Below are 113193 nucleotides of genomic sequence, written 5' to 3' on the forward strand. Positions count from 1 at the left end.
CCAGGAACGTTCCGCCGGCCCCGCCGGCACCGCCTGCGACGCCATTGAAGCCGCTACCGCCACCGCCACCGATCGCACTGGTATTGGTGAACGATCCGGTTGCGGTGTAACCGGTGCCGCCGCCGCCGCCGGACCCCAGGAACGTTCCGCCGGCCCCGCCGGCACCGCCTGCGACGCCATTGAAGCCGCTACCGCCACCGCCGCCGCCGGCGTAGCCGCCGCCACCACCACCGGCGCCCGAGCCACCACCGCCGCCGCCGCCATAGGTCGAAGCGCTGCCGCCACCGCCGCCGCCTCCGGATTGGTGGCTGGCGGCCGTTCCGCCGCTTCCGGCACCTGAACCACCGAAACTGCCGGGCGCCCCGGCGCCACCGCTTGCAGCACTGCCGCCACTGCCGCCCGCACCGCCTCCGGTACCCCCATTGCCGCTGCCGGGCAGGAGGCTGAAGCCCGGGCCTCCGTTGGCGCCGCCTATGACCGCGCTACCGCCTCCGGCCGGGGACGCGATGCCGGTGCCCGCCACGCCTCCGCGACCGCCGTCGCCGGCATTGGCCGACGCACCGTCACCGTTGGCAAAAGCGCTGCCATTGCCGCCCGAATAGCAGATTCCAAAATAGCCCGCGCCGCCGCCGGCGCCCCCGCCCTGGACGCCGGTCGCGCTGCCATCGCTGCATGGAGGAAAGCCGCCGGGCGACAGACCGCCAGCGCCGCCACCACCTGCATGGGCGCTCGACATCAGTGACAGCAGTAGCGGCAGCGCCGTGAACGACGCCCGCAGCCATCCCTTGTCGGCAACGGCCAGATACGGCACCAGCTTGAGCTTGCTTGAATCAACCACGACGTCCACGCTCATCTGGCACCTGCAACGCACTTCCGGCAATTGGCCTGACGTCAGGCTAGCACGCGCTGTGCGACAGATTGTCTCGATCAGGTGCGAATGGCCGGCGCGCGAGCACTATTCGTTTCCCCTGTTGCATTCGCGCAACTTCAACTTGCAGCGCCTTGCACGCGCCCGCCGCGGCAGGCGCGATGTGATCTGCCGGCCTTCGCAGCCGTGCGCGCTTCGTCTGGATCTTCCATATCGCTGACGTCTCGATTGAGCGAGACCAGCGCGTCAACCAGCTTGACCGGTCCTAGGCGGCGACGACCAGCGGCTGCGTCATGTCAGCCATCGCCGGCACCAGCGATGGCGCCTCGCAATCCTGCAGTGCCAGCTCGTCCAGGAGGTCTTGCAGCCGCGGCGGCAAGTCGGCGTAATCGCCGCGCAACGCATGGCGCAGCCGATCGCCGATCTCTTCGCAGATAGCGCGCGCGTGCTCGGGCGCGATCGGATGATGGCTGGTCATGGACGTGGACCGCTTGCGACGATGGCGCGCCGTCCAACTGCAACCACGGATCCCGCATACGCAGATGCGATCAAGACGAGGATCCGAACAATGCTGAACATGTTCGTACTCCCTTTTCTGATCCCTCAGTAACAGGGAGACATTGCCGCCCGATTAGGGAAACTGGTTCCTGCGGCCTTTAGGGGATTGGTAAACACGAAGTTCAAGGCCGGCCCGCAACCGGGACCGAAGCAGGAGACCGACGGTCCGGGATTTCGGCGTCGGCGCGCGCGCAAACCCTGTCCAGGTGCTTTCCAAATGCTGTCCGCTGTCCCCAATCAGGGGGACAGACGCATCCGGTCGAATCAATAAGATGCCGAACCGGAGGCGGGTCGGCTATGATCGGCCGCGTATTGAACAAAAAGACTTGCTGGGAGGAATTGCAATGAAGCTGGCCATGGCCGGACTCTGGGTACTCGCGGGCACCCTCCTGATCGCACCGGACGCGCGGGCCGACATCAAGGTCGGCGTCGTGGTCTCCGCATCCGGACCGGGCTCGGCGCTCGGCCAGCCGCAGATGCGCACCATTGCCGCGCTGCCGAAGGAGATCGGCGGCGAGAAGGTGGTCTATATCGCGCTCGACGACGAATCCGATCCGACCAAGGGCACGCAGAATGCCCGCCGCCTCGTGATCCAGGACGGCGTCGACATCCTGATCGGCTCCTCGCTCACCCCGGTGACCATGCCGATGCTCGACGTCGCGGTGGAGAGCAAGACGCCGATCATCTCGCTCGCCGCGGCGACCGCGATCGTACGGCCGATGGACGACCGCCGCCGCTGGGCGTTCAAGGTGGTGCCCAACGACGATCTGATGGCGGCGGCGATCCTGAAATACATCGCCAAGTCCGGCATCAAGACGCTCGGCTATATCGGCGTCTCCGACGGCTATGGCGAAGGTTACTACAGTGAGGTATCGCGGCTGGCGCCGACGCTCGGCCTCACCGTCACGACCCATGAGGTCTATGCGCGCGCCGACACCAGCGCGATGGGCCAGGCGCTGAAGGTGATCGCGACCAACCCGGAAGCGGTGTTCATCGCTTCTGCAGGCACGCCGGCCGTGCTGCCGCAGGAGGCGCTGCGCAGCCGCGGCTATGCCGGCAAGATCTTCCAGACCCACGGCGTGGCTTCGGAGGAATTCATCAAGCTCGGCGGCGCCAATGTCGAGGGCGCCGTGTTCACCGGCGAGGCCTTCACCATCGCCGACGATCTGTCGGCGGAGGATCCATTCCGGAAGGTACGCGACGAGTTCGTGTCGTCGTATGAGAAGGTCAACGGGCAAAAGCCGAACATCTTCGGCGCGCATCTGTGGGACGCCGTGACGCTGTTCAAGCGCGCGGCGGCGAATGCGCTGAAGACGGCAAAGCCCGGCACGGCGGAATTCCGCGCCGCGCTGCGCGACGAGCTCGAGCGCGGCAAGGACGTCTACCTCAACAACGGCCTGTCGACCATGAGCCCGACCGACCACAATGGCTACGACGAGCGCTCGGCATTCGTGATCAAGGTCGAGGGCGGCAAGTTCAGGCTGGTGAAGTAGCGGTTGGGCTAGTCGCCGCCCCAGCGCCAGCGCGGCGGCTCGCCCTTCCACCAGCACACGCCGGTGAGCAGGACGCAGAGCACGACGACATAGCCAAGGAATTCAGCCCGGGAGTGCGGCAGGATCAATGCTGCGCCGACGGCGATCAGAACGGCAAACGCCGCGACCACCGACCAGCCTTGCCAGTTGGCCGGAGGTCCCCAGCCCCAGCCGTAGCGCTTGGCGGGAAACCAGTAGCCGTCGTCACGTGGCATGGGATCGTTCCCCGGTGCTCATGTGTCACGTCGATGCGAGCGTGTCACGATCCGTAGCCCGGATGAAGCGAAGCGCAATCCGGGAGCAGCGGCCCCGGATTTCGCTGCGCTTCATCCGGGCTACGGGTCTCGAAATCCATTGCCTCACAGCTTGCCCTTGGCCGATACGCAGATGCCCTTCAGCGCCTGCCATTCGGCCGAAGACAGCAGCGGCGGGCCATTGGGCCGGCTGGCGACGTCGGCCTTGTCCATCCGCGCCAGGCGGTCCTCGGTCAACGGATGGCTGGAGACCAGCGAGAGCCCCTTGCCGCCTTCCTTGCCGGTGACGCGGAACATCAATTCGCCCATCGGCTTGGCCGGACGACCGAGACTGTGCATGGTCTCGATCGCAAACGTGTCGGCGTTGCTCTCGGCTTCGCGCGAATAGGACGATGTCACCAGCGAGCGCGAGGCGAAGATCAGCGCGCCGGAGCCGGTGACATCGCCGAACAAGAGCCCGATCAGGAACGAGGTGCCGCCATTGTGGATCAGCTCGCGCATGCTGTCGCGATGCCGGAGATGGCCGAGCTCATGGGCCAGCACGCCGGCGATCTCGTCGGGGTTTTCCGCCTTCTCCAATAGCCCGTCGAACAGAAAGACCTTGCCGCCCGGCAGCGCGAAGGCGTTCGGCACCGACGTCGCGAGCACGCTCGACTGCACCGAATTGTCGAAGCCCGCGCTCTCCCGCAGTCTGCCGACCAGCTTCGTGAAGGCCGCCTGTCCCGCCGCATTGCTGCACGGCTTGCCGTCGAACAGCACCTTGACCTGGGCCTCCGCGACGTCGCCGAGGCGGCGTTCGAAGGAGTCCGGCACCAGCGGCGTCAGCCGCTCGGCGGCCAAGGGCACGCCGAACAGCACCACCAGCACGATCGACACCGCGGCCGCCAGCGACCAGCCGACGATCGCGGCGACGCCCCTGCGGTTCGGCAAATCCGCCTCGAGCGCGTCGCAGCGCGCGACCAGCGTGGCAATCAGCGCGCCGTCGCGGATCTCGAGCCGTGCCAGCGATGGCGCGGTCAGGCAGCTCAGCCGCAACAGGCCGGACGGGCTGTCGGCGCGGCGGATGTCGGCAAACACCCAGCGCGCCAGCAGCGCGCCGTCTTGCCTGATCTCCAGCGCATCGGATAGTTTGAGCGCGACGACGCGCCGCCGGTTCGATGCGCCGTCGAAGAAGACGGCACCCGGTGCCGGCGCCGCCACAGGGCTAGTCGCGCTGGAATCGGATTCCATGATGCTAAAGCGCGACGAGATTGGGTTGAATCGTCATCGCGCTTTAGCTCCTTGTTTGAGCATGATCTTTTCGGATAACCGCTTCGCACTTTTCCGGATCATGCTTAGAATCCACCGACGTCGAGGCCGTCGGCAAAACCTTCGCCGAGCGCGTTGGCGAGATCGCCGCGCGCAGTGACGTCGGCGGCCGCACCGATGTTGTGCACGATGGTCGAGGACAGCACCCGGACCCAGAGATCGCGCATCAGATAGACCCGCATCACCACGTTCAGCGCCAGCGCAAAGGCGAGATAGCCGATGCCGAGCAGCACGATCAGGGGAATGCTCTTGGCGAACGCCTCGGTCCTGAAGAAGTTCTCGATCGAGGAGCCGTCCATGCTGGCGACCAGCAGGGTGCAGAGTACGAGATAGGCCGCGAACACCAGGCCGAGCAGCACGACCCAGCCGATCACCTTCCAGTACAGGCCGATCAGCGCGCTGCGGGGAAGCGTGGATTCCAGCCGGACCTCGCCGAACCGGATACCCGACAGCCACCAGCGCCACTCGACCGCCTTGAACGCGGCATAGGCGAACGGGGCGAAGATCGTGCTGTAGAGCGCGAACGGCATCAACAGCCACAGCCACCAGCCGCGCTTGAAGAACTCCCAGCCGCGGCCCTCGAACGAGCCTTGAAGGTCGCCGTAGTAGGAATGCCGCATCTTGTAGCGTTCGAGCGCCGCCTCGCGCCATGGCAGCGCGAAGCCGAGCGTGATCACGACCAGCACGCCCCACAGCGAGGCCTTCAGCGCGTAGATCCAGCCCGAGCCGCTCATCCAGAAGCGGACGCCGCGCCACACCGTGCGGGTCAGGCGGTAGCGCCGCGCGCGGTAGATCGCGAACTGGCCGAACAAATAGAAGAAGGCGACCAGCGGCAGCGAGGCGAACGCCTTGAGATGCTCGGCCTCGATGCCGATCAGGAAGTAGCCGAGATAGATCGGCACCAGGATCGCGAGCGCGATCAAAAAGCCGATCAACAGCTCCTTGCCGCGGCCGGTATATTCCGGCGCGTCGCCGTCGATCTGGGTGTTCGACCACAGGTGCCGGCGGATGTCGGTGGTGAGCCAGAACCGGTAGAAGCCGACCGTGACCAGTTCGAGCCCGGCGCCGCGCGCGACCAGCCGGAAAAACTCCTTCCGGCTCCCTGAAAACGCCACCGGCATCGGCGGCGGGACCGGTTGCGGCGGCGGCTGCGGCGGCCCCAGCGGGGTCCAGCTCATGTCGTTCACGGGTCAACTCCAGGCGAGACAATCTCTGCGTATCAAAAGCACAGGTTTGTCGCTGCGAGTGTGATCCAGGTTTCACACGAGGTCGAGAGCGCGGCGGCCGGATTTGGCACGTGCGGTTGGCGTTGCCTTAACGGGACCGCCGGAAGCAGGCACTGCCGCGGGTGCGCCCCCTTCCCGCCCGGATAACGAGCTTCGAACCCGAAGCGGCAATTGGCCGACTTATCCGACGAGCCGAACGGCAGAGAGGCCGCCGCAGGAGCGAGGAAACCCTGGCGATGAACAGATGGATATTGTCGGCGTGCCTCCTGGCACTTACAGCAGCTCCCGCTGCTGCCGTTGACATACGGCTGGATACCTATCGCAATCCGAAGAACGAGACCATCCGCATCTTCAATCATATGTACCTCGACGGCGTGAGGGGCGGCCTGATGGCGTCGAATGCCTGGCTGACACGGCATGGCCGCCCATTGCTGTTCTGCATGCCGGGCGACCTCGCACTGACCAGCGAGCAAGTCGAAGAGATCATGCTCAAGTCGGCCGACAAACGGTCCGCCAAAGGCGAGATGGTGGTCGCGCTCCTGCTGCTCTGGGGCATGCAGGACACCTACCCCTGCGAAAAGCCCGCCAGCCAACAGACGGCGCCCGCACCGCCCGATTAAATCAAACGCCGTTTCAAACGGCGCTGGCCGCCGGCCCGGCCGTTCCGCCATCGGAAAGGCCCGGATTCGGCCGCTTTGGCCTGCCATCAATGCGGCCAAATGCGCGCTGAGGGCCCTTGCGCAAATGCCGGAATGAGAATGTAATTCGGTAAAACATATCGCGCCGGCGATGCCCCGGCTGCGCAACGGTTGAGGAGCCGCTCATGCACGGGACCGTCGATCTCGTCAAAGACACCAATCTGGACGCCGCTCGCGAACGCGCCAACACGCTTCCGCTCGCCGACTACGATCCCGGCGATCCGGAGCTGTTCAAGACCGATACCTTCTGGCCGTATTTCGACCGGCTGCGCCGCGAAGATCCGGTGCACTACTGCAAGGACTCGATGTTCGGTCCGTACTGGTCGGTCACCCGCTACAACGACATCATGGACATCGAGACCAACCATTCGGTGTTCTCCTCGGCCGCCTCGCTCGGCGGCATCACCATCCGCGACGTGCCGCCGGACCTGCGCCGCGAAAGCTTCATCGCGATGGACCAGCCGCGCCATTCGGCGCAGCGCAAGACCGTGGCGCCGATGTTCACGCCGACGCATCTTGACGAGCTCGCCACCAACATCCGCAAGCGCTCGACCGAGTGCCTCGACAATCTGCCGCGCGGCGAGGTGTTCGACTGGGTCGACAAGGTCTCGATCGAGCTGACGACGCAGATGCTCGCGGTGCTGTTCGATTTCCCCTGGGAAGACCGCCGCAAGCTGACGCGCTGGTCCGACGTCGCCACCACCCTGCCCGGCGCCGGCGGCCTGGTCGCCACCGAGGACGAGCGGCAGGCCGAACTGATGGAATGCGCGAGCTACTTCGCAAGGCTCTGGAAGGAACGCTCGAGCCAGCCGCCGAAGAGCGACCTGCTCTCGATGATGGCGCATAGCGACGCCACGCGGAACATGGATCCGAAGAATTTCCTCGGCAATCTGATCCTCTTGATCGTCGGCGGCAACGACACCACGCGCAACACGCTGTCCGGCAGCATCTATGCGCTGGCCAAGCATCCGGAGCAGTACCGCAAGCTCAGGGAGAATCCGGCCCTGATCGACAGTTTCGTGCCCGAGGTGATCCGCTGGCAGACGCCGCTCGCCCATATGCGGCGCACCGCGCTCGCCGACTACGAGTTCCGCGGCCGCCAGTTCAAGAAGGGCGACAAGGTCGTGATGTGGTACGTCTCGGGCAACCGCGACGAGGAAGCGATCGAGAAGCCCTACGAGTTCCTGATCGACCGCGCCCGGCCGCGCACCCACATCTCGTTCGGCTTCGGCATCCACCGCTGCGTCGGCCTGCGGCTCGCCGAGCTGCAACTCAAGATCATCTGGGAAGAGATCCTCAAGCGCTTCGACACCATCGAGGTGGTGGACGAGCCGCAGCGGGTGTATTCCAGCTTCATCAAGGGCTACGAGACGCTGCCAGTGCGCATCACCGCCTGACGCGTCGCGAGCCAACCGGGATCAAGAAGCATGAACGTCCAGACTGCCATCCGTGCCGATCGGGCCGAGCTAGAGCGCCACGCGCGCGAGGAAGCCTATTCGACACCTCTGCAGGACTTCCATCCCGGCGCGCCGCGCCTGTTTCAGAACGACACGCTGTGGCCGTGGTTCGAGCGGCTGCGCAAGGAAGCGCCGGTGCACTACTGCACCAACGCGCCGATCGAGCCGTATTGGTCGGTGGTGAAGTACAACGACATCATGCATGTCGACACCAGCCACGGCATCTTCTCCTCGGATTCCACGCTCGGAGGCATCTCGATCCGCGACGTGCCGCCAGGCTACGACTATCCGAGCTTCATCGCGATGGACCAGCCGAAGCACGCCCATCAGCGCAAGACCGTGTCGCCGATGTTCACGCCCACCCATCTCGACGAGCTGGCCAAGCTGATCCGGCAGCGCTCGCAAAGCGTGCTCGACAATTTGCCGCGCAACGAGACCTTCAACTTCGTCGAACGTGTCTCGATCGAGCTGACGACGCAGATGCTCGCGACGCTGTTCGATTTCCCCTGGGAGGAGCGGCGCAAGCTGACGCGCTGGTCCGACGTGTCCACCGCGCTGCCGAAGAGCGGCATCGTCAATTCGCCGGAAGAGCGGCGGCAGGAAATGGACGAGTGCTACGCCTATTTCTCCAAGCTGTGGAACGAGCGCGTCAACTCGGCCCCGCGCAACGATCTGCTGTCGATGATGGCGCATAGCGACGCCACCCGGCATATGGATCCCGACAATCTGATGGGCAACATCATCCTGCTGATCGTCGGCGGCAACGACACCACGCGCAACACCATGAGCGGCTCGGTGCTGGCGCTGCACGAGCATCCCGACCAATTCCAGAAGCTGAAACAGAACCCCGCGCTGATCGACACCATGGTGCCGGAGGTGATCCGCTGGCAGACGCCGCTGGCGCATATGCGGCGCACCGCGCTGCAGGACACCGAGATCGGCGGCAAGACGATCAAGAAAGGCGACCGCGTCGTGATGTGGTACGTCTCCGGCAACCGCGACGACGAGGTGATCGACCGTCCCGACGAGTTCATCATCGATCGCGCCCGGCCGCGCATCCATCTGTCGTTCGGCTTCGGCATCCATCGCTGCGTCGGCATGCGACTCGCCGAGCTGCAGCTCAAGATCGTCTGGCAGGAGATGCTGAAGCGCTTCGACCGCATCGAGGTGGTCGGCGAGCCGAAGCGGGTTTATTCCAGCTTCGTGCGCGGCATCGAGAACCTGCCGGTGCGCATCCCGGGCTGAGGACAGGCTTGCGCCGGTCGGCGCACGCCAACCTGGGTATATCAAAACTGGAATGGGACGACCGAAACGGAGACGGCGCCATCAGACGCCTGCTGGACCGTGAAGTCGATCTCCTTCGAGGCCTTGGTATCGCCGACACTGACCGAGATCGCGCCGCTGCATTGCAGCGTTCGCTTGTCGGCGCTCACCGACGTCGTCACAATCCTCTCGCCGAGAAGATAGAGCGGCTTGGCGGTGTCCGCATTGGCCGGCGCCGCGGAATTCTTTGCGGCGTAGTTGACCAGGGGATTGCGGTGGTCGTCCGCTACGGTCCGCAGCACCGCATTGCGCGTTTCGATCGAATCACAATCGAGCTTGTCGCCGCAGCCACCGAGCAGAAGCAGCAACGGAACGCCGCAAACGGCAAGCGATCGACCACGGGAATTCAACATCCACATTGCTTCGGGCAGTTGACGACAATCGGCAACGGGTCCGGTGCAGCATCGTTCCTATCTGGCACGGCTCTGACACGATCGCCGATTTTGGGCCGATATGCGGGACTTGCGTAGGCAGAATAGCCTTAGAATGTCCTTGGCTGCGCGCGCGATCGGCCCTATGTCTGCCGGTCACGGTTGTTTGACACGTCGCCCCAGATCGCTGCCTTGTCCGGTGTGCTGTTCGGTGACGTCTTGCAGTTTGGGCCAGTTGACGGGACATGAACCGAAAAGAACGGCGTGCGGCCGGTAAGCGACAGGACGCGTCCAGTAAAAGCACAACTGCTTTCGGCGCCGCCGGCGTCAGCATTGCAGGCCTTGCCGCCGAGGCCAGCCGCTTCTACGGAATGCGCCGCTTCAACGAAGCGCAGGAGATCTGCCGGCACATTCTCGCGCGCGAGCCCGGCCATGTGCAGAGCCTCAATCTTCTCGGCCTGATGGTGCAGGCGGCCGGCGATCATCGGGCCGCCGCGAAGCTGTTCACGAAAGCAATCGCCGCCGACGAGGTCAACGCCGCGTGCCACTACAACGCCGGCAATTCGTACCAGGCACTGGGCAATCGCGCCAAGGCGGCCGCGCATTTCAGCAAGGCGCTGGCGCTCGGCATGGATGCCAAGGCGGTCGGCTTCATCCTGCAGAGCCCGACCGTCACCCGCTATATCGAGCGGATTGCCGGCAAATGGCCGCTCCCGATGACCACCGCCGAACTGTTCGGCACCGACAGCATCGCCCCGCTCGCGGGCGACCTGTTCCTGCGTGCTGCGCTGGAAGCCACGACGCTGGCGAGCATGCAGCTCGAGGTGCTGCTGGGATATGCGCGGGCCGAACTGTTGCGGCGTGCGAGCGATCAGAACGCAGTGGACGACGAGATCGTCGGCTTTGCCTGCGCGCTCGCCCGGCAATGCTTCATCAACGAATATGCCTGCGGACAAACCGAGGCGGAAAGCGAACTTGCCGGCGCATTGCGCGATCGGCTGCTGCACGACCTCGCATCAGGGGCTGCGATCGCGCCGCTCACGCTGGCGGTGGTGGCGGCGTATTTTCCGCTTCATGCCCTGCCCGCGGCGGATGCGCTGCTGCTGCACGACCGGCCCGCGGCCACGGCCGGCCTGCTAAAGGTGCAGCTTCGCGAGCCACGCGAGGAGACGGACGATCGCAGCACAATTGCGACGCTGACCCCGATCAGGAACGACATCTCCGTCGAGGTGATGCGCCAGTACGAGGAAAATCCCTATCCGCGCTGGACCGTGAATCCGCTGACGGCCTTCACCGCCGACCGGGCGCGCGGGCGAACCGTCGCGACCGCGGAACAGCAGGCCGAGCGGGATATCCTGATCGCGGGGTGCGGCACCGGCTCGCACGCGATCCAGATCGCGCAGGTCTATCCGAACGCGCGCCTGCTCGCGGTCGACATCAGCATGACCAGCCTCGCCTATGCGCGCCGCAAGACGCGCGAGCTCGGCTTGCGCAACATCGAGTACGCCCAGGCGGACATCCTGGAATTGGGCTCGCTCGGCCGCAGCTTCGACAGCATCGAGTCGGTCGGCGTGCTGCACCATCTTGCCGAGCCTTTTGCCGGCTGGCGGGTGCTGGTCACGCTGCTGCGGCCCGGCGGCACGATGCGCATCGGGCTGTACAGCGAGCTGGCGCGCCGTGTCATCGTCGAGGCTCGCGCCCGCATCGCGGCACGCGGCTATCGTGCCACCACCGAGGATATCCGACGCTGCCGGCAGGACATCTTCCGCGAAGCCGAGCAATGGAAACCGCTGATCGGCGCCAAGGACTTCTACAGCATCAGCGGCTGCCGCGATCTGCTGTTCAACGTGATGGAGCATCGCCTGACGATCCCCGAGATCGCGGCCTTCCTGAACCAACATGGCCTGACGTTCGGGGGCTTCGAGCCGTTTGACGATCCGGCGGTGCTCGAGCAATTCCGCAAGCAGTTTGCGGGCGCGGCCGACGAGACCAATCTCGATCAATGGCACCGCTTCGAGCTCGATCACCCCGAGACGTTCTGGGACATGTACGTGTTCACGGCGGGCAAGAAAGCGCACTGAAACGGCATTCCGCCACGCCAAGGTCGTCGCATCAATATTGATCAACCTCCAAGCGAGTTTTCGCTTGCGTGCTTGGCCAAACATAAACAAGAATGGATATCCGGGCTGAGGCCGCTGTTGTGCAACCGCGACTGCGCCCGGCCGCGTGTCTATTTGCCTTTCGCCTCCACTTCCACCGCTGCGTCGACATGGGCCTCGCCGAGTTGCAGCGCCGAATCGTATGACGAGATGCTGAAGCAGTTCGCGCGCTCGTGATGAATTGCTTCCAGTTCAGAGCGAGGACTGAGGTCCGGCATGCTGCATCACACCGGCGATCGCGTGCGGCAATTGAGAGGCTTCGGCTGGCGGCTGATACAGGAGAGGAGTCGGACGTCGAAGCATTGATGCAGGTTTTTTCCGGTCTCAAGCCAATACCCTTGAAGGAAATCGCTAATGACCTCTCCACGTGCAATCCCGACCGCAGTCGATGTGTATGCGCAAGCGGCTCCTTGGACTAACGCTACACCGACCCGCATTTTGAAAACCACCGCGATCCCGGTTTCATTGCCTTCCAACGGATGTACCTGGACCGCAAGCACCGCGCAGTTCAGCTCCGTCTCCGTTCCCGATCCGACAACAGGACAACAATATTTTTGCCTTGCCGTCCAGGGGACGGGGATGCGCTATGACTTTGGCCTCAACGCGGTGCCGATACAAGGGCATCCAAGCGTAGTTCAGGGAGCATTCCTCTTCGACACCGAAGACGGCGGGATCTCCACATTTTACGGGTGGACCTACGTTATCGACCCAACCAGTGGCGCCCATTATTTCATCTGCGCCGCGTCTACCAGCGCACCGAGCAACCGCCTGTATTGGAGCTGCCTGACGCAGACCTACAAATTCTTTCCGCCGATCATGAAGCCTTACCAACCAAGCTCCGGCACGGGAGCGCAGGGGGTTTGGTCAATCGGCGACACCATCTGGTTTGCAAAACAGGACAATACGCTTTGGCAAATCTCCCTCGCCGACATGCTCGCAAACAAGACCACCTCGCTGCAGCAGGTCAGCTCGACAGGGATTGTTCAAGCCGTCATTGCCGACGGCGCGACGTCGCCGACTTGCTACGTACTTGCGGCGGTCGCGAGCGGTGATGGCTACGACCTCGTCGAGTTCCCGGCGGGCAGCCCGGCAAATGCCGTAACGATCCAATCGGGCTTCAGTCCTGGCGGAATCAAGACGACCCCTGACGGCGCCGTGTGGAAGGTCATCTCCGATCTGAATCCCAACGATCTCCAGCAGCCGAAGTCGGAAGTCGCCTTACTTGTCCCGAGTTGCCCGATCAACGGTCGTGTCCCCGCGTGGGTCGATCCATTTGCCAACGCCGATCCATCTCTTTATGCGACCGGACTGACGCAAACCATCATGGACGCGATTCCGCTGTCCGCCACGGACGTTTTGCTTTTAACGACAGCGAATGCGAGTTCTTACGACCCAACGATGGGGTTTCCCCCGTGGCTGATGACCCGCGTCGCAATCGGGGTCTTTGATCAGCCGACAGTTCCCTTCAATTCGTACACCGGTGATGCACTGAGCGCCTACACCCAGATCAGCCAGGACCTGATCAAGGCCGACTCAAACGCAAGTGACATCAGGGCACTGTATGGCCAGATGTCGTCATCGCAGGCCAGCCAATACTACGCCGCTCTGTCTGCCATGACGGCGCCCTCCGCAGCATGGAGCAGCGTTCAGAACGACGTTCTGAACGAGTTAGGTGATCTTGTGTCGGCGTCGTCGTTCTGGGATTCGATGTCACAAGTCGTCAGCATACAAAGTCAGATCAAGTCATTGGCGGCGGGTTACGTCGCAAACAGTCTTGCGATTCCGACGACGGCAACCTTGAAGGAGAATACCCCCGGCACCGTCAACGCGTTGAGCATTGCCGCGCTCGGGGCAGGAGGGGGAGCCTCTATTCTGACCTGCGTGGGCGGTTACGTCGCGGTCAGCGCGGCGGCGGATGCAGCGACAATGGGTCTGTTCTCGGCAGGCGCGGCCATCGTCGGCATGCTGTGTTCGTTCTTCGGATCGCGCGCCACCAACTACTCCATCAACGTGAGCGATCCGATGTATTACATCAGCGCCAAACTCGGTGATGTTGACGGCGTCCTGGGTCAGACCTTCACGGCAACGCTGAGTACAATTCAATCTTATGCGGAGGCCGGCACCAAGGACGGCGGGATGTTGGCGACAGTCGGCGCGCTGTACAGAAACGGCACCTGGACAGCGACTCCGCCCCAATTTGAACCGGGCTCGAATCAGCCACCCACCTCGTTTGAAGCCTATTACAACGGGTGCGTGATATCGTTTTTCCAGGCATTCGTGCCCCTCGTCACCGGGATGGACCTCATCATTACGAACATAGGCAGCGATGGCGGCAAGTGGAACACGTACAAGGGCAAACCAGTTTATATGAGTCCTTCACACACTTGGTGGGATACGACGGGTGACGAGTATCAGGGAGCATTGCTGCAATACGCGTCCAAGAGCGACCAAAGCAAACCGCTCGGTCCGGATCTTGACGCTCTTCTGTTCACGACCTGGAGTATTCCTTACGCAGACGTCTTCCAAAACTGGAACATTCCGACCACGCCATCCTGGACATCCGGGTGAACGGAGGACGCCTCCGATGCTTCCGCTCCCCTATAAGATTCCGGCATAGCTGCGCAGGCAGCCCCGGCATGGCCTAAGCCAGCGGCAAGAGGACGCGCCAATGCGCATCCCTTGCGGGGAGAGGCTTAGGCCGCCCTCGGCGGCCGTTCTCAACAACGCCGAAGCGGAGCTTCGGCTAGACGTATCGTTAGCAGCGTTCCGGGTGGAGTCTCCGCGAACGCAGCTATCATCGTATCCGCGGAGACAGCCCCTCACCCCAACCCTCTCCCCGTAAGAACGGGGAGAGGGAGCGCAGCGCCGTCACAGCCGCCGTTCGACTTAATCTCACTGCATGCTAGCGCGCGTGCTGGCCCTTGTTGGTCGGCAACGGGCAATTGGTGCAGACCCGGTCGTCGCACATCCGGCAGATCGTGAAGCGATCCATTTCCGATGTGTCCTGCCTTGCCAGCAACTCGCGGATCAGCGTCGCGAGCTGCTTTCGCTCAGTCGACGACAGCACATCGAGCAGCGACGTCACGGCTGAAATCCGCGACGCCAACAGTTCGTCGCGGGACGCGGTGCCTGACGCCGTCAGGTGCAAGGCGACCTCGCGGCCGTCCTTTCCCGGACGGCGTTCGACGAACCGATCCGACACCAGACGGTCCACCAGCCGCACCGTTCCAGAGTGCGACAGGCCGAGGATTCGCCTCAGCTTGTCATTGGTCATGCCCTGGCCGTAGCCGATGACGATGAGCGCCGCGGGCGTCTCGCCGCCGCGGCCGACCACCTCGCGCGCGCCCTGCTCGATGCGATCCATGACGGCGAGCGACAGCGCGCCCAGCAGATTGGCGATTCCGTTTTCCATGCCGGGAATAATATGTGCGCTGCGCACAAAAAACAACTTGACCTGATATGTGCGCTGCGCACATATTTATCCGGGAGAGCAAGGACGACGAAAAATGGAGAGAGCGATGACGATCCGAAGCACCGCATTGGCAACGCCTGACGCCGCCGCCAGCGAGCCCGCACTGAAATACGTCCACGCCAACGGCGTGCGGTTTGCCTATCTCGAACAGGGCAGCGGACCGCTCGTCATGTTCATGCACGGCTTTCCCGACAACGCCTGGTCGTATCGCAAGCAGCTGCAGGTGTTCGCCGATGCCGGCTATCGCGCGGTCGCGCCGTTCCTGCGCGGCTATGCGCCGACCGAGATTCCGGCCGACGGCATCTTCGATCCGATCGCGCTGGGCCAGGATCTCGAAGCGCTGATCGCGGCGCTGAGCGACGACGGACGCGCCTGCGTCGTCGGCATGGATTGGGGCGGCACCTCGACCTTCCAGGCGCTGGCCACGGCGCCGTCGGCGATCAAGGCCGCGGTGGTCATGAACACCGCGCACCCGATCACGATCCCAAGCCTCAGGAGCGATCCCGATGCCGTTCGATCGGTCTTCCACGTCTATTTCTTTACGGTGCCTGGCGCTCACTCAGCGGTCAACATCGAGGGACTTCCCTTCGTCGACTACCTTTGGAAGCTGTGGTCGCCAACCCTAGCGAACGACGCGCATCTCCGCTCGGTCAAGCAGACGCTCTCTTCTCCCGGCACCATGAAGGCGGCGCTGAAATACTACAACGGCCTGGTCGATGCGGGCGTTGCGGGCCGGCTGCCGATCAACGACATGCATACGCCGACGCTGACGATCTATGGCGGCAACGATCCGACCGTGCGGTATTCGATCAAGGAAGAGCCGCTCTTCAAGGGGCCACATCGGCGCGTTGTGCTGCCCGATGTCGGACACTTCCCGCATCTCGAGCGTGAGGCCGAGGTCACCGGTCTGATCATGGACTGGTTCACCACGCACGCCGCCGACTGAACAGTCGCGCCGCAAGCCGCGGTCGCGTCCGTCAAGACCTTTCAATTTCCCCGAGAAGGAGTGCGCGCAATGGACGCCACGACGCAGCAACAACACGCCGAAGCCTTTCATGCCCTGCACAGGAAGGGCGATCCGCTGGTCCTGTTCAACGCCTGGGACGTCGCGACCGCCAAGGCGATCGCGACAAGCTCGCCGGCCATCGCAACCAGCAGCGGCGCGGTCGCAGCCGCGCTCGGCTATGCCGACGGGGAAAACGCCCCGCTCGACATGATCGAAGGCCTGATCTCGCGGATGACCGCTGCGGTCTCCGTCCCGGTATCGATCGATCTGGAGGCAGGATATGGCGACACCGCGGACGCCGCCGCGCATTCGGCGGCGCGGATCCTGAAAGCCGGCGCCATCGGCATCAACATCGAGGACGGACTGGTCAGCGGCAAGCGCCAACTCGCCAGTCCCGAGCAGCATGCCGCGAAGATCAGCGCCGTGCGGGATGTCGCCCACAAGTCCGGAATTCGTCTCTTCATCAACGCGCGCACCGATCCGTTCCTGCTGAAATTCGGCTCGCCGGAAGAGTGCCTGAACGAAGCGGCGAGCCGAGCGAAAATCTATGCCGAGGCCGGCGCCGATGGAATCTTTGTGCCGGGCTTGACCGACCTCGCGCTGATCGAGCGGCTCGTTCAACTAACGCCGCTGCCGGTCAACATCATGGTGACGCGGGGCGTTCCGGAAATCGACGAACTCGCCCGCGCCGGCGTGCGCCGGATCAGCCTCGGGCCGTGGCCGATGATGGCGGCGATGCGCGTCATCGGAGAGGCCGCCGCCGCGGTCGCGTCCAGCAAGCAATACGGCACGTTTCTGCAGCCGAACGGCTGAACCAAGAGATCCACATCCCCCGTCATTGCGAGGAGCAAAGCGACGAAGCAATCCATCCCTCCACGCGTGGAGAGGTGGATTGCTTCGCTTCGCTCGCAATGACGGGGGATATACAAATCCGGTATAGCTGCGCGAGCCAGATGCGAAGGGAGTTAAGCCTCCTCGCACGCTAAGCCTTCCGGCGTGAGACGTGCCGCTGCGTGTCCCCAGACCGAGGCCATGATGGACCAGATTGCCGTTCACCAGGACAGCGCGACCAGCACCGACTGGCCGGTCGCGATCTACCGCACGCTGAAGAGCTTTGGCGTGGCGCAGGTGTCCTACGTCCCCGACGCGGGACACTCGAAGCTGATCAAGCTCTCGCACGCCGATGCCGACATCAAGACCACGGTGCTGACCACCGAGGAGGAAGGCGTGGCGCTGTCCGCCGGCGCCTGGCTCGGCGGCGACCGCGCGGTGCTGCTGATGCAATCGAGCGGCGTCGGCAATTGCGTCAACATGCTGTCGCTGATGGCGAGCTGCCGCTTCCCGCTTCTGACCTTGGTGACGATGCGCGGCGAATGGGCCGAGTTCAATCCCTGGCAGATCCCGATGGGCCGCGCGACGCCGCAGGCCTTCGAGATCATGGGCACCACCGTGCTGCGGCTGGAAAACCCCGACGACGCCGAGGAGGTGATCTCGGCCGCCGCCTCGCTCGCCTACGACGGCGACCAGCAGGTCGCGGTGCTGATCTCGCAACGGATGATCGGCCGCAAGAAGTGGACCAGGGAGACGCATTGATGTCAGCGCCAACAGGCACTCTCGACCGCCGCGTCGCCGTGAAGGCGCTGCTTGCCGACCGTGGCGAGCTGCTCGTGATCTCCGGGCTCGGCTCCTCGTCCTATGATCTGTTCGATGCCGGCGAGCACCCCGGCAATTTCTATCTCTGGGGCGCGATGGGAGGCGCTGCGATGGTCGGGCTCGGCCTCGCACTGGCACAGCCGAAGCGTCCGGTGCTGGTGATCACAGGTGACGGCGAGCAGCTGATGGGAATCGGCAGCCTCTTGACCATCGCGACCAAGCAGCCCGGCAATCTCTCGATCGCAGTGCTCGACAACGGCCATTTCGGCGAGACCGGCATGCAGCTCAGCCATTCCGGCCTCGGCGCCAAGCTGGAGGTGATCGCTGATGGCGCGGGCATCAGGAATGTCTCCGACATCGCCGACATGGCCGGCATCGAGCGCTTCCGCGCGAGCCTGCAGGATCTCGGCGGCGGCCCCCGGCTGGCGCGGATCAGGATCGCCTCAGGCGAAGTCGAGCGCGCGCTGCCGCCGCGTGACGGCACCTATCTCAAGAACCGCTTCCGCGGCCATCTCGGCCTCGCGGTGAAGTGATGCGAAGCCGCGCTCAGGCGAGCTGGATATCCCAGAGCCCCTCGGCGCGGCACGCGGCGACCTCGTCGCGCAGCAATTTTGCAATCAGCGTGATCGCGTTGGAGCCGGGATGCTCGACCGGCGACGCCAGCGTCAGCTCGCGCCGCGGCGCGGGACGTGCGATGGAGGCGGTCTCGAGCCGGCCCTCCGCGACCTCGGCGCGCACCGAGGACGGCGGCAGCAGGGTGTATCCGAGCCCTTCCTCGACCAGGCTGGTCAGCACCCGGAACGAATCCGCCTCCAGCTTGACGTCGAGATCGATCTTCTTTCTGGCCGCGGCATGTTCGAGCAGCGCACGGAGGCCGTGCGAATGACTTGGCAGCACCAGGCGCTGGCGCATCAGCCAGCCGAAATCCACCTGCTTCTTCTGCTTCAGCCCGCTGCCGCGCGGGCCGACCGCGACGATGCTGTCGCGGCCGAGGCTCTGCACCGCCAGATGCAGATCGACCGAGGGGCCGTAGATCACCGCAAGATCCATCTCGCCGCGATGCAGCCATTCGATCAGATGGCCGCTGTAGCTTTCGACGATGCAGAGCGAGATGCCGGGATAGCGTTCCACCGTGCGCCGCGCCAGCCGCGCCGAGATCACGCAGCTCACCGTCGGCACGAGACCGAGCACCACGCGCCCCGACGGCGCGCCGCCGGCGGACTGGATGTCGTCGCGGATCTGGTCGATCTGCCGCACGATGCCCCCGGTGCGCGCCAGCAGCAGCCGGCCGGCATCGGTCAGCACCATGCCGCGGCCGTTGCGCGTGAACAATTCGGTGCGCAGCTCGTGTTCCAAGAGCTTGATCTGCCGGCTCAGCGCCGGCTGCGCGACCCGCAAGGTATCGGATGCCTTGCTCAGGCTGCCCAGTTCCGCGACACACGCAAAGGTCCTAAGCTGGCGGAAATCCATACTTGCCAATCCTGGAAGGCAGGTTCATACGCTATAACAAAACAGCATAGGGAGTTTACCGGGGTCCCACAACAGCGGGCGTTTCGTCCGTTTCAGGCGCAACCTCTCGGCAAGACAGAACAATGACCTCACACGATCAGAACATCGACGACCATTCCGACATCCGCGACGCCGTCGCAAAACTCTGCGCGCAGTTTCCCGGCGAATACTGGCGCAAGCTCGACCGCCAGATGGCCTATCCGAAGGAGTTCGTCGACGCGCTGACCGAGGCCGGCTATCTCTCGGTGTTGATCCCCGAGGAATACGGCGGCGCGGGCCTGAAACTGTCGGCAGCCGCGGCGATCCTGGAAGAGATCCAGCGCGCCGGCTGCAATGGCGGCGGCTGCCACGCCCAGATGTACACGATGGGCACCGTGCTGCGGCACGGCAACGACGCGCAGAAGGCGAAATATCTGCCGAAGGTCGCGACCGGCGAATTGCGGCTGCAGGCGTTCGGCGTCACCGAGCCGACCAGCGGCACCGACACCTCCTCGCTGAAGACCTTTGCGCGCCGCGACGGTGACCATTACATCGTCAACGGCCAGAAGATCTGGACCAGCCGCGCCGAATATTCCGACCTGATGGTGCTGCTGGCGCGCACCACACCGAAGGAGCAGTCGAAGAAGCGCACCGACGGGCTATCGGTATTCATCGTCGACATGCGCGAGGTGAAGGGCAAGGGGCTGGAGATCCGCCCGATCCGCACCATGATGAACCACGCCACCACCGAAGTGTTCTTCACCGATATGAAGGTGCCGGCGGAAAACCTGATCGGCGAGGAAGGCAAGGGTTTCCGCTACATCCTCTCCGGCATGAATGCCGAGCGCATCCTGATCGCGGCCGAATGCGTCGGCGATGCCAAGTGGTTCATCCAGAAGGCGACCAGCTACGCCAAGGAGCGCAGCGTGTTCGGCCGGCCGATCGGCCAGAACCAGGGAATCCAGTTTCCGATCGCAAAGGCCTACGCCTCGATGCGCGCGGCCGAATTGATGGTGAAGGAAGCCACCCGCAAATATGAAGCCGGGCTCGACTGCGGCGCCGAGGCCAACATGGCCAAGATGCTGGCGGCCGATGCGTCCTGGGAAGCGGCCAATGCCTGCGTGCAGACCCATGGCGGCTTCGGCTTCGCCGAGGAGTACGACGTCGAGCGCAAGTTCCGCGAAACCCGGCTCTACCAGGTGGCGCCGATCTCGACCAATCTGATCCTGTCCTTCGTCGCCGAGCATGTGCTCGGCATGCCCCGCTCCTACTGAGTTGTCTGATCATGCTGCCGCTTGAGGGATTGACCGTCATCGCCGTCGAACAGGCGGTCGCCGCGCCGTTCTGCTCGTCACGCCTGGCCGATGCCGGCGCCCATGTCATCAAGATCGAGCGGCCGGAGGGCGATTTCGCCCGCGGCTACGACGCTGCGGCGAAGGGCCAGAGCAGCTATTTCGTCTGGCTCAACCGCGGCAAGGATTCCGCCGTGGTCGACCTCGCCACCACGGAAGGCCGCGCGCAGTTGGAAGAACTGATCGCGAGCGCCGACGTACTGCTGCAGAATTTGAAGCCGGGCTCGATGGACAAGCTCGGCTTCTCGCGCGAACGGTTGCGCAAGGACTACCCGAAGCTGATCATGTGCACGATCACCGGCTATGGCGACACCGGCCCCTATGCCGACCGCAAGGCGTACGATCTCCTGATCCAGGCAGAGAGCGGCCTTGCCTCGATCACCGGTGGTCCCGAGGGCGCCTCGCGCGTCGGCATGTCGATCGTCGACGTCGCGACCGGCGCCACCGCGCATGCCGCGATCCTCGAGGCGCTGATCGGCCGCGGCCGCACCGGAGACGGCGCCGATATCCGGATCTCGATGTTCGACGTGATGGCCGACTGGCTCACCGTGCCGCTGCTCAATGCCGAGGACGGCAAGTCGCCGAAACGCATCGGCCTCGCCCATCCCTCGATCGCGCCCTATGGGGTGTTCCGCTCCAGGGACGGCAAGGAAATCCTGATCTCGATCCAGAGCGAGCGCGAGTGGAAGACGCTGTGCGCCAAGGTGCTGGGCCAGCCGGACCTGCCCGACGATCCGCGCTTCGCCAACATGGTCGAGCGCGTGCGCAACCGCGCTCTGACCGACGGCATCGTCAGCGACAGCTTCGGCAGATTGACGCGCGAGGAGTTGCTGGCGAGGCTCGCCGAAGCCGACATCGCCTTCGCCGAGGTCAACAGCATGGATGACCTCGCCAGGCATCCGCATCTGCGCCGCATCGAGGTCGACACGCCGAACGGCAAGGTCAGCTATCCGGCGCCGGCTGCGATCGTGGTCGGCGAGGACAGGCCTTACGGCAAGGTGCCCGCGATCGGCGAGCGCATCAAACGTTCCTGAAATCCCTCCTGCCCGGGCAACACAGCCATGAGCGACAAACTCGACCTCGATCATCTCCGCCAATGGATCGGCAAGACCACGGAGGCCTCCGACGTCGTCACGAAGTATCTCGTGATGGGCCTGCGTGCGACGCTGTTCCAGGAGATCGGCGAGCCGAAGGCCGGCGACGCCGCGCCGTGGACCACGCATTGGTGCCTGGCGCAGCCGGTGTTTCCGATGTCGCAGCTTGGCCCCGACGGCCATCCGACCCGCGGCGGCTTCCTGCCGCCGGTGCCGCTGCCGCGCCGGATGTGGGCCGGCGGCGAGCTCGAATTCTTCGACGCCTTGCGCATCGGCGACGAGGCCAAGCGGACCTCGAAGATCGCCGACGTCACGGTGAAGTCCGGCTCGACCGGCACGCTGTGCTTCGTCTCGGTCAATCATGAGGTGACGACGTCGCGCGGGCTTGCGGTCCGCGAGCGGCAGGACATCGTCTATCGCGAGATGACGGCGACGCAAGGCGCAGCTCCGGCCAAGGCGCCGCCGCCTCCCCCGGTCGCGCAGCATCGCGAGAGCCATGTGTCCGATCCGGTGCTGCTGTTTCGTTACTCGGCGTTGACCTTCAACGGCCACCGCATCCACTACGACCGCGACTACGTCACCAAGGTCGAGGGCTATCCGGGCCTGATCTTCCACGGCCCGCTGCAGGCCTCCTTCATCGTCGAGCTCGCCGCGAAACTCCGCGGCGGCAAGCCGCCGAAGAAGCTTTCCTATCGTGGCGTGCAGCCGCTGTTCGAGGGCAGCGAGTTCTCGATCAATGCCAATGACAAGGACGGCGGCATGGAGCTGTGGACCGCCAATGCCGAGGGCCAGCCGACCATGAAGGGCACGGCGACCTGGTAAGGTCCGATTGCGACACGAGATGAAGGGCCGGCTTTCGCCGGCGTCATCTATCCTTTACTGTGGTCGCATTCAGCCACGGATCACGGGATCATGAGTCGCTTCTGGAGTTCGGTCGTCCACAACCTGTCGCCCTACGTGCCCGGCGAGCAGCCCAAGATCGACGGCCTCGTCAAGCTCAATACCAACGAGAATCCCTACCCGCCGTCGCCGCGCGCGATCGCAGCGATCACTGCGACCACGGATCGCCTGCGGCTCTATCCGGATCCGCGCGCAACCGCCCTGCGCGAGGCGGTCGCGGCGCGCTACGGTGTCGCGGCGGACGAGGTGTTCGTCGGCAATGGCTCGGACGAGGTGCTGGCGCACGCCTTTCCAGCGCTGCTGAAGCACGACGCGCCGCTGCTGTTCCCCGACATCACCTACAGCTTCTACCCGGTCTATTGCCGCCTCTATGGCGTCGGTTACGAAACCGTGCCGCTCGATGCCGCGATGCGGATCAACCTTGCCGACTACCGGCGCCCGGACAGCGCCATCCTGCTGTGCAATCCCAACGCGCCGACCGGCATCGCGCTGCCGCGCACAGCGATCGAGGCGCTGCTCGCCGAGCAGCCGGACCGGCTGGTGGTGGTCGACGAGGCCTATGTCGACTTCGGCGCCGAGAGCGCGGTGCCGCTGGTCGCGCGGCACGACAATCTGCTTGTGATCCAGACGCTCTCCAAGTCGCGCGCGCTGGCGGGACTGCGGGTCGGTTTCGCGATCGGCCAGCGCCCGCTGATCGAGGCGCTGGAGCGGGTCAAGGACAGCTTCAACTCCTATCCGCTGGATTGCTTCGCGATCGCAGGCGCGGTCGCCTCGATCGAGGACGACGCGTGGTTCGAGGAGACGCGGCAGCGCATCATCAGGAGTCGCGAGGCGCTCTCCCGCGGCCTCAGCGAGCTCGGCTTCGAGGTGCTGCCGTCGCATGCGAATTTCGTATTCGCCCGCCATGGTGGCCATCGCGGTACCGATCTGGCCGCGAAGCTGCGCGCGCGTGGCGTGCTGGTGCGGCATTTCCAGAAGCCCCGGATCGAGGATTTCCTGCGCATCACGGTCGGCACCGACGATGAATGCGGCCGCCTGCTCGACCTGCTGCGCGGCATGGTCTGATGTCCATCGGCAAACCACGCAACTTGCGATCGATGGCGCCAACCTGCATAGTGACCGCGCGGCAAGATGCACGGTTCTCCGGGAAGGAGCGGTCATGCGATTTGCGATCGGCGACGCAACAGTCGACGTTATCGTCGACGACGATGATTTCGGGCTTCCGCTCTCCGAATTCCTGCCCGGATACGATCGCGGCTTGATCGAGGCGCATCGCGATACCCTGGAGCCGGTGTTTATCGATCTCGCCGCGAACCTCGCAAAGCACGCGATCCAGAGTTTTGTGGTGAGAACCGGCGGACGAACGCTGCTGATCGACGCCTGCATCGGCGAGCACAAGGACATCCCGGAGATCCCGGCCTGGCATCGGCGGCGCGACAGCAGCTATCTCGATCGGTTGCACGCCTGCGGCGTCGATCCAGCCGGCATCGATCTGGTGTTCTGCACCCATCTGCATGTCGATCACGTCGGCTGGAATACGCGCCAGGATAACGGCCGCTGGCAGCCGACCTTTGCCAACGCGCGCTATCTGTTCGGCCGCCGCGAGCTGGCCGACTGGATGGCGCAGCACGATGCCGGCCGCGCGCCGCCGATCCACGCCCGCGCACTGGAGCAGAGCGTCATTCCGATCGTCGAAGCCGGCCGGGTCGATCTGGTCGACGACGGCCATGAGTTGGGACCGGGCCTGCGGCTGGTGCCGTTGCCGGGCCACACCAGCGGCCAGATGGGATTGATGGTGGACTACCCGCAACATCGCGCGATCTTTTGCGGCGATGCCGTGCACAATCCGGTGCAGATTTTCCAGCCCGGCCTGTCGACGTCATCCTGCACCGACCCGCAACTGGCCGGCAAGACGCGCACGAATATCCTGGCGGAGGCAGCTGACAGCGGCCGGCTCGTCATCCCCGCCCACTTCCGCGGCACGCGCTGCGCCCATATCCGTCGAGACGGCGGCAGCTACGCGCCGGTGTTCAACACCGCTCCCCGGTGACGCCTGGGTGCAAACCGCCCGCGCGCTGCGGCTGACTGTCACGGATCGAATGGATACTCCTGTTTGACCGCTCACTCCGGCAGTGGCTTGCCGGTCTGCTCACGGACGATGTAGTCGGCGTACCAGTCCGGCCAGTTCGCATCGGGCCTTCCGGTCCGCTTTTCGTGCTCGCCATGGGCCGTTGCTGCACGGCGCAGGGCAGCGGCGAGATCGCCCTGCGAGGCGAACGTCGCGCTGTTGCCGTCGATACGTCCGGGCAGACGCTGCGTGACCTGCTGCAGCAGCCAGACATTGCCGTCGGGATCGCTGAAGGTCGCGAGCGAGCCATAGCTCGGCCGTTCCGGATCGGGCCCAATGATGCGGCCTTCCGCGCCGCGGTGAAACACCTCGCTGACGTCGACACCGCGTGTGATCAGCTCGGTGCGCGCCGCCTCGATATCGTTGACGATCAGGAAGCGCGGCAGCGCCGAGCCCCTGTCGAGATGAACGGAGGTCGGCGAACCCGGCGGCGTCAGTTGCAGCGCCCGCGACCCGTCCGCCCTGACAAAGTCGGCATCGAGCCGCCAACCCAAATTTTCATAGAAGCGCTTGGCCCGATCGGCGTCGGACACCGGAATCACGACGACCTCGAGCTTCATGTCGATCCCCGGTTTCGGAACCCTGCTTTCGGCACTCATGGCTCGCTCCTTGAAATGTGAGGGGCCGGGCTAAAGTCGCCCGTTGCACCCGAACCAACGATAGCGCATGTTACTATGATAATCATAGTAAAAGCCTGATGAAGAAAACGTGATGGCCAAGCCAAAGGGCAAACCTGCTGACCAAACGCTCTGTCCGATTGCACGCGCGGAAACCGTGGTGGGCGATCGCTGGACGGTGCTGGTGTTGCGCGAGCTGTTCGCGCGCAACCGCCGTTTCGAGGAGATTCAGGCCTATACCGGCGCGACCCCGCAGATGATCGCGGCACGGCTGAAGCAGCTGGAGGCGGACGGCCTGGTGACGCGGCGCGTCTACAACAAGCACCCGCTGCGCCACGAATATCATCTGACGGAGAAAGGCGAGGCCTTCTTCCCCGTGCTGTTCGCGCTGCGCGCCTGGGGCGAGACCTGGTGCAAGTCGCCCAAAGACGGCCTCTCCATGAACTACACGCACCTTGGCTGCGGCAAGCCGGCCGGGCTCGGCCCGGTCTGCCAGTCCTGCGGCGAGCCGCTGCACTGGGCCGACATGGGGGCCGAGCGAACGCCAAAATATCAAAGAGAGCGCGACGCGCGCTGGGAGGCCTTCAAGGCAAGTCGCTGAGTTCCGACGACGCCAGGCCATTCGCAATCTCTCGATCACGCGGGACCGCCCCGCACAACACAGGAGACCACCATGCCATTCGTTCGTATCGACCTGAAACGCGGCAAGTCCGCCGAATATCGCAAGACCCTGGGCGAGATCGTCTACAAGGCGATGCGCGAGGTGATCAACGTGCCGGAGAATGACAAGTTTCAGGTCATCACCGAGCACGACCGCGGCGACCTCAACTATGCCGACAACTATCTCGGCAACAGCTACAGCGACGATCTCGTCTTCATCCAGATCACGCTGAATGCGGGGCGCACGGTCGAGATGAAGAAGACGTTCTACAAGCGGATCGTCGACGACTTCCAGAGCCAGCTACGGGGACGCCCGGACGACATCTTCATCAACCTGGTGGAGGTCGCCAAGGAGAACTGGTCGTTCGGCAACGGCATCGCCCAATACGCGAGCTGAACGCGCAACAGGCATGCGCCGGACGGACGGCCACCTGCCTGGCGGTCTGCCGTCCGCCGCTTGCGATCGGCATTGCCAGCACGCATAGTGCGCGCCGCACGAACAACAACAAGCAGGGAGGCAACCATGAGGACGATCGCAGCCGCGCTGTGCGCGCTCGCGCTGATCGCAACCGGTGCGCAGGCACAGACGCTCAAGGAGTTCATGGCAACAGTCATGAAGAAATGGACCGCGCCGTTCGAACCGTTCCAGCTGATCGACAACATCTACTACGTGGGCACGGACGGGATCGCGGTCTACATCATCAAGACGTCGCAGGGGCTGATCCTGATGGACACGGCGATGCAGCAGTCGACCGGCATGATCAAGGACAACATCGCCAAGCTCGGCTTCAAGGAAGGCGACATCAAGATCATCCTCAACAGCCACGCCCATCTCGACCACACCGGCGGCTTCGCCGAGATCAAGCAGGAGACCGGGGCGCAGCTGATCGCCGGCGAGCGCGACAAGCCGCTGCTCGAGGGCGGTTACTATCCGGGCGACGAGAGCAACGCCGATCTCGCCTTTACGCCTGTGAAGGTCGACCGCACCGTCAAGGAAGGCGACAAGGTGACGCTCGGCGACGTGACACTGACCGCGCACATTACACCCGGCCATTCGCCCGGCTGCACCAGCTGGGAGATGACGGTGAGGGACGGCAGCCAGACGCGCAACGTGCTGTTCTTCTGCAGCGGAACGGTGGCGCTGAACCGGTTGGTCGGCCGCCCGACCTATCCCGGCATCGTCGACGACTACCGCGCGACCTTCGCCAAGGTCGAGGCGATGAAGGTCGACGTGCTGCTTGGGCCGCATCCGGAGGTCTACGACATGCAGGCCAAGCGCGCGCAGATGAAGGACGGCGCGCCGAACCCGTTCGTCAAGCCCGGCGAGAATGCCAGCTATGTGGCCGGGCTGGAGCAGGATTTCGACAAGCAACTCGCCAAGCAGACCGCCGCGCTGCAGAAGGCGAATTAGGGAGCAAAGTAAAAGGTTGTCCCGTCATCCCCGCGCGAAGGCTGCGCCTTTGCCGCTGGAGGAGCGCGCAGCGCATCTCGAAGGATGACGGATGCAGCGCAATCTCCCCCTCGTCGTCCCGGCGAAAGCCGGGACGACATCGAGTATGTTGCGTGATCGAAAGTCATACATTCATGGTCTCTCGGGATGACGCGGAGTAACAGTCTGGGATTTCTTCAGCCGTTGCCGCGGCAACTATGGATGCAGCGCAGCTTGACATCGTCAGGCAATCCATCGACAGGTGGATTGCCTTTCCGCTCTTGCTGCCCGCAATGACGGAACACAACAAGACACAAATGGGAGCCGCCCGATGTCCTCGCGCAAACCCGCCGCCGGCAAGGCCAGGACCGTCACCGTCAAGGACGCCACCTTCGGCCTGCTGCGCGCGTGGGGCATCAGACGCGTGTTCGGCAATCCCGGCTCGACCGAGCTGCCGTTTCTGAGCGACTGGCCCGATGACATCGATTACGTGCTCGGCCTGCAGGAGGCCTCCGTGGTCGGCATGGCCGACGGCTATGCGCTGGCGACGCGCAATGCCGGTTTCGTCAATCTGCATTCGGCGGCCGGCGTCGGCAACGCGCTCGGCAACATCTACAACGCCTATCGCAACCAGACCCCGCTCGTGATTACCGCCGGCCAGCAGGCGCGCTCGATCATGCCGCTGCAGGCCTTCCTCTACGCCGAGCGCGCCTCCGAATTCCCGCGGCCTTACGTGAAGTTCGCGGTCGAGCCGGCGCGGGCCGAGGACGTGCCCGCCGCGATCGCGCGCGCTTACTATGTCGCGATGCAGCCGCCATGCGGGCCGACCTTCGTCTCGGTGCCGATCGACGACTGGGCGCATGCGACGCAACCGCTCGACGCGCGCCAGGTCAGCCGCGAGGTCGGCCCCGACCTGTCGGCGATGCAGGCGCTGGTGGCGGCGCTCGGGGAAGCCAAGCGCCCTGCCCTCGTCGTCGGTCCCGCCGTCGATCGCGCGCAAGCCGTCGATCTCATGGTGCAGGTCGCCGAGAAGACCAAGGCCGCGGTCTGGGCCAGTCCGTTCTCGGCGCGCTGCTCGTTCCCCGAACGGCATCCGCAATTTGCCGGCTTCCTGCATGCCGCGCCGGGCCAGCTCTCCGATGCGCTGCGCGAGCATGATCTCGTCGTCGTGGTCGGCGCGCCGGTGTTCACCTTCCATGTCGAGGGCCACGCCGCGATCTTCGACGGCGCGACCGCGATCTTCCAGATCACCGATGATCCCGACGCCGCCGCGATGACGCCGGCCGGCCACAGCATTGTCGCGACGATGAAGCCGGCGCTCTCGGCGCTGCTCGAGATGCTGCCCGAAACCAAACGCACCGCGCCGGCCGGCCGCGTCCTGCCGCCGGCGCCCGCAGCCGGCGACCCGATCCCCGCCGAATACGCGCTGCATGCGCTCTCGGCCGCGATGGGACCGCATGATGCGCTGGTCGAGGAAGTGCCGTCGCATCGCCCGCTGATGCAGAAGGCGATGCCGATGCGCGGCCAGGACAGCTTCTACACCATGGCGAGCGGCGGCCTCGGCTACAGCCTGCCGGCCGCGGTCGGCATGGCGCTCGGCCGCAGCACAGGGCGCACGGTCTGCCTGATCGGCGACGGCTCGGCGATGTATTCGATCCAGGCGCTGTGGACCGCCGCGCAGCGCAAGCTGCCGCTGACGGTCGTCGTGATGAACAATTCCGGTTATGGCGCGATGCGCTCGTTCAGCCAGGTGATGCAGGTGCGCAACGTGCCGGGCCTCGATTTGCCCGGCATCGATTTCGTCAAGCTCGCCGAAGGCATGGGCTGCGACGCGGTGCGGGTGACGAAGTCGGCCGAGCTCGCGAGTGCTTACAAGCGCGCGCTCGGTCATCCGGGCGCCAGCCTGATCGAGGTGATGGTGGATTCCGCGGTGCCGCTGCTCTACACGCAGAAGGGGTGAAGATCGGGCCGATCGTGGCGAACCTTCAGCACAGGTAGTGAGGAAGCCACCAGCGGTCGGGTTCCCTCCCCCCTTGCGGGGGGGAGGGTTAGGGAGAGGGGTGCCACACGGCGCACTCTCTATATGCGTCTCAATGCTGCGCGGTCGCAGTTGCGAAAGCGAAACGCGCTTCAATCATCTCGCACGGGGCTTACCCCTCTCCCCAGCCCTCCCCCGCAAGGGGGGAGGGAGCCTGACGGGCATGCTCACCTCACCAGAACAGGCTCCTGCTCCAGCGCCGATGCCGACGGCGTCGGCACCTCGCAGCCGGTGGCGCAGCAGCGGCCGGGCTGCTTCGACACCCGCTGTCCCTGGTCGACGAGGCCGCGGCCGAGCAGAGTCTCGACCAGCTCGGCCTTCTCCATCACGGGATAGTTGCGCCAGATCTCGCGCTTCATCGCCTCCGGTGAGCCGCCGCCATGCAGCGAGATCACCGAGTACCAACCGGCTTCGTGCGAAACCGTGAGGTCCTCGATCAGCCGCGCCACCTCGGCGCGTTGCTCGGCCGGAATATCCGGACGTCCGCCCATCACGGCGGCGAGCGAAGCGCGCGTCTCGGGATTGTGGTCCTCGTCGGGACCCGGCAGCGCCACGATCAGGCCGCCGGAGACATAATGCGCGACGCGATGCATGTCGTAGATCTTGGTCGCCAGCAGCAGCTTGCCGATGTTCGAGAACACCGCATCCGGCATCACCGAGCCGGCCGGGTCCTTCGTGCAGTAAACCGACGACGCGACGCCGCAGGCATAGAAGCTTTCGGTGATGGTGATGAGCTCGACCATCGCCTCGCGGATATGCGCGTGCTTCTCGGCATCGAGCCCATTGGCCTCGATCATCAGCGCGCCGGCGCCGATCAGGAGATCGCCGAAGCCGGCGCGCGCGCCGATGCAGGAATGCCGGTGATGCGTGGCGTAGGAGGTGGTGAGGAACCCGCCCTCCTCGGTCTCGCCGGCGAGGAAGACGCGGTCGTGCGGCACGAATACGTCGTCGAAGATCACGACCCCGACCGACTGGCCGTACTTCGCCGAGAACTTTGCTGATGCGTCGCCGGGCCGACCGGCCGGGCGCGCGATGATGGTAACGCCGGGCGCATCGACCGGCACCGCGCAACAGACCGCAAAATCCTTGTCGTCGGGCACGTGGGTGCGGCACGGCATCACCAGGAATTCGTGCATGTAGGGCGCGCCGGTCACGATCGCCTTGGTGCCGCGGATCACGATCCCATCCGGGCGACGCTCCCTGATGTGGACATAGACATCCGGATTGGCCTGCAGGCCCGGGCGCCTGGAGCGGTCGCCCTTCGCGTCGGTCATGGCGATGCCGAGCGTCAGGTCCTGGTCCTGCACCGCGTGCAGATAGTTGAGGAAGCGCTGGCTGTAATCGGTGCCGTGGCGGTCGTCGGTCAGCTTCGTCGACTGATAGAGACCATTGAACGCATCATGGGTGAGATAGCGCTGCGCGCAGCCCGACGTTCTGCACACCAGCCGCACCGCCTCGAGCTTGTAGAGCAGGTCCTGCGAGCTCTGATCGATGTGCAGCATGCGGTTGACGGTCTTGCCCGAGGTCGCCTGCCGCGCCGTCATGATCGGCGCATGCTCGGGCTGGTGCGCGAAATCATAGGTCACACCGACACCGGCAACGCCCGGCGCGAGCAGCGGCTCGTCCGCGACGCTTGCCACCGCCGCGCCGTTGACGAACACCCGCGGCGTGTAGCGGCGCAGGGATTCCCGGTAGTCCGCAGCCGTCATCAGCATGGCGTTCCTCCCTTGCTCATTTATTCTAACAGTGTTAGATTATTGAACGCTGTTAGAATTGAGTCAAGAACGGATTCGCCCCGGACATGCAGATGCGCGAGAGCAGGAAGGAAGCGGTCAGCCGCCACAAGCGGGAGCTGATCCTCGATGCGGCGCGCAGCGTGTTCGCCGAGGAAGGCCTCGAGGGCGCCAGCCTGCGGGCGATCGCGACCCGGGCCGGCTACACGCCGGCGGCGCTATATTTCCACTTCGATTCCAAGGAGGCGATCTATGCCGAGGTGTTGCGGCAATCGCTGGCCTCGCTGGGCCAAGCCGTCAGCGCGGCGGTCGCGACGACGCGCGGCGCCAAGCAAAAGCTGCACGCCGCCGGCATGGCGTTCTTCCGCTATTATGCGGACCATCCGCGCGACCTCGATCTCGGCTTCTATCTGTTCCGCGGCGGCATGAAGCCGGCCGGGCTCGGCCATGACCGCGACCACGCGCTGAACGCCGCGCTGGAAGCCGCGCTGCATCCGATCGCGGAGGCGGCCGAAGCGCTTGGCGCGTCGCGGCCAAAGGCGAACACGGTGATGGTCGACTGCTTCGCCCACGCGACCGGCCTGTTGCTGTTGCTGCACACCGGCCGCATCAGGATGTTCGGCGCCTCGGCCCCCGATCTGATGGATGCCTATCTGCGCGACAAGATCGCGCAGCTCGCGAAGGAGTGAGGCGGCTCTTAGCGTAGCCCGGATGAAGCGCAGCGAAATCCGGGATTCACGTCACGACATCCAACCCGGATTACGCTTCGCTTCATCCGGGCTATGGGTCTCACTTCCCGTGGCTCTCGCGCATCTTGGCCTGGATCTTGGCCATGCCGCCGATCCAGCGGTCGTAGTTCTCGGTCTTCTTGCGCATGTAGCCGAGCACCTGCGGGTGCGGCAGGATCAGGAAGGTTTCCTGCTCGATGCCCTTCAGCGCATCCTGCGCGACCTGCTCGGCGGTGAGATCGCCGTCGCCGGATTGCGGGCCCTTCGGGATCGAGCGCAGCATGTTGGTGTCGACGCCCTGCGGGCAGAGGATCGAGACCTTGATGTTGTCGGCGCGGTGCGAGATCGCGAGGTTCTCGGCGAAGCCGACCGCGGCGTGCTTGGTGGTCGAGTAAGCCGGGCTGCCGACCTGCGACAGCAGGCCCGCCGCCGAGATCGTGTTGAGGAAGTAGCCCTCGCCGCGCGCCTTCATGCGCGGCACCAGATGCCGGGCGGCATAGACATGCGCCATCACGTGGATCGCCCAGCTCCGCGACCACGGCTCGTCCGAGGTGCCGCCGGCATTCTTCGACAGCGGATCGAAGCCGCCGCCGATGCCGGCATTGGAGCAGAACAGCGCGATCGGACCGAACATGCGCTCGGTCTCCTCGATCACGTGCAGGATGTTCTTCTCCTGCCCGACATCGCATTTGAACGCGGCGCCGCCGACCGAGGCCGCGACCTTCTCGGCCGCCGCATGATCGAGGTCGACCACCACGACCTTGGATGCGCCCGCGGCGTGGAACGCCTCGCACAGCGCCTTGCCGATGCCGTTGCCACCGCCGGTGACCACCACCACTTTACCTGCCACCTGCATGGCCGTCCTCCCGATATCTTTGCTTGCACACTGTCGCTCTGCTCACCCCGCTCCTATATCCCGTCACCCTGAGGAGTCGCGCAGCGGCGTCTCGAAGGGTCGACGGCCACCGGCCGGGCCGTGCATCCTTCGAGACGCGCTCCGCGCTCCTCCAGCGACAAAGGCGAAGCCTTTGCGCGGGGATGACGGGACAACGCGCAACGGGCGTATCACGAAACATGATAGCCCATCCGGCGCAGATGGCGAGAACTTCAGCTTGCCAGCACGACGTCGAACACCGCCATGTAATGGCAGGCAGCCCCGAGCAGCACGAAGCCGTGCCAGATCGCGTTCTGGAAGCGCAGCCGCCGCCAGGAGTGGAAGATCACGCCCAGGCTGTAGAGGATGCCGCCCGCCAGCACGAAGCCGAGCGCCATCGCCGGCAGCGCCTTGACGACGCGGTCGTAGAGCATGATGCCGCTCCAGCCCATCGCGAGATAGAGCCCGACCGAGAGCCGGTCGAACCGGCCGGGGTAGCGCAGCTTCAGCCAGATCCCGACGATCGCCACGCACCACACGCCGACCAGCAGCGCGATTGCAAAATAACTGTCCTTCAGTTCCACGATGAACGGCGTGTAGGTCGCGGCGATCAGGAGATAGATCGCGGAATGATCGAAGCGCCGCAGCACCCATTTGGCGCGCGACACCGGCCAGAGATTATAGGTGGCAGACAGCACCAGCATGGCAAGCAGGCCCGCGACATAGACCGAGACCACGGCAACGTCGAACGGGCCGGCATAGACCGCGGTCAACACGATCAACGCGGTGGCGGCAATCAGCCCGAACGCGACGCCGACGAGATGGACAACGCCGTCGGCGATCAGCTCGGCGCGGTCGTAGTTCCACAGCGCGGCGCCGGCCGCGTGAATCGAGGTCTGGGCAAGTTGCTTCAGGCGAAAGACCGTCATGCAGGCTTTCCTGTGGGCCGATAGTCTATGGGTAGCGCAGGCAGCGCGATGCGTTCAATCCCCATCCCCTTGGCAATCCCCTCGCCTGCAAAGGCGCCGGAAATGTGAAGCTTGATTTCGGCCCGATAATCGCCACCTTGCGGGTGATCGCCCGCCGCTTTTGGCCCCCTCCTGCCGGGTTTTTCGTCAACCCTCCATGCCCCCCAGTTTCCAAGATATCGTCGAGGAAGCGCGTCTCTCGGCGCGGGCGCTGCTCGACTATGGCGAGGGCTTCTTCAACCCGACGGTGCGGCTCGGCGTCACCGGCCTGTCGCGCGCCGGCAAGACCGTGTTCATCACCGCGCTGGTGCACGGCCTGACCCGCGGCGGCCGCTTCCCGGTATTCGAGCCCTATGCCTCGGGGCGGATCGCGCGTGCCTATCTCGCACCGCAACCTGACGATGCAGTGCCGCGTTTCGCCTATGAGAACCACGTCCGCACCCTGGTCGAGGAACGGACCTGGCCGAGCTCGACCACCGACATCTCCGAGCTTCGCCTGGTGATCGAGTATCAGCGGCAAAATGGCGCGGACCGCACGCTGACCCTCGACATCGTCGACTATCCCGGCGAGTGGCTGCTCGACCTGCCGCTTCTCAACAAGAGCTACGAGCAATGGTCGACGGAGAGCCTTGCGCTGTCGCGCGAGCCGTTGCGCGCGACGCTCGCCGCGCCGTGGCACGCCCATCTCGCGACGCTGAAGCCTGAAGCTAAAGAGGACGAGCAGGCCGCGCTCACCGAGGCACGACTGTTCACCGACTATCTGCGCGCCTGCCGCGACGAGCGCTTTGCGATGAGCCTGCTGCCGCCCGGCCGCTTCCTGATGCCGGGCAACCTCGCCAATACGCCGGCGCTGACCTTCGCGCCGCTCGACGTGCCGGTGGACGGCAGCGCGCCCGACGGCTCGCTGTGGGCGATGATGCGGCGGCGCTACGAGGCCTACAAGGACGTCGTGGTGCGGCCGTTCTTCCGCGATCATTTCGCGCGGCTCGATCGCCAGATCGTGCTGGCCGATGCGCTCGCCGCGTTCAATGCCGGTCCCGAGGCGCTGCACGATCTCGAGGCCGCGCTTGCCGGCATCCTCGACTGTTTCCGGATCGGCCGCAGCACGATCCTGAGCACGCTGTTCCGGCCGCGCATCGATCGCATCCTGTTCGCGGCCACCAAGGCCGACCATCTGCACCACCAGAGCCACGACCGGCTGGAAGCCGTGCTGCGGCGGATCGTGGCCAAGGCCGCCGAGCGCGCCGAATATGCGGGAGCTGCGATCGACGTGGTGGCGCTCGCCGCCGTGCGCGCGACGCGCGAGGCGCAGGTCCAGCGCGGCCGCGACCGGCTGCCGTCGATCCTCGGCACGCCGGCGCCGGGCGAAATCGCCAATGGCGAGACGCTTGACGGCGAAACCGAGGTCGCGACCTTCCCGGGCGACCTGCCCGACGATCCGGAGGAGCTGTTCAACGGCGGATTCCGCGGCCTCTCGAGCACCGGCACCGATGCCGCCGACTATCGCTTCCTGCGCTTCCGCCCGCCGAAGCTGGAACGAAACGGCGACGCGGAGCCCACGCTGCCTCACATCCGCCTTGACCGCGCCCTCCAGTTCCTGATCGGAGACAAACTGCAATGAACGAGAAGACGCCTCCGCGGCGGCCGGCGACGTTCAAGCTCGACGATCCCGGCGTGGTCGTGATGGATCCGGACGACAATGGCCGCCTCACCCGCGGCACGATCCAGATCGTGCCGCGGGCCGAGCCCGCGCAACTCCCGATCCCGGTCGATACCCCCCTGCTGCCGGCGCGCCGCGGCTTCCGCTGGGGCACGTTGTTCTGGAGCGCAGTCGCGGGCCTCGTGGTGCTCGGTACCGGGCTCGGCGTGATCAACCTGGTCGAGGACCTGTTCGCGCGCAACGAAGGTCTCGGCGTCCTTGGGCTCGGGCTCGCCGTGATCGCCACGGTGGCGCTCGGCGTCGTCACCATGCGCGAGCTGGTCGGCCTGGCGCGGCTGGCGACCATCGAGAAGCTGCATCTGCGCGCAGCGGAAGTGCTGATCAGCGACGACCGCGCCGCGAGCCGGGCGATCGTTGCCGATTTGCTCAAGCTCGCGCACCAGACCCCGCAGCTCGCCCGCGCCCGCAGCGCGTTGCAGAGCCACACCGATGATATCATTGATGGCGCCGACATGATCCGCCTCGCCGAACGCGAATTGATGACGCCGCTCGACGAGGAGGCGCGGCGGCTGGTGTCATCAGCGGCGCAGCGCGTCTCCGTCGTCACCGCAGTTAGCCCGCGCGCGCTGTTCGACGTGCTGTTCGTGTTCGTGGCGAGCTTGCGGATGATCCGCCAGCTGGCGCGGCTCTATGGCGGCCGGCCCGGCGCGCTCGGCATGATCCGCCTGCTGCGCCACGTCATCGCACATCTCGCGATCACCGGCGGCATGGCGGCGAGCGATAGCATGATCCAGCAGATGCTCGGCCACGGCATCGCGGCAAAACTGTCGCAACGGCTCGGCGAAGGCATGCTCAACGGCCTGTTGACCGCCCGCCTCGGCCTCGCCGCGATCGACGTCACCCGCCCGTTGCCCTTCAACGCGCTGCCGCGCCCGGCGCTGACCGATCTCGCGAAAGACCTGATCCGCAAGCGCGAGGACGAGGAATAGCGGCGGCTTGCTTCAGCGAACGCCCGCGCCCGTTATTGCGCCCTCTCCCCTTGTGGGAGAGGGCAGCTCAGATGTGAGCCACAAACTCGCTTGGGTGAGGGGTATCCATCCACACGCACCGCATTTGCGGAGACATACCCCTCATCCGGCAGCCTTCGGCTGCCACCTTCTCCCACAAGGGGAGAAGGCGATCTCGCAAGGCTCCGGACGCATCGCCAGCACACGCCAGCGGAAGAAGGTGGTGTCCGGCGGCGGCGACAGGTCGGGGGTCCAGCCTGAGATCTTCTCCAGCGAATAGGTATCCATCGTCATGCCGCGCCAGCTGCGCGTCACGCGCTCCAGCGGCTGGCGCGTGGCCGTGGTCTCGTTCCAGAACGGCAGATTGTTCTCCGGCTCGCGTCCGACATAGAGGCCGGTGTGATCGCGGATCTGGCTCATGCCGGGATCGGCAAAGCCCTGGAAGCGGCCACGCTCGGTGATTTCGATCACCGGCACCCGCCCGCGCAGCAGCCAGCGCAGCATCGCGTAGGTGCGATAGTCCGACGTCGCGACCCAGGTCGCGCCGGTCGCCTGCAACTGCGCCTCGACGCGCGCGGCGACCGCGTCATACCCCGCTTCCGTGCCGATCGGATCGGTGCGGCCGATCAGATTCCACGGCGCGACCATGTAGTAGAGGAAGACGCAGACCACGAAGACGATGCCGGTCGAAACCGCGCTGCGCGCCCAAGAGACCGTCGATTTGACGAGCCCGACCGACCAGCCCTCGAACGGCATCCGCGTGACATTGATGGCGACCGCCGCAAAGCCGGCCGGCCACAGAAACATCGGCCAGGTGTCGCCGACCCGCAGTGTCAGCGACTTCCAGAGAAAATAGGCAAACGGCACCAGCACCGCGGTCGAAAGCAGGATCGCGACCGGCTCGCGCCTGAGATAACCGCGCCATGCCGTCAGCACCGTGCCGAACAGCGTCACCGGCAGCAGCACGAAGCCGACCAGGCCGAACTGCATGCCGATGAACTCGCCGACGGTGCGCAGCGTGAAGGCGCGCTCGGCGGTGGCGCGCACCGCCTGGAAGCGGAACGAGGCCCAGTCGTGCTCGGCATTCCAGATCAGGGCCGGCGAGAACACGACGACCGCGATCAGCGCGGCGAGAAACGGATACGGGCTGCGCAGCCAGCGCCAGCGCCAGTCCGGCACCAATGCGAAGGCGAGCACCGCCGGCGCGAACATGATCGCGGTGAATTTCGACAGCAGCGACAGCCCGGCGAACAGGCCGGCGGCGAGCCACCAGCGCCCGTCATTGCTTTGCGCCAATCGCACCAGCGACCACAGCATCGCCACCGAGAACGGGATCAGCGCGGTGTCGGGCGCGACCTTGGCCATTAACAACCCGTAATAAAGCGCCGCCTCCGGCAGGAGCAGCGCCAGCATCACGGCGCGGACATTGCTCGATGTCACGCGGCGGACGATGTCGGCGAGCAGCAGCTGGGTCGCCAGCATCGCCACGATGCCGCCAAGGCGGACGCCGAGATTGGTGTCGCCGAGGATCGACGTCCCAAAACGGATGAACCAGGCGACCATCGGGGGATGGTCGAGGAACGACAGCACGTTTTCCTTCGACCAGGTCCAGTAATAGGCCTCGTCGGTGCGCAGATCGAGCGCATGGGCATAGACCAGCCGCATCACGGTCATGGCTGCGATCACGGCAATGACGCCGCGCCAATCCGGCGCGCGCGAGCGGGCCGGCTTAACGCTGTTGTTATCGGCTCCGGATCGGGCTTGGGCTATCGTCACGGCGCGCTTTTTGTTCGACTCTTAACGGAGTGTCAACGTGCCGCACGGCCAGCTATCACGGCTCGTCCGGACCCGCGGTGGTGTTCAGCGCGGGAATTAACCACTAGGCTTGCCGATCATGAATCACATGGCCTCCCCCTCGCGCGAGCACCTGCAGGATCTACAGGATTTGGCCCGTGGCGTCGGCCTGCGGCAGGTCCGGCTGGTCACCGGGTCGATCATGTTCGCCTACCTGATCAGCCATTTCCTCAACCACGCGCTCGGCAATATCTCGACCGAGGCGATGGCGATCGGGGTGCATTACCACACCGAGTTCTGGCAGTTCCTGCCGGTCGCGATCGTGTTCTACGCCGCCTGCCTGGTGCATACCTGCCTCGGCATCTGGGCGCTGTATCAGCGCCGCGAGTTCCACTGGAAGGCGATCGAGCCGCTGCAGCTGACGCTCGGCCTCAGCATCCCGATGCTGATCGTCGCGCACGTCGTCGGCGTGCGGCTCGGCCAGACCCTGTACGGACACGAAAAGCTCTATCCGCAGGAGCTGTACACGTTCTTCATCGCCTCGCCGAACCGGCTGTGGACGATGCTGGCCGTGCTGGTGATCGCCTGGGTCCATGGCTGCATCGGGCTATATTTCTGGCTGCGGCTGCGCCCGTTCTTCCCGCGCGCCGCACCGTTCCTGCTGGCCGCGGCCGTGTTGATCCCGACGCTGGCGATGCTCGGCGTCTATCAGGCCGGCCGCGCCACCGTCGCCGACTATCAGGATCCGGACTGGCGACGCGAGGAGCTCTCGGTGCAGAAGCTCGGCACTGCGGCCCAAGGCACCACGCTCGAAAGGATCACGGATGACCTGACGATCGGCTATCTCGGCCTGCTCGGCCTCGTGCTGCTGGCGCGCGGTGCGAGGTCCCTGCTGGAACGCCGCGGCGGCATGATCGCGCTGTCCTACGGCAACGGGCGCACGCTGCGGGTGCCGAAGGGATTGAGCGTGCTGGAAGCGAGCCTGCGCTACAACGTGCCGCATGCCAGCGTCTGCGGCGGCCGCGCGCGCTGCTCGACCTGCCGCATCCGCATCATCGGCGATCACCCCGAACTGCCGGAGCCCTCGCCGCGCGAGGCTTTCGTGCTGCACCGGGTCGGCACCGACGATCCGTCGATCCGGCTGGCCTGCCAGCTGCGGCCAACCGGCGACCTGACCTTCTTCCAGCTGTTCCTGCCGCACACCATGTCGGCGAACGCGCACGCCGCCAATCCGACGCGGGTCGGCCAGGAGCGCTACCTCGTCAGCATGTTCGTCGACATGCGCGGCTCGACCCAGCTCGCCGAGAAGCGGCTGCCGTTCGACACCGTGTTCATCGTCAACCGCTTCCTCGGCGCGGTGTCGCAGGCGGTGCTGGAAGCCGGCGGGCGGCCCAACCAGTTCATCGGCGACGGCATGCTGGCGCTGTTCGGGCTCAGCACCGACCGCCAGGTGGCCTGCCGCCAGGCGCTGCGCGCCGCGGCGCTGATCGCAACCAATATCGACGAGCTGAACCAGTTTCTCAGCCACGATCTGCGGGAGCCGATCCGCTTCGGCATCGGCATCCATGGCGGCGAGGTGATCGTCGGCGATATCGGCTATCGCGACCACATGGTGTTCACCGCGCTCGGCGATGCCGTCAACGTCGCGGCCAGGCTGCAGGACATGACCAAGTCGCTGGCCTGCGAGGCGGTTATCTCCGACGAGGTGCGCGCCACCGCCGGGCTCGCAGACGACGCCCTGCCGGCGCAGGAGGTTTCGATCCGCGGCCGTAACGAGCCGATGACCGTACGCACCGTCGAGGCCACGCGCGTGCTGGCCGCGCTGGTCGACGACCGGCACGCCGTCGCGGCCTGACCAGGTTCATCTCCTCTCTACTCCGAGTGTGACCTTCCGCACATCCGAACGTGCGTTCAGCAGCGATGCTCGAACGTGCCCCGTGCCGGATGCGACTGACTGGCGATGGGTAACACTGCAACCGCGCCGCGACAGAGTTCAACGCGCATCTGAAGGAGACGACGATGCTTCGCAAAGTCACGCTTGCTCTCGCTACTGCCGCAACGCTTGCTGCCGCCGCGCTGGCGCCGACCGCAGCCTCCGCCAAGCCGTTCTTCTGGCATCCGTACCATCATCACTTCTGGGGTGGCCCGGGCATCTCGGTCGGCTTCGTCGACTCCGGCTGCTACGTCACCCGCCTGGTGCTGACGCCCTACGGCTATCGCTATCGCACTGTGAACGTCTGCTACTGATCGAACGATCTGCCTGGATGGAAATGCCCCCGGTCGCCGCATGCGGCCGGGGCTTTTCGTTGTTGCGTCGCAACGCCGGTAAACGCTGCGAAAGCTCAATTGACTTGAAGTCGTCAGGTACGACATTTGTCGCCGCGCGCATTCCATGATGCGAGGGCGCGCAAGGCAAAGTGAGCCTGGTGATGACCAGCTCACGACAAAACGGCTTCGGAGGAAGCGGAATGCTCGATCGACGAGACTTGATGAAGCGCGCCGGGTTGGCCGCTTTGGTGACGGGGCTGGGATCAAGGGGCGCACTGGCCCTCGACACCGTGACGCTGCCCTTTGGCAATGGCGAACGGCCGCTGGTGCGCTACCCGCAGAAGCGCCCGATGATCGGGCTGACCAGCCGGCCGCCGCAGCTGGAAACGCCGTTTGCGATCTTCAACGACGGCCCGCTGACGCCGAACAATGCGTTCTTCGTCCGCTATCACCTCGCCGGCATCCCCTACGACCTCGATCCGGACAAGTTCTCGCTCGAGATCAAGGGCAAGGTCGACAAGCCGCTGAAATTGTCGCTGAAGGACATCAGGAAGCTGAAGGCCACCGAGCTCGTCGCCGTCAACCAGTGCTCCGGCAACAGCCGCGGCTTCTTCAATCCCCGCGTCGCCGGCGGCCAGCTCGCCAACGGCGCGATGGGCTGCGCGCGATGGCACGGCGTGCCGCTGAAGACCGTGCTCGACATGGCCGGCGTGCAGGCCGGCGCCAAGCAGGTCACCTTCAACGGCATGGATGGACCCGTGATGGAGACCACGCCCGACTTCGTGAAGGCGCTCGACATCGAACACGCCCGCGACGGCGAGGTGATGCTGGCCTGGGGCATGAACGGCGAGGATTTGCCGTTCCTCAACGGCTTCCCGCTCCGCCTCGTGGTGCCCGGCTATTACGGCACCTATTGGGTGAAGCACCTCAACGAGATCACGGTGATCGACAATGTCTTCGAAGGCTTCTGGATGAAGTCCGCCTACCGGATTCCGGATACGCCGAACAACGCGATCGAGCCGGGCACCGCGCCGAAGGCGACGATCCCGATCAACCGCTTCACGGTGCGCTCGTTCATCACCAGCGTCGCCGACGGCGCCAGGCTGAAGGCCGGCCGCGTTATGCTGCGCGGCATCGCCTTCGACGGCGGCAAGGGCATCAAGGAGGTCGCGGTCTCGATCGACGGCGGCAAGAGCTGGACACCGGCCAAGCTCGGCAAGGATCTCGGCAAATACGCGTTCCGCGAATGGAAGCTGCCGGTGAAGCTCGCGGCGGGCCCCGCGGATCTGAAGGTGCGCGCCACCAACAATGCCGGCGACACCCAGCCGATGGATCCGTTGTGGAATCCGGCCGGCTATCTGCGCAACGTCGTTGAAACCGTGCACGTCACGGCGGCGTGAGGAGAAGCATCATGACCAGCAAGCTGCTCCCCGCATTCGCCGCGTTCGCCATGTTGTCGATCGGGGCTACGATGGCCGCGCCCGTCAACTACACGCTCCCCGAGGAGACCGCGGCCTTCAAGCCGGGTCCGAACCTCGAGGTGGTGCAGAACAATTGCACCGCCTGCCACTCGGCCGACTACATCAAGACCCAGCCGCAGGGCGAGAAGTTCAAGAAGGATTTCTGGCAGGCCGAGGTGACCAAGATGATCAAGGTCTATGGTGCGCCGATCGACGAAGCCGATGTCGGCAAGATCGTCGAATACCTCTCCGCGACCTATTGAGACGCGGTCGATCGAACTCCCCGCGCGCCGTGCGAAAGCCCGTGCGCGGGGCCATCGATCCAATTCGTCTCAGAGGAACCAATCTTTTTGCAGTGCATCAATTGACCACGAAACAGGCAATCCGGCGCCAAAACCCTGCAAAGCGGGTTGTTTCCGGGCAAAAACACACCGTGGTTTGATCTACCCAGCTTTTTTCAAACTGCTATCCTGTGCGGTACGGACAAGCCGGTTTGTGCGGGGACCGACTGGTCTGTTTTCGATTGATTCCGCGGAGACGACTGGAATGCCCAAAGGTACAGTGAAGTGGTTCAACCCGACCAAGGGTTATGGATTCATCCAGCCCGCTACAGGCGGCAAGGACATTTTCGTTCATATTTCAGCAGTTCAGAAGGCCGGTCTTCAGAGCCTCAACGAAGGCCAGTCTGTTGAATACGAAGAGATTGCCAACCGCGGCAAGACGTCAGCCGAGAACCTCAAGGTCTAGCGCTCCGCGCAAGATCCAGCGGCGCACTCTCGGACAAGATCCGGGAGTGAGGGCCGATCCAACATCACACGACGTGACGTTCGGCGGAGCGGGCACGGTGCCCGCGCGCAACGATTTTTGATTTTTCCCGCGGCCGCCATCGCCGGCGCGCCGACCTCGATCGTTTGCTTCGTGACGGCGCGCCGCAGCTGAATTGGCACGTCACAGACACGTGCCGCCCTGGCCGGTGCCGCACGGCACCCGCTTCGACAACTCCTGAACCTTGCGCTTCGACTCCGCCTGCGCCAGCACGTCGAACACGCTCGATGGCGCGAGCTGGGTTGCCTTGCGGAAGTCCTCGGTCGCCTTGTCGGCATGGTTGAGCGCCTCGTGCGCCTTGGCGCGGGCGAACAGGCCCTCCACCGTCTCCTTCTGCGCGATCGCCCGGTCGAGATCGTCGACCGCCTTGTCGTAGTTGCGCAGCGCCGACCAGGTAATGCCGCGCAACGTCAGCGCCGGCTGATAATCGGGCCGTGCGGCGAGCACGAAGTCGAGATCCTTCATCGCGTCATCGGGCTTCTTCAGCCCGAGATAGGCCCGCGCGCGCAGCACGTGCGGAAACGCATCGTTGGGCGCCCGCGTGATGACCTGCTCGAACGCGGCGATGGCGCGGTCGAACTGCGAAGAGGTCAGCATCGCGAGCCCGCGGCCGAGCTGTGCCGTGGGATTGTTCGGGCTTCGCTCCAGCACGCCGTCGATATCGACCAGCCCCTCGTCGGCCCGGCCCTTGAGCATCAGCGCAAGGCCGCGCCATGATTTGGCGGTCAGATTGGTCGGCACCAGCGCCAGCGCCTGATCGAAATCCAATAGCGCCTTGTCGAGCTGGTTGAGGCCGACATAGGCGAGCCCGCGTTCGGTGAAGGCGAGCGTCTCCTTGGCATTGAGCGAGATCGAATGATCGTAGTCGGCGAGCGCCTCCGGCACCTTGCCGGTGCCGGCCTTGACGAGACCGCGTGCCAGGTAGGCCTGCGCGTTGTTCGGATCGAGCGCGATGGCGCGGTCGGCATCGGTCATGGCCTCGTCGAACTGCCGCATGCCGGCGGCATTGAGCGCGCGGAATGCCAGCAGCGGCGGATCGTTCGGCTTGAGCTTGAGCAGGGTGCCGAGATCGCTGCGCGCGTCCGCCAAGCGGCCGAGCCGTGAATAGGCCAGTGCGCGCAGCCGCAGCGCCGCCTCGTTGCGGGGATCGCCGCCCAGCACCTGGGTGAGATTGGCGACGGCGCCCGCATAGTTGCCCTGCGCGACGAACTGCCTGGCCTGCTCGACCTGCTGGCTACCCGCGGCCGGCGCCGGCGCGGCCTGCGACGGCGCGCCGCCGCCTGACCTGGCCAATTCGGCCTGCATCGCGAGCGCCTGCTGGCGCTGCTGCTGGATCTCCTTGTTGTCGGGAAGCACCTTCAAGAGCCAGTCGAAGTCGCCGATGGCTCTGACGTAGTCGCCCTTGGCGCTGTAGAGCTGGGCACGGGCGAAATAGGCGTTGCGCTCGGTCTGCGGCGCCTGCGCGATCGCGCGCGAGAAATCCTCGATCGCATGGTCGATGTCACCCTTGCGGCGATAGGCCTGGCCGCGCCAGTAGAACGCGTTCGGGGTGCTTGCATTGACGGCAATCGCGGTGTTGGCGTCGGCCAGCGCCGCGTCGGGCTGACCGGATTCGACATAGGCCCGCGCGCGCCCGACATGGGCCGCGGGGAGATCCTGCCGCAGCGTGATCGCCTGGCCGTAATCCGAGATCGCATCGGCCCAGGCGTGCTGGTCGGCGCGCAGATTGCCGCGCGCGAGGTAGCCGAACGGACTGTTCGGCTCGAGCTCGATCGCGCGATCGAAATCGGCGCGGGCCTGATCCGGGCTACCCTTGCGTTGCTGAACGTAACCGCGCGCGATCAGCGCCGGCACGAATTGTCCGTTCAGCTTAACCGCCGCGTCGGCATCGCTGAAGGCCTGATCGATCTTGTTGCGGGCAATATAGAATCGCGAGCGGCCGGCAAACGCCTTGGTGCGGTCCTCCGCGGAGCGCGCGGTATCGTTGATGATGCCAGAGCACACCGCCTCGGTCTTGTCGGTCGGCGGCCCGCTGCAATCCTCGACATCACCGGCGCGTGCCGGGCCGGCGAGCGCAGGCCACAGCAGCAGCGCAAGCGCCAGGACGAGTGGGTAACGAGCGCCGCCGGTCGCGGCATCGATGCAGGTCGAACGTGAACGCATGTCGGAGCCTCGGGTTGACCCAATGCTGCCCGTGTTAACGCGTCACTTGGTTCTTATGGTGATGGGCATTGAATGTATTTTTGGAACCTGCTGTTCGAATCCTGGCGTTGGTTCCAGCGTTGACGCGCTATCCCGCAATCAATGGAGATGGAACGTCACAAAACGCGCGCCGCCGCAGCGCGCAGCCGTTCAATCTTCCGTCACCCATTTGGCGACCGTCATGACGTCAGGCGGCTGCAAATAGCCGCGCGGCCAGAGATCGACGGCCCATTCCACCTTGGTCGCCCGTTCGAGCAGAACGGCGGTGTTGTGCGGCGTTTGTCCCAACGAAAATCCGCGGTAGTGGGGATCGCCGACGTCGTGGAACTTGAACAGGTTCCACGACTGCATCACCAGCATCAGGCTGGTGGTGTTACGCGTCGTGTCCCAGCAATCGTAATTGTGCTTGTCGTCGTTGGCGCGGAAGTCCGCTTTCGCCACCCGCTTGTCGGTGCCGAGGATCGGGCCCATCCGGCGGTCGAACCAGATCACGGCCTTTTGTACGGCTGCGCGCTCGGCGGCGGCATTGGCCCGGCCGGTGGCCATGATCCTGGTCAGGGCCGCCCTGTCGGCGGCGCCGAAGTCGAGCATCTCGCGACGCCGGCAGACGAAGCCGTAACACACTGTCATCGTCGCGGCTGACGGCGGATAGATCGAAACCGAGGTGTAGAGCTGCATGATGCCGGAGCTGAGTTCGGCCGCGCGGACCGGAGCCGCTGACGGCAGCGTGAGCATGAGCACGGCAAGCGCGCCGGCAAATCCGGCCCGCTTCATTCGTATCGGCTGATCGGCGTCTGTCATGAACCCCTGCCCCAACTCGCCCAAAGGATTAACGCGGGTGAGCAGCGATGCCAATACATCCGGCGCATGCCTGTGGATCAGATCGGGATGAAATCAGCCGACCGGCAGCGGCGCATCGCGCTTGACTTCTTCCATCACCGCGTAGGTTCGCGTCTCGCGCACGCCCGGCAGTGCCAGCAGCGTCTCGCCGAGAAACCGGCGATAGGCGGTCATGTTGGCGACCCGCGCCTTGACCAGATAGTCGAAGCCGCCGGCCACCATGTGACACTCCAGCACTTCCGGCGCGGTCTGCACCGCCCTGGCGAACTTCTCGAACACGTCGGGCGTGGTCTTGTCGAGCAGTACCTCGACAAACACCAGGAGTCCGAGCCCGAGCCGGTGCGGATTGAGCCGCGCGCCATAGCCCTCGACGAAGCCGTCGCGCTGCAGCCGCTTCAGCCGCTCGCCGACCGAGGTCGGCGACAACCCGATCCGCTCGGCCAATTCCACATTGGCAATCCGGCCATCCCCTTGCAGGATCGAGAGGATTTTGCGGTCGATCTTGTCTATCTCTGTCATATCTGCGGTATTACTCTATCTTGTCCTTATTTTCTAAGGCAAATATGCTAATTTGTCTATCGAACTACGGTCAACGGACGCGTAGGAGTTCCCGTGCAACCCTCGAGGAACCGCCCAAGGAATCGCCATGCCCGACCCGTCCCCGCTCCCGCCCCCGTTCAGCGCGCCCTACGCCCCCGACGACACAGCCATCGCCGGCCGCCTGCGCCAGGACGCTAGGCTCGGTGCCGAGCAGGAGGCGCGCATCGACCGCACCGCGACGCGCCTGATCGAGGCGATCAGGGCCAACGACGATCCGCTCGGCGGGGTCGAGGACATGCTGCGCGAGTTCGCGCTGTCGACCAAGGAGGGGCTGGCGCTGATGGTGCTGGCGGAGGCGCTGCTGCGGGTGCCCGACGCGCGTACCGCCGACCAGTTCATCGAGGACAAGCTCGGCCAGGGCGACTTCGTCAATCACGAGACCAAATCCAGCGCTTTCCTGGTCAACGCCTCGGCCTGGGCGCTCGGCATGTCGGCGCGGGTGATCCAGCCCGGCGAAACACCGCAGGGAACGATAGGTCGGCTGACCAAACGGCTCGGCGCACCGGCGGTGCGCGCCGCGACCCGCCAGGCGATGCGGCTGATGGGCAGCCATTTCGTGCTCGGCGAGACCATCGAGGCGGCGCTGTCGCGCGCGCAATCGCACACCGCGCGCGGCTCGCGCTATTCGTTCGACATGCTTGGCGAGGGCGCCCGCACCGCGGACGATGCCCAGCGCTATTTCGAATCCTACGCCCGCGCGATCGACGCGATCGGCAAGGCGGCCGGCGATCAGCCGCTGCCCGACCGGCCGGGCATCTCGGTGAAGCTCTCCGCGCTGCATCCGCGCTTCGAGGCGGTCAGCCACGCGCGGGTGATGACCGAGCTGGTGCCGCAACTGGTCGATCTCGCGCGCCGCGCCAAGGCGTTCGATCTCAACTTCACCGTCGATGCCGAGGAAGCCGACCGGCTGGAGCTGTCGCTCGACGTCATCGCGGCCGCGCTCGCCGACCCGTCGCTATCAGGCTGGAGCGGTTTTGGGCTTGCGATCCAGGCCTATCAGAAGCGCGCCGCTGAGGTGATCGACTACATCGACGCGCTGGCGCGCAGCCTCGACCGCAGGATGATGGTGCGGCTGGTCAAAGGCGCCTATTGGGACACCGAGATCAAGCGCGCGCAGGAGCGCGGGCTCGGCGGCTATCCGGTGTTCACCCGCAAGGCGATGACCGACCTCAACTACATCGCCTGCGCGCGCAAGCTGCTGGCGCTGCGGCCACGGCTGTTTCCGCAATTTGCCACCCACAACGCGCTGACCGTCGCGACCATCCTCGAACTGTCAGACGATCCCAACAGCTTCGAATTCCAGCGGCTGCACGGCATGGGCGAGGCGCTCTACGCGCAGCTCGGCGACGACCGGCCTGAGATCGCCCACCGCACCTATGCGCCGGTCGGCAGCCACCGCGATTTGCTCGCCTATCTGGTGCGGCGGCTGCTCGAGAACGGCGCCAACTCGTCCTTCGTGGCGCTGGCCGCCGACAGTCGGGTGTCGATCACGGACCTGTTGCGCCGCCCGGCCGCGATCGTCGATGCCGACGACAGGGCTTCGCATAGCGCGATTGCCTTGCCGGCCGATCTCTACCGCCCGCAGCGCGAAAATTCGCACGGCATCGAATTCGGCGAACGCAAAGCACTCCACCAGCTGACATCGGCGATCGCGGCCGAGCCCAAGACCTCTGCTGCAATCAGGACGTCGACGACCGAACAGACAAACGACGCCGTTGCCGCGGCACGGCGCGGCTTCAAGGCCTGGAACGCGACGCCGGCCGCACGGCGCGCCGCGATCCTGAACAAGACCGCCGACCTGCTCGAACAGCGTCGCGCCCACTTGCTCGCGCTGCTGCAGAGCGAGGGCGGCAAGACACTCGACGACGCGCTCTCCGAGGTGCGCGAGGCGATCGACTTCTGCCGCTATTATGCGGCGCTCGGCCAACAGCTGTTCGGCAAGGGCGAGACGATGCCGGGGCCGACCGGCGAAAGCAATGTGCTGGAGCTGCACGGCCGCGGCGCGTTCGTCGCGATCTCGCCGTGGAATTTCCCGCTCGCGATCTTCCTCGGCCAGGTGACGGCGGCGCTGATGGCGGGCAATGCGGTGATCGCAAAGCCGGCCGAGCAGACCCCGCGCATCGCAGCCGAGGCCGTCGCGCTGCTGCATCAGGCCGGCGTGCCGACCTCGGCGTTGCATCTGGTCAAGGGCGACGGCGCGGTCGGCGCGGCGCTGGTCAGCCATCCCGCCATTGCCGGTGTCGTCTTCACAGGATCCACGGAGGTGGCGCGATCGATCAACCGCACGCTCGCGGCCAAGGACGGCCCGATAGTGCCGCTGATCGCCGAGACCGGCGGCATCAACGCGATGATCGTCGATGCCACCGCGCTGCCCGAGCAGGTCGCCGACGACGTCGTGACCTCGGCGTTCCGTTCCGCCGGCCAGCGCTGCTCGGCGCTGCGGCTGTTGTTCGTGCAGGACGACGTCGCCGACCGCATGATCGAGATGATCGCGGGCGCCGCGCGCGAGCTGAAGATCGGCGATCCCTCCGATCCATCGACGCATATCGGTCCGGTGATCGATGCCGAGGCCAGGCGGCGGCTCGATGCGCATATCGCGCAGATGAAAAACGAAGCGCGGGTGCATCTCGCCGGCGCGGCACCGGCAGGCAATTTCGTCGCGCCGCATATTTTCGAGCTATCGGCGGCCGGGCAACTGAAGGAAGAGGTTTTCGGCCCGATCCTGCATGTCGTGCGCTACCGCGCCGAGCGGCTCGGCGACGTGCTGGCCGCGATCGAAGCCACCGGCTTCGGGCTGACGCTCGGCATCCATTCCCGCATCGACGACACCATCGAGCACGTCATCGACCGTCTCCAGGTCGGCAACATCTATGTCAACCGCAACATGATCGGCGCGGTGGTCGGCGTGCAGCCGTTCGGCGGCAGCGGCCTCTCCGGCACCGGCCCCAAGGCCGGCGGCCCGCACTACCTCACGCGCTTCGCCACCGAGCAGACGATCACGATCAACACCGCCGCCGCGGGCGGCAATGCGGCGCTGATGGCGGGGGTGGAGTAGCACTTCACCCTCCCCTGGAGGGGGAGGGTCGACGCGAATGAAATGAGCGGCGGGGTGGGGTGACAGTCTCTCCACTCGAACGCCGCTCGTGTTGAGAGATCACCCCACCCCGGTTCGCATTGCGCTTCGCTCCATGCGAACCGACCCTCCCCCTCCAGGGGAGGGCAAAAAAGGAGGGTAAGAAAGTGCCGTTGCATCGTGCCCCCGAGATGGGTCAAATGGCGGTCCGATCGGGATCATCGCGTACGATAATTCCAGCTACCGGAAAAACACCAACAAGCGCCACGGGAGCGACGGCACGATGGAAAAAGGCATTTTTGACGGGCTCAAGGTCCTGGACTGCGCGAGCTTCATCGCGGCACCCGCGGCCGCGACGGTGCTGTCCGACTTCGGCGCCGACGTCATCAAGATCGAGCCGCCCGGTGCCGGCGACCCCTACCGCAATCTGCCCAATCTGCCCGGCTATCCCGCGAGCGAGCACAATTTCGCGTGGATGCTGGAAGCCCGCAACAAGAAGAGCCTCGCGCTCGACCTCACCAAGCCGGACGCGCGCGAGGTGCTCTACAAGCTCGTCGCCGAGGCCGACGTCTTCATCACCAACATGCCTCCGCAGGTGCGCGCGAAGCTCGGCATCACCCACGAGCATCTCGCCCATCTCAACGACCGGCTGATCTATGCGTCGTTCACCGGCTATGGCGAGAAGGGCGAAGAGGCCAACAAGCCCGGCTTCGATTCCAACGCCTATTGGGCTCGCTCCGGCCTGATGGACCTGGTGCGTGCCGACGAGGACACCACGCCGGCGCGGTCGGTCGCCGGCATGGGCGACCACCCCTGCGCGATGGCGTTCTATGGCGCGATCGTCACCGCGCTGTTCCAGCGCGAGAAGACCGGCAAGGGCTCGCATGTCTCGACCAATCTGATGGCCAATGGCGTCTGGGCCAACGGCGTTCTGGCGCAGGCCAAGCTCGCCGGCGCCAAGTTCAAGAAGCGCAAGCCGCGCGAAGAGGCGCTCAACGCCGTCACCAACCATTACAAGTGCAGGGACGGCCGCTGGCTGATCCTGTCGCTGCTCAACGAGGACCGGCAATGGCCGACGCTGGCGCGCTGCATGGGCCGCGAGGACCTCGTCGCCGATGCGCGCTTCGCCACCAAGGCGGACCGCCATGCGCGCTCGGTCGAGCTGATCAAGATTTTCGACGAGGTGTTCGCCAGCAAGGACCTCGCCGAATGGCGCAAGATCCTCGACGGCAATGGCCTCGTGTTCGGCGTCGTCGGCATCCTCGACGACATCCCGAACGACAAGCAGATGATCGAGAACGAGGTGCTGGTGCGCTTCGAGAACGACACCATGCTGACCGTCAACAGCCCGATCTTCATCGACGGTGCCAAGAAGGTGCAGCCGCGCAAACCGCCCGAGGTCGGCGAGCATTCCGACGAGATCCTGCGCCAGGCCGGCTACGACGAAGCCACGATCCAGAAGCTGCGCGCGTCCGGCGCCGTGGCGTAATCACGCGACGCGTAGCCCGGATGGAGCAAAGCGCAATCCGGGCGGCTGCGTCCACGGATGCTTCGTTCCCGGATCACGCGGAGCCTGTCATCGGGCGCGCGTACGCGCGACCCGTTGGCTCCATCCGGGCTACAAAGGAAGCTCAGCGCTTCATCCAGGCCCAGACGATCGCCACAACGATGATGGCGACGATCACCGCAAGCCCGATCGCCCAGCTGCTGACGCGGACGGCGCTGGTCGCCTGACGCTCGGCCTCATTGGCCGCGATCTCGCGATTGCGCTGCTTGTTGTCCTCGGAAGCACTCATCGGGCCGGTCTCCGGTCAAGAGCTGTCAGGTCCAGGAGCATGGTCCGGAAAAGTGCGAAGCGGCTTTCCGAAAAGACCATGCTCAAACAAGAAGCTAAGCGCGATATCGCAATCTCGTCGCGCTTTAGGCAAGCGGCAGTGTAGCATCAATTAATGACGCGGAGACGCTTCGGTTCCGGCTGGCGGATCAGCGCCCCTTCACGAAGCACATGCCCATGCGGGAGGTCTTGCCCGCGACCTGGCAAGCGAGGCCCTCGGCACAGGTCCAGCCGCGGAAGCTGCGGTCGGTCTCGGCCGGCTTGGCTCCCGGCAGGTAGCAATGCGCGCCCCAGCCGTCGCTGTATTCGGTGCCGGCGAGCTCGGCGCTGGCGCGCAGTTGCGGCCGGTTGGAGAAGCCGCGCGAGAAGTCCGGCGCCTCGCCGTCGCGGAAGCTTGCGAGAATATCGCGGCGCCGAGGTTGGTCGCCGAAGAAATGCGGCGAGGCCGGCACCACGGTGGAGTTCGACGGCCTTGCCGCCATCCAGTCGACGCCGGGAAAATGGAAGCCGCCGATGCCGCGGGTCTGGTGGCAACCGGCGCAGGTGACGTCGTTGAGCCGGCGTTCGAAGCCCGCCAGCGATTGGATGTTCTGCAGCTTCGTCCCGTCGGCCGCGGCCTTCTGCAAGGCGCCGACGACGTCCCCTTCCGAGAACACCGCGTTGCCGGCCGTCCCCTCGCCCTGCACCATTCCGAACTCGGGCTCAAGCTCGCTGACGTCAAAACCGGCCGGCGTCGGCGCGACCGCACCGGTCGCAAGGAAGCGATCCGGGATCAGCACGGTGCCGCGATCGAGCTCGGCAAAATGCCCGGGATCGAGCAACCATGCCTTGAAGTCGCGCCGCAGTGCCTCGTCGGCGAGAATGCGGTCGCGATCGATCTGGTTCTCGAGCGGCGCCTCGGCAAATCGCTTCGCCGCACCGTCATAGTCGAACACTTTCAGCAGATAGTCGGTGCGGAAGTCGCGCACCGCGGATTTCGGCGCGTGCGCGATCTGCAGATTGGTTTCGATGCGATCGATATTGCGGGCATCGATCAGGTCGAGCGGGCCGTCCTTGCCGAATAGCTTCTCCATCGCAGGCTGAGCGCCACCGGTCGCCAGCCAGCGCCGCGCGATCTCGCGGCAGGAGAGCGATCCATCGTTGCCGCCCCCCTTCGCCTTCAGCACCAGGTTCAGCGTCATCGGCAGCCGTTGCGAGACCGCGTTCTCGCCGATCAGCGGCACGTCGGTGCGGGTCAGCCGATAGATCAGCCGGATCTCGCCGCAGGCTTTCGGCGCCACATAGGCGCGGTCCATGCGGTTGACGATCCCGGCCAGCACGAAGCGAACATCAGGGGATTGAAGCAGCGTGCGGTCGAACAGCTGGAACGCAAAGCCGTCGCCGATGCCGATGCTCTCGTTCGGCAGGCTTGCCTGATGCTTTGCAACATAGCGATCGAACTCGCGATCGAGCGCCTCGCGCACCGGCACCATCGCCGGCAATCCGAACAGGTCGCGGTTGGACAGCAGCGTGTCGGCGGAGCGTTCCGGCGCTAGCATCCGGCCGAGACCGAGGCGGCCGTGATCGAGTTCGCGCAGGATCGCGGGATCGATCACTGCCGAGCCACGCTCCAGCGCTTGATCCTCCGCGGCGCGTGCAGGCACGGCGCCACAGAGCAGAACTGAGACAACGAGAAGGCATTTCAGCGCGCGGCTCATGCCCCCACTAACACCGCGCGGCAAATCCTATTCAAGAAAAAAGGCGCTTCACATCGCGGTGAAGCGCCTTGGTGTTGTCGTGTTTCGGCAATCAACGCGAAACGATCAGGCCCTTGCTGGTGACGACCACCCAACGGCCGTCCTGCTTGCGGATAGCGTCGACGCGGCCGAGGCCGGGGACGGGATCGCCGGCATAGACCTCGTAGATGCCGCCACGGCCCTCGATCAGCGCGCCGCCATTGCCGACGTCGCGCAGCGCCCAGCCGTCGACCACCGGCAGGCGGCCGACTTCGGGTTTGGGAGCGGCCGGCGCGGCCGCCGCCGTTGCCGGCGGGATCGAACCCGTGACCTCGCGGGCGGGCGTGACAGCGGCGACGGTCGTCTGCGGGGCGCGCAGCTTCTCGACGGTCTCGCTGAGCTTGCTGAGCTTGGCGATCGGCTCGGCCTGGGCCTTCTCGACCTTCTCGATCCGGTCGCTGGCCTTGCTGAACTGGGCCTGGCCGGCCTTGGCGGTCTGCTCGACGCTGGCCTTCAGCGCCGTGATCTCGGATTCGATCCTGGCGAGCGCGGCGTCGGCCGCCTCCTTGGCGGCGGCGTCCTTGGCAGCGTCGTTGGCAGCCACATCCCTGACGGAAGCAGCGGCGGGGGCGGCGAGATGGCCGAGCCCGGCGGTCGCGAGCGCGCCGCCGATGGCGCCCGCCACGGTCGCCAGCGCAATTACCGCGGCCATCGCACCGAACCGGCGGGTGCCGGCCGGCTTGCCTGCCGCCTTGGCGCCCTGATCGGCGCCCGGCCTGGAGGCGGTTGCGTCATGGTCCCAAGCCCGATCACCCGGCGCCATGATCATCAGCTTGCCCGGGAAACGCGGCTCTTCACGCTTGCCGGTCTCGACCCGGGGCACTTCCATATTGGTCGGATCGATCTTGGGATCGATCTTGGGATCAATCTTGGCGTCAATCCTGGCCTCGATCGCGGGATCGAGCCGGGACGGCTCAACCTTGGGGGCTTCGGCCTTCGGCGCGTCGATCTGGGGCGCGTCGGCCTTCGGCGACGTCTCTTCCTGATCGGGCGCCAGTCGCGGAGCCTCGACACCGGCCACGGCCATCGCGGGCTCGCTCTTCGCCGCCATTTCGGCGCCGGTTTGACCGCTGACCGGCTCGCTCTGCTGCTCACTCACGTTCAAAGTCTCCAGACTGGGTTGACAATTCGGTAACTTTTATTGCTTGCGAAATGGTTACCCCGCTCCGCCATTACCTAAATTTTAGGGAGTTTTCCGGGCCGGATTTGGGCGATGCGGCGCTGCGGCAATCTGCATCAGCTCCGTTTGCGCGCGGCGCTTTCCCGATTAACATACCGCTATCTTCCAGCCAGAAGGCAGGGGAGCACCATGACGATCGAGAAATGCATCAATGAATTTGGTGTCGATGACGTCATTTTTGAGGAAGGCTCGACCGGCCGCGAGTTATTTGTCGTGCTCGACGGCAAGGTCGACATCGCCAAGATCGATGGCGGAAACAAGACGGTCATCGTCAGCCTCGGCAAGGGCGAGTTCTTCGGCGAGATGGCCGTGATCGACGGCTCGGCGCGCTCGGCGACCGCCATCGCCTCCGCGCCTGCGACGCGGGTGATGCGGATCAACCACGCCCGCTTCGTCTATCTGGTCAGCCAGCAGCCGGCGTTTGCGCTGATGGTGATGGACGCGCTCTCGAAACGCCTGCGCGCGTCCAACGCCGTCACTTACCGAGCGGCGGCTTCCCCATGAGCGAGCGCAAGCCGAGCCCGTTCAAGACGCTGTTCGAGGCCGAGGTCGCGACCCTGATCGAGGCGGCCGACGATGTCTACCAGATCCGCTTCAAGAACCGCGCGGCGAACGCCTATCTGGTGCGCGGCAGCAAGCGGACCATCATGATCGACGTCGGCCTGTCGACCAATTATCCGTCACTGGTCGCCTGCCTCGACCATCTCGGCGTGACGCCCGAGATGATCGACATGGTGGTGCTGAGCCACGAGCATCTCGATCATATCGGCGCGGCCTACCATTTCCACGGCACGGCCTATATCGCCGCGCACCGGCTCGCCGCCAACAAGATCATGCTGCGCGACGACTTCTCGATGCTGCGCAAGATGTTCAACGAGCCGAACGTGCCGATCGACATCGACATCTGGCTCGAGGAAGGCAACCTGATCGACCTCGGCAATTTCCGCCTCAACGTGATGTACACGCCGGGCCATACCTCGGCCTGCATCTCGCTGTTCGACCAGGACAAGGGCCTGTTGTTTGCCGCCGACACGCTGATGCCCGGCGGCGTGATGGGCGGCGTGTTCGGCTCCGGCTCGATCGCCGATTACATCCAGTCGCTGGAACGGATCAAGGGGCTCAATTCGAAGATCCTGCTGTCGGGCCATGGCCGGCTGTCCGACACGCCGCAGGACGATGTGCGGATCGCATTGCAACGCTCGCATGCCCTGCTCGAAGACACCGCGCAATTGTTCGATGCGCTCGATGCGCGCTCCAATTTCGAGCCGATCATGCAGTCCGTGCGCGACCTCAACAAGCTCGACGATTGATCATCGTTCGCCTTCAAATTTGACAAATCCGCGCGCGGCCTGTTCAACAGCGACAACAACAACGCTGAGGAAACAGGGAGCGAGGACCATGAAGCTTTACGACTCGATCGGACCCAATCCGCGCATCGTGCGCATGTTCATGGCCGAGAAGGGTATCGAGATCCCCAAACAGACCGTCGACCTGCGCAAGGGCGAGAACCGCGAGGACGCGCATCTGAAGCGCAACCCGCACGGCCAGATGCCGGCGCTCGAGCTCGACTGCGGCAACTATCTCTCGGAGATCACCGCGATCTGCGAATATCTCGAGGAGAAGCACCCCTCGCCCGCGATGATCGGCGCCACGCCGGAAGAGCGCGCCGAATGCCGGATGTGGACCCGCCGCGTCGATCTCAACATCGCCGAGCCGCTCGCCAACGGCTACCGTTTCGGCGAGGCGCTGAAGTTCTTCGAGAAGCGTATTCCGGTCGCGCCCGAAGCCTCGCCGGGCCTGAAGATGATCGCCGCCAACCGCATCAAATGGCTCAACGATCAGATGGCTGACGGCCGCGACTATATCTGCGGCCAGCGCTTCACCCTCGCCGACATGCTGCTGTATTGCTGGCTCGATTTCGGCAACCAGGTCGGCCAGCCGCTGGACCAGTCGAACGGCAACGTCGTCGCCTGGTTCAACCGTGTCGCTGCGCGGCCGTCGGTGAAGGCGTAGAGGTCTTCTTATCCTCCCCTGGAGGGGGAGGATCGGGTTCGCATGAAGCGCAGCGCAATGCGAACCGAGGTGGGGTGATCTCTCCACTCGGGCAGCGTTCACGCGGAGGGACCTTCACCCCACCTCGCCGCTCATTGCATTCGCGTCGATCCTCCCCCTCCAGGGGAGGATGAAGAGCGCCGGGCGAAATCGTTGGCCGCTCAAATCACCACGGGCTTGTCCGGCAGCTCGTTCGGGCCGCCCTCTGCATGCGGAAAATATTTCGCCAGCTCCTGCGACACCGCCGCGATGCCCTTGATCACGCCCTGCTCGAACCGGCCCGCCCGGAAATCGGTTTCCATCGCGCGGCAGATCGCTTCCCAACCGGCGTAGCCGACCTTGGCGTCGATGCCGCGGTCGGCGACGATCTCGACGTCGCGATCGGCGAGCAACAGATAGATCAGCACGCCGTTGTTGTGATGGGTGTCCCATATCCGCAAATGCGAGAACACGTCGAGCGCCCGCTCCCGCGCCGGCTGGTTGCGGAACAGCGGCACGCCGTCGAGCGCGCCCTCGACGACGAAGCGGATCTGGCCCGAATGGGTGGCTTCGCCGGCCTTGATCGCCTGTTCGATGGCGTCGAGCACCCGCGGCGGAAACTCGCGCCTCACACGCCAGCGGTGTTCGAGCAGATGCTTGCCGATGCGCTTGATGCTCATGTGCCTACCAGCTCCCCGAGGCGCCGCCGCCGCCGAAGCTGCCGCCTCCGCCGCTGAAGCCACCGCTATCGCCCGAGCTCGAGCCGCTGCTCCAGCCTCCACCCCCGCCGGACCATCCCCCGGAATAACCCCCGCCGCGCCGGTACGGTCCCGAGCCGGCCGCCGGACCGCCAAAATTCAAGCCGCCGAAGATCAACGCCGCAACACCGGCAAACAACCCGACCACCAGCGCGGTGGCGAGCGAGCCGGCCAGCATCCAGGTGAAGACGCCGACGATGCCGCCGGTCGCGGCCGAGCCCAACAACCGTCCCAGCAGGCCGCGCAGGAAGCCGGCCACGATGATGACGCCAAAGATCACCACCGGATTGGCGAAGTCGACGAGATTGGGCGCCTGCCAATGCTCGGGCTCCGGCGCCGGCAGTTGCTCGCCATTGACCAGGCGGATCATCCGGTCGACGCCCGCCGAAATGCCGCCGGCGAAATCGCCGGCCTTGAATTTCGGCGTGATGTCCTCGTCGATGATGCGGTGGGTGACGACGTCGCTCAGCACACCTTCGAGGCCGTAACCGACCTCGATGCGCAGATGCCGGTCGTTCTTGGCGACCACGAGCAGCGCACCGTCGTCGACCTTCTTGCGCCCGATCTTCCAGGCTTCGGCGACGCGGATCGAGAACTGCTCGATGGTTTCCTCACCGGTGGTCGGCACGATCAGGACCGCGATCTGGCTGCCCTTGCGGGTCTCCAGATCCTTCAGTCGGTCGGTCAGCGATGCGACATCGCCAGCCGACAGCGTTCCGGTCTGGTCGACGACGCGGCCGGTAAGCTGAGGCACCGCGACCTCGGCCCACGCCGGGCACACGAAGCCCAGCAGGAAGGCGAGCAGGATGACGCGTGCGGCGGTCATCGCGACAGGCGCAGCCGGCGTTACTTCGACGGCGCGGGGGATGGCGACGGCGCCGGATTGAAATCGACCTTCGGCGCGGTCGAGATCTCCTTCTCGTTGTCGACCGTGAAGTTGGGCTTCTCCTTGTAGCCGAACATCATCGCGGTCAGATTGTTCGGGAATGTGCGGATGCCGACGTTATAGTCCTGCACCGACTTGATGTAGCGGTTGCGCGCCACCGTGATGCGGTTCTCGGTGCCCTCGAGCTGTGCCATCAGGTCGCGGAACAGGGCATCCGATTTCAGCTGCGGGTAGTTTTCAGTGACGACCAGGAGTCGCGACAGCGCGCTGGTCAGTTCACCCTGCGCCTGTGTGAACTTCTGGAATGCGGCGGGATCGTTGAGCACCTCGGGCGTCGCCTGGATGCTGCCGACCTTGGCGCGCGCGTTGGTGACGCCGAGCAGCACGTCTTTTTCCTGCTGCGCAAAGCCCTTCACCGAGTTGACCAGGTTCGGCACCAGGTCGGCGCGCCGCTGGTACTGGTTCACCACCTCTGACCAGCTCGACTTGACCTGCTCGTCATTGGTCTGGATCGCGTTGTAGCCGCAGTTGGTCAGGCTCAAGGTCGCCAGCGCTGCCAGCACGGTCCAAAGCTTGCGCATGAAAATGGTCCTCCCGGTGGATTCTGCATCACGGTAACAGATTTTCGCCTGATAATCCCGCGTGGCGGATTTCGCGGCCGCTTTTGCCGGCGATGGCCCTTGCCACTCCCTCCCCACGCCGTTCATCATGGCGGAAAAATTGATCGCGGGAGGATCCATGGCGTCTGAACCATTCGAGACGATCGTTGTCGAGCGGCCCGATCCCGCGATTGCGCGGATCGTGATGAACCGCCCCGAGGCGCGCAATGCCCAGAACCTGCAAATGACCTACGACCTCAACGCCGCCTTCGACCAGGCGGTGCAGGACGACGCGATCAAGGTCATCATCCTCGCCGGCAACGGTCCGCATTTCTCGGCCGGCCACGATCTGCGGCCCGGCGCCAAGAACCAGGCCGGCGTCGATTTCCCGCCAGTCGGAAATTGGGGCGGCTTCGCCCAGCCCAACGCCCACGGCCGCTTCGCGCGCGAGCAGGAGATCTATCTGCAGATTACACGGCGCTGGCGCAATCTGGCAAAGCCCACGATCGCGGAGGTGCACGGCAAGTGCATCGCCGGCGGGCTGATGCTGGCCTGGGCCTGTGACCTGATCGTCGCGAGCAATGATGCCGAGTTCTGCGATCCCGTGGTGACGATGGGCGTCTGCGGCGTCGAGTGGTTCGTGCATCCCTGGGAGCTCGGCGCGCGCAAGGCCAAGGAGATGCTGTTCACCGCAGACGTCTGGAGCGCCGACGAGGCGCATCGCCTCGGCATGGTCAATCATGTGGTGCCGCGCGGCGATCTCTCCTCCTTCACGCTGGCGCTGGCACGGCGCATCGCCGCCAAGCCCTCCTTTGCGCTGAAGCTGTCCAAGGAAGCAGTCAACCGCTCCGTCGACATCATGGGGCAGCCGGCCGCGATCGATCAGGCCTTTGCGCTGCATCAGCTCTGCCACGCCCATAATCTCCATGAATTCGGAATGGTGGTGGACCCCGCGGGTCTGCATCCCTCCGTCAAGAAAACCGCCAACGTGTAGAAAGCCAGATGGACCTCACCCTCAGCGACGAGCAGCGCCTGCTGCGCGACAGTGCCGACCGCTTCGTGGCGGAGACCTTCAACGCCGATCATCGCAAAAAGGCGGCGAGCGACCCGCTGGGCTATTCGCCTGCGATCTGGAAGCAGTTCGCCGAGCTCGGCTGGCTGGCGCTGCCGATCGCCGAAGCCCATGGCGGACTCGGCGGCGGCGCCATCGAGATCGGGCTGTTGATGGAAGCATTCGGCCGCGGACTGGTGTCCGAGCCGTTCCTCTCCACCGTCGTGATCGGCGCCGCGCTGGTCGCCGAATGCGGCACCGAGGCGCAGCAGCAGGCGATCCTGCCCAGGATTGCCGAGGGCGCGCTCACGCTGGCGTTTGCGCATTCGGAGCGCGCCGCGCGCTTCGACCTCGGCCACGTCGACACGACCGCGACCAAGACCGCCGACGGCTGGCGGCTGAACGGCAGCAAGATCGCGGTGCTCGACGGCGCCGCCGCCAGGCAGATCATCGTCTCCGCCCGCGTTACCAACGCCAACGGCGCATCCGGCAAGCTTGGCCTGTTCCTGGCGCCGAAAGGGACGCCAGGCATTACCACGCGCGACTATGCGCGGCTCGGTGGCGGGCGCGGCTGTAATCTCGACCTGAAGGATGTGCAATTGCCCGCCGACGCGCGGCTCGGCGACGGCCAGGATGCGCTTGCCGCGATCGAAATCGTGATCGACCGCGCGATGGCCGCGCTCGGTGCGGAAGCGGTCGGCATCATGCAAACGCTGCTCGACACCACGCTCGAATACACCAAGATTCGAAAGCAGTTCGGGCGGCCGCTATCGGCCAACCAGGTGATCCGCCACCGCCTCGCCGACGTCGCAATGCAGGTCGACGAGGCGCGCTCGATGGCCTTGCGCGCGGCGCTGATGGCCAATGCCGAACCCGTGGCTCGCGGACGCGCCGCCTCCGGCGCCAAGGCCAAGATCGGCAAATGCGCGCGCTTCGTCGCCGAACAGGCTGTGCAGCTGCACGGCGCGATGGGCGTCACCGAGGAGCTCGACATCGGCGCCTATTTCAAGCGCCTGCTCGCCTTCGACACGCTGTTCGGCGGCAGCGCCCATCATTATCGCCGCCACGCCGCGCTGAGCGGCCGCGTCCAAGCTTAGACGGAGAGCGCACCATGGATCTCACCTTCAGTGCCGAGGAACGCGCCTTCGAGCAGGAAGTCCGCGACTATATCACCGAGAGTTTGACGCCGGAGATGAAGCGCGCCACCGCGCTGACGCCGTCGGTGTTCTCCGACCCCGATATCGGCATGGCCTGGCAGCGCGCGCTGCACAAGAAGGGCTGGGGTGCGCCGGGTTGGCCGGTCGAGCATGGCGGGCCGGACTGGACGCCGGCACAGCGCTGGATCTTCGAGGCCGAATGCGCCCGCGCCGGCGTGCCCAACGTCAACGTGATGGGCGTGAAGATGGTCGGCCCCGTCATCATCGGCTTCGGCTCGCCGGAGCAGCAGAACTTTTACCTCCCGCGGATCCTCTCGGGTGAAGACTATTGGTGCCAGGGCTATTCCGAGCCGGGCTCGGGCTCCGACCTGTCGTCACTGAAGACCCGCGCGGTGCGCGACGGCGACGACTACGTCATCAACGGCACCAAGATCTGGACCACGCACGCCCATCACGCCAACCGCATGTTCGCGCTGGTGCGCACCAGCGACGGCGAACGCCAGCAGGACGGCATCAGCTTTATTCTCATCGACATGAAGACGCCTGGCATCACCACGCGCCCGATCCTGACCATCGGCGGCGATCACGAGGTCAACCAGGTGTTCTTCGACGACGTCCGCGTGCCCGTCGCCAATCGGGTCGGCGAGGAAGGCAAGGGCTGGACCTACGGCAAGTATCTGCTGGAGTTCGAGCGCGGCTCCGGCATCGCATCCGCCAAGCTGCGCGAGGCGCTGAAGACGATCACCGATCTAGCAGGCTCGGAGGTCACCGGCCGCGCCATCGAGGACCCCGACATCGCGATCCGGATGTCGGAAGTCGAGGTCGATATCGATGCGCTGGAGATGACCGAGCTGCGGGTGCTGTCGGCACTGCAGACCGGGCAGAATCCCGGCGCGGTGTCGTCGCTGATCAAGCTGCGGGTCAGCGAGATCCGCCAGGCCGTGACGCGGCTCGGCGTCGACGTGATCGGCCAGGACGGGCTTGCGGTCGAGCCGGCGCGGCCGTTCTACCGGCTCAACCACGAGCCGGCGATCCCGGAAGAACTGCTGCCGGTGGTGCCGGAATATCTCAACGGGCGGGCGTACACGATCTTCGGCGGATCGTCGGAAATCCAGCGCGACATCATCGCGAAGATGGTGCTGGGGTTGTAGCTTCTCTCTCCTCGTCATTCCGGGGCATCGCGAAGCGATGAGCCCGGGATCCATCAAGCCCATGTTCTGTGGCGCGATGGATCCCGGGCTCGCGCTGCGCGCCGCGGAATGACGTGGTGAGAGAGTGCGCGCGGCCTAAGCCGCCCCGAACTTCGCGTCCCTGATCGCCTGCCAGATCTTGACCGGCGTCAGCGGCGTGTTGAGCTGGGTGATCCCGACCTCGCTCAAGGCATCCATGACGCCGTTGGTGATGCAGGGCGGGCCGCCGATCGCGCCGGACTCGCCGCAGCCCTTGGCGCCTAGCGGATTGGTCTTGCAGGGCGCGGAGGGATCGAGCGTCACCGACAGCGGCGGAATGTCCGAGGCGCGTGGGATACAATAGTCCTGATAGCTCGCGGTCAGCAGCTGGCCTTCCTCGCTGTAGGCGACACCTTCGTACAGCGCCTGGCCGATGCCCTGGACGACGCCGCCATGCACCTGCCCCGTCACCAGCATCGGATTGACGGCGACGCCGACGTCGTCGACGGTGGTGTAACGCACCACCCGCGTCACGCCGGTCTCGGGATCGATCTCGACCTCGCAGATGTGGGTGCCGTTCGGCCAGCTCGGCCCGTCGACATTGCCCTCGCTCTCGACCGAGAGTTTTGCACTCTTCTCCTTGGCCGCGATCTCGAACAGGCTGATGCGTCTGTCGGTGCCGACCACGGTGAGGAAGCCGTCGCGATACTCGATATCCTCGGCGGAGGCTTCCAGCAGATTGGAAGCCTTGTCGCGCGCCTTGTTGATCATGTCGTTGGCGGAGACCGCAACCGCGGTGCCGCCGACGAACAGCGAGCGCGAGCCGACGCTGCCGAAGCCAGTGGCAAGATCGGTGTCGCCCTGGATGACGTCGATCTTGTCCAGGGCAATGCCGAGCGTATCCGATATCATCTGGGTGTAGGTGGTGGCGAGGCCCTGGCCCATCGCCATGGTGCCGGACCACAGGACCACGCGGCCCTCGGCAGTCGCGTGCAGCGAGACGTTCTCGGTGTGAGCGCGACCGCCGGTCCATTCGATGTAGCTGGTCAGGCCGCGGCCGTAGAGCAGGCCCTTCTTCTTCGCTGCCTTCTTGCGCGCGGCGAAGCCGTTCCAGTCGGCGAGATCCGAGGCGCGCTCCAGCATGTGCGCGAAGGCGCCGGAATCGTACACCTGCCCGACCGCGTTGGTGTAGGGCAGCTGCGCCGGCTTGATGTAGTTGACCTTGCGGATGGTGCGCGGGTCCATGCCGATCTGGCGCGCGGCGGCATCGAACAGCCGCTCGACGATGAACACCGCCTCCGGCCTGCCAGCGCCGCGATAGGCGCCGACCGGCGCGGTGTTGGTCATGACAGACTTCACCTCGAAATGCACCAGCGGCAGATCGTAGACGCCGGTCTGCACGAACGGGCCGAGCACCAGCGGGATGATGTTGGCGGTACCCGACGAGTAAGCGCCGGTGCCGCCGAGCGAGCGCACCCGGTAGGCCAGCACGCGGCCCTTGGCGTCGAGCGCGAACTCGCCGGTCGAGGTCAGGTCGCGACCGTGGGTGCCGCCGACGAATTCGTCGGTGCGGTCACCGCGCCAACGGACCTTCTCGTTCAGCTTGGTCGCGGCGTAAGCGACGATGCCGTCTTCCGGATAGAGGCTGGTCTTCTGGCCGAAGCCGCCGCCGATATCGCCGACCAGCACGCGCACGCTGTCCTTTGGCCGCTTCAGGATCGATTCCGCCAGCAGATCGCGGGTCGAACCCGGGGTCTGCGACTGCACGTGGAGAATCAGCCGGCCGGTCTTCTTCTCAATCTCGGCAATGGTCGAGCGCGGCTCCATCGCCGACGGCACCAGGCGCTGGCTCACCAGGTCGAGCGAAACCTTGTGCGCGGCACTGGCGAAGGCTTCCTCGACCTTGGCGGCGTCGCCGTAGCTCATCGCGGCCACGACGTTGTCGGGCGCCTCCGGCCAGACCGCGGGTGCACCTGGCTTGATCGCCTCGAGCGGATCGACCACCGAAGGCAGCACATCGTAGTCGATCCCGATCGCTTCCGCCGCGGTCTGCGCCAGCACGCGCGAGGTCGCGACAACGGCCGCGACACCCTCGCCGGCGTAACGCACCACCTCATGCGCCAGCAGGCGCCGCGGCGGCACGGTCATCGGCGAGCCGTCGGGCCGCTTGAAGATCGCAAGCGTCGGCAGCGTGCCGATATCGTCTTTCACGAGGTCGGCACCGGTATAGACCGCCTTGACGCCGGGCATCTCGAGCGCCGCCTTGGCGTCGATCGACCTGATGTTGGCGTGGGCATGCGGCGAGCGCAGCACGTATAGCCATAGCGCGCCGTCCTGCGGCTTGTCGTCGATGAAATGCCCCTTCCCGGTGAGCAGCCGCTGGTCTTCCAGACGCTTGACCGGCTGGCCCGCACCGAAACGCATATTGCCGGGAAGAATGTTCATCAGAGGGTCCTTGATCTCGGAAATTTTGGCGGGTTTTAACGGATTTTCGGCTCTGCACAACTGTTGTCATTCCCCGATGCGCAATTGCGCATCTGAGGGCGCGCCTCTTGGCGCGAGCCCGGAATCCATACTCCCGATGGTGGTTATGGATTCCGGGCTCGATGCTAACGCATCGCCCCGGAATGGCGACGTGGCGGGAGCGCAAACAACGCGCAAGCCGGTTTCAGGCCAGATCGCGCAACGCGGCCTCGACCACCTTGCGCTGCTCGGCCGTCAGCGGCGCCTGCGGCGGCACGGGGTCGCCGACATCGTAGCCCTGGCTGGCAAGCCCGGCCTTGATGCAGGCGGCGAGGTTGAAGCGGGCGAACGCCTCGTTGATGCGCCAGAGCTTATGCTGCAAGACCATCGCCTCGTCCCAGCGGGCGCGGCGGCAGAGATTGTAGAGCTCGACGCTCTGCCGCGGGATGATGCATGCCGGCCCAGCCATCCAGCCGTGACCGCCGATCAGCATCACCGCGGCCGGAATATGGGCGGAGGCCGAGAACACTTTCAGGCTGTCGCCGCAGCGGTTCATGATCGACAGCAGCCGGCCGGTGTTGGTCGAGGCATCCTTGATGTAGCCGATCCGCGGATGCTCGGCGAGCCGCGCGATGACGTCGAGCGTCAGGTCGGAGCGCTGGAAATTCGGGTTGGTGTAGATCACGACCGGAATGTCGACGGCGTCGGCGATGGCGCAGAAATAGGATTCCACCTGGGCGTCACTGAGCGGAAAATACGCCTCCAGGATCGCGAGAATGCCGGCGGCGCCCCGCTTCTGACAGGCCTTGGCCTGCGCCACCGCATCCGCCGTCGAGGTCGAGGCGACGCCGGCCACGACGGGCACGCGGCCCTGCGCGGCCTCGATCGTGGTCGCCACCACCTGCATCCGCTGCGCGTTGTTGAGATAGGCGAATTCGCCGGTCGAGCCGAGCGGCGTCAGCCCATGCACGCCGGCCTTGATCAGATCATCGCAGAGCCGGCCCAGCACCTCGGTGCGGACATGGCCGGCGGGATCGACCGGGGACACCAGATACGGAAAGACGCCGTGGAAATCAGCCATTTGCGAGCCTCGCTGACGGCGAGACATAATCGGGATCGTGCGCAAAGGGAAGCGGCTCGCCGCTGCGCAGGGCGCCGAGCACCGCTGCAAAGTCGGTTACCGCGCGGAAACCGAGCAGCCGCTCGGCCTTGCCGGTGTCGTAGATCCGGCCGATCGAACGCGGCAGTTGCCAGTCGCGTTGCGCGAACAGCGCCGGCGCATCGGGAAAATGACGCGCGATCACGCCCGGCGCATCGGTCTTCAGGGCGGCAACGTCGCTGCGCGCGAAGGGCGTCGGCGCGCTGATCACGAAGACCTCGAAGCCGCGGATCTTCTCCAGCGCCACGACATGGGCGTCGGCGGCGTCCTCGACCGTCAGGCGGCGGTACAACAGCTCGGTCGCCTTCAGATTCTCGCCGTGAATGTCAACGATCGTGTCGTCGTCTTCAGGAAAGAACCGGCTGGTACGCAGCACCGCGCAGTTCAGCCCATGCTCGCGGCTGTACAGCCGGCACAGGTTTTCGGCGGCGAGTTTCGTCACGCCGTAGATGTTGCGCGGCTCGAGCGGCGCTGTCGTCTCGTCGAGCCACACCGCCGCATGGCCTTCCTCGTCGCGGATCGCCTGCGAGATCATCAGCGAGGTCGTCGAGGTGAAGACGAAACGTTCATGCCCGGCGGCAATTGCGGCCTGCAGCAGGTTGAGCGTGCCTGACACGTTGACGTCGACAAAGGCCTGCGGCGCGAACCGCGCGATATCAGGCTTGTGCAGCGCGCCGCCATGGATCACGGCCTCGATGCCGTGATCACCGAACAGGCGATCGACCACCGATCGGTCGACCACCGAGCCGACCACATCCGTCGCCTCGCCAGGGACGACGTCGAGGCCGGTCACGTGATGGCCGGCCAGCCGAAGCCGCGGCGCAAGGAAACGGCCGAGCCAGCCGGACGAGCCGGTCAACAATACACGCATGGATTCCGCCCGGCCCCGCGCCTCAGAACACCTTGGCGATCGCGGCCTGCGCGTCGCCCTGGATCTGCTTCAGATGATCCGGCCCGCGGAAGCTCTCGGCATAGATCTTGTAGACGTCCTCGGTGCCGGAGGGACGCGCGGCGAACCAGCCGGCCTCGCTCTCGACCTTGATACCGCCGAACGGCTGATCATTGCCCGGCGCCTTGGTCCGGACCGCGCGCACGGGATCGCCGGCGAGCTGCGTCATGTTGAGCTGCTCGGGCCCCAGCGCCTTCAGTGCGTTCTTCTGCTTCGGCGTCGCCGCGACGTCGATGCGCTCGTAATAGGGCACGCCGAGCTCGGCGGTCAGCTCGTTGAACAATTCGCTGGGATCGCGGCCGGTCCTGGCGATGATCTCCGCCGCCAGGAGGCCGAGGATGATGCCGTCCTTGTCCGTGGTCCAGGCCGTACCGTCGCGCTTCAGGAACGATGCGCCCGCACTCTCCTCACCGGCAAAGCCGAAGCCGCCGCTGCCGAGCCCTTCGACGAACCATTTGAAGCCGACCGGCGTTTCGACCAGTCTGCGGCCCAGCTTCTTCGCGACGCGATCGATGATCGAGCTCGACACGATGGTCTTGCCGATCGCTGCGCTCCCGCTCCATTGCGGCCGGTGCGCGAACAGATAGGCGATCGCGGTCGCGAGGAAGTGGTTCGGGTTCATCAGCCCGTTCGAGCGCGTCACGATGCCGTGGCGATCGGCGTCGGTGTCGTTGGCAAAAGCGACGTCGAAGCGGTCGCGCATCCCGATCAGGCTCGCCATCGCATAAGGCGACGAGCAATCCATCCGGATCTTGCCGTCCCAATCCGCGGTCATGAAGCGGAAGGTCGGATCGACGGCGTTGTTGACGATGGTGCCATTGATGCCGTAGCGCGCGATGATCGGCTGCCAGTAATGCACCGCCGCGCCGCCGAGCGGATCGATGCCGATCCTGACGCCGGCGGATTTGATCAATGCGAGATCGACGGTGTTGCCGAGATCGGCGACATAGGGCGTGATGTAGTCGTGCAGATGTGTGGTCGCAGCCTTGCGCGCCCGATCATACGGGATCCGTGCGACACCCTTGAGGCCGGCCTCGATATAGCGGTTGGCGTTCTTCTCGACCACGGCGGTGACGTCGGTGTCGGCCGGGCCGCCATGCGGCGGATTGTATTTGTAGCCGCCGTCCTCCGGCGGATTGTGTGACGGCGTGATGACGACGCCATCGGCAAGCCCGCTGCTGCGTCCCTTGTTGTAACTCAGGATCGCGTGCGAGATGACAGGCGTCGGGGTGTAGCCGCCCTGCGTGTCGATCATGATCTCGACGCCGTTGGCCGCGAACACCTCGACCGCGCTGGCCAGCGCCGGCTCGGCCAACGCATGGGTATCGATGCCGATGAACAAGGGCCCGGTCAGGCCCTTCTCGCGCCGGTAATCGCAGATCGCCTGCGTGGTGGCGAGAATGTGGTCTTCGTTGAAGGAATTCCTCAGCGAGGAGCCGCGATGGCCCGAGGTGCCGAAGGCAACCCGCTGGGTGGGATCGCTGGGGTCGGGCTTGCCGGCAAAATAGGCCGTGACCAGCCGCGGCACATTGGCGAGCGCTGAGGGATCGATGGGTTTGCCGGCGGCAGGATTTGGTGCAGTCACGTGACCTCTCAGATCTGGCATCGCCGACCATCAGCACAACGGGTGATGTCGTGGCGTGCTACCATGGCGGCTTACGTTCAATCAAGCCGAGGGCATTTCGTTCCGTGTGGTCGGCGGCAATCTGCTATTCGACGTCGATCTGCTGCACCTTCTCGCGCAGCTCGTCGACCAGCACACGCTTGTTCTCGCTATAGTCGATCGGCACCACGACGAGGTGCACGCCGCCGCCGGAGAAGGCCCGCTCCAGGGTCGGCACGATCGCCTCCGTGCTCTCGATCCGCGAACCCTTGGCGCCATAGCTTTCGGCATATTTGACGAAATCCGGATTGCCGAAGGTCAGGCCGAAATCCGGGAAGTTGTCGACCGCCTGCTTCCAGCGGATCATGCCGTAGGCGGAGTCCTCGAGGATCAGAACCACCAGATTGAGCTTGAGACGAACCGCGGTCTCCATCTCCTGCGAGTTCATCATGAAGCCGCCGTCGCCGCAGACCGCCAGCACGCGGTTCTTCGGATAGAGCATCGCCGCCATCATCGCCGATGGCAGGCCGGCGCCCATGGTGGCGAGCGCGTTGTCGAGCAGCAGCGAGTTCGCGAGCAGCGTGCGGTAGTTGCGCGCAAACCAGATCTTGTACATGCCATTGTCGAGCGCGACGATGCCGTCCTCAGGGATCACCTGCCGCACATCGTGCACGATGCGCTGCGGCGTCGGCGGCCAGCGGCCCTCGGTGGCGCGGTCGGTGATCTTCGCCAGAATGCTCTCGCGCAGGCTGAGCAGCGCGCTGGCATGCGGCAGCTTGCCCGCGACCCGGTCGGCCAGCAATTCGAGGCTCGGCCCGACGTCGCCGATCACCTCGCATTGCGGGAAATAGACCTGCTCGACATTGGCCGGCATGTAGCTGACATGGATCACCTGCGGTCCCTTCGGGCCCATGATGAAGGGCGGCTTCTCGATCGTGTCGTGACCGATGGCGATGATCAGGTCGGCGCGGTCGATCGCCTCATGCACATAGTCGCGTTCGCTCAGCGCGGCGGTCCCCATATACTGGTTGGTGCCGCCCGACACCGTGCCCTTGCCCATCTGGGTGGTGAAGAACGGAATTTTCGTCCGCCGCACGAAGTCGCCGATCCCGGCGGTCGAGCGCGGACGCGAGGCCGCAGCACCAAGCATGATCAGCGGACGCTGCGCTTTCAGGATCATGTCGGCGGCGCGGTCGAGGGCTGCGGCATGCGCGATCGGAATTTCGATCGGATGCGGATGCACCAGCTCGACCGGTGCGGTCTCATCGCCGGCGATGTCTTCCGGCAGTTCGAGCAGCACCGGCCCCGGCCGTTCCTGGGTCGCGATCCGGAAGGCATCACGGACCAGCGTCGGAATGGTCGCGCCGCTGACGATCTGCAGCGACAGCTTGGTGAGCGGCCGGAAGGTGTTGACGATGTCGACGATCTGGAACTTGGCCTGTCGGCTGCTCAGGATGCCCTTCTGTCCGGTCAGCATCACCATCGGCATCGCGCCGAGCAGCGCGTAGGCCGCGCCAGTGGTCAAATTGAGCGCGCCGGGGCCGAGCGTCGTGATGCAGACGCCGGGCTTTCCGGTTAACCGGCCATAGGTCGCCGCCATGAACGCCGCGGCCTGTTCGTGGCGCGTCACGATCAGCTTGATCGAGGACTTGCGCAGGCTCTCGACGACATCGAGATTCTCCTCGCCGGGGACGCCGAACACCCGCTCCACGCCCTCATTTTCGAGGGCCGCGACCAGCAAATCGGAACCTTTGACCATGTCAGCCTCACTTCGTTGATTGCATGCCGCGCACCGAGCATAACCGCATCGCGCGCCGCCGGAAACTCCCTCGCGAGCTCACGGCTTGTGCGCCCTGATCCAGGCGCCGGCGGCAGGCAGCACGCGCGCGGCGAGATCAGCCGAGATCGCGATCGCCTGCACGGATCGCGCCACCATCACCCGCCCGCCGCTGGTCGACTGCGACGGGGCAAACGCAGCCAGTTCCGCTGCGTGGGACTGATCGGTAAAGTTGGTCATGAAGTTCGGCACGAACTGGTCACGGAAGTTTGGTCCCTGCCTGGCCAGCAACGTATCGAAATTGGCCTGGACGAAATCCCAGGCGAGCTGCGGCTGCTCGCCCGCGCCCGCAACCGCGTTGATCATCCCCGTCACGATCGTGTCGGGCAGTTCGCCGGTCAGCGTCAATGCCAGCGTCGCGCGCGCCAGCTCGGCATCGCGGGCGCTGGCTGCGGCGAAATAGTAGCGGAGCCGCTCATTGGTCGCCGTGCTCTTGCGGGCAAGCGTCAACAGCCGGTCATAGGTGGCCCGATCGGCGGTGACGCCGACGACATGGGTAACCGCATCGCGCAGCGTGGTCGGAAGCGAATTCGGATCATCGAGGAACGCCGCGAAGCGCCGCTTCGCTTCCGCCACGATAGCCGCGTCGCCGAGGTCACCCAGCGTCGAGATCAGGCTCGCCCGCAGCAGCGCGGTGTCATCGTCGCCCGAGCCGCCGCCGTCCCATCCGATCCGATCGAATACCGGGCGCAGCTTCGCCCTGGCATAGGCCTGGATCACCGGCCGCTCGGCGCGGTCGCGCGACAGGCGATTCAAAGCTGCAAAGGTCGAGATCACCTGGTCCCACACCGCGCGATGATCGCCGGCATCGAGCGCATCGAGCAGTGCGAGATAGGACGGCGCCTCGGCACGGCCGGCCTGCACCAGCGCCCAGCTGTCCGTGACGACATTGAGCCGGTCGGCGACCTGCATTTGCGGGAAGGCGTTCAGCAATGCCGCGCGGTTCTTCGGGCCGTATTCGACCCTGTAATAGCCGACATCGCCGAGATTGACCTTGATCGCGTCGCCGCAAGCACCGGCCGGGATATCGGCGCTCCCCTTCAGCAAGATCTCATCGAACGGCTTGCCGTGGGCCGGTCCGACCGCGACCGGGATTTGCCAGCTGTGCGCCGGCAGCGGCGGATCGTTGGCCGGCGCGATCACGAATCGGTCCTGCTGCAGCATCAGGCGCTGTGCTGTGCCATCGCAGGCCGTCTCAGCCAAAACCAGCGGCACGCCGTCCTGCTCGGTGAAGGAGGCGGCAATGCCGGTGATCGTCTTGCCGCCGGAGGCCTCGAGCGCCTGCCAGAGATCGGCCGTGGTGGAATTGCTGTAGGCATGCGCGGCCATGTATTTGCGGATGCCGTCGCGGAACGCCTGCTCGCCGAGATAGGTCTCGAGCATCCGGATCAGCGCCTGGCCCTTGTTGTAGGTGATGGCGTCGAACGCCGTGACCGCTTCGCTGTGGTCGGCGATCGGCTGCTGCACCGGATGTGAGGTACGGCGCGCATCGAGCGCCATGGCGAACTGCTTGGCGCCATAGCCGTTCAGCCAGTTCTGCCATTGCGGATAGAATTGCTCGGAGGCCTTGGTCGCCATCCAACTGGCAAAGCCCTCGTTGAGCCAGAGATTGTCCCACCACGCCATGGTGACGAGGTCGCCGAACCACATATGCGCCATCTCGTGCGCGATAATGGCGAAGATGCCGCGCCGCGCGGTCTCGGCATTGGCCGCGGGATCGAACAGCAGCCGGCTTTCGAAGAAGGTGATGCCGCCCCAGTTCTCCATCGCGCCACCGAACCCGCCGGGAACCGCGATCAGGTCGAGCTTCGGCAACGGATATTTCACGCCGAAATAATCGTTGTAGTAGGCGAGCAGCTTCACCGCGCTGTCGAGCGCAAAACGGCCCTGCCCGCTCTTGCCCACCGTCGTCACCACGCCGACCGTGACGCCGCCGGCATCCGCCGTGACGCGCTCGAGTTCGCCGACTGCGAGCACGAACAGATAGCTCGACATTTTCGGCGTTGGCGCGAACGCAACCTTCTTGAGATCGCCGGCGACCGGCGCCTCGCTCGCGACAGGCATGTTGCCGACCGCCAGCAGATTGCGCGGGATCACGACGGTCAATGCAAAACTCGCCTTGAACGACGGTTCGTCCCAGCATGGAAAAATCCGCCTTGCATCGGCGGGCTCCAGCTTGCTGGAGATCAGCCGCTTGATGCCGCTCGGGGTCGGATAATCGACCGAGAACAAGCCGGTGCCGAACTTGTTAATCTGCGCCGTGAACGCAATGCGGAGCTTGTGCGGCCCAACCGCAAGCGGCTTGGCGAAGGTCAGCGTCGCGGTCTGCGCAGCGGCGTCGGTCGCGACCTCCGCGCGCTGTGCGCCGTCGTCGATCGTGACTTTGCCGAAGGTCGTGTTGATCGCGTTCAGCGTCAGCCGCGCGGTGGCTTCGCGCACCTCGATGTCGACGGTCTCGACGCCAGGGAGAGCGAGGCCGGCGAGATCGGGCGTCAGCTCGATCGCATAGCTCAACGGGACGACCGTCTTCGGCAATTTTCCGGGCGTGTCGTCGAACGAAAATGTCTGCTCGGCCTGCGCACCCGCGGCCATCGTCAGCAGCAAGCCGATTGCCGTGGCAAGACGACGCAGCAGCGCGGTTCGGACATAGGTTGCAGGCTGGTTCATCGCGCAGCTCACCGGGATCTCGGGATTTTCGGATGTCATTGCGGAAGGAGGTAGCAGGCAATCTAGTAGAGAACATGTCGCCACAAAACTGACAACTCCGCGACATCTGACATCACGACGGTTCGCGTCGATTGGTGTGCCGCTTGCTACGGCGCCTCGGGCACTCGGCCCTTGTTGCTCAACGGCGGGATGGAAGGTTAACCTGTGGGTGGCATTCCAGCCGCAATGTCCGGCGACGGGAGACTACAATGTTCGGAAAGTTCTCGCGCCGGCAATTTGCGGGCCTTGCGGGCCTCTCGGCACTCGGCCTGTCGGCTCCCGCCGAGGCCGCGAACCGCGCTCCGCGGCCGGACGGCGCGAACTTCCCCGCAGGCTTCGTTTGGGGCACCGCGACCTCGTCCTACCAGGTCGAGGGTGCGGTCAATGAGGACGGCCGCGGCCCGTCGATCTGGGATACATTCACCCATACATCGGGCAAGATCGAGGACGGCTCGACCGGCGACCGCGCCAACGAGCACTATCACCGCTACAAGGAGGACGTCCGCCTCATCAAGGATCTCGGCGCCCGGGCCTATCGTTTCTCGATCGCCTGGCCGCGGGTGTTTCCCGACGGCACCGGCACGCCGAATCCGAAGGGCCTCGACTTCTACAACCGCCTGGTCGACGAACTGCTCGCGAACGGCATCGAGCCCTATGCCACGCTGTATCACTGGGACCTGCCGCAGGCGTTGCAGGACCGCGTCGGCGGCTGGCGCTCGCGCGATACCTCGAAGGCATTCGGCGACTACGCCGGCTATGTGGCGCAGCGGTTGACCGACCGGGTCAAGAACATCTTCACCCTCAACGAGGTCGGGCGTTTCCTCCCCTTCGGCTATGCGCTCGGCGTCGACGCGCCGGGGCTGACGCTGCCGCCGGCCGAGGTGAACCAGGCGCGCCACCACGTCGCGCTGGCGCATGGGCTCGCGGTGCAGGCGATCCGCGCCAAGGGCCGCCCCGGCACGCGGGTCGGCCCTGCCGAGAACATCACCGCCTGCGTGCCCGCGATCAACACGCCGGAGCACATCCGTGCCACCGAGATCGCGACGCGCGAGCTCAATGCGGGTTTCCTCGGCGTCCTCCTCGAAGGCAAGTACACCGAGGCCTTCCTGCAATATGCCGGCGCGGACGCGCCCAAATTCACCGCCGAGGAATTGAAGATCATCGCGCAGCCCAACGATTTCGTCGGGCTCAACATCTACGCGCCGCATTGCTATGTCCTCGCCACCGACCGAGCCCCCGGCTGGAAGCCGCTGCCGATGCCCGCGTCGTTCCCGCATATGAATTCGGATTGGCTGCGGATCGCGCCGGAGACGATCTACTGGGCGCCGCGGATCGCCGCCAAGCTCTGGAACATCAAGAGCATCTATATCAGCGAGAACGGCACGTCAGGCGAGGACAAGGTGGAGCCGGACGGGCAGATCTACGACCTCGACCGCATCATGTTCCTGCGCAACTACCTCGCCCAATTGCAGCGCGCGACCGCCGACGGCGTCCCGGTCCACGGCTATTTCCTGTGGAGCCTGATGGACAATTTCGAATGGATCTACGGCTACGCGAAGCGCTTCGGCCTGTACCGGGTGGATTTCAAAACCCAGGCGCGGGTGCCGAAACTGAGCGCGGCATTCTATCGCGACGTGATCGCGCGCAACGCGATAGGGGTGTGATCTATCCGGCCTGCGGCCGCGCGCCCGACCATGCGCGCCGAAGCAGGTCGTTGATACCGCGCTCCTCGATCGGCCGCGGATTCCAGTAGGGGTTTTTGGTGGCGAGTGCGGCCGCCTTTGCGATGCCGTTCTCGGGCATGCCGATCCCGGCGAGTGAGCGCGGCGCGCCGAGCTTTTCCGACAGATCGAACAGGCCATCGGCCGCGTCAGCGGTCCCAAGCGCCCGTGCGGCGCGGGCGATCGCATCGCGAGCGGCCGGCGTGTTGTAGGCGATGGTGTGCGGCAGCAGCACCGCATGGGTTTCGGCATGCGGCAGGTCGAAGAGCGCGCCGACGGTGTGGCAGAGCTTGTGATGCAACGCCATGCCGACGGTGCCGAGGCAGACCGCGCACAGCCAGGCGCCATAGAGTGCGTCAGAGCGCGCCTCGAGATCTCGCGGCCGTGCGACCACGTTCGGCAGCGACGACGCGAGCTTCGCAATCGCCTCTTCCGCCATCAGCGCGGTGATCGGATTGCCGTCCCGGGCATACAGCGCCTCGGCCGCATGGGCGATCGCGTTGAGGCCGGAGATCGCGGAGAATTTTGCCGGCATCGAGAGGGTCAGATTGACGTCGTAGATCACGGCCTCGGGCAGGATCTTTGGCGACGACTGCGTGGTCTTGACGCCATCGACGGTCTCGCCGAGCACCGGCGTCATTTCGGAGCCGGCATAGCTGGTTGGCACGATCAGCTGCGGCAGGTCGGTGCGCAGTGCGATCGCCTTGCTGAGGCCGGTCGCCGCGCCTGCGCCGACCGCGACCACGCCGTCGGGCTTCAGCTGGCGGACCAGTTCCATCGCGCGCTCGGTCACCGTGACCGGCGTGTGCACGACCGCGCCGTCGAACACGCCGGCGATGCGGCCGCCGGTCAATGCGGCGAGTTCGCCGAGCTCGGCCTGCTGCCGCCGGCTCGCCAGCACCAAAGCGCGCCTGATGCCGAGCCGCTCGAGTTCATCGGCCAATTGCACGAGCGTGCCGACCCCGAACACGATGCGCATCGGGCTGACCTGATAGGTGAACGGCTGTGGCATGATGATTTCCAAAAACGTTGGTCAGCCGCGGCGCCAGTCGCGCGGCGTGCAGCCGAAGCGATGCCGGAAGCGCCGGGTGAAGTGCGACAGATCGGAGAAGCCCCAGTCGAACGCGACGTCGCCGATCGCGCGCCCGGCCATCGCCGGATCCTTCAGGTCGCGCGCGGCGCCATCGAGGCGGCGGTCCATCAGATAGCTGGCGAATGTGGTGCCGGCGCGCTCGAACAATTTGTGGACATAGCGCTCGCTGATGCCGATCCCGGACGCGATGGCGGCGACGCCGAGCCCGGGCTCGCGCAGCCTGCGGTCGACAGCACGGCGCAGCGCCAGCCACGTCGCATCCGCAAGGCCCGCGCTCTCGGCAACCCCTGCGCGACCGCTCCGCGACAGGCTGAGCGCGACCAGATCGAGCAGCACGCCGAACAGCCGGGCGTTGTCGGCATCAGACGCGCGAAGCGCTGATGTATTTAGCACTTGCGCGGTCTCGGCGATGAGATGGCCGACAAAGGGATCATCGGAGACCCGCGCCGGCGCAACCTCGGGCGCCGACGGCAGCCGCTCGTCGAGCGCCTCCGCCGGCACCCAGAACGAGGCGACCTGCAGCGCGGGGCCGCGGTCGTGCAGCAGCGAGAAGCGCTGCCCGCTGTCGAAGATTCCGACCTGTCCCGGCGACAGGCTGATCTCGCGTCCGGCCTGCTGGATCCGGCAGCGGCCCGCCAGCTTGAGGTTGAGGTAGTAGCAGCGACGGCTGGACGCGGCGATGTCGGCCGACGAGCGCCGCACGACGTGCTCCGGGAAGCTGACCCGGTTGACCGCGCCGTCGCCGAGCCCGACGGTCTCGACGCGGGCGAGGAATCCGGGCGTCGCCGGCGGCTCCGGTGTCAGGTTCATGAAGGCCTGGCAGATCGCCTCGCGATAATAGGCGAACTGCTCGCCCGGTCTGGTATCCGCGGTATTCCAGCTCAGCCTGCGCGAGCGATCCGCGGCGGCGATTTGCTGCATCAGTTCACTCCGAGCCCAATCCGGTTCGGTTACAGCCAAGCGCGTTCCGCGGGCCCAGGTCAATATCCATCAGGAAGCGTTTGAGACCTGGGCGTATCCCGGGCCGTCCCGAACATCGCAATCGATCCAACCAGACAGGGAGGTACAACATGTCGACCTATGTTCTCGTCCATGGCGCCTGGCATACCGGCGCCGAGTTTGAACCGGTTGCGGCCGCGATCCGCAAGGCCGGCCATGTCGTCCATACCCCGACCATCAAGGGCAATCGCCCCGACGACCGGAAGGATTCCGGCCTTGCCGAGGCGATCCAGTCGATCGTGGATTATCTCGCCGAGCACAATCTGAACGACATCGTGCTGGTCGGCCACAGCTATGGCGGCATGGTGATCACCGGCGTCGCCGACGCCGCCGCGAGCCGGATCCGCCGGCTGGTGTACTGGAATGCCTTCGTGCCCAACAATGGCGAAAGCCTCAACGACATGGTGCCACCGCACTATGTCGGCCTGTTCGACGCCATCTATACCGAACGCGGCGACGGCTCGGTGGTGCTGCCGTTCCCGGTCTGGCGCGAGGCCTTCATCAACGACGCTGATCTCGAGACGGCGCAGCGGGCCTATGACAAGCTCAACCCGCATCCGCTCAAGACCTTCCAGGACAAGATCGCGCTGCGAACCAACCCGGCCGAGATGCCGATCGCAAAGTCGTACGTCAACTGCACCGAGGACACCGCGATGCCGCACGGCCTGCCCTGGCATCCGCGGCTGTCGGAGAAGCTCGGGCTGTTCCGGCTGGTCCAGTTGCCGGGCAGCCACGAACTGTGCTTCTCCAATCCCGAGCGACTGGCGCAAGCCTTCCTCGACGCCGGCCGGGATTAGTCGTTTTGCGCATGATCTCCTCGGAAAACCGCTTCACACTTTTCCGGATCATGCTCTAGGCGACCGCCTTGTACTCCGGCGCGGTCGCCAGGAATCGCGCATAGGCGTCCGCGTCCGGTGGCGTGAACTTTTCGACGAGCGGGTTGCGGCGCGACGCCTTGGTGCCGATGTCGGCCAACAGCTCGTCGAAATGCTTGAAGTGGTAGGGCGCGACGCACAGCCCGCCGTAGACGCCGGCCGCCGGACGCTCGACCCGCTTGAAGTTCAGCATCATCGCGATGTTGTCGTGCATCTCGGCCGCGCTCGGCTGCCGCGCGAGTTGGCCGTCGGCGTAGCGCACCAGCCAGTTCGCGGCGAGATCGGCGCACAGCACGGTGCAGAAGCTGGAATTGAAGCCGACAAAACCCATGTCGGGCAGATCTGGATTGGCGATCAGCCGGTAGAGCCGGTACTGCCCGTCGGGCTCGACCAGTTTCTTCTGATACTCCTCAGGGAGGAACGGCACACCGAGCTTGTAGCCGATCGCGAGCACCGCGACGTCGGCCGCGACACGCTGGCCGCCGCTCATCACGATGGTCTTGCCGTCATAATGGTCGAAGGTGCCCTGCACCGCCTTGATCCGGCCGTCGGCGACCATCGGATAGAAGCCGGGGGTCGCGATCGGCACCGAGCAATTGACGCCGTCCTCGATCCGCTCCTTCGGCACCATGCCGCACTGCTTGAGCTTGAGCTGCATCTTCAGCATGCTCTCGAGCCCGCGCCAGTTCGCCCAGACCAACGGCTTTGCCACGGCATGCGCGAGGCGCGCCATCGGGCCGATGCCCCAGCTTGCGAACATCTGCTCCTGGGCGCGGATGTAGAGGATGCGCTTGAAGTTGACGAGGCCGCCGACGAAGTACGGAATCCGCCACACCGGCTCGCGAAACACGATGGTGACCTCGCTGGCGCCGGAATTGACCGCGTTCACCGCGATGTCGGTCGCTGATTTCGAGCCACCGAGCACGACCACTTTGCGGCCCTTGGCGAGATCAGGATCGCTATATTGCGAAGAATGCAGGATATGGCCGCCCTGCGCCTTAAAGCCGTCCTCGCCTGGCAGCCGCAGCGAGTTCGGCTCATTGAATTGCCCAGTGCAGACGGCGACGAAGTCGAAATCCTCGTGGCCAGTGGCGCCATCGGTCGAGCGCAGCGCGAGCGTCCAGCCCGGCTTGCCGTCGGCGCGTCGCGTCATGCCCTCTACCCTGGTGTCGAACCGCATCGCGCCGTCGAGGCCGTGGCTGCGGGCGTAGTCGCGCAGATAGGCATGAACCTGCGGACCCTTCGGCCATTCCGGATAGGATTCCGGCATCGCCTTGTCGGTGTAGCGATAGAGCTCCTTCGGGCTCTGGGTCTGCACGTCGGGATAGGATCGCGCCGGCTCCCAGACCCCGCCGAGATCGCCGCTGCGCTCGATGATCGTCACCCTGTGGCCGCGACCGGCAAAGGCCTTGGCGGCGGCGAGCCCGGAAATGCCGGCGCCGATGACGCACACATGCTTCTGCTTGACCATGAAACGTCTCCGCGATGAATGAACAGGTCCATTTCCCAAGCGCACGCGTTCCCGTCATCGCCGGAGCCAGCTCCGGCGATTGCGTCGTGCGTACGCTGTCTGTTTGCTCGCCGCTCTAGTCGTTGGCTTCGGGCGGCAGGAAGTCCACCTCGTGCTCGGCGGAGATCCGCACCACTTCGACGGGATCCTGCAGATTGTGCAGCTTCTCGAACAGCGCCTCGAGCTTCTGCATCGGCGACACCCAGAACAGCGCCCGCGCCGGCTTGTCCGACTTGTTGAAATAGCCGTGCGGAATGCCGCGCGGCATGCGCACGAGGTCGCCGGCCTTGGCCTGCACCCAGACGCCGTCGAGCTTGAGGTCGAGCACGCCTTCCTGCACCAGGATGAACTCGTCCTGGGTCGGATGGATGTGCACCGGCACGAACTGGCCGGGATCGCTGTTGGTCTCGAACGCGAAGGTCGAGTCGGTGATCGCCTTCGGATAATAGACCTGGCCCAGAATATTCCAGGTCTTGCCGCCGTAGCCGGTGCCGGTTCGGGTAATGCCTTTCTCGAGCGTGCCCATGTCAGCCTCTCCAATGTGGGTGCGTATTACGGACACGGAGCCTGTCGCCGGCCGGTGAAGCTGTCTAGCCGATAAACGAATCCGCAGCCTGCACGATCATGCTGCAATGCGGGAGCGTCTTCTGCCCAAGGCGACCGCAGCCGCCTGCGCGCCGATCGGGCAGTTTGCGCGACGAAACAGCGTTCCCCTTTGCCGGCGAATGCACTAGGCTGCCCGATATTTTAGACCTCAAACAACTCCGGACGGCCAGCGTGACTGCTGTTGGCAACGAGGTTTCGGCAAGGACAAATCCTGCGCGGGCAAGGCTGAAGGAGTTCGCGCGCGTCGCAACCGCACGCGTCGATGACGCCGCCGAAGCGATCGGCCGCATCTTCTGTCCGCACGACCTGACACCGGTCGCTCATTCCGAGCGCGATTTCTCCGCGCAGCACAATTGCGCAGGCTTCGACGGCTTCTCGGTCAACTATGTCGCCTATGGCGGATCGGTCGCGATCAATCCCGGCTGCCTCGACCGCTTCTTCCTGCTGCAGATGCCGCTGTCCGGCTCGGCCGCGATCCGGACCGCCGCACGCGAGCTCACCACCGGGCCACGACACACCGCCTCGCTGCTGTCGCCGACCATTCCGACCGAAATGACCTGGCGCGACGACTGCGCCCAGCTCATCGTGCTGCTCGACCGCAAGCTGGTCGAGCATCGCGCCGCCGCGCTCGGCGGCGTGGCGGTGCGTCCGGTCGAGTTCGATCCGGCTGTCGCGCTAGGCGGACCGCGCGGCGAGATGCTCTCGGCCCGGATCGAGCACCTCGTGACGACAGCCGAACAGCTCGGGCCGCGCAAAACCTTGTCCGCGGTCGCGGCGGCCGACTGGCGCGAACAGTTTCTCAATGACCTGCTCAACGGGCAGCGGCACAGCCTGAGTGCGGCGATCGATGTCTTCAACGGCCGCACCGAGGCCCAACCGGCAGCACTGAAGCGCGTGCGCGCTTACCTCGAGACCCGCGCGACCGAGCCGCTGGATCTCGCCGAGCTGGCCGAGATCGCCGGCACCGGCATCCGCGCGCTGCAACTCGGTTTCCGCCGCCACTTCGGCACCACCGTCTCCGAGATGCTGCTCGATATCCGGCTCGCCCATCTCAACGCCCGTCTCAAGACGGCGCGGCCGGGCGAACGCATCGTCGATATTGCATTCGACCTCGGCTTCACCCATCTGAGCCGGATGGCGAGCGCCTACCGTGCCAAGTTCGGCGAGACCCCGAAGGCGACCCTGCAGCGGCTGAGCTGAGCGCCAGTTCCGACCGGCCCGGCCGCGCCCTGCCCATCCGGCCAGTATCGCCGTCGGCCGCATCATCCCAGATTGAGGGAAGCCAACGGAGTTTCCCATGACCGAACCGAACATCATCTCCTCGCTGTCGTCAGCCCTTGCGGAGACCATCGCGCGCGCCGCGCCCTCGGTCGTCTCCGTGCATTCGCATCGCGCCCGTGCCTCCGGCTTTGTCTGGAAGGCGGGCCTGATTGTCACCGCCGACGAGGCGCTCGCCGACGAGGGCGAGATCGAGATCCAGTTCGCCGACGGCAGCCGCAAGCCGGCGACCGTCGCCGGACGCGACCACACCACCGACATCGCCCTGCTGCGCGCCGATAGCGATATCGCGCCGGTCAAGCTGTCGGCCGACATCCCGCCGCTCGGATCGCTCGCGGTGATCGTCGCGGCCGACCGCGGCGCGGCGAGCGCACGGCTCGGCATGGTCGCGCTGTCGGGGCCGGCCTGGCGCAGCCTGCGCGGCGGCGAGATCGACGCGCGGATCGAGCTTGACGTCCGGTTGCGGCACAGCCAGCAGGGCGGGCTGGCGCTGACGGCCACCGGCGTGCCGTTCGGCATGGCCGTGCTCGGCCCGCGCCGCGTGCTGACGATTCCGGCCGCCACGATCGAGCGGATCGCAGCCCAGCTCGAAAAGAGCGGCCGCATCGCGCGCGGTTATCTCGGCGTCGGGCTGCAGCCGGTTCGGCTCGACGACGGTCTCGGCGCGATGGTGATGAATATCGACAAGGCTGGCCCCTCGGCCGCCGCCGGCATCCGCCAGGGCGACGTAATCATCGCCGTCAACGGCGAGAAGCTGTCGGGCGTGCGGGCGCTGTCGCGCGGCCTCGGGCCGCAGAGCGTCGGCAGCGTCGTCGAGCTGACGGTCCATCGCGGCGGCGAGCCGCTGAGCTTCAAGGTGACGGTCGGCGAAAGGCCCGAGACGTGAGCAGCGAGCCTGCCCCTGACATCGTCATTGCGCTCGAGATCGACGATCCCGTGCTCGCCGACCGGCTGGCGACCCTGCTGGGCAGCGTCGCCGGCTTGCGGCTTGCCGCGCCGGGCGAACGGGCGACGGCGGCGCTCGTGGCACGCAACCGCGAGGCCACGGCTGCCGGCGACTTCGAACTGACGCCGCGCGAACTCGACGTGCTGGCGCTGCTGGCCGAGGGCGCATCGAACAAGATGATCGCACAGCGGCTCGGGATTTCAGTCCACACCGCCAAGTTTCACGTCGGCTCCCTGCTCGACAAGCTCGACGCCACCGGCCGCACCGACGCCGTCGCGCATGCGGCGCGGCGCGGGGTGATCAATTTGTGAGGGGGCTGCTGTTATCGCGGACCTCATCTCGGTGTCATCGCCCGCAGGCACTGAACAACGATCTCAACTCAGTGATTGCGCAAATTCCGCCGTGCGAACCACGCTTAGACCAAATGCGTAAGTAGTCGACCGGATACAGACGCGTGATCGATCTGGCTATGCAAGCTTCAGCCAACAAGAAGAAACGGCATGAAGAAGCTGATCGATCGTCATCGGGACATTCAATACACGCTCACCAACATCGAACCCGACCTCTGGAGCTGGTCATTCGAAATCAACGGAAAGACGAAACAGGGCACCACGCGCGCGCGCCTCGGCCTGCTGGCGCAGCGCCGTGTCTGTACGCTGATCGATCGCGAATTGAAGAGCGCGGAACGCACGAAATCGCAAGACCCTGACTAGGGCGCGTCCATCGGTCAGCGCGCGGACATTTCGCCGACGGAGCCGTCGCGGCCGCCCACGCTCAAGACAATCGGATGACGCACGCCGAAACCTCGAGCCGTGGTCCTGCATATTGCCTGTCATCGGGCCCGCCCTCGCCGCACCCGACGCTCCAGGTGACCGGCCACGCGAACCGCTCGAGCCCGGTCGCCGATATCGCCGTGCATGACGTCCAGCTGACGTCTCCACGATACCGCCACAGCAGGCCGCCGGGTCCCATGTCCGGATAGAGCGCGATGTCGAGGTCGAAATCGCTGCCGGCACCGAGATCGGGACCGATCCAGTAATGCGGACTGCGCCCGCGCTCACGCCCGAGGATCAAGGTGAGCGTCTGGTTCGGCCCGCGCAGGCCGAGCCAGAGCGGTGCGATCATGCCCGGCGCCGGCGTGCAGAGCAGGGTTTGCGGTGCGGCCACACCCGCCGCAGTGCGGCCCGAGAGTTTCAGCGCGATGACGGTCGCGGGCGCAAGTGTCCCCGACAGCGGCGCAGAGCTGATCCCGCGCGGCAGCTTCGCCCACGCGGCCTGATCGAGCGGTGGCAGCGGCCATGCGAGCCGCTCGCGCACCGCGCCTTCGGTATCGAGCACCTGATAGCGAAGGCCGCGCTGATCGAGCGCCGCCTGCACGCAATGCAGATACTCGACGCCTTCGGGCATCCGGTGCGCGGTGCCCGCGCCCGCCGTGCAGATCTGCAGCACGCCGCGATGGACCTGAACGTCGAAGGCGAGGATATGGCTGCACAGGTAGGCGGTGACATCGGCGCGGACCAGGATATCCCAGAACCGCGCGCTATATTCGTGACCGATCTCGCGCTGATAGCTGCCGCTGTAGCCGTTGATCGGGTAAACCGGGTGATGGCCGAGCACGAGCTTGTGCCGGGCATCCTTGTGCTGGGCCAGCACCGCTTGCAACCAGTCGGTCTCGACATGCCCCTCGCCGCCGAGCCCGCTCCACAGCGTGTGCACGAACACCATCAACAGATCGTCGCGGCGGACCCAGTAGGACAGGCCCTCCTGACCGGGCGCACCGTTGCGCGGCAGCTTCAGCACCTCGCGAAACACCGCCTCGCTCATCGCGTCATAGGTGGTGTGGTTGCCGGTCGTGTGCCACAACGGCACCGCGCCGCGGTCGAGCCAGGCCATCTCCACCTCGAGCCAATGCCGCCACTGCGCGCGCAACGCGTCGGCATCGGCGGTGAGGCCAATGATCTCGTCGCCGGGGAACAGAATGAATTCGGGCGCCGGATGCAGCCGGCGCACCACCTGATTCACCGACGCGAAGGTGCGCTCGTGCAGCGCGCCTGCGACCCCCGAGCAGGCGTCGGCATAGATCACGAACTGGTGGCCCGAATTTCTCGGCAACAGAGACGGAATTGCATCATGCATGGTCGGACCACGTCCTCGCGAACCGCATCATAGAGGAAGGCAAGCCGATCGCTCAAGGCAGACATTCGCACGCGCGAGGTTGCGGCCGGCAGGCGCTTTTGAGATCGTGCGGCGCGCATTGCATGTGTCCTGTGACAAGGAGTTCCGGCATGGCCACCCTCAAGGACTTCAGCATCGGATTCCACAAGATCCCGCTCCCGGTCGTGCTGAGCGACAGCACGCATGGCGAGATCAAGGCATTCGAGCTCGTCACGATCCGGGTCCGCGATGCCGACGGCGCGGAAGGCACCGGCTACACCTACACGGTCGGCCGCAACGGCGGCGCCATCGCCGACATCCTCAGCCGCGAAATTTCCGAGATCGCGCGCGAGATGGAGGCCGACGACACCGAGCAGCTTTGGCACAGGGTGTGGTGGGCGTTGCATTATGGCGGCCGCGGCGGACCGGCGGTGCTCGCGCTGTCCGCACTCGACATCGCGCTGTGGGATCTGAAGGCGCGCCGCGTATCGCTGCCACTGTGGCGGCTGCTGGGCGGCTTCGACCGCCGCGTGCCCTGCTATGCCGGCGGCATCGATCTCGATCTGCCGCTGGATAGCTTGCTCAAGCAGACCGATGACAACCTCGCCAAGGGCTTTCGCGCCATCAAGATGAAGGTCGGGCGGCCGAGCCTCGCCTCCGACGTCGCGCGGGTGAAGGCGATGCGCGGCCATCTCGGCGACGAGTTTCCGCTGATGGCCGACGCCAACATGAAATGGACCGTCGAGGAAGCGATCCGCGCCGCGCGCGCCCTGCAACCGTTCGACCTGACCTGGCTCGAGGAGCCGACGATTCCGGACGATGTCGCGGGCCACGCCCGTATTCTAGAGGCCGGCGGCGTGCCGATCGCGGCCGGCGAGAACCTGCGCAGCCTGTGGGAGTTCAAGCCTTATATCGCCGGCGGGGCACTATCCTATGCCGAACCCGACGTCACCAATTGCGGCGGCGTCACCAGCTTCATGAAGATCGCGCGCCTCGCCGAGGCCTTCAACATCCCGGTGACCAGCCACGGCGCGCATGACATCACCGTGCATCTGCTGGCGGCGTGTCCGAACCGGTCGTACCTCGAAGCCCACGGCTTCGGCCTCGACCGCTACATCGCAAACCCACTGGTGCTGGAACAGGGCATGGCGATTGCGCCCGATCGGCCGGGGCACGGTATCAGCTTCGACTGGAAGGGCCTGGAGCGGCTCAGCGCCGCCTGATACGGAAATGTTTCTGCACACCGAGACGTGACTTTCGGAAAAGCTGGTCTGCCGACGCGCGCTAGGCGAGGCCGCCCCAAGCTGCTAGCGTTTCGTGCTTCAGATTGCCTTTTTGAGGATCGGAGCAAATGGACAACCGTAGTGATGTTTGGCGCGGCGTCGACGCGATCAAGCCGCGTTTCATCGAATTGAGCGACCGGGTCTGGGCGATGCCCGAGGTCTGTTACACCGAGGCGCGCTCATCCGCCGAACATCTGGCCGAGTTGCGCCACCAGGGTTTCCGCATCACCGAGAACCTCGCCGACATTCCGACCGCAGTAATGGGCGAATGGGGCGAAGGCGGCCCGGTGATCGCTTTCCTCGGCGAATACGACGCCCTGCCCGGCCTCAGCCAGGAAGCCGGCATCGCCGAACATCGCCCGGTCGAGAGCGGCGGCCACGGCCATGGCTGCGGCCACAATCTGCTCGGCTCGTCCGCGCTGCTCGCTGCCACCGCCGTGAAGGACTGGCTCGCCGCCAACAAGGTGCCGGGCCGGGTACGCTATTACGGCTGTCCCGCCGAGGAAGGCGGCGCGGCAAAGGCCTTCATGGTGCGCTGTGGCGCGTTCGAGGACGCCGACATTGCCATCACCTGGCATCCGCACAGCTTCTGGGAGGTGGCGGTGACGCCGTCGCTCGCCAACACCCGTGCCGATTTCATCTTCACCGGACGGACTTCGCATGCCGCGGCCTCGCCGCATCTCGGCCGCAGCGCGCTCGACGCGGTGGAATTGATGAATGTCGGCGTCAACTACATGCGCGAGCACATGCCGAGCGATGCCCGGGTGCATTACGCGCTGCTCGACACCGGCGGCATCGCGCCCAACGTGGTGCAGGCCCACGCCCGCGTCCGCTACTCGATCCGCGCCCGCGACCTGCCCGGCATGAACGAGCTGGTCGAGCGCGTGCACAAGATCGCGCAGGGCGCGGCGCTGATGACCGAGACCAAGGTGGAGATGAAGATCATCTCCGCGGTCTCCAACATCCTGCCCAACACGCCATTGGAGCAGACGCTGCACCGGATCATGGAAGATCTCGGGCCGCCGCATTTCGACGATGCCGACAAGGATTTCGCCGGCAAGATCCGCGCGACCCTGACCGACAAGGACATCGCCTCGGTCTACTACGCGATCGGCATGGATCCCACCGACCGGCCGCTCGCCGATTTCCTGGTGCCGATCGACGCCAAGCGCAATCTGCTGATCGGCTCGACCGATGTCGGCGACGTCAGCTGGGTGGTGCCGACCGTGCAGGTCCATGCCCCGACGGTTGCAATCGGCACGCCGTTCCACACCTGGCAGGTTGTGGCGCAGGGCAAGACGCCGGCCGCGCACAAGGCGATGGTGCAGGCCGCCAAGGCGATGGCGGGCCTCGGCGTCAAGGCGTTGATGGAGCCGGAGCTGATCGCGGCCGCCAAGGCCGACCTCAAGAAACGGACCACAAGAACGCCTTATGTCAGTCCGCTGCCGGCCGATGTTGCACCGCCGTTGGACATGTCGGTGGCCTGAGACGACACCTCCCCGTCAGCCGAACCCGCCCAGCGGAGCACGACCTAGCCAGAGCCCCGTTCCGATCGGAACGGGGCCCTGTTTTTGTTTGGCGCGTCTTCTTCACGCGAACCGGCATCCGCTCGGCTCGAAAACGCGAATGCGTGGCAAAAAAGCATCTCAGAACAAAGGATAACGAACAAATTTTCCGCAGTGCGAGGCGCGCGGTGGTGCGCTTTGGCGCCGATCTGCTGAACCGGTGTGCGGCCCGGAGCGGTTCTGCACAAGCGATAGCCAAAAGACCTAGGCACTGTGGCGCTGGAGGCGTTGACCTTCGCGGTCATTCGGTGTGCCATCCTGCCGCCAACACGGCGGCCGGTTCCACGGCCCGCCGCAATACCAATTGAGCCGGACCGAGGGGACAATGTTCGACAAAAATCTGCGCGGCATGATCGACGACGTGAAGGGCGGGCGGATGGATCGTCGCGCCTTCGTCAAGCGAATGATTGCCGTCGGCCTCACCGCGCCGATGGCCAACCAGATTCTGGCGATCGGCGGCGTCGCGATGGCGCAGAGCCCGAATCCCTACAAGCCGACCAAGCGCGGCGGCGGCGGCCCGCTGAAGCTGCTGTGGTGGCAGGGCCCGACCCTGCTCAACCCGCATTTCGCCACCGGCACCAAGGACCAGGACGGCTCGCGGCTGTTCTACGAGCCGCTGGCGAGCTGGGACGTCGACGGCCATCTCAATCCGATCCTCGCCGCAGAAATCCCCTCGATCCAGAACGGCGGCCTCTCCGCCGACGCCAAGACTGTGGTCTGGAAGCTCAAGCCCGGCGTCAAATGGCATGACGGCAAGCCGTTCAGCGCCGACGATGTCGTGTTCAACTGGGAATATGCCAGTGACCCCGCGACCGCCGCCGTCTCCAGCGGCACCTATTCCGGGATGACCGTGGAGAAGGTCGACGACCTCACGGTGCGCATCAAGTTCAAGGATCCGACGCCGTTCTGGGCCAACGCGTTCGTCGGCGCCTATGGCTGCATCATCCCGAAACATCTGTTCGCCGAGTACAAGGGCAGCAAGTCGCGCGAGGCGCCCAACAACCTCAAGCCGGTCGGCACCAGCCCCTACAAATTCGTCGAGTTCAAGCCGGGCGACCTGATCCGCGGCGAGATCAATCAAGACTACCACATGCCGAACCGGCCCTATTTCGACACGATCGAGATGAAGGGCGGCGGCGATGCCGTGTCGGCGGCGCGCGCCGTGATCCAGACCGGCGAGTATGATTTCGCCTGGAACATCCAGGTCGAAGACGAGGTGCTGCTGCGGCTGGAAAAGGGCGGCAAGGGCAAGACGCTGTACGCCGTCGGCGGCGACATCGAATTCATCGCCATCAACTTCACCGATCCGAACACCGAGGTCGACGGCGAGCGTTCGTCGATGAAGACCAAGCATCCGATCCTGTCGGATCCGGCGGTGCGTAAGGCGCTGGCGCTGCTGGTCGACCGCGAGTCCGTCAAGAAGGCGATCTACGGCCGCGCCGGCCGCACCACCGCCAACTATCTCAACGGCCCCGAGGAGTTCGTCTCCAAGAACACCAAATGGGAGTTCTCGGTCGAGAAGGCGAGCGCGCTGCTTGAGCAGGCCGGCTGGAAGCCGGGCTCCGACGGCATCCGCGAGAAGGACGGCAAGAAGCTGAAGCTCTTGTACCAGACCTCGATCAACGGGCCGCGCCAGAAGACCCAGGCGATCGTCAAGCAGGCCTGCCAGAAGGCCGGCATCGACGTCGAGCTGAAATCGGTGGTGGCCTCGGTGTTCTTCTCCTCCGACGTCGCCAACCCCGACACCTATTCCAAGTTCTACGCCGACATCGAGATGTTCCAGATCCCGATGACGCAGCCCGATCCGGCCCTGCACATGCGCCGCTACCTTTCGCGCAATGTCGCCACCAAGGAGAACAAGTGGCAGGGGCAGAACTTCCCGCGTTGGGTCAACAAGGACTTCGACGCCGCGATCGACGCCGCCGACACCGAGACCGATCCGATCAAGCGCGCCGACCTCTACATCAAGTGCAACGATCTGATGTGGCAGGACACGGTGGTGATCCCCGTGATGCATCGCCTCGCGGTGGAAGCCTGCTCCAACACGGTGCGGCCCGCGCTGTCCGGCTGGGCCAACCAAACCGACAACCTGCAAGACTGGTATCGTGAAACTTGAGACGTGACCGGCTCGGGAATTGCTCCTCCCTCTCCCTGTTCTTACGGGGTCGAGATGAGCGAAGCTCACTCTTTGAGGATCGCAGTGAGGGGCTTGACCGGAAGCGCCGTGAGAGATGAGTTCTTGGAGAGTCCCCCTCACCCGGAATTCAAGCCGTGCTTGAATTCCGACCTCTCCCCGATGCGGGGCGAGGTCAAGCTCGCCTTTCGACTGGAAGCAAAATCAACGTGCTCAAGGTGCGAGCGTTAGCTAGATGATCTCTTCATGAGTCAATATATCCTGCGCCGTCTAATGATCGCGATCCCGAGCCTGCTCGGCATCTCGCTCGTGCTGTTCGTCGTGCTGGCGCTCGCGCCGGGCGATCCGTTCAGCGAGCTCGCGACCAATCCGAATGTGCCGCCCGAAGTGCAGGCCGCGCTGCGTGCCAAGTTCGGCCTCGACGACCCGATCTATCTCCGCTACTTGCACTGGCTCGCGGCGATGGCGCAGGGCGACTGGGGCTTCTCCTTCGTCAGCCGCGTCGATGTCGACACGTTGATCCTGCAGCGGCTGCCAACCACGCTCTACGTGGTCGGTTCGTCGCAGCTGCTGGCGCTGCTGATCGCTATCCCGGTCGGCGTCTTTGCCGCCACCCGGCCCTATTCGATCTTCGACCAGCTCGCCAACACTTTCGCCTTCATCGGCTTCTCGCTGCCGACCTTCTTCACCGGCATCCTGTTCATCCTGATCTTCTCGGTAAAGCTCGACTGGCTGCCGTTCGTCTACACCGAGGTGCCGGGCAGCGGGATCAAGTGGGCGCTCGAAATGATCCGGCAGGCCATCATGCCGGTGATGGTGCTCGGCCTGTTCCAGGCGGCGTCGATGACCCGCTTCGTGCGCTCCGCGATGCTCGACGTGATCCGGCTCGACTATGTCACCACCGCCCGCGCCAAGGGGCTCGGCCAGGCCAAGGTGATCGTCAAGCACGTGATGCGCAATGCGATGATCCCGGTCGTCACGCTGATCGCGCTGCAAATCCCCGCCGTGTTCGGCGGCGCCATCGTCACCGAGCAGATCTTCCGGATTCCTGGCATCGGCTCGCTCCTGATTTCCTCCATCCTCGCCAACGATACGCCGGTCGTGATGGCCGTGACCTTCGTGTTCGCGTGTCTCGTGGTGCTGTTCAACCTGATCGCAGATGTCCTCTATGGCTGGCTTGACCCTCGCATCTCCTTCCGCTGAGCGGCGCGGCTATTCGCCCCTGCGTGAAACCTGGCGGCGCTACCGCCGGCACAAGCCGGCCGTGGTCAGTGCCGTGCTGCTGCTGTTGTTGATCGCGGCCGTGGTGATCGGCCCGTTCGTCTGGCGCGTCTCGATCAGCGATATCGACGTGCTGGCGGGCATGCAGGGACCGTCGCTGGCGCATCCGTTCGGCACCGACGATCTCGGCCAGGACCTGCTCGCCCGCATGATCTATGGCGGACGCATCTCGCTTGCGGTTGGCCTTGCCGCGATGCTGGTGTCGGTGTTCGTCGGCACGCTGATCGGCGCGCTCGCCGGCATGTCGCGCGGTCCGCTCGGCTATGCGCTGATGTGGCTGACCGACCTGTTCCTGTCGCTGCCGCAACTGCCGCTGCTGCTGATGCTGATCTACCTATTCCGCGACGGGCTGAAAGCCGTGTTCGGCCCCGAAGGCGGCATCTTCATCCTGATCGTGCTTGTGATCGGTGGCCTGCGCTGGATGCCGGTCGCCCGCCTGGTGCGTGCCCAGTTCCTCTCGCTGCGCGAGAAGGAATTCGTCGAGGCGGCGCGCGCGCTCGGCGCAAGCCCGGTACGCCAGGTGGTGCGCCACATCCTGCCCAACGCGCTGGGACCGGTGATCATCGCCGGCACGATCGACGTTGCCGCCGCGATCATCGCGGAATCGACACTCTCGTTCCTCGGCCTCGGCTTCCCGCCGGATACGCCGACCTGGGGCCGCATCCTCTATGACGCCAAGGACTTCCTCGACATCGGCCCGCATTGGGCGCTGTTTCCGGGCGGCGCGATCTTCATCGCGGTCGTTGCCATCAACTTCATCGGCGACGGGCTGCGCGACGCGCTCGACGCCCGCAAGGTGATCTGATGGCGCTGCTCGACATCAAGGGCCTGAAAACCCATTTCAGCACCGACGACGGCATCCTGCAGGCGGTCGACGGCGTCGACATCAGCATCAACCGCGGCGAGACGCTGTGCGTGGTCGGTGAATCCGGCTGCGGCAAGACCGTCACCGCGATGTCGATCTTGAAGCTGATCGCGATGCCGCCGGGCAAGATCGTCGCGGGCGAAATCATGTTCGAGGGCCGCGATCTGGTGCCGCTGTCGAGCCACGAGCTCGACGACATCAGGGCCAAGGAGATCGGCTTCATCTTCCAGGAACCGATGACCTCGCTCAATCCGGTGCTGACCATCGGCGAGCAGATCGCCGAAAGCCTGCGCCGCCACGAGGCTGTCACCAAGAAGCAGGCGCTGGAACGCACCATCGAGATGCTGAAGCTGGTGCAGATCCCCAATGCCGCGGGCCGCGTGCATCACTATCCGCACCAGTTCTCCGGCGGCATGCGCCAGCGCGTCATGATCGCGATGGCGCTGGCCTGCCGCCCCAAGCTCGTCATCGCGGACGAGCCGACCACCGCGCTCGACGTCACCATCCAGGCGCAGATCCTCGACCTCTTGCAGGACATGAAGGAACGCTTCGGCATGGCGGTGATGCTGATCACCCATGCGATGGGCGTGGTCGCGGAGACCGCGCAGCGCGTCGTCGTGATGTATGCCGGCAAGGTGGTGGAAGAGGCGCCGGTCGACGAGCTGTTCGGCAATCCCCGCCATCCCTACACCCAGGGCCTGATCCGTTCCATCCCGCGCATCGATCTCGACGCCGAGCACAAGACCCGGCTCGAGGCGATCGGCGGCTCGGTGCCGATCCTGATCAATCCAAAGCCCGGCTGCCGCTTTGCGCCGCGCTGCAAGCACGCCATGAGCATCTGCGCCGAAAAGGAGCCGCTTCTGCGCGAGATCGCGCCCGGCCATCGCATGGCTTGCCACCTCGGGGACGCGTCATGAGCGAGCCGCTGCTGCGCATCAGCAATCTGAAGAAGCACTTTCCGGTGCTCGGCGGCCTGCTGTCGCGCGAGGTCGGGCAGGTCTATGCGGTCGACGGCGTGTCGTTCACGGTCGACCGCGGCGAGACGCTGGGGCTGGTCGGCGAATCCGGCTGCGGCAAGTCCACCACAGGCCGTTGCGTGCTGCGGCTGATCGAGCCGACCTCGGGCGAGGTCGTGTTCGACGGCCAGAGCGTCACGGGCCTGGACGGCGGCGATTTGCGCGCCATGCGGCGCAACATGCAGCTGGTGTTCCAGGACCCGTTCGCCTCGCTCAATCCGCGCATGACGGTCGGCGCCATCCTCGGCGAGCCCTTCATCATCCATAACCTCGTGAGCTCGGCCAGCGAGCGCGAGGACCGCGTCGCCAATCTCCTGGTCAAGGTCGGGCTGAAGGCCGAGCACATGCGGCGCTACCCGCATGAATTCTCCGGCGGCCAGCGCCAGCGCATCGCGATCGCCCGCGCGCTGACGCTAGAGCCGAAGCTGATCGTATGCGACGAGCCGGTCTCGGCGCTCGACGTCTCGATCCAGGCCCAGGTCATCAACCTGCTGGAGGACCTGCAGGCCGAGTTGAACCTGACCTATCTGTTCGTGGCCCACGATCTCTCTGTGGTCGAGCACATCTCCGATCGCGTCGCGGTGATGTATCTCGGCCGCATCGTCGAGCTCGCCAAGGCCAGCGATCTCTATCGCAACCCGCAACATCCCTACACCAAAGCGCTGCTCTCGGCGGTGCCGGTCGCCGACCCCAAGGCGAAGCGCGACCGCATCCGCCTGAAGGGCGACGTGCCGAGCCCGATGAATCCGCCGAAAGGCTGCCACTTCCACACCCGCTGCCCGATCGCCGAAGAGCGCTGCCGGCAAACCGCGCCGCAGTTGCGCGAAGGCAGCAACGGGCATTCTGTAGCGTGTCATCTGGCGTAGCGAGGCCCAGCGACGATCAAGTTGCTGCCGCGCCACCACTCTCTGACCGTCACCCTGAGGAGCCGCGAAGCGGCGTCTCGAAGGGTCGACGGCCACCGGCCGAGCCGTGCATCCTTCGAGACGCGCTGCGCGCTCCTCAAGATGACGGGGAGAGGGCATTGCTCGGAAGACTAGCGCTTCCGCTTCTTCGCGGCTTTCATCCTGTTCCTCGGCTTGGCCTTGGTGTTTGCCTTCGGCCGTGAGACGGGGGCATCAGCCACTGCCTCCAACTCGCTCGCCTCCGCCCGCAGCACCTCGAGCAGCCAATCACGAAACGCGCGCATGCCTGGCGTCACCTCGCGCGACTTCAGCCAGGTCAGCCAGTACGACCCGGCCGGCACCTCGGCTGCGAACGGCCGCTTGAGCCGGCCAGAGGCCAGCTCGTTGTTGAACATCGCGATCGGCACCAGCCCGACGCCGACGCCGCGCGCCGCGGCCTCGGCCATCGCCACCGAACTGTCGAAGATCGGTCCCTGGATTTTCGGGCACGGCGCGCCGGCCACCGCGAACCACAGCGGCCATTCCTCGGCGCGGTAGGAGCGCAGCAAGAACTCTTGCGCGAGATCGGACGGCTTGCGTAGCCGCCCCGCCACATCGGCGCAGCACACCGGCGAGAGCGGCGCGGACAGCAGGTGGATCGCCTCGGTGCCGTGCCAGGAGCCGTCGCCGAAGCGCAGTGCAAGATCGAGCCCGTCGCCTGCGATGTCGACGCGGTTGTTATTGGTGAGCAGTCGCAGGTCGATATAGGGATGCGCGCGCTTGAAGCGGTCGACCCGTTGCAGCAGCCATCCGGTCGCGAACGTCGTGACGCAGCCGACGGTGACCACCTCGCGCGTGCCCTTGGCCTCGATGCGGTCGATCGCAGCCCCGATCCGGTCGAGCGCATCTGATAGCACCGGCAGCAGCGCCAGCCCCTCGTCGGTGAGCACCAGCCCGCGCGGCAGGCGGCGGAACAGGCTGGCACCGAGCGTATCCTCGAGCTGCTTGACCTGGTGGCTGATGGCGGTCTGCGTCACGCGCAGCTCCATTCCCGCGCGGGTGAAGCTCAACAGCCGCGCGGAGGCCTCGAAGGCACGCAGCGCGTTCAGCGGGAGGTGCCGGCGCACGGCGTCATGACCAAGTTTTCCTCATGCCTCGTTGTATAAATGATTGTTTGTGCTCCGTCACGCCGCCCGGCAGGTTCGCGCCGCCAACGGAGACGAGAGATGCTGACGAGACGGACATTGGGATTGCGCGCGCTGGGCCTTGCGGTTTCCTGCACTTTGCCGCGGCCAGGCACCGCGGCAGGACAGAGCGCGGCGGCGGGACAAAGCGGGCCGGCAAAGCGGCTGCAGGAGGAGTTTGCACGCATTGAGCTCGCCACCAGCGGCCGGCTCGGCGTCGCCGCGCTCGACATGGAGACAGGATTGCGCGCGAGCCAGCGCGGTGACGAGCGGTTCCCGATGTGCAGCACCTTCAAGGCGCTGGCGTCGGCCGCCGTGCTGCACCGGGTCGACCGCGGCGAATCCAGCCTCGACCAGCGGGTGCAGGTTGAGGCCAAGGATATCTTGGCCTACGCGCCCGTAGCCAAGCAGCACGTCGGATCGAGCATGACGCTGTCCGAGCTCTGCGAGGCCGCCATCACCCTCAGCGACAATACCGCCGCTAACCTGCTGCTGCGCGAGATCGGCGGGCCTGCCGGCTTCACCAGCTTCTTCCGCAGCATCGGCGACAATGTCAGCCGGCTCGATCGCTGGGAGGTGGAGTTGAACGAAGGCGTGCCGGGCGATCCGCGCGACACCACGAGCCCGGTCGCGATGCTGAAGGATCTGCAGCGCGTGGCGATCGGCGATGCGCTGTCAGCCGCCTCGCGCCAGAAGCTGGTGGACTGGATGGTCGCCAACAAGACCGGCGATGCAAGGCTGCGCGCCGGCGTGCCGCGCGACTGGCGGGTTGGCGACAAGACCGGCACCGGCGATCGCGGCACCTATAACGATATCGGGGTGTTCTGGCCGCCCGGCCGCAAGCCGATCGTGGTGACGGTCTACCTGACCGGGGCAAGTGCTCCGATGGAGAAGTGCAACGAGGTGATCGCCAATGTCGCGCGCGCCGTTGTCAATGCGAGCACCGGGCAGAGCGGCTAGCGCGGTGGGATAACGCTGCGCGGCTTGGCAGCAACCAAGGATCATGCGACGCTCGATCCGAACGGCACTGCGCTCGGCAGGCCATCCGGAGGACACGTCTTGTATCGCCGCATCGCCCTCGCCGCGCTGCTTGTTGCAGGCCACGTTCACGGCAGCCTTGCTGCGGCCGACCCGGCACGCTGCCGCGAGCTGATCCGCAAATACGAAACCGACAAGGCCCAGCTCAGTGCAATCGAGATCTCGCTGACCTTGTTCGCGGCGGCCAACGCCGATTGCATCAATCTCGCCACCCAGCTGCTCGATGGCGGCGCCTCGGTCGATGCGCGGGACCGGCTCGGCGCAAGGCCGCTGAGCCACGCCGCCCGCTCCGGCCATCTCGACATGGTCGAGCTGCTGCTGGCCCGCGGTGCGCCGGTCGATGCTCGCAACCTCGCGGGATCGAGTGCGCTGTATCTTGCCGCCGAGCGTGGCCATGCCGCGATCGTGCAGCGCCTGATCGACCGCGGCGCCGACGTCAACCTCACCGGACGCAGCGGCGCTTCGGCGGTCGCGGCCGCCGCCTATGCCGGCCGGGACATGGTGGTGCGCATGCTGCTCGCGCACGGCGCCGACGGCCGCAAGGCTGACGACACCGGCAAGCCGCCGGTCGTGTATGCGGCAGCAGGCGGCCAACTCGGCATCCTCAAACAGCTGCTTGCGCTCGGTATCGACATCAACGCGCGCTACGCCAACGATCTGACGCTCCTGATGTGGGCGGCCGGACCGGATGAGACCGTGCCGGAGGCACAGGCGCTCGAGGTCGTCGCATATCTCCTGGACGCGGGCGCCAGGGTCGACGACCGCGACGCGCGCGGACGCACGGCGCTGATGATCGCCGCCGAGGGCAACCATCCGGCGATTGCGAAAGCGCTGCTGGCCCACGGCGCCGATGCGGCGCTGGCCGACAAGGCCGGCAAGCACGCCGCCGATCTCACCATCCTGTCGGCGCTGCGCGAGGAGCTGACGCCGCGCTGAGGCACGCGATGGACTCATGAGTTGCGGAAGGTCCGCAGGTCGGCTAAATTCTCCTTTGCGAAGAGTCTGTGTGCTCATTCGTCCTATCGCGCGACTGGCGAGCTAACGTGGAATCGACCACGGGGAAGCGCGAAGGATATAGACGCCGATCGCCTGGGCAACCAATCTGCTGGAAAAACAGCGTGTTGAGGAGCCCGATCATGCCGTCGTTTCGCAACGAACTGTCCATCAACGATCAAGAAATCGCCGCTGCCCTTGCGGGGGAAGAGCGCCGTCAACAGGACGGCGTCGAACTGATTCCGTCCGAGAATTACACCTATCCGGAGGTGCTTGAACTGCTCGGATCGGTCTTCACCAATAAATACTCCGAGGGATATCCGGGACGCAGATACTACGGCGGCCAGCAGTATACGGACGACGTCGAGAACCTCGCACGCCAGCGGGCCTGCTCGCTTTTTCGTGCCGAGCACGCCAACGTTCAGCCGCTTTCCGGATCACCAATGAATCAGGCCGTCTATCTCGGCCTATTGCAGCCCGGCGACACTATTCTCGCCATGGATCTGTCGCACGGCGGTCACCTCACCCACGGCGCGCCGGTGTCCCACATGGGGCGTTTGTTCAACTTTATTCGCTACAAGACGGCACCGTCAAACGGCGCGATAGACTTCGATGAATTGCGCGCGATTGCGCGTGAGGCGCGCCCGAAGATGGTGCTGTGCGGCTATAGCTCCTATCCGCGCGACCTGGACTATGCAGCGTTCAAGGCTATCGCCGACGAAGTTGGCGCGCTCACAATAGCTGACGTGAGCCACTATGGCGGATTGGTTGCCGCGAATGTCATGCGCAATCCGCTTGATGCCGGCTTCGACATCATGACGACGACATCCCACAAGACACTGCGCGGGCCCCGCGGCGGGATCATCCTGTGCCGGAAGGAAAATGCCGGTCGGATCGATGCTTCCGTCTTTCCCGGATTGCAAGGCGGACCTCACATGAACGTCGTGGCCGGGACTGCCGTAACGCTCAAGATGGCGGCGACCTCGGATTTCCAGGTTTACGCGCGACAGGTTCTGCGCAACGCGAAGGTTCTTGCCGACGCGCTGATGGAATGCGGGATGAAGCTGGTCACGAACGGGACGGACAATCACATGATGGTCGTCGATACGGCAGCGTCCGTCGGACTGGACGGGCGAGCAGCCGAGGACGTGCTCGATGCGATCGCCATCACCACAAACAAGCAAGTTATTCCAGACGATCCCCGTCCGCCGCTCAGGCCAAGCGGTATTCGCCTTGGGACACCGGCAGCGACCACGCGTGGCATGGGAGCTTCCGAAATGCGCCGTATCGGCGCGTTCATTGCGGGGGCTCTGCAGGCGAACGGAGACGATACGGTCCTCGCGCGCCTCCGGTCGGAGTGCATCGAGATGTGCCGAGCCTTTCCTGTTCCAGGCGTGGTGTCCGGATCTCGACCGAGCTAACCGGCTGTGGTCAACCTGCCCGCCGCTACAACCCCGCCAGATAGTCCACCAGCGCGGCGAGGTCGTCCGGCGACGTCGCTATCATGAGGTCCGACATGCCGGGATTGTTGCCGCGCGCGCGGCTGCGGAAATCGGCGATGGTTTTCGCGAGATAATCCCGCCCCATCCCGGCAAGCCGCGGCACGGTGCCGTCGCCCTGGAAGCGATCGAGGTGGCAGGCTGGACAGCCGACCGAAGCGCTGGCCGTGAGCGCCCTCGCTGCGACGTCCTTCGGCGCACGCGGCTGGCCGAGATCGGGCCACGGCTTCTGCGAAAAATATTCCGCGATCGCCAGCATGTCGTCGCGCTCGAACTGGGTCGCGATCGGCTGCATGATCTCGCTCTTGCGATCGCCGCGCTTGAAATCGCGGAGCTGAATATAGAGATAGCCGGCCTGCTGGCCCCAGATCGTCGGAATGGTCTTGTCGACCGGCTTGCCGTTCTCGCCGTGGCAACCGGCGCAGACCTGCACCTTCTCCTCGATCGTCTCCGCACGCGCCTGCCCCGCGATCAGCAGCAGCGCGACGCCGCACATCATCCATTTACCGAACATCACCTGATCCGAAAGGGTTATGATTCCCGTCATTGCGAGGAGCTCGCGACAAAATTGCAAGGCAATTTTGCGCTGAAGCGACGAAGCAATCCATGCTTCCGCACACGCGGCACAATGGATTGCTCCGCTTCGCTCGCAATGACGCGGCTGGGCCTCTTGTCCGAACAAAACCGAGGCGGGACCGGAGCGGCCCCGCCTCGCCGTCAATGCTTGCGTGCGCGATGATGCGCCCCGCCCCGGCTCAATCGAGCGAGAAGGCGATGATGTTGTTGCCGCGCTTGTAGTCGAGCTGGGTGTTGCCGCCCGCGCCGACTACGACATATTGCTTGCCGCCGATCATGTAGCTCGACGGCGGCGCGTTGACGCCCGCGCCGGCACGGAAGCTCCACAGCTCCTTGCCGTTCGACGAGTTGTAGGCCGCGAACTTGCCGTTGCCTTCGCCGGTGAACACCAGACCGCCGGCTGTCGCTAGGATGCCGCCGATCATCGGCTCGGGCGTCTTGACCTGCCACTTGATCTTGCCGGTGTTGTAGTTCACCGCCGTGATGTTGCCCGACTGCTTCTCGCTCGGGATCACCTTGAAGGCGCCGCCCAGCCACAGCTTGCCGTTCGGATAGGCCGAGCTCTCGACATGGTAGGTCATCGGCTGGTGCAGGTTGATGGCGTAGGCCAGTTCCTGTCCCGGATCGGTCGCGATCGGCGACCATTCGACGCCGCCATTGGCGCCGGGCAGCATGCGCGCGCCTTCCTTGGTCGGCAGCACCCACATGTTCTCCTGCGGCACCATCGCCTCGGAGAAGCGGATCAGGCTGCAGTCCTTGCGATCGTGCACATAGATGTGCCCGGTCTTGCCGGCATGAATGACGCCGGGAATGGTCTTGCCGTCCTTGTCCTTGACGTTGACCAGCACCGTCGGGCTGACCGCGTCGAGGTCCCAGACGTCATGGGCGATGTACTGGAAGTGGCAGACATACTTGCCGGTATCGAGATCGAGCGAGACCAGCGAGTTGGTGTAGAGGTTGTCGCCGGGCCGGTTCGAGCCGTCGAGGTCGGGCGACGGATTGCCGACCACGAAATAGATCCGGTTGGTGGCGAGATCGACCGACGGGTTCTGCCAAACGCCGCCGCCGAGCTTGGCATAGGGATCGCCGATCTTGGCGAGCATGTCCTTCTCGGCCTGGATGTTGCGGTGCATGTCGCGGCCGGTGGCATCCTTGGTCGCCCACACGCCGACCGAGTTCTCCGGAATGGTGTTGAAGTTCCAGAGCTGCTTGCCGGTCTTGGCGTCATAGGCGCGGACGAAACCGCGGATGCCGTATTCGCCGCCATTGGTGCCGATCAGCACCTTGTCCTTGACCACGGTCGGCGCCATCGTCTCGCTGTAGCCGAGCTCGGGATCGGCGATGTTGGTGGTCCAGACCACCTCGCCGGTCTTGGCGTTCAGCGCCAACAGCTTGGAATCCAGCGTCGCCAGATAGACCCGGTCGCCGAGCACCTGGACGCCGCGATTGTTGGGACCGCAGCAATAGACGGTGATCGGGCCCATCTTGTGAGCGTAATGCCAGAGCTGCTGGCCGGTCTTGGCGTCGAGCGCATAGACATGGCTGAACGAGGTCGTGACATACATCACGCCGTCGACCACGATTGGCGATGTCTCGAGCGACTCCTTGACGTCGGTCTGGAAAATCCAGGCGACGTGCAGGTTCTTCACATTGTCGCGGCTGATCTGCTTGCCCGGATAAAACCGTGTCTGGGCGTAATTTCCATTGGTGAGCAGGAAGTCCTTGGCGTTCTTGTCGGCGGCGTTGAGCTGCTCCTGGGTCACCGGCGGGACATTGGCGTTACCCAGAACCGACTGCTTCTCCTGCTTGACTTCCTGTGCGATGGCGGCACCCGACAACAGGCCAACGCCGACCGCTGCGGCGAATGCCGCGAGCCCTTTCACGTACATGGTCTCCCCCGTTATTTCTTGGTTGCAGTATCAGGGATGATGTTTGCTACTTCCCCTTCGAGGCCTGGCCGCCGTCGCCAGCGCGCGCCGTTGTGGCCTGGTTGCGCTGCAATAGGTGATCAAAAAAAGACAACGACAGGTATCGATGGACGGGTTCCATGTTAGCGCCGGCTTTCACAAAGACAACCGATGCGCTCAATGCGAAGCCGAAAGGGCATACGTTCGCGCGCCCGAAGCGCTGCGACCGCGGGCTTGCATCAATCCGAGCAATATCGGTGGCTTCCGGCGCCTTCGCACATCGCCGGACACATTCGCCTTCGCAGGCGCAGCACGCAAAATGAGACTAAACGTCAAGCGACGGCGTCGCGCGGGTGGCGGCCGGCTGAGGCCATCGTCTCAGCCGGCGCGATCGCCTCCTCCCGGATGACTCCCGAGTTACTCCCAAGCCCAGGTCGAGAAATCATTCTCGAACTGCGGCACATCCTTCCACACGCCCTTCAGCTTCTTGCTGGCGATCGTGATCAATTGCGGCTGGAACAGGAAGCCGGCCACCGCGTCGGTCGCCAGCATTCGCTGGGCGTCGCCGAGCAGCCTTGCGCGGCCGGCCTCGTCAGGCGTCGCCATGATCTGCTGGTACAGCGCGTTGAACGCCTCGGACTTGTAGCCGAGATAGTAGTCCGGCTCGGTCAGCTTCACGAGGTCGAACGGCTCGACATGCGCGACGATGGTGAGGTCGTAATTGTGCGGGCCGGTGAAAACCTGCGACAGCCACTGCGCCCATTCCACGTTTTCGATCTTGGCGACGATGCCGACCTTGGCGAGCTGCGCCGCGAGGATCTCGCCGCCCTGCCGCGCATAGGACGGCGGCGGCAGCTTGAGGCTGAGCTCGAGCGGCGTCTTGACCCCGGCCTCGGCCAGCAGCTTCCTGGCGAGCTCCGGATCGTAGGGATTGATGCCGGTGGTATCGACATAGCCGAGCGAACCGGGCGTGTAGAAGCTGCCGATCGGCGTGCCGAAGCCGTCGACCGCGCCGTCGATCATCGCCCTGCGGTCGATCGCGGCCAGAATGGCGCGGCGCACGCGGACGTCGTCGAGCGGCTTTTTGCGCTCGTTGATGCCGACGATGGTTTTGGTGCGCGAGCCGCCGATCAGGACATTGAAGCGCGGATCGGCCTTGAACTGCGCCAGGCTGCGCGCCGCCGCCACCCGCGGAAACGCGTCGACATCGCCCGATAGCAGGGAAGCGACCTGCGCGGCGGGATCGCTGATAAAGCGGATCGTCACCTTGGCGAGCTTGACCGCGGCGGCGTTGCGATACTCCGGCCACTTCATCAGCGTGATCGAGGAGCCCTTGGCCCAGCTGCCGAGCGTGTAGGGCCCGGTGCCGACCGGCTGGGTCGCATCGGTCGGCGCGCTCTTCGGCTCGACGATCGAGCCCGAGGCCTGGCCGAGCAGGAACGGCAGGTTCGGCTCGGAATATTTCAACGCGACGACGACGGTCTCCGCATCGGGTGCCGTCACCGACGTGAACGCCTGGTACAGACTCTTGTCCTTGTTGGTCGAGGTCGGTGCCGCGGCGCGCTCGTAACTGAACTTCACCGCTGAGGAATCGAACGGCTCGCCATTGTGGAATTTGACACCCTTGCGGAGCTTGAAGGTGTAGGTCTTGAGATCCGCCGACGCCTGCCAGCTCTCGGCGAGCAGCGGCGACACCGAGCCGTCCTCGTTGATCTTGGTCAGCGTCTCATAGATGTTGTAGAGCGTGACCTCGGCGATTGCCGCGGCGGCCGCGTTGGTCGGATCGAGCCCGGGCGGCTCCAGCGTCATGCCCATCACGACGCTGTCCTTCTTGCCCTGCGCGAGGCTCGGCAGCGGCGCTGCGGCGAGTGCGGCAGCGGTCGCGATGACCCACAATTTCCTCAACATTGCTCTGCTCCCCGGACCTGCTCGTTCTTCAATCCAGGCCAGCCCCGCACAGCGGACTAACCGGCCTCGGCGACCACGGGCGGCAGCGCCATCACCGCTTCGGCGTGATGGCAGGCCGCCAGATGGGCGTCACCCACGCTGCGTAGCGCAGGCGCGGTCTCGCGACAATGCCGGTCCGCCAAAGGACAGCGCGGCGCGTAAGGGCAGCCGGTTGCCGCGGACGCCTGCGAGACGATCGCCTGCGCGCCGCGGCGCCGCCTGATGCCACCGGCCCGCGCCCGCGGAACCGCATCCAGCAGCGCGCGCGTATAGGGATGGGCGCTGCGCGCGAACAGATCGGCGGGGCGCCCCTGCTCGACAATCCGCCCGAGATACATCACCGCGATCTCGTCGCAGAGCAGATCGACCACCGCGAGGTCGTGGCTGATCAGGATGTAGCTCAGGCCGAACTCGTCCTGCAGGTCCTGCATCAGGTTGAGCACCTGCGCCTGCACCGAGACATCGAGCGCCGAGACCGGCTCGTCGGCGACGATCAGCTTCGGCTGGGTGATCAGCGCGCGCGCGATCGCGATGCGCTGGCGCTGGCCGCCGGAGAATTCGTGCGGGAACTTGTCCATGTCAGCATCGCGCAGTCCGACCTGCCGCAACACGATGGCGACGCGCTCGCGCAGGCCTGCGCGATCGATGCGCCCGAGCGCGGTCAGCGGCTCGGCCACGATCCGCGCGATGGTCTGGCGCGGATCGAGCGAGCCATAGGGATCCTGGAACACCATCTGGAAATCGCGGCGCGCGCGGCGCAGCTCATCCGGCGGGATCTGGTTGAGATCGCGGCCCATCATGACGACCTGCCCCGACGACGGCCGCTCCAGCGCCATCACCAGACGCGCAAAGGTCGACTTGCCCGACCCGGACTCGCCGACCACGCCGAGGCTCTTGCCCGGCATCACCCGGAGCGTGACACCATTGAGCGCGTGCACCTTCGCTGCCGGCTTGAACAGGCTTTCGCGCGGCAGCGTGTAGCGCTGCGCAAGGTCTCTCACATCGAGCAACGGCGTTGCGGATGATGGCTGGTCGAGCACCGTCATGCGCCGACGTCCCCAGCGGCCATCGAGACATCAGTCCTGATGCAGCGCACGCCATGGCTCCCGCCAACATCGACGACAGCCGGCAGCGCCGTCCGGCAGCGCTTCTCGACGATCGCGCAGCGGTCCGCGAAGGTGCAGCCGGCGGGCAGGTCGGCCAATTCAGGCACGGTGCCGGCGATGGTCTTGAGCCGCGTCCCCTTCCGCGCGCCGAGCCGCGGCCGCGCACGGAACAGGCCCTGCGTGTACGGATGTCCCATCCGCGTGAACACGGCACCGGTCGCGCCGTTCTCGACGACGGTGCCGCCATACATCACCATCATGCGCTCGACATTCTCGGCGATCACGCCGAGATCGTGCGAGATCAGGATCATCGACATGCCGCGCTCCGCGACAAGGTCGGCGATCAGATCGAGGATCTGGCCCTGGATCGTGACGTCGAGCGCCGTGGTCGGCTCGTCGGCGATCAGCAGATCGGGCTGGCAGGCCAGCGCCATCGCGATCGTGATGCGCTGGCGCTGGCCGCCGGAGAACTGGTGCGGATAGGCATCGGCGCGCTTCGCCGCATCCGGTAGCCCGACGCGATCGAGCAACGCGATAGCCTCCTGCCGCGCCTCCGCCGCCGAGATGCCGGTGTGGCGCAGCAAGGGCTCGGCGACCTGATGCCCGATCGTGCGCATCGGATTGAGCGCGGTCATCGGCTCCTGGAAGATCATGCTGATGCGGTTGCCGCGCAGTTTGCAATAGGCCGTATCAGGCAGGCCGACGAGCTCTGCGCCGTCGAGCCGGATGCTGCCACTGATCCTGGCGCTGTCCGGCAACAGCCCCATCAGCGCCAGCGCCGTGACCGACTTGCCGCAACCGGATTCGCCGACCAGCCCAAGCGTCTCGCCGCGGCGAAGCGCAAAGCTGACGCCGCGGACGGCCTGGGCCGGACCGCGGCTGGTGTTGAGCCGGACGCCCAGGTCCTTTACCTCGATCAGCGACGCGTCACTCATGCTCAGCGCTCCCGTGCCAGACGAGGATCGAGCAGATCGCGCAAGCCATCGCCGAGCAGATTGAGCCCGAGCACCGCGATCGCGATCGCGGCGCCGGGACAGACCGCAAGCATCGGCGATTGGAACAGCAGGGTCTGGGCGTCATTGAGCATGCGGCCCCAGGACGGCTGCGGCGGCTGGGTGCCGAGCCCGAGATAGGACAGCGCGGCCTCGGCGAGGATCGCCAGCGCGAACTGGATCGTCGCTTGCACGATCAGGATCGACAGGATGTTCGGCAGCACGTGCTCGATGGTGATGCGAAACGAGCCCTTGCCCGCCGCGCGCGCGGCCAGCACGAACTCGCGGGCCCAGATCGCATTGGCCGAGCCGCGGGTGATGCGAACGAAGGACGGGATCTGGAAGATGCCGATCGCCGTGATCGAGGTCAGCATGCCGGGACCTGCGACGGCGGCGAGCATGATGGCCGACAGCACCGCCGGGAAAGCGAAGGTGAAGTCGCTCATCCGCATGATGAGCTCCTCGGTCCAGCCCTTGCGCGCGGCTGCGATCAGGCCGAGGCCGACGCCGAAGCTCAGGCCGATGCCCACCGCGATGACGCCGACCATGATGGTGGAGCGCGCCCCGACCAGCAGCAGCGAGACGATGTCGCGGCCGAGCACGTCGGTGCCGAGCCAGTGCGCCGCCGACGGCGGGCGCAGTTTCGCGGCAACGTCGATGTCGGTGGCCGGCCACGGCGTCCAGACCAGCGACAGCAGCGCCGCGCCGAGCACGAGCAGGCTGAGCACGGCACCGAGCACGAAGCTGCGGTGGCGCAGCGCACGGCGCCGGAAGCCGGTCGCCGGTCCCGCGCCCGGTGCAATCGTTGCCGTGGCGGCGGATGCGGTCGATCGCGCGCTCACAGGTTGGCCACCTTGATACGCGGATCGATGAAGGCATAGAGCACATCGACCACGAAATTGACTGTCACGACCATCGCGGCGAGCAGCATCACGCAGTTGCGCACCACGATCAGGTCGCGGTTGGCGATCGACTGGAAGATCAGCCGGCCGAGGCCCGGCAGATAGAACACGTTCTCGATCACGATGGTGCCGGCCAGCAGATTGGCGAATTGCAGGCCCATCACGGTCATGACCGGGATCATGGCGTTGCGCAGCACGTGGCGCCACAGCACCTCGCGCTTGCCGAGCCCCTTTGCGCGCGCGGTGCGGACGAAGTCTTCGCGCAGCACCTCCAGTACGGCGGAGCGGGTGACGCGGGCAAGGATTGCAGCCTGCACCACCGCGAGCGAGATCGCGGGCAGCAGCAGCGACTTGATTCCGGGCCAGACGCCGTCATCCCAGCCGGCGAACCCGCCGGCGGACAGCAACTGCAGCTTCACCGAGAACAGCAGGATCAAGAGGATCGCGAACCAGAAGTTCGGCAGCGCAATGCCGATCTGGGTCAGCGACATCACGCCGACATCGCCGAGCTTGTTGTGGTTGGCCGCGGTGTAGATTCCGGCCGTCAACGCCAGCACCACCGTGATCAGCATCGACATGATCGCGAGCGGGATCGTCAGCACCAGCCGCTCCGCGATCAGGCCGGCCACCGGCGTGCCATAGACATAGCTGTTGCCGAGATCGCCGGCCGCCATGCCCTTGATCCAGAGCAGGTAACGAACCGCAAGCGGCTGATCGAGCCCGAGCTTGACGGTGAGCGCGCGCACCGCATCGGGCGAGGCGTCGGCGCCCATCAGCATCTGGGCGGCATTGCCGGGCAGCGCGTCGAGCACCAGGAAAATGATCAACGACGCCGCGAACAACGTCGCCACCAGGGTCAGGATCCGCCGCAGGAAGAATACGCTCATGCCCGCCCAACGTGTGAGGAACGGAGCGCAGGTTTCAACATGTTCGCGCGCGAATGCAAGCCCTTCGCCGCGCCATTCATCATGTCAGCGCCGGTCTGCGGCCGAGCAGGTCGCTGGCCTCTTCGAACAGCGCCGCGACGCGCAGGAGTTCCGCATCGGCCCGGAAGCGGCCGACCAGATGCAGGCCGATCGGGAGGCCGTCGCGGCCGAAACCTGCGGGAATGCTGACCGCAGGATGGCCGGTCATGTTGAACAGCATGGTCCAGGGAAACCAGTGCGGCCGGACACTGTCAAAGCTTTGACCGTCGATATCGATGCTGCCGAATAGATCCTGGTCGATCGGCAGTGCGGTGCGGGTCAGCGTCGGCATCGCCAGGAGGTCGCCGCGCGCAAGCAGCGACTGGATCCGGCGGAACAGCGCGGTGCGGTCGAACATCGCCTGCTGGTACTCGACGCCGCTGACCTCGGCGGCCAGCGCGAGCTGCTTCAGGAAGGTCGGGCTGAGGTCGTCGGGATGATCGGCCGCGAGCTTCCCGAAGCGGGTGCGCCAGACCGTGTGATTAATGGCGCGCCAGATCGGCTCGATATCGAAGCCGTCGCCGGAGAATTCCTCGATTTCGGCGCCGAGGCCGGCCAGCCGGTCGAGGCTCGCCTTGAAGTTAGCGGCGACGTCCGCAGTCACCGGGCGCCCCGGCGGCGACAGGCAGTAGAGCACCTGCCTGCCCCTGAGATCGCCGCGCGGTGCGGCGCGATTGAGATAGTCGGGCACCGGCACGCCGATCGACCAGGGATCGGACGGGTCCTCACCGGCCATCGCCTGCATCATCAGCGCGGTGTCGGCGACCGTCCGCGTGGTCGGCGTGACATAGGTCTGGTTGCCGAAGGCGTCCTGCACCTGACTGTGCGGGATCAGGCCGTTGCTCTGCTTGATCCCGACCACGCCGTTGCAGGCGGCCGGAATCCGGGTTGAGCCGCCGCCGTCGGTCGCAACCGCAAGCGGCGCGATGCCGCTCGCCACCGCCACCGCCGCGCCGCCGCTGGAACCGCCGCTGGATCGCTCGGCGCTCCAGGCATTGCGGGTGCGGCCGAACAGCGGCGAGTCGGTCAGGCACTTGCTGCCGAACTCCGGCGTCGTGGTCTTGCCGATCAAAATGCCCCCCTGCACACGCAGGCGGGCCACCGCCACCGCATCGTGATTGGGGACGTTGTTCTGGTAGGGCACCGCGCCGAAGGTCGTCCGCACGCCCTTGGTGCTGACGATGTCCTTCACGGTGAAGGGAATGCCGTGCAGCAAACCGAGCGGCTCGCCGGCCGTCACCTGGCGTTCCGCGAGCTTCGCCTGCGCCATCGCCTGATCGCCGCACAACGTGATGAAGCAGTTCAGCTCGGGTTGCAGCCGCTCGGCGCGGGCCAGCACCGCCGCCGTCACCTCGACGGGGGAGATTTCCCTGGCACCGATGCGCGCGCGCAATTCGGTCGCCGATAGAAGACAGATATCCCCACTCATCCTGACGCACGCTCTCCAGAAGCCGGTCAGCAGCCTTGACCGCGTTGACAGCCAGAATGCCTGCCATGTTTACTCGGCGTCCAATACGAATTTGAAGGCCAACCCATACGTTTTCGGTATGCCTATGGATCTACGCCGGCTTCGTTACTTCGTGGCAGTGGCTGAGGAACGCAGCGTCGGCAAGGCCGCCGAGCGGCTGCGGATGGCGCAGCCGCCACTGTCCGTGCAGATCCGCAAGCTCGAGGCCGAGCTCGGCACGCCCTTGTTCCGTCGCGGCACGCGGGGCATGGATCTGACCGAGGCCGGCCTCGCACTGCTGTCGCGAGCGAGTGAGGCATTGGCGCTGGCAGAGGAAGGGTTGGAGGCCGCGCGCGCGATCGCCTCCGGGCAGCGCGGACGGCTCTCGGTCGGCTACATGTTCGTGCTGGCGAGCGCCGTGCTGCCGCGCTTGGTGCCGGAGCTGCGGCGATCGCTTCCCGGAGTGGATCTGGATTTCGTGGAGCTCTCTGCATCGACCCGCGAGACCTTGCTGCTCGACCGCGCCGTCAGCGTCGCCTTGTGCATGCCGGCGATCCACCATCCGGAAATCCAGGTGGCCCGGATCGGAACGCAGCCGCTGATGCTGGCAATGCCGGCGCGCTCGCCGCTCGCCCGCCTCTCCGCAGTGCCGGTCAGCCGATTGCAGGGACGCCCGCTGATCGCCCTGCCGCGGCCGGAGGAAGAGCCCACCTCGTCGGCGGTGTCGGCGATGCTGCGGCGGCATCAGGTCGTGATGCCGATCGTCAGCCGGGTGGAGACCGTGCACTCGGCGCTCGGCCTCGTGCTCGCCGGCGAGGGACTGGCGATCCTGCCGGCGTGCGCCAAGCTCGGCGCGCCGCCCGGCATCGCGTTCCGCCGCTTCGTCGACATCACTGATGCGATCGAGATCGCGGCCTGCTGGCGGCGCGATTCCGCGAGTCCATTGATCCCGGGTTTCCTCAAGAGCGCCGAGAAGATCGTGGCGCGGCTGTGACGAACACTCGCGGCCGCTACCGAGCGATTACCAAGCGTCCCTAGGCAATTCCCCGCTCCGTGGCGGATCGGCGCCCGGGCGCGTGCAGGTGAAGGCGGCGCATTTGCAGGCAAAGGACAGAGCGCGGGTGAGCTCGGCCGCGCTGATCTCGCGCAGTCGCCGCCGGTCGATCCTGTTCAATCGATGCAACGCCGCGAGCATCGCCGCCTGAAAGCTGTCGCCGGCTCCGATCGTGTCGACGACCTTCACCACCGGCGCCTTGACCTCGATCGGTCCGGCCTTGCGATGCCAAGCCAAGGCGCCATCATTGCCGCGCGTGATGACGACAAGCGATGCACCGCCCGACAGAAGCGCTTCGGCGCGCGCCGCGTAGGCCTCGTCGCCGAACAGATAGGCGAAGTCGACGTCGGACATCTTCACAATGTCCGCCTTGACGCAAAACGCCAGTATCCGTGCGCGATAGGCGTCCTTGTCCTTGACGAGGTTCGGCCGGCAGTTCGGATCGAGCGCGATCGTCACGTTCGCTCGCGCATCCTCGATAAAGGCCAGCGTCTCGGTCGCGCCCTGGTCATGGACCAGCGTGGTCGAACCGGTGTGAAGGCAGGTGACACCGTCGAGCGCGATCGCTTCGCGCCGATAGGTCCAGTTCCGCGACGCGGTGTCGGCGTCATAGAAGGCGTATTGCGTCTCGGTGCCGGTCACGCGCGCAAAAGCCAGCGTGGCCTGGCGGTCGCTGCGCGTCGCGCGGCTGAGATCGACGCCGGAGGCCGTGGCATGATCGGCGATCATCCGGCCGAACGTGTCGGTCGAGATGCCGCCGACAAAGCCGGTGGGAACATCGAGCCGGGCGCTGCCGATCGCGATGTTGAGGCAGGAGCCGCCGACCGCGGGCGTCAGGGCCTCGCGCCCATCCGCCGTCCGCGACGGCAGGAAATCGATCAGCGCATCTCCGCAACTCAGCAGCATACACGCACCTCAATCCGGCGCGGCGCCGGGCGCCCGCTTCATCGCCTCGCGGCTGTCGCGATCGAGCTGGCGCAGCATCTTGTGCACGCCGCGCTTCTTGCGATGGAAATCGGCAAGCTCGGGCCGCGTCGGCTCGCTCAGCCGGCCGAGTGCCGACATGCCGGCCATCGCCGCATTGATCGAGTTGTGTGCGCCGCTGGCGACCGCGCCCAGCATCGCAGCGCCCAGCAGAACGGGTTCCTGGGTCTGAGGTAACGCCACCGTATAGCCGGTGGTGTCGGCCATGATCTGGCGCACCAGCGGACTGCGGCTGGCGCCGCCGCCGATCACGATGGTCTTGCCGCTGACGCCGTGGGCCTGCAGCGCCTCGATGACGTCGGCAAGGCCATAGGCCAGCCCGCACAGGCCGGCGACGAACAGCCGCTCCAGCGCCGACACATCGGTGTCGAGGTCGAGCCCCGCGATCACCGCGCGCGAGCCAGGGTCGGCATAGGGCGAGCGGTTGCCGAGGAATTCCGGCAGGACGTGAACGTTGCGTGCGAGCAGCGCGGCCGCGCCGGCATTGCCGCTGCGCGCCAGGATGCGCTTTTCGAGGTACTCAATGACATCGACGCCGTCGGTCTTCGCAGCCAGCAAGACCTCACTATGCGCCGGATGCGATTTGAGCAGATGATCGATCGCTGCACCCGCAGCGGATTGGCCGCCCTCGTTGAGCCAGAAGCCCGGCACCATGCCTTCGAAATACGGACCCCACACGCCGGGCACGAAACAGGGATCGACCGTCGTCGCCATGATACAGGCCGACGTTCCCATGATGTAGGCCAGCCGCTGGCAGACATCGACCTCGGCGCCCGAGCCGTCGCGGCCGCCGATCGCGCCGACACCGCCGGCATGGGCATCGATCAAGGAGGCACCGACCGCGGTTCCCGGCACGAGGCCGAGATCGCGCGCGGCATCCTCCGACAGCCCGCGGCCGAGCGGCGAGCCGGGCGGCACGATCTCGGTGCCGATCTTCCCGAAGCGATCGGCAGCGAGCGCCTCGAGCCCGACCCGTTTCAGGAAGGATTCGCTCCAGCCCCCCTCACCCGCGACGTAGGTCCATTTGCAGGTGACCGTGCAGGTCGAGCGCGCCAGCGAGCCGGAGGCGCGAAACGAGAGATAGTCGGCGAGATCGAAGAAGTGACCGGCGGCCTCGAAGGTCGCCGGCAGATGCCGCTTCAGCCAGAGGATTTTTGGGATCTCCATCTCCGGCGAGATGGCACCGCCGACATAGCGCAGCACGCGGTCGCCGGTCGCGTTGACGAATTCGGTCTCGTCCATCGCGCGGTGATCCATCCAGACCACGACGTTGCGCGCGGGATCGCCGGACGGGCTGACGGTCAGCGGCCGGCCGGCTCCGTCGAGCACGACCAGCGAGCAGGTCGCGTCGAACCCGATACCCTTGACGTGCTCGGCTGCGACCGCCGCCTCCCGCATCGCGTTACGCACGGACGCCACGCAGGCCGCCCAAATGTCATCGGAGGATTGCTCGACGATATCGCCGGGCTCGTGCCAGACCCGAATCGGGTGCCGGGCCGAGCCCAATAGTTTCCCGGTCTCGTCAAATACGCCCGCCCGGGCGCTGGTGCTCCCGACGTCCACCCCGATATAGGCTTGCCGCATGTTCGCTCCGTTATTTCCGGCGCGAGCTTACCAGCAAGTGTAGCCGCCATCGACCAGGACGATGCTTCCGGTCATCAGGCTCGCGGCGTCGGAGGCCAGGAACAGCACCACGGAGGCGACCTCGTCGACCTGCCCCATCCGCGCCATCGGGGTTCCACCGATCCAGGCGTCGTACATCTTGGGGCTGTTCTTCACGAAGGCGTTCAGTGGCGTCTCGATATAGGTCGGCGCTACGGCATTGACGCGTACTCCACGCGCGCCCCACTCGGCGGCGAGCGATTTGGTCAGATGGTGCACCGCAGCCTTGGAGGCGTTGTAGAAGCACTGCTCCTGCGGCTTGTTGACGATGAAGCCGGACATCGAGCCGACGTTGACGATGGTGCCGGACTTCGCCTTCAGCATGTGATTGCCGAAGGCGCGGCAGCACCAGAAGGTGCCGTTCAGGTTGACGTCGACGACGTTGAGCCAGTGCTCGTCGGTCACCGTCTCGGCCGGCGTCTCGCTGCGGGCGATGCCGGCATTGTTGACCAGAATGTCGACCTTGCCATATTTGCGGACCAGCTCGTCGGCGACCGCCGCGACGCGGCCGGAATCCGTCACGTCCATCAGCGCGATATCGGCGTCGAGGCCCTTGGCCTTCAGCGCCGCCTGCGCGTCATTGGCGACCTTGGCGTCGCGGTCGCCGATGATGACCTTGGCGCCGGCTTCCGCGAGTGCTTCGGCGCAGGCGAGCCCGATGCCCTGACCGGCGCCGGTGATGATGGCGGTCTTGCCGCCGAGCTTGAATTTTTCCAGATACATTTTCTTCTTCCTTTGCCTAAAGCCCACGTTTCGCGGGCGTGCCGCCCCGGCCAGAGCGAGATCAACTGCTGAGGATTACGCGCGGATCGATTTGCCGCTGTCGTCGAAACGGTGGATGCGCGCCGGATCCGGGATCAGCGACACCTTGTCGCCGGGGTGCAGGTCGAGCTCGCCGACATAGCGCGCGGTCAGCATCCCGAGCGGCCCGGCATCGACATAAAGGAAGGTGTCGCTGCCGAGGTGCTCGGCAACCGAGACGGTACCGTGCCAGCCGCCCTGCCCGTTGCGCTCGACCTTCAAATGCTCGGGTCGCACGCCGATGGTGGTCGCGCCCTGCTGCTTGGCGAGCTCACCGGTGACGAAATTCATCTTCGGCGAGCCGATGAAGCCGGCGACGAACAGGTTGTTGGGCTTCTCGTAGAGTTCGAGCGGCGAGCCGTATTGCTCGATCTTGCCGCCGTTCAGCACCACGATCTTGTCGGCCATGGTCATGGCCTCGACCTGGTCGTGGGTGACGTAGATCGCCGTGGTGCCGAGCTGCTTCTGCAGCCGCGTCACCTCGAGCCGCATCTGCACCCGCAGCGCTGCATCGAGGTTCGACAACGGCTCGTCGAACAGGAACGCCTTCGGCTCGCGCACGATGGCGCGGCCGATCGCAACCCGCTGGCGCTGGCCGCCGGACAGCTCGCGCGGCTTGCGGTCGAGATAGGGCGTCAGGTTGAGCGTCGCCGCGGCGGCCTCGACCTTGCGGTTGATCTCGTCCTTGGCGATGCCCGCCATCTTCAGACCGAACGCGATGTTGCCGCGCACGCTCATATGCGGATAGAGCGCGTAGGACTGGAACACCATCGACAGCCCGCGCTTGGCCGGCGGCACATCGACCACGTTGCGTCCGTCGATCAGGATGGCGCCGCCGGTGACGTCCTCGAGCCCCGCGATCAGTCTGAGCAGCGTGGTCTTGCCGCAGCCGGACGGGCCGACGAACACGACGAACGAGCCGTCGGCGATCTCGAGGTCGGCGCCCTTGATGATGTGGACCGGCCCGAACGATTTTTGCACACCCTGCAGCGTAATCTGACCCATGGGACAAGCCTTTCTGCTACTTGACCGCGCCGAAGGTCAGGCCGCGGACGAGCTGCCGCTGACTGAACCAGCCGAGCACGAGAATGGGCGCGATCGCGAGCGTCGACGCCGCCGACAATTTGGCCCAGAACAATCCTTCCG

Annotated in this window: 99 protein-coding genes, 1 pseudogene and 1 riboswitch (1 of these 101 only partly in view); of the genes and pseudogenes, 52 read left to right on the forward strand and 48 right to left on the reverse strand. The window is 65.6% G+C overall.

Features of this window, described 5'->3' with window-relative positions:
• Both BRSPCE3_RS25545 and BRSPCE3_RS25550 read right to left on the reverse strand, forming a co-directional pair.
• Positions 1-853 (reverse strand): annotated as a pseudogene (locus tag BRSPCE3_RS25545) (hypothetical protein); the annotation flags it as partial.
• Positions 854-1133: 280 nt separating this feature from the next.
• A complete protein-coding gene (locus tag BRSPCE3_RS25550) occupies positions 1134-1346 on the reverse strand; it encodes a hypothetical protein (RefSeq protein WP_244069063.1) in 213 nt (70 codons plus the stop codon).
• Between the two features lie 424 nt (positions 1347-1770).
• On the opposite strand from BRSPCE3_RS25550, the gene BRSPCE3_RS25555 reads away from it, so the two are divergent.
• The gene (locus tag BRSPCE3_RS25555) at positions 1771-2919 is read left to right on the forward strand and encodes an ABC transporter substrate-binding protein (RefSeq protein ID WP_244069064.1); all 1149 of its coding nucleotides are present in this window, start codon (positions 1771-1773) and stop codon (positions 2917-2919) included.
• A gap of 8 nt (positions 2920-2927) precedes the next feature.
• On the opposite strand, the gene BRSPCE3_RS25560 is transcribed toward BRSPCE3_RS25555, so the two are convergent.
• The 3 genes from BRSPCE3_RS25560 to BRSPCE3_RS25570 all read right to left on the reverse strand — a co-directional run bounded on the left by BRSPCE3_RS25560 (position 2928) and on the right by BRSPCE3_RS25570 (position 5698).
• Positions 2928-3173, reverse strand: a complete 246-nt coding sequence (locus BRSPCE3_RS25560; RefSeq protein ID WP_244069065.1) for a hypothetical protein — start codon at positions 3171-3173, stop codon at positions 2928-2930.
• Positions 3174-3317: 144 nt separating this feature from the next.
• Positions 3318-4442 carry a M48 family metallopeptidase gene (locus tag BRSPCE3_RS25565; protein ID WP_244069066.1) on the reverse strand — a complete coding sequence of 375 codons (1125 nt, stop codon included), beginning with the start codon at positions 4440-4442 and terminating at the stop codon, positions 3318-3320.
• A 104-nt stretch (positions 4443-4546) separates the two neighbouring features.
• Positions 4547-5698 (reverse strand): DUF898 family protein, encoded by a 1152-nt coding sequence (locus tag BRSPCE3_RS25570; protein WP_244069481.1) that lies wholly within the window; start codon positions 5696-5698, stop codon positions 4547-4549.
• Positions 5699-5982: 284 nt separating this feature from the next.
• Here BRSPCE3_RS25570 and BRSPCE3_RS25575 point away from each other — a divergent pair, with 284 nt between their 5' ends.
• From BRSPCE3_RS25575 to BRSPCE3_RS25585, 3 genes are all read left to right on the forward strand, one after another.
• A complete protein-coding gene (locus BRSPCE3_RS25575; protein ID WP_244069067.1) occupies positions 5983-6366 on the forward strand; it encodes a hypothetical protein in 384 nt (127 codons plus the stop codon).
• A gap of 203 nt (positions 6367-6569) precedes the next feature.
• The gene (locus BRSPCE3_RS25580; RefSeq protein WP_244069068.1) at positions 6570-7841 is read left to right on the forward strand and encodes a cytochrome P450; all 1272 of its coding nucleotides are present in this window, start codon (positions 6570-6572) and stop codon (positions 7839-7841) included.
• 30 nt (positions 7842-7871) lie between these two features.
• Entirely contained in the window at positions 7872-9146 is a 1275-nt protein-coding gene (locus tag BRSPCE3_RS25585; RefSeq protein ID WP_244069069.1) for a cytochrome P450, read from the forward strand.
• Between the two features lie 41 nt (positions 9147-9187).
• On the opposite strand, the gene BRSPCE3_RS25590 is transcribed toward BRSPCE3_RS25585, so the two are convergent.
• Positions 9188-9532 carry a hypothetical protein gene (locus BRSPCE3_RS25590; RefSeq protein WP_244069070.1) on the reverse strand — a complete coding sequence of 115 codons (345 nt, stop codon included), beginning with the start codon at positions 9530-9532 and terminating at the stop codon, positions 9188-9190.
• A 308-nt stretch (positions 9533-9840) separates the two neighbouring features.
• On the opposite strand from BRSPCE3_RS25590, the gene BRSPCE3_RS25595 reads away from it, so the two are divergent.
• Positions 9841-11676 carry a bifunctional 2-polyprenyl-6-hydroxyphenol methylase/3-demethylubiquinol 3-O-methyltransferase UbiG gene (locus BRSPCE3_RS25595; RefSeq protein ID WP_244069071.1) on the forward strand — a complete coding sequence of 612 codons (1836 nt, stop codon included), beginning with the start codon at positions 9841-9843 and terminating at the stop codon, positions 11674-11676.
• A 149-nt stretch (positions 11677-11825) separates the two neighbouring features.
• Here the strand turns inward: BRSPCE3_RS25595 and BRSPCE3_RS25600 are convergent, their stop codons facing one another.
• Entirely contained in the window at positions 11826-11972 is a 147-nt protein-coding gene (locus BRSPCE3_RS25600; RefSeq protein WP_244069072.1) for a hypothetical protein, read from the reverse strand.
• A 136-nt stretch (positions 11973-12108) separates the two neighbouring features.
• On the opposite strand from BRSPCE3_RS25600, the gene BRSPCE3_RS25605 reads away from it, so the two are divergent.
• Complete coding sequence (locus BRSPCE3_RS25605) at positions 12109-14322, forward strand: hypothetical protein (RefSeq protein ID WP_244069073.1); 2214 nt, start codon at positions 12109-12111, stop codon at positions 14320-14322.
• Positions 14323-14656: 334 nt separating this feature from the next.
• Here the strand turns inward: BRSPCE3_RS25605 and BRSPCE3_RS25610 are convergent, their stop codons facing one another.
• The gene (locus BRSPCE3_RS25610; RefSeq protein ID WP_244069074.1) at positions 14657-15166 is read right to left on the reverse strand and encodes a MarR family winged helix-turn-helix transcriptional regulator; all 510 of its coding nucleotides are present in this window, start codon (positions 15164-15166) and stop codon (positions 14657-14659) included.
• 106 nt (positions 15167-15272) lie between these two features.
• On the opposite strand from BRSPCE3_RS25610, the gene BRSPCE3_RS25615 reads away from it, so the two are divergent.
• From BRSPCE3_RS25615 to BRSPCE3_RS25630, 4 genes are all read left to right on the forward strand, one after another.
• Positions 15273-16172 carry an alpha/beta fold hydrolase gene (locus BRSPCE3_RS25615; protein WP_244069075.1) on the forward strand — a complete coding sequence of 300 codons (900 nt, stop codon included), beginning with the start codon at positions 15273-15275 and terminating at the stop codon, positions 16170-16172.
• Positions 16173-16241: 69 nt separating this feature from the next.
• On the forward strand, positions 16242-17045 hold the full coding sequence (locus BRSPCE3_RS25620) for an isocitrate lyase/phosphoenolpyruvate mutase family protein (RefSeq protein WP_244069076.1): 804 nt from the start codon (positions 16242-16244) through the stop codon (positions 17043-17045).
• 219 nt (positions 17046-17264) lie between these two features.
• Positions 17265-17825: a thiamine pyrophosphate-binding protein gene (locus BRSPCE3_RS25625; protein ID WP_244069077.1), complete on the forward strand. Its 561-nt coding sequence runs from the start codon at positions 17265-17267 to the stop codon at positions 17823-17825.
• Complete coding sequence (locus BRSPCE3_RS25630) at positions 17825-18418, forward strand: thiamine pyrophosphate-dependent enzyme (protein ID WP_244069078.1); 594 nt, start codon at positions 17825-17827, stop codon at positions 18416-18418. The genes BRSPCE3_RS25625 and BRSPCE3_RS25630 overlap by 1 nt, the downstream gene beginning before the upstream one ends.
• 13 nt (positions 18419-18431) lie before the next feature.
• On the opposite strand, the gene BRSPCE3_RS25635 is transcribed toward BRSPCE3_RS25630, so the two are convergent.
• On the reverse strand, positions 18432-19355 hold the full coding sequence (locus BRSPCE3_RS25635; protein WP_244069079.1) for a LysR substrate-binding domain-containing protein: 924 nt from the start codon (positions 19353-19355) through the stop codon (positions 18432-18434).
• A gap of 122 nt (positions 19356-19477) precedes the next feature.
• Here BRSPCE3_RS25635 and BRSPCE3_RS25640 point away from each other — a divergent pair, with 122 nt between their 5' ends.
• From BRSPCE3_RS25640 to BRSPCE3_RS25660, 5 genes are all read left to right on the forward strand, one after another.
• Positions 19478-20647, forward strand: coding sequence for an acyl-CoA dehydrogenase family protein (locus BRSPCE3_RS25640; protein ID WP_244069080.1), 1170 nt, complete (start codon positions 19478-19480; stop codon positions 20645-20647).
• Between the two features lie 11 nt (positions 20648-20658).
• On the forward strand, positions 20659-21759 hold the full coding sequence (locus tag BRSPCE3_RS25645) for a CaiB/BaiF CoA-transferase family protein (RefSeq protein ID WP_244069081.1): 1101 nt from the start codon (positions 20659-20661) through the stop codon (positions 21757-21759).
• Positions 21760-21786: 27 nt separating this feature from the next.
• On the forward strand, positions 21787-22641 hold the full coding sequence (locus BRSPCE3_RS25650; RefSeq protein ID WP_244069082.1) for a MaoC family dehydratase N-terminal domain-containing protein: 855 nt from the start codon (positions 21787-21789) through the stop codon (positions 22639-22641).
• Positions 22642-22731: 90 nt separating this feature from the next.
• Complete coding sequence (hisC, locus tag BRSPCE3_RS25655) at positions 22732-23784, forward strand: histidinol-phosphate transaminase (RefSeq protein WP_244069083.1); 1053 nt, start codon at positions 22732-22734, stop codon at positions 23782-23784.
• A 94-nt stretch (positions 23785-23878) separates the two neighbouring features.
• Entirely contained in the window at positions 23879-24769 is an 891-nt protein-coding gene (locus BRSPCE3_RS25660) for an MBL fold metallo-hydrolase (protein WP_244069084.1), read from the forward strand.
• A 71-nt stretch (positions 24770-24840) separates the two neighbouring features.
• Here the strand turns inward: BRSPCE3_RS25660 and BRSPCE3_RS25665 are convergent, their stop codons facing one another.
• Positions 24841-25446, reverse strand: a complete 606-nt coding sequence (locus BRSPCE3_RS25665) for a VOC family protein (RefSeq protein WP_244069085.1) — start codon at positions 25444-25446, stop codon at positions 24841-24843.
• 112 nt (positions 25447-25558) lie between these two features.
• Between BRSPCE3_RS25665 and BRSPCE3_RS25670 the strand changes: the two genes are divergently transcribed.
• From BRSPCE3_RS25670 to mdlC, 4 genes are all read left to right on the forward strand, one after another.
• Positions 25559-26065, forward strand: coding sequence for a helix-turn-helix domain-containing protein (locus BRSPCE3_RS25670; protein ID WP_244069086.1), 507 nt, complete (start codon positions 25559-25561; stop codon positions 26063-26065).
• A gap of 72 nt (positions 26066-26137) precedes the next feature.
• Positions 26138-26521 carry a tautomerase family protein gene (locus BRSPCE3_RS25675; protein ID WP_244069087.1) on the forward strand — a complete coding sequence of 128 codons (384 nt, stop codon included), beginning with the start codon at positions 26138-26140 and terminating at the stop codon, positions 26519-26521.
• Positions 26522-26647: 126 nt separating this feature from the next.
• Positions 26648-27535, forward strand: a complete 888-nt coding sequence (blaBJP, locus tag BRSPCE3_RS25680) for a BJP family subclass B3 metallo-beta-lactamase (RefSeq protein WP_244069088.1) — start codon at positions 26648-26650, stop codon at positions 27533-27535.
• 349 nt (positions 27536-27884) lie between these two features.
• Positions 27885-29513, forward strand: a complete 1629-nt coding sequence (mdlC, locus tag BRSPCE3_RS25685; RefSeq protein ID WP_244069089.1) for a benzoylformate decarboxylase — start codon at positions 27885-27887, stop codon at positions 29511-29513.
• A 245-nt stretch (positions 29514-29758) separates the two neighbouring features.
• On the opposite strand, the gene BRSPCE3_RS25690 is transcribed toward mdlC, so the two are convergent.
• The gene (locus BRSPCE3_RS25690; protein WP_244069090.1) at positions 29759-31306 is read right to left on the reverse strand and encodes a 4-hydroxyphenylacetate 3-hydroxylase family protein; all 1548 of its coding nucleotides are present in this window, start codon (positions 31304-31306) and stop codon (positions 29759-29761) included.
• A 92-nt stretch (positions 31307-31398) separates the two neighbouring features.
• Here BRSPCE3_RS25690 and BRSPCE3_RS25695 point away from each other — a divergent pair, with 92 nt between their 5' ends.
• The gene (locus tag BRSPCE3_RS25695; protein WP_244069091.1) at positions 31399-32013 is read left to right on the forward strand and encodes a TetR/AcrR family transcriptional regulator; all 615 of its coding nucleotides are present in this window, start codon (positions 31399-31401) and stop codon (positions 32011-32013) included.
• A 100-nt stretch (positions 32014-32113) separates the two neighbouring features.
• Here the strand turns inward: BRSPCE3_RS25695 and BRSPCE3_RS25700 are convergent, their stop codons facing one another.
• The gene (locus BRSPCE3_RS25700) at positions 32114-32908 is read right to left on the reverse strand and encodes an SDR family oxidoreductase (protein WP_163149412.1); all 795 of its coding nucleotides are present in this window, start codon (positions 32906-32908) and stop codon (positions 32114-32116) included.
• A gap of 251 nt (positions 32909-33159) precedes the next feature.
• Positions 33160-33855 (reverse strand): hemolysin III family protein, encoded by a 696-nt coding sequence (locus tag BRSPCE3_RS25705; RefSeq protein WP_244069092.1) that lies wholly within the window; start codon positions 33853-33855, stop codon positions 33160-33162.
• 196 nt (positions 33856-34051) lie between these two features.
• On the opposite strand from BRSPCE3_RS25705, the gene BRSPCE3_RS25710 reads away from it, so the two are divergent.
• Both BRSPCE3_RS25710 and BRSPCE3_RS25715 read left to right on the forward strand, forming a co-directional pair.
• Positions 34052-35515 carry a YcjX family protein gene (locus BRSPCE3_RS25710; RefSeq protein ID WP_244069093.1) on the forward strand — a complete coding sequence of 488 codons (1464 nt, stop codon included), beginning with the start codon at positions 34052-34054 and terminating at the stop codon, positions 35513-35515.
• Positions 35512-36543, forward strand: coding sequence for a YcjF family protein (locus tag BRSPCE3_RS25715; protein ID WP_244069094.1), 1032 nt, complete (start codon positions 35512-35514; stop codon positions 36541-36543). Before BRSPCE3_RS25710 ends, BRSPCE3_RS25715 begins: the two co-directional genes overlap by 4 nt.
• A 141-nt stretch (positions 36544-36684) precedes the next feature.
• Here BRSPCE3_RS25715 and BRSPCE3_RS25720 read toward each other — a convergent pair whose 3' ends face one another.
• Entirely contained in the window at positions 36685-38235 is a 1551-nt protein-coding gene (locus BRSPCE3_RS25720; protein WP_244069482.1) for a glycosyltransferase family 39 protein, read from the reverse strand.
• Between the two features lie 229 nt (positions 38236-38464).
• On the opposite strand from BRSPCE3_RS25720, the gene BRSPCE3_RS25725 reads away from it, so the two are divergent.
• The 5 genes from BRSPCE3_RS25725 (at position 38465) to BRSPCE3_RS25745 (ending at position 42830) form a co-directional block, all read left to right on the forward strand.
• Positions 38465-40210, forward strand: coding sequence for an adenylate/guanylate cyclase domain-containing protein (locus BRSPCE3_RS25725; protein ID WP_244069483.1), 1746 nt, complete (start codon positions 38465-38467; stop codon positions 40208-40210).
• Between the two features lie 164 nt (positions 40211-40374).
• A complete protein-coding gene (locus BRSPCE3_RS25730; RefSeq protein WP_194459279.1) occupies positions 40375-40602 on the forward strand; it encodes a hypothetical protein in 228 nt (75 codons plus the stop codon).
• Positions 40603-40823: 221 nt separating this feature from the next.
• Positions 40824-42023, forward strand: coding sequence for a molybdopterin-dependent oxidoreductase (locus tag BRSPCE3_RS25735; protein ID WP_244069095.1), 1200 nt, complete (start codon positions 40824-40826; stop codon positions 42021-42023).
• An 11-nt stretch (positions 42024-42034) separates the two neighbouring features.
• Positions 42035-42346: a cytochrome c gene (locus BRSPCE3_RS25740; protein ID WP_244069096.1), complete on the forward strand. Its 312-nt coding sequence runs from the start codon at positions 42035-42037 to the stop codon at positions 42344-42346.
• A gap of 283 nt (positions 42347-42629) precedes the next feature.
• Complete coding sequence (locus BRSPCE3_RS25745; protein WP_021079749.1) at positions 42630-42830, forward strand: cold-shock protein; 201 nt, start codon at positions 42630-42632, stop codon at positions 42828-42830.
• 201 nt (positions 42831-43031) lie between these two features.
• On the opposite strand, the gene BRSPCE3_RS25750 is transcribed toward BRSPCE3_RS25745, so the two are convergent.
• The 3 genes from BRSPCE3_RS25750 to BRSPCE3_RS25760 form a co-directional block, all read right to left on the reverse strand.
• A complete protein-coding gene (locus BRSPCE3_RS25750; protein WP_244069097.1) occupies positions 43032-45071 on the reverse strand; it encodes a tetratricopeptide repeat protein in 2040 nt (679 codons plus the stop codon).
• Positions 45072-45260: 189 nt separating this feature from the next.
• Entirely contained in the window at positions 45261-45884 is a 624-nt protein-coding gene (locus BRSPCE3_RS25755; protein ID WP_375709967.1) for a hypothetical protein, read from the reverse strand.
• A 120-nt stretch (positions 45885-46004) separates the two neighbouring features.
• Positions 46005-46469 carry an Lrp/AsnC ligand binding domain-containing protein gene (locus tag BRSPCE3_RS25760; RefSeq protein WP_139485763.1) on the reverse strand — a complete coding sequence of 155 codons (465 nt, stop codon included), beginning with the start codon at positions 46467-46469 and terminating at the stop codon, positions 46005-46007.
• A gap of 127 nt (positions 46470-46596) precedes the next feature.
• On the opposite strand from BRSPCE3_RS25760, the gene putA reads away from it, so the two are divergent.
• Positions 46597-49605, forward strand: a complete 3009-nt coding sequence (gene putA, locus BRSPCE3_RS25765) for a bifunctional proline dehydrogenase/L-glutamate gamma-semialdehyde dehydrogenase PutA (protein WP_244069098.1) — start codon at positions 46597-46599, stop codon at positions 49603-49605.
• Between the two features lie 301 nt (positions 49606-49906).
• Positions 49907-51112, forward strand: coding sequence for a CaiB/BaiF CoA-transferase family protein (locus BRSPCE3_RS25770; protein ID WP_244069099.1), 1206 nt, complete (start codon positions 49907-49909; stop codon positions 51110-51112).
• 142 nt (positions 51113-51254) lie between these two features.
• Here the strand turns inward: BRSPCE3_RS25770 and BRSPCE3_RS25775 are convergent, their stop codons facing one another.
• The 3 genes from BRSPCE3_RS25775 to BRSPCE3_RS25785 form a co-directional block, all read right to left on the reverse strand.
• Complete coding sequence (locus BRSPCE3_RS25775; RefSeq protein ID WP_244069100.1) at positions 51255-51419, reverse strand: hypothetical protein; 165 nt, start codon at positions 51417-51419, stop codon at positions 51255-51257.
• 187 nt (positions 51420-51606) lie between these two features.
• Positions 51607-53154, reverse strand: coding sequence for a hypothetical protein (locus tag BRSPCE3_RS25780; RefSeq protein WP_244069101.1), 1548 nt, complete (start codon positions 53152-53154; stop codon positions 51607-51609).
• Positions 53155-53245: 91 nt separating this feature from the next.
• Positions 53246-54337: a hypothetical protein gene (locus tag BRSPCE3_RS25785; RefSeq protein ID WP_244069102.1), complete on the reverse strand. Its 1092-nt coding sequence runs from the start codon at positions 54335-54337 to the stop codon at positions 53246-53248.
• Positions 54338-54541: 204 nt separating this feature from the next.
• Between BRSPCE3_RS25785 and BRSPCE3_RS25790 the strand changes: the two genes are divergently transcribed.
• From BRSPCE3_RS25790 to BRSPCE3_RS25800, 3 genes are all read left to right on the forward strand, one after another.
• The gene (locus tag BRSPCE3_RS25790; RefSeq protein WP_244069103.1) at positions 54542-54916 is read left to right on the forward strand and encodes a Crp/Fnr family transcriptional regulator; all 375 of its coding nucleotides are present in this window, start codon (positions 54542-54544) and stop codon (positions 54914-54916) included.
• On the forward strand, positions 54913-55722 hold the full coding sequence (locus BRSPCE3_RS25795; RefSeq protein WP_244069104.1) for an MBL fold metallo-hydrolase: 810 nt from the start codon (positions 54913-54915) through the stop codon (positions 55720-55722). The genes BRSPCE3_RS25790 and BRSPCE3_RS25795 overlap by 4 nt, the downstream gene beginning before the upstream one ends.
• An 88-nt stretch (positions 55723-55810) precedes the next feature.
• Complete coding sequence (locus BRSPCE3_RS25800) at positions 55811-56425, forward strand: glutathione S-transferase family protein (RefSeq protein WP_244069105.1); 615 nt, start codon at positions 55811-55813, stop codon at positions 56423-56425.
• Between the two features lie 200 nt (positions 56426-56625).
• Here BRSPCE3_RS25800 and BRSPCE3_RS25805 read toward each other — a convergent pair whose 3' ends face one another.
• Genes BRSPCE3_RS25805 through BRSPCE3_RS25815 form a run of 3 tightly spaced genes read right to left on the reverse strand, consistent with a single transcriptional unit; the run spans position 56626 to position 58668 of the window.
• Complete coding sequence (locus tag BRSPCE3_RS25805) at positions 56626-57123, reverse strand: TPM domain-containing protein (protein ID WP_244069106.1); 498 nt, start codon at positions 57121-57123, stop codon at positions 56626-56628.
• 4 nt (positions 57124-57127) lie between these two features.
• On the reverse strand, positions 57128-58027 hold the full coding sequence (locus BRSPCE3_RS25810) for a YgcG family protein (protein WP_244069107.1): 900 nt from the start codon (positions 58025-58027) through the stop codon (positions 57128-57130).
• 20 nt (positions 58028-58047) lie between these two features.
• Positions 58048-58668: a LemA family protein gene (locus tag BRSPCE3_RS25815; RefSeq protein WP_244069108.1), complete on the reverse strand. Its 621-nt coding sequence runs from the start codon at positions 58666-58668 to the stop codon at positions 58048-58050.
• Positions 58669-58825: 157 nt separating this feature from the next.
• Between BRSPCE3_RS25815 and BRSPCE3_RS25820 the strand changes: the two genes are divergently transcribed.
• From BRSPCE3_RS25820 to BRSPCE3_RS25830, 3 genes are read left to right on the forward strand one after another with little or no spacing between them, the layout of a single operon-like run.
• Positions 58826-59680 (forward strand): enoyl-CoA hydratase, encoded by an 855-nt coding sequence (locus BRSPCE3_RS25820; protein ID WP_244069109.1) that lies wholly within the window; start codon positions 58826-58828, stop codon positions 59678-59680.
• Positions 59681-59688: 8 nt separating this feature from the next.
• Entirely contained in the window at positions 59689-60834 is a 1146-nt protein-coding gene (locus BRSPCE3_RS25825; protein WP_244069110.1) for an acyl-CoA dehydrogenase family protein, read from the forward strand.
• Between the two features lie 14 nt (positions 60835-60848).
• Complete coding sequence (locus BRSPCE3_RS25830; protein ID WP_244069111.1) at positions 60849-62045, forward strand: acyl-CoA dehydrogenase family protein; 1197 nt, start codon at positions 60849-60851, stop codon at positions 62043-62045.
• Between the two features lie 135 nt (positions 62046-62180).
• On the opposite strand, the gene BRSPCE3_RS25835 is transcribed toward BRSPCE3_RS25830, so the two are convergent.
• The 6 genes from BRSPCE3_RS25835 to BRSPCE3_RS25860 all read right to left on the reverse strand — a co-directional run bounded on the left by BRSPCE3_RS25835 (position 62181) and on the right by BRSPCE3_RS25860 (position 72741).
• Positions 62181-64508, reverse strand: a complete 2328-nt coding sequence (locus BRSPCE3_RS25835) for a xanthine dehydrogenase family protein molybdopterin-binding subunit (protein ID WP_244069112.1) — start codon at positions 64506-64508, stop codon at positions 62181-62183.
• 223 nt (positions 64509-64731) lie between these two features.
• A complete protein-coding gene (locus BRSPCE3_RS25840; protein ID WP_244069113.1) occupies positions 64732-65607 on the reverse strand; it encodes a dihydrodipicolinate synthase family protein in 876 nt (291 codons plus the stop codon).
• Positions 65600-66556, reverse strand: a complete 957-nt coding sequence (locus BRSPCE3_RS25845; RefSeq protein WP_244069114.1) for an NAD(P)-dependent oxidoreductase — start codon at positions 66554-66556, stop codon at positions 65600-65602. The genes BRSPCE3_RS25840 and BRSPCE3_RS25845 overlap by 8 nt, the downstream gene beginning before the upstream one ends.
• A gap of 22 nt (positions 66557-66578) precedes the next feature.
• Positions 66579-68219, reverse strand: coding sequence for a phosphoglucomutase (alpha-D-glucose-1,6-bisphosphate-dependent) (pgm, locus tag BRSPCE3_RS25850; protein WP_244069115.1), 1641 nt, complete (start codon positions 68217-68219; stop codon positions 66579-66581).
• Positions 68220-68343: 124 nt separating this feature from the next.
• Positions 68344-69996 carry an acetolactate synthase large subunit gene (locus tag BRSPCE3_RS25855; RefSeq protein ID WP_244069116.1) on the reverse strand — a complete coding sequence of 551 codons (1653 nt, stop codon included), beginning with the start codon at positions 69994-69996 and terminating at the stop codon, positions 68344-68346.
• A 78-nt stretch (positions 69997-70074) separates the two neighbouring features.
• The gene (locus tag BRSPCE3_RS25860) at positions 70075-72741 is read right to left on the reverse strand and encodes a M1 family metallopeptidase (protein ID WP_244069117.1); all 2667 of its coding nucleotides are present in this window, start codon (positions 72739-72741) and stop codon (positions 70075-70077) included.
• A 248-nt stretch (positions 72742-72989) separates the two neighbouring features.
• Between BRSPCE3_RS25860 and BRSPCE3_RS25865 the strand changes: the two genes are divergently transcribed.
• A complete protein-coding gene (locus BRSPCE3_RS25865; RefSeq protein ID WP_244069118.1) occupies positions 72990-74444 on the forward strand; it encodes a GH1 family beta-glucosidase in 1455 nt (484 codons plus the stop codon).
• 1 nt (position 74445) lies between these two features.
• On the opposite strand, the gene BRSPCE3_RS25870 is transcribed toward BRSPCE3_RS25865, so the two are convergent.
• The gene (locus BRSPCE3_RS25870) at positions 74446-75513 is read right to left on the reverse strand and encodes a maleylacetate reductase (RefSeq protein ID WP_244069119.1); all 1068 of its coding nucleotides are present in this window, start codon (positions 75511-75513) and stop codon (positions 74446-74448) included.
• A gap of 21 nt (positions 75514-75534) precedes the next feature.
• On the reverse strand, positions 75535-76515 hold the full coding sequence (locus BRSPCE3_RS25875) for a helix-turn-helix domain-containing protein (protein ID WP_244069120.1): 981 nt from the start codon (positions 76513-76515) through the stop codon (positions 75535-75537).
• A 149-nt stretch (positions 76516-76664) separates the two neighbouring features.
• On the opposite strand from BRSPCE3_RS25875, the gene BRSPCE3_RS25880 reads away from it, so the two are divergent.
• Positions 76665-77390 carry an alpha/beta hydrolase gene (locus BRSPCE3_RS25880; protein ID WP_244069121.1) on the forward strand — a complete coding sequence of 242 codons (726 nt, stop codon included), beginning with the start codon at positions 76665-76667 and terminating at the stop codon, positions 77388-77390.
• A 55-nt stretch (positions 77391-77445) separates the two neighbouring features.
• On the opposite strand, the gene BRSPCE3_RS25885 is transcribed toward BRSPCE3_RS25880, so the two are convergent.
• The gene (locus tag BRSPCE3_RS25885) at positions 77446-78939 is read right to left on the reverse strand and encodes an NAD(P)/FAD-dependent oxidoreductase (protein WP_244069122.1); all 1494 of its coding nucleotides are present in this window, start codon (positions 78937-78939) and stop codon (positions 77446-77448) included.
• Positions 78940-79054: 115 nt separating this feature from the next.
• Positions 79055-79504: a cupin domain-containing protein gene (locus BRSPCE3_RS25890; protein WP_016842394.1), complete on the reverse strand. Its 450-nt coding sequence runs from the start codon at positions 79502-79504 to the stop codon at positions 79055-79057.
• A gap of 251 nt (positions 79505-79755) precedes the next feature.
• Here BRSPCE3_RS25890 and BRSPCE3_RS25895 point away from each other — a divergent pair, with 251 nt between their 5' ends.
• From BRSPCE3_RS25895 to BRSPCE3_RS25910, 4 genes are all read left to right on the forward strand, one after another.
• A complete protein-coding gene (locus BRSPCE3_RS25895) occupies positions 79756-80784 on the forward strand; it encodes an AraC family transcriptional regulator (RefSeq protein ID WP_244069123.1) in 1029 nt (342 codons plus the stop codon).
• 97 nt (positions 80785-80881) lie between these two features.
• Positions 80882-81748, forward strand: coding sequence for a S1C family serine protease (locus BRSPCE3_RS25900; protein ID WP_244069124.1), 867 nt, complete (start codon positions 80882-80884; stop codon positions 81746-81748).
• Positions 81745-82119: a response regulator transcription factor gene (locus BRSPCE3_RS25905; RefSeq protein ID WP_244069125.1), complete on the forward strand. Its 375-nt coding sequence runs from the start codon at positions 81745-81747 to the stop codon at positions 82117-82119. Before BRSPCE3_RS25900 ends, BRSPCE3_RS25905 begins: the two co-directional genes overlap by 4 nt.
• Positions 82120-82308: 189 nt before the next feature.
• Entirely contained in the window at positions 82309-82521 is a 213-nt protein-coding gene (locus BRSPCE3_RS25910; protein ID WP_244069126.1) for a hypothetical protein, read from the forward strand.
• Positions 82522-82582: 61 nt separating this feature from the next.
• Here BRSPCE3_RS25910 and BRSPCE3_RS25915 read toward each other — a convergent pair whose 3' ends face one another.
• Positions 82583-83944, reverse strand: a complete 1362-nt coding sequence (locus BRSPCE3_RS25915) for a metallophosphoesterase (protein WP_244069127.1) — start codon at positions 83942-83944, stop codon at positions 82583-82585.
• 149 nt (positions 83945-84093) lie between these two features.
• Between BRSPCE3_RS25915 and BRSPCE3_RS25920 the strand changes: the two genes are divergently transcribed.
• The 7 genes from BRSPCE3_RS25920 to BRSPCE3_RS25950 all read left to right on the forward strand — a co-directional run bounded on the left by BRSPCE3_RS25920 (position 84094) and on the right by BRSPCE3_RS25950 (position 92972).
• Positions 84094-85185 carry a mandelate racemase/muconate lactonizing enzyme family protein gene (locus BRSPCE3_RS25920; RefSeq protein ID WP_244069128.1) on the forward strand — a complete coding sequence of 364 codons (1092 nt, stop codon included), beginning with the start codon at positions 84094-84096 and terminating at the stop codon, positions 85183-85185.
• A 128-nt stretch (positions 85186-85313) separates the two neighbouring features.
• Complete coding sequence (locus tag BRSPCE3_RS25925) at positions 85314-86732, forward strand: M20 family metallopeptidase (RefSeq protein WP_244069129.1); 1419 nt, start codon at positions 85314-85316, stop codon at positions 86730-86732.
• Between the two features lie 403 nt (positions 86733-87135).
• A complete protein-coding gene (locus BRSPCE3_RS25930; RefSeq protein WP_244069130.1) occupies positions 87136-88926 on the forward strand; it encodes a peptide ABC transporter substrate-binding protein in 1791 nt (596 codons plus the stop codon).
• A gap of 264 nt (positions 88927-89190) precedes the next feature.
• Positions 89191-90147: an ABC transporter permease gene (locus BRSPCE3_RS25935; protein ID WP_244069131.1), complete on the forward strand. Its 957-nt coding sequence runs from the start codon at positions 89191-89193 to the stop codon at positions 90145-90147.
• Positions 90113-91030 (forward strand): ABC transporter permease, encoded by a 918-nt coding sequence (locus tag BRSPCE3_RS25940; RefSeq protein ID WP_244069132.1) that lies wholly within the window; start codon positions 90113-90115, stop codon positions 91028-91030. Before BRSPCE3_RS25935 ends, BRSPCE3_RS25940 begins: the two co-directional genes overlap by 35 nt.
• Positions 91027-92007 (forward strand): ABC transporter ATP-binding protein, encoded by a 981-nt coding sequence (locus tag BRSPCE3_RS25945; RefSeq protein WP_244069485.1) that lies wholly within the window; start codon positions 91027-91029, stop codon positions 92005-92007. The genes BRSPCE3_RS25940 and BRSPCE3_RS25945 overlap by 4 nt, the downstream gene beginning before the upstream one ends.
• Positions 92004-92972 (forward strand): ABC transporter ATP-binding protein, encoded by a 969-nt coding sequence (locus tag BRSPCE3_RS25950; protein WP_244069133.1) that lies wholly within the window; start codon positions 92004-92006, stop codon positions 92970-92972. The genes BRSPCE3_RS25945 and BRSPCE3_RS25950 overlap by 4 nt, the downstream gene beginning before the upstream one ends.
• A gap of 170 nt (positions 92973-93142) precedes the next feature.
• On the opposite strand, the gene BRSPCE3_RS25955 is transcribed toward BRSPCE3_RS25950, so the two are convergent.
• Complete coding sequence (locus BRSPCE3_RS25955) at positions 93143-94117, reverse strand: LysR family transcriptional regulator (protein ID WP_244069134.1); 975 nt, start codon at positions 94115-94117, stop codon at positions 93143-93145.
• Positions 94118-94216: 99 nt separating this feature from the next.
• Between BRSPCE3_RS25955 and bla the strand changes: the two genes are divergently transcribed.
• The 3 genes from bla to glyA all read left to right on the forward strand — a co-directional run bounded on the left by bla (position 94217) and on the right by glyA (position 97626).
• Entirely contained in the window at positions 94217-95134 is a 918-nt protein-coding gene (bla, locus tag BRSPCE3_RS25960; RefSeq protein WP_244069135.1) for a class A beta-lactamase, read from the forward strand.
• Between the two features lie 24 nt (positions 95135-95158).
• Positions 95159-96148 (forward strand): ankyrin repeat domain-containing protein, encoded by a 990-nt coding sequence (locus BRSPCE3_RS25965; protein WP_244069136.1) that lies wholly within the window; start codon positions 95159-95161, stop codon positions 96146-96148.
• 80 nt (positions 96149-96228) lie between these two features.
• A riboswitch (ZMP/ZTP riboswitch) is annotated at positions 96229-96314 on the forward strand.
• Positions 96315-96348: 34 nt separating this feature from the next.
• Positions 96349-97626 (forward strand): serine hydroxymethyltransferase, encoded by a 1278-nt coding sequence (gene glyA, locus BRSPCE3_RS25970; RefSeq protein ID WP_244069137.1) that lies wholly within the window; start codon positions 96349-96351, stop codon positions 97624-97626.
• A 25-nt stretch (positions 97627-97651) separates the two neighbouring features.
• Here the strand turns inward: glyA and BRSPCE3_RS25975 are convergent, their stop codons facing one another.
• From BRSPCE3_RS25975 to BRSPCE3_RS26010, 8 genes are all read right to left on the reverse strand, one after another.
• Complete coding sequence (locus BRSPCE3_RS25975) at positions 97652-98251, reverse strand: c-type cytochrome (protein WP_244069138.1); 600 nt, start codon at positions 98249-98251, stop codon at positions 97652-97654.
• 208 nt (positions 98252-98459) lie between these two features.
• Positions 98460-100169, reverse strand: coding sequence for a PQQ-binding-like beta-propeller repeat protein (locus BRSPCE3_RS25980; protein ID WP_244069139.1), 1710 nt, complete (start codon positions 100167-100169; stop codon positions 98460-98462).
• Between the two features lie 435 nt (positions 100170-100604).
• Positions 100605-102095 carry an ABC transporter substrate-binding protein gene (locus tag BRSPCE3_RS25985; RefSeq protein ID WP_244069140.1) on the reverse strand — a complete coding sequence of 497 codons (1491 nt, stop codon included), beginning with the start codon at positions 102093-102095 and terminating at the stop codon, positions 100605-100607.
• A 56-nt stretch (positions 102096-102151) separates the two neighbouring features.
• Complete coding sequence (locus BRSPCE3_RS25990) at positions 102152-103180, reverse strand: ABC transporter ATP-binding protein (RefSeq protein WP_244069141.1); 1029 nt, start codon at positions 103178-103180, stop codon at positions 102152-102154.
• Positions 103177-104175, reverse strand: a complete 999-nt coding sequence (locus BRSPCE3_RS25995) for an ABC transporter ATP-binding protein (protein WP_244069142.1) — start codon at positions 104173-104175, stop codon at positions 103177-103179. Before BRSPCE3_RS25995 ends, BRSPCE3_RS25990 begins: the two co-directional genes overlap by 4 nt.
• A gap of 2 nt (positions 104176-104177) precedes the next feature.
• Positions 104178-105035 (reverse strand): ABC transporter permease, encoded by an 858-nt coding sequence (locus BRSPCE3_RS26000; RefSeq protein ID WP_244069486.1) that lies wholly within the window; start codon positions 105033-105035, stop codon positions 104178-104180.
• A gap of 35 nt (positions 105036-105070) precedes the next feature.
• Positions 105071-106021, reverse strand: a complete 951-nt coding sequence (locus tag BRSPCE3_RS26005; protein ID WP_244069143.1) for an ABC transporter permease — start codon at positions 106019-106021, stop codon at positions 105071-105073.
• 79 nt (positions 106022-106100) lie between these two features.
• Positions 106101-107528: an amidase gene (locus BRSPCE3_RS26010; RefSeq protein WP_244069144.1), complete on the reverse strand. Its 1428-nt coding sequence runs from the start codon at positions 107526-107528 to the stop codon at positions 106101-106103.
• A gap of 124 nt (positions 107529-107652) precedes the next feature.
• Between BRSPCE3_RS26010 and BRSPCE3_RS26015 the strand changes: the two genes are divergently transcribed.
• Complete coding sequence (locus BRSPCE3_RS26015; protein WP_244069487.1) at positions 107653-108540, forward strand: LysR family transcriptional regulator; 888 nt, start codon at positions 107653-107655, stop codon at positions 108538-108540.
• Between the two features lie 27 nt (positions 108541-108567).
• Here the strand turns inward: BRSPCE3_RS26015 and BRSPCE3_RS26020 are convergent, their stop codons facing one another.
• From BRSPCE3_RS26020 to BRSPCE3_RS26040, 5 genes are all read right to left on the reverse strand, one after another.
• Complete coding sequence (locus tag BRSPCE3_RS26020; RefSeq protein WP_244069145.1) at positions 108568-109506, reverse strand: carbohydrate kinase; 939 nt, start codon at positions 109504-109506, stop codon at positions 108568-108570.
• A gap of 9 nt (positions 109507-109515) precedes the next feature.
• Positions 109516-111168, reverse strand: a complete 1653-nt coding sequence (locus BRSPCE3_RS26025; RefSeq protein ID WP_244069146.1) for an FGGY-family carbohydrate kinase — start codon at positions 111166-111168, stop codon at positions 109516-109518.
• Positions 111169-111195: 27 nt separating this feature from the next.
• The gene (locus BRSPCE3_RS26030; RefSeq protein ID WP_244069147.1) at positions 111196-111969 is read right to left on the reverse strand and encodes an SDR family NAD(P)-dependent oxidoreductase; all 774 of its coding nucleotides are present in this window, start codon (positions 111967-111969) and stop codon (positions 111196-111198) included.
• A gap of 75 nt (positions 111970-112044) precedes the next feature.
• Positions 112045-113052 (reverse strand): ABC transporter ATP-binding protein, encoded by a 1008-nt coding sequence (locus BRSPCE3_RS26035; RefSeq protein ID WP_244069148.1) that lies wholly within the window; start codon positions 113050-113052, stop codon positions 112045-112047.
• 16 nt (positions 113053-113068) lie between these two features.
• Positions 113069-113193: the final stretch of a carbohydrate ABC transporter permease gene (locus BRSPCE3_RS26040; protein WP_244069149.1), read on the reverse strand. It continues 706 nt past the right edge of the window; 125 of the gene's 831 nt are visible here — the last part of the coding sequence; the start codon falls outside the window, past its right edge; the stop codon is at positions 113069-113071.

This window comes from Bradyrhizobium sp. Ce-3, from assembly GCF_022835695.1.
GTDB lineage: Bacteria > Pseudomonadota > Alphaproteobacteria > Rhizobiales > Xanthobacteraceae > Bradyrhizobium.

Bases quoted from the DNA above. Each gene is read 5' to 3' on its own strand.
- BRSPCE3_RS25555 (WP_244069064.1), top strand. From the start codon at position 1,771: ATGAAGCTGGCCATGGCCGGACTCTGGGTACTCGCGGGCACCCTCCTG.
- BRSPCE3_RS25715 (WP_244069094.1), top strand. From the start codon at position 35,512: ATGAACGAGAAGACGCCTCCGCGGCGGCCGGCGACGTTCAAGCTCGAC.
- BRSPCE3_RS25690 (WP_244069090.1), bottom strand. From the start codon at position 31,306: ATGCTGATGACGGCTGCGGACTACCGGGAATCCCTGCGCCGCTACACG.
- BRSPCE3_RS25870 (WP_244069119.1), bottom strand. From the start codon at position 75,513: ATGCCACAGCCGTTCACCTATCAGGTCAGCCCGATGCGCATCGTGTTC.
- BRSPCE3_RS25900 (WP_244069124.1), top strand. From the start codon at position 80,882: ATGACCGAACCGAACATCATCTCCTCGCTGTCGTCAGCCCTTGCGGAG.
- putA (WP_244069098.1), top strand. From the start codon at position 46,597: ATGCCCGACCCGTCCCCGCTCCCGCCCCCGTTCAGCGCGCCCTACGCC.
- BRSPCE3_RS25595 (WP_244069071.1), top strand. From the start codon at position 9,841: ATGAACCGAAAAGAACGGCGTGCGGCCGGTAAGCGACAGGACGCGTCC.
- BRSPCE3_RS25775 (WP_244069100.1), bottom strand. From the start codon at position 51,419: ATGAGTGCTTCCGAGGACAACAAGCAGCGCAATCGCGAGATCGCGGCC.
- BRSPCE3_RS25975 (WP_244069138.1), bottom strand. From the start codon at position 98,251: ATGACGGGAATCATAACCCTTTCGGATCAGGTGATGTTCGGTAAATGG.
- BRSPCE3_RS25790 (WP_244069103.1), top strand. From the start codon at position 54,542: ATGACGATCGAGAAATGCATCAATGAATTTGGTGTCGATGACGTCATT.
- BRSPCE3_RS25550 (WP_244069063.1), bottom strand. From the start codon at position 1,346: ATGACCAGCCATCATCCGATCGCGCCCGAGCACGCGCGCGCTATCTGC.
- BRSPCE3_RS25890 (WP_016842394.1), bottom strand. From the start codon at position 79,504: ATGGGCACGCTCGAGAAAGGCATTACCCGAACCGGCACCGGCTACGGC.
- BRSPCE3_RS25825 (WP_244069110.1), top strand. From the start codon at position 59,689: ATGGACCTCACCCTCAGCGACGAGCAGCGCCTGCTGCGCGACAGTGCC.
- BRSPCE3_RS26010 (WP_244069144.1), bottom strand. From the start codon at position 107,528: ATGAGTGGGGATATCTGTCTTCTATCGGCGACCGAATTGCGCGCGCGC.
- BRSPCE3_RS25695 (WP_244069091.1), top strand. From the start codon at position 31,399: ATGCGCGAGAGCAGGAAGGAAGCGGTCAGCCGCCACAAGCGGGAGCTG.
- BRSPCE3_RS25925 (WP_244069129.1), top strand. From the start codon at position 85,314: ATGGACAACCGTAGTGATGTTTGGCGCGGCGTCGACGCGATCAAGCCG.
- BRSPCE3_RS26020 (WP_244069145.1), bottom strand. From the start codon at position 109,506: ATGCTGCTGAGTTGCGGAGATGCGCTGATCGATTTCCTGCCGTCGCGG.
- BRSPCE3_RS25725 (WP_244069483.1), top strand. From the start codon at position 38,465: ATGGCCTCCCCCTCGCGCGAGCACCTGCAGGATCTACAGGATTTGGCC.
- BRSPCE3_RS25920 (WP_244069128.1), top strand. From the start codon at position 84,094: ATGGCCACCCTCAAGGACTTCAGCATCGGATTCCACAAGATCCCGCTC.
- BRSPCE3_RS25700 (WP_163149412.1), bottom strand. From the start codon at position 32,908: ATGCAGGTGGCAGGTAAAGTGGTGGTGGTCACCGGCGGTGGCAACGGC.
- BRSPCE3_RS25705 (WP_244069092.1), bottom strand. From the start codon at position 33,855: ATGACGGTCTTTCGCCTGAAGCAACTTGCCCAGACCTCGATTCACGCG.
- BRSPCE3_RS25625 (WP_244069077.1), top strand. From the start codon at position 17,265: ATGATGGACCAGATTGCCGTTCACCAGGACAGCGCGACCAGCACCGAC.
- BRSPCE3_RS25820 (WP_244069109.1), top strand. From the start codon at position 58,826: ATGGCGTCTGAACCATTCGAGACGATCGTTGTCGAGCGGCCCGATCCC.
- BRSPCE3_RS25885 (WP_244069122.1), bottom strand. From the start codon at position 78,939: ATGGTCAAGCAGAAGCATGTGTGCGTCATCGGCGCCGGCATTTCCGGG.
- BRSPCE3_RS25835 (WP_244069112.1), bottom strand. From the start codon at position 64,508: ATGAACATTCTTCCCGGCAATATGCGTTTCGGTGCGGGCCAGCCGGTC.
- BRSPCE3_RS25565 (WP_244069066.1), bottom strand. From the start codon at position 4,442: ATGGAATCCGATTCCAGCGCGACTAGCCCTGTGGCGGCGCCGGCACCG.
- BRSPCE3_RS25910 (WP_244069126.1), top strand. From the start codon at position 82,309: ATGAAGAAGCTGATCGATCGTCATCGGGACATTCAATACACGCTCACC.
- hisC (WP_244069083.1), top strand. From the start codon at position 22,732: ATGAGTCGCTTCTGGAGTTCGGTCGTCCACAACCTGTCGCCCTACGTG.
- BRSPCE3_RS25840 (WP_244069113.1), bottom strand. From the start codon at position 65,607: ATGGCTGATTTCCACGGCGTCTTTCCGTATCTGGTGTCCCCGGTCGAT.
- BRSPCE3_RS25640 (WP_244069080.1), top strand. From the start codon at position 19,478: ATGACCTCACACGATCAGAACATCGACGACCATTCCGACATCCGCGAC.
- BRSPCE3_RS25735 (WP_244069095.1), top strand. From the start codon at position 40,824: ATGCTCGATCGACGAGACTTGATGAAGCGCGCCGGGTTGGCCGCTTTG.
- BRSPCE3_RS25755 (WP_375709967.1), bottom strand. From the start codon at position 45,884: ATGAAGCGGGCCGGATTTGCCGGCGCGCTTGCCGTGCTCATGCTCACG.
- BRSPCE3_RS26025 (WP_244069146.1), bottom strand. From the start codon at position 111,168: ATGCGGCAAGCCTATATCGGGGTGGACGTCGGGAGCACCAGCGCCCGG.
- BRSPCE3_RS25710 (WP_244069093.1), top strand. From the start codon at position 34,052: ATGCCCCCCAGTTTCCAAGATATCGTCGAGGAAGCGCGTCTCTCGGCG.
- BRSPCE3_RS25990 (WP_244069141.1), bottom strand. From the start codon at position 103,180: ATGACGGTGCTCGACCAGCCATCATCCGCAACGCCGTTGCTCGATGTG.
- mdlC (WP_244069089.1), top strand. From the start codon at position 27,885: ATGTCCTCGCGCAAACCCGCCGCCGGCAAGGCCAGGACCGTCACCGTC.
- BRSPCE3_RS25635 (WP_244069079.1), bottom strand. From the start codon at position 19,355: ATGGATTTCCGCCAGCTTAGGACCTTTGCGTGTGTCGCGGAACTGGGC.
- BRSPCE3_RS25580 (WP_244069068.1), top strand. From the start codon at position 6,570: ATGCACGGGACCGTCGATCTCGTCAAAGACACCAATCTGGACGCCGCT.
- BRSPCE3_RS25650 (WP_244069082.1), top strand. From the start codon at position 21,787: ATGAGCGACAAACTCGACCTCGATCATCTCCGCCAATGGATCGGCAAG.
- blaBJP (WP_244069088.1), top strand. From the start codon at position 26,648: ATGAGGACGATCGCAGCCGCGCTGTGCGCGCTCGCGCTGATCGCAACC.
- BRSPCE3_RS25660 (WP_244069084.1), top strand. From the start codon at position 23,879: ATGCGATTTGCGATCGGCGACGCAACAGTCGACGTTATCGTCGACGAC.
- BRSPCE3_RS25730 (WP_194459279.1), top strand. From the start codon at position 40,375: ATGCTTCGCAAAGTCACGCTTGCTCTCGCTACTGCCGCAACGCTTGCT.
- bla (WP_244069135.1), top strand. From the start codon at position 94,217: ATGCTGACGAGACGGACATTGGGATTGCGCGCGCTGGGCCTTGCGGTT.
- BRSPCE3_RS25570 (WP_244069481.1), bottom strand. From the start codon at position 5,698: ATGAGCTGGACCCCGCTGGGGCCGCCGCAGCCGCCGCCGCAACCGGTC.
- BRSPCE3_RS25915 (WP_244069127.1), bottom strand. From the start codon at position 83,944: ATGCATGATGCAATTCCGTCTCTGTTGCCGAGAAATTCGGGCCACCAG.
- BRSPCE3_RS25740 (WP_244069096.1), top strand. From the start codon at position 42,035: ATGACCAGCAAGCTGCTCCCCGCATTCGCCGCGTTCGCCATGTTGTCG.
- BRSPCE3_RS25780 (WP_244069101.1), bottom strand. From the start codon at position 53,154: ATGAGCCGCGCGCTGAAATGCCTTCTCGTTGTCTCAGTTCTGCTCTGT.
- BRSPCE3_RS25745 (WP_021079749.1), top strand. From the start codon at position 42,630: ATGCCCAAAGGTACAGTGAAGTGGTTCAACCCGACCAAGGGTTATGGA.
- BRSPCE3_RS25815 (WP_244069108.1), bottom strand. From the start codon at position 58,668: ATGCGCAAGCTTTGGACCGTGCTGGCAGCGCTGGCGACCTTGAGCCTG.
- BRSPCE3_RS25935 (WP_244069131.1), top strand. From the start codon at position 89,191: ATGAGTCAATATATCCTGCGCCGTCTAATGATCGCGATCCCGAGCCTG.
- BRSPCE3_RS25750 (WP_244069097.1), bottom strand. From the start codon at position 45,071: ATGCGTTCACGTTCGACCTGCATCGATGCCGCGACCGGCGGCGCTCGT.
- BRSPCE3_RS25805 (WP_244069106.1), bottom strand. From the start codon at position 57,123: ATGAGCATCAAGCGCATCGGCAAGCATCTGCTCGAACACCGCTGGCGT.
- BRSPCE3_RS25985 (WP_244069140.1), bottom strand. From the start codon at position 102,095: ATGTTGAGGAAATTGTGGGTCATCGCGACCGCTGCCGCACTCGCCGCA.
- BRSPCE3_RS25795 (WP_244069104.1), top strand. From the start codon at position 54,913: ATGAGCGAGCGCAAGCCGAGCCCGTTCAAGACGCTGTTCGAGGCCGAG.
- BRSPCE3_RS25830 (WP_244069111.1), top strand. From the start codon at position 60,849: ATGGATCTCACCTTCAGTGCCGAGGAACGCGCCTTCGAGCAGGAAGTC.
- BRSPCE3_RS25575 (WP_244069067.1), top strand. From the start codon at position 5,983: ATGAACAGATGGATATTGTCGGCGTGCCTCCTGGCACTTACAGCAGCT.
- glyA (WP_244069137.1), top strand. From the start codon at position 96,349: ATGCCGTCGTTTCGCAACGAACTGTCCATCAACGATCAAGAAATCGCC.
- BRSPCE3_RS25560 (WP_244069065.1), bottom strand. From the start codon at position 3,173: ATGCCACGTGACGACGGCTACTGGTTTCCCGCCAAGCGCTACGGCTGG.
- BRSPCE3_RS25930 (WP_244069130.1), top strand. From the start codon at position 87,136: ATGTTCGACAAAAATCTGCGCGGCATGATCGACGACGTGAAGGGCGGG.
- BRSPCE3_RS25875 (WP_244069120.1), bottom strand. From the start codon at position 76,515: ATGCAGCAAATCGCCGCCGCGGATCGCTCGCGCAGGCTGAGCTGGAAT.
- BRSPCE3_RS26015 (WP_244069487.1), top strand. From the start codon at position 107,653: ATGGATCTACGCCGGCTTCGTTACTTCGTGGCAGTGGCTGAGGAACGC.
- BRSPCE3_RS25940 (WP_244069132.1), top strand. From the start codon at position 90,113: ATGGCTGGCTTGACCCTCGCATCTCCTTCCGCTGAGCGGCGCGGCTAT.
- BRSPCE3_RS25995 (WP_244069142.1), bottom strand. From the start codon at position 104,175: ATGAGTGACGCGTCGCTGATCGAGGTAAAGGACCTGGGCGTCCGGCTC.
- BRSPCE3_RS26030 (WP_244069147.1), bottom strand. From the start codon at position 111,969: ATGTATCTGGAAAAATTCAAGCTCGGCGGCAAGACCGCCATCATCACC.
- BRSPCE3_RS25675 (WP_244069087.1), top strand. From the start codon at position 26,138: ATGCCATTCGTTCGTATCGACCTGAAACGCGGCAAGTCCGCCGAATAT.
- BRSPCE3_RS25800 (WP_244069105.1), top strand. From the start codon at position 55,811: ATGAAGCTTTACGACTCGATCGGACCCAATCCGCGCATCGTGCGCATG.
- BRSPCE3_RS25665 (WP_244069085.1), bottom strand. From the start codon at position 25,446: ATGAGTGCCGAAAGCAGGGTTCCGAAACCGGGGATCGACATGAAGCTC.
- BRSPCE3_RS25760 (WP_139485763.1), bottom strand. From the start codon at position 46,469: ATGACAGAGATAGACAAGATCGACCGCAAAATCCTCTCGATCCTGCAA.
- BRSPCE3_RS25605 (WP_244069073.1), top strand. From the start codon at position 12,109: ATGACCTCTCCACGTGCAATCCCGACCGCAGTCGATGTGTATGCGCAA.
- BRSPCE3_RS25810 (WP_244069107.1), bottom strand. From the start codon at position 58,027: ATGACCGCCGCACGCGTCATCCTGCTCGCCTTCCTGCTGGGCTTCGTG.
- BRSPCE3_RS25585 (WP_244069069.1), top strand. From the start codon at position 7,872: ATGAACGTCCAGACTGCCATCCGTGCCGATCGGGCCGAGCTAGAGCGC.
- BRSPCE3_RS25860 (WP_244069117.1), bottom strand. From the start codon at position 72,741: ATGAACCAGCCTGCAACCTATGTCCGAACCGCGCTGCTGCGTCGTCTT.
- BRSPCE3_RS25865 (WP_244069118.1), top strand. From the start codon at position 72,990: ATGTTCGGAAAGTTCTCGCGCCGGCAATTTGCGGGCCTTGCGGGCCTC.
- BRSPCE3_RS25610 (WP_244069074.1), bottom strand. From the start codon at position 15,166: ATGGAAAACGGAATCGCCAATCTGCTGGGCGCGCTGTCGCTCGCCGTC.
- BRSPCE3_RS26035 (WP_244069148.1), bottom strand. From the start codon at position 113,052: ATGGGTCAGATTACGCTGCAGGGTGTGCAAAAATCGTTCGGGCCGGTC.
- BRSPCE3_RS25880 (WP_244069121.1), top strand. From the start codon at position 76,665: ATGTCGACCTATGTTCTCGTCCATGGCGCCTGGCATACCGGCGCCGAG.
- BRSPCE3_RS25950 (WP_244069133.1), top strand. From the start codon at position 92,004: ATGAGCGAGCCGCTGCTGCGCATCAGCAATCTGAAGAAGCACTTTCCG.
- BRSPCE3_RS25630 (WP_244069078.1), top strand. From the start codon at position 17,825: ATGTCAGCGCCAACAGGCACTCTCGACCGCCGCGTCGCCGTGAAGGCG.
- BRSPCE3_RS25720 (WP_244069482.1), bottom strand. From the start codon at position 38,235: ATGACCGTGATGCGGCTGGTCTATGCCCATGCGCTCGATCTGCGCACC.
- BRSPCE3_RS25645 (WP_244069081.1), top strand. From the start codon at position 20,659: ATGCTGCCGCTTGAGGGATTGACCGTCATCGCCGTCGAACAGGCGGTC.
- BRSPCE3_RS25670 (WP_244069086.1), top strand. From the start codon at position 25,559: ATGGCCAAGCCAAAGGGCAAACCTGCTGACCAAACGCTCTGTCCGATT.
- BRSPCE3_RS26005 (WP_244069143.1), bottom strand. From the start codon at position 106,021: ATGAGCGTATTCTTCCTGCGGCGGATCCTGACCCTGGTGGCGACGTTG.
- BRSPCE3_RS25980 (WP_244069139.1), bottom strand. From the start codon at position 100,169: ATGTACGTGAAAGGGCTCGCGGCATTCGCCGCAGCGGTCGGCGTTGGC.
- BRSPCE3_RS25770 (WP_244069099.1), top strand. From the start codon at position 49,907: ATGGAAAAAGGCATTTTTGACGGGCTCAAGGTCCTGGACTGCGCGAGC.
- BRSPCE3_RS25615 (WP_244069075.1), top strand. From the start codon at position 15,273: ATGACGATCCGAAGCACCGCATTGGCAACGCCTGACGCCGCCGCCAGC.
- BRSPCE3_RS25845 (WP_244069114.1), bottom strand. From the start codon at position 66,556: ATGCGTGTATTGTTGACCGGCTCGTCCGGCTGGCTCGGCCGTTTCCTT.
- BRSPCE3_RS25600 (WP_244069072.1), bottom strand. From the start codon at position 11,972: ATGCCGGACCTCAGTCCTCGCTCTGAACTGGAAGCAATTCATCACGAG.
- BRSPCE3_RS25620 (WP_244069076.1), top strand. From the start codon at position 16,242: ATGGACGCCACGACGCAGCAACAACACGCCGAAGCCTTTCATGCCCTG.
- BRSPCE3_RS25855 (WP_244069116.1), bottom strand. From the start codon at position 69,996: ATGGTCAAAGGTTCCGATTTGCTGGTCGCGGCCCTCGAAAATGAGGGC.